This is a genomic window from Streptomyces sp. NPDC047315 (assembly GCF_040643215.1).
In the GTDB taxonomy this organism is placed as follows: domain Bacteria; phylum Actinomycetota; class Actinomycetes; order Streptomycetales; family Streptomycetaceae; genus Streptomyces.
In genome coordinates, this window is record NZ_JBEYTZ010000019.1 from 1 (window position 1) to 114,632 (window position 114,632).

Annotated in this window: 100 protein-coding genes, 1 tRNA gene and 3 pseudogenes (1 of these 104 running past the window's edge); 53 read left to right on the forward strand and 51 right to left on the reverse strand. The window is 71.7% G+C overall.

Annotation, left to right across the window (positions count from 1 at the left end):
- Positions 1–85, reverse strand: a pseudogene (locus tag ABZ842_RS22005) (electron transfer flavoprotein subunit beta); the annotation flags it as partial.
- A 164-nt stretch (positions 86–249) separates the two neighbouring features.
- Here ABZ842_RS22005 and ABZ842_RS22010 point away from each other — a divergent pair.
- The 5 genes from ABZ842_RS22010 to ABZ842_RS22030 all read left to right on the forward strand — a co-directional run bounded on the left by ABZ842_RS22010 (position 250) and on the right by ABZ842_RS22030 (position 5,242).
- On the forward strand, positions 250–993 hold the full coding sequence (locus tag ABZ842_RS22010) for a TetR family transcriptional regulator (protein WP_361539446.1): 744 nt from the start codon (positions 250–252) through the stop codon (positions 991–993).
- A 138-nt stretch (positions 994–1,131) separates the two neighbouring features.
- Entirely contained in the window at positions 1,132–1,533 is a 402-nt protein-coding gene (locus tag ABZ842_RS22015; RefSeq protein WP_361539015.1) for a zinc ribbon domain-containing protein, read from the forward strand.
- 93 nt (positions 1,534–1,626) lie between these two features.
- Positions 1,627–2,409, forward strand: a complete 783-nt coding sequence (locus tag ABZ842_RS22020; protein ID WP_361539018.1) for a hypothetical protein — start codon at positions 1,627–1,629, stop codon at positions 2,407–2,409.
- The gene (locus tag ABZ842_RS22025; protein WP_361539020.1) at positions 2,406–3,869 is read left to right on the forward strand and encodes a hypothetical protein; all 1,464 of its coding nucleotides are present in this window, start codon (positions 2,406–2,408) and stop codon (positions 3,867–3,869) included. Before ABZ842_RS22020 ends, ABZ842_RS22025 begins: the two co-directional genes overlap by 4 nt.
- A complete protein-coding gene (locus ABZ842_RS22030; RefSeq protein WP_361539023.1) occupies positions 3,866–5,242 on the forward strand; it encodes a hypothetical protein in 1,377 nt (458 codons plus the stop codon). The genes ABZ842_RS22025 and ABZ842_RS22030 overlap by 4 nt, the downstream gene beginning before the upstream one ends.
- Before the next feature lie 9 nt (positions 5,243–5,251).
- Here ABZ842_RS22030 and ABZ842_RS22035 read toward each other — a convergent pair whose 3' ends face one another.
- Together ABZ842_RS22035 and ABZ842_RS22040 are read right to left on the reverse strand one after the other, a co-directional pair.
- Entirely contained in the window at positions 5,252–6,133 is an 882-nt protein-coding gene (locus ABZ842_RS22035; protein ID WP_361539026.1) for a hypothetical protein, read from the reverse strand.
- Positions 6,134–6,616: 483 nt separating this feature from the next.
- Positions 6,617–7,852 carry a hypothetical protein gene (locus ABZ842_RS22040; RefSeq protein WP_361539029.1) on the reverse strand — a complete coding sequence of 412 codons (1,236 nt, stop codon included), beginning with the start codon at positions 7,850–7,852 and terminating at the stop codon, positions 6,617–6,619.
- A gap of 64 nt (positions 7,853–7,916) precedes the next feature.
- Here ABZ842_RS22040 and cas3 point away from each other — a divergent pair, with 64 nt between their 5' ends.
- The 6 genes from cas3 (at position 7,917) to cas6e (ending at position 16,624) form a co-directional block, all read left to right on the forward strand.
- Positions 7,917–10,886, forward strand: coding sequence for a CRISPR-associated helicase Cas3' (gene cas3 / locus ABZ842_RS22045; protein ID WP_361539032.1), 2,970 nt, complete (start codon positions 7,917–7,919; stop codon positions 10,884–10,886).
- A 205-nt stretch (positions 10,887–11,091) separates the two neighbouring features.
- Positions 11,092–12,900, forward strand: coding sequence for a type I-E CRISPR-associated protein Cse1/CasA (gene casA / locus ABZ842_RS22050; RefSeq protein ID WP_361539035.1), 1,809 nt, complete (start codon positions 11,092–11,094; stop codon positions 12,898–12,900).
- Entirely contained in the window at positions 12,897–13,529 is a 633-nt protein-coding gene (gene casB, locus ABZ842_RS22055; RefSeq protein WP_361539038.1) for a type I-E CRISPR-associated protein Cse2/CasB, read from the forward strand. Before casA ends, casB begins: the two co-directional genes overlap by 4 nt.
- 115 nt (positions 13,530–13,644) lie before the next feature.
- Complete coding sequence (cas7e, locus tag ABZ842_RS22060; protein ID WP_361539449.1) at positions 13,645–14,829, forward strand: type I-E CRISPR-associated protein Cas7/Cse4/CasC; 1,185 nt, start codon at positions 13,645–13,647, stop codon at positions 14,827–14,829.
- Positions 14,826–15,743, forward strand: coding sequence for a type I-E CRISPR-associated protein Cas5/CasD (gene cas5e, locus ABZ842_RS22065; RefSeq protein ID WP_361539041.1), 918 nt, complete (start codon positions 14,826–14,828; stop codon positions 15,741–15,743). The genes cas7e and cas5e overlap by 4 nt, the downstream gene beginning before the upstream one ends.
- Before the next feature lie 5 nt (positions 15,744–15,748).
- Complete coding sequence (cas6e, locus tag ABZ842_RS22070; protein WP_361539452.1) at positions 15,749–16,624, forward strand: type I-E CRISPR-associated protein Cas6/Cse3/CasE; 876 nt, start codon at positions 15,749–15,751, stop codon at positions 16,622–16,624.
- On the opposite strand, the gene ABZ842_RS22075 is transcribed toward cas6e, so the two are convergent.
- The 3 genes from ABZ842_RS22075 to ABZ842_RS22085 form a co-directional block, all read right to left on the reverse strand.
- Positions 16,578–16,982 (reverse strand): SHOCT domain-containing protein, encoded by a 405-nt coding sequence (locus tag ABZ842_RS22075; protein ID WP_361539044.1) that lies wholly within the window; start codon positions 16,980–16,982, stop codon positions 16,578–16,580. The two genes, cas6e and ABZ842_RS22075, sit on opposite strands and share 47 nt — an antisense overlap.
- Positions 16,983–17,078: 96 nt before the next feature.
- Complete coding sequence (locus tag ABZ842_RS22080) at positions 17,079–17,588, reverse strand: FxLYD domain-containing protein (protein WP_361539047.1); 510 nt, start codon at positions 17,586–17,588, stop codon at positions 17,079–17,081.
- 119 nt (positions 17,589–17,707) lie between these two features.
- Positions 17,708–19,891 (reverse strand): MMPL family transporter, encoded by a 2,184-nt coding sequence (locus tag ABZ842_RS22085; RefSeq protein ID WP_361539050.1) that lies wholly within the window; start codon positions 19,889–19,891, stop codon positions 17,708–17,710.
- A gap of 170 nt (positions 19,892–20,061) precedes the next feature.
- Between ABZ842_RS22085 and ABZ842_RS22090 the strand changes: the two genes are divergently transcribed.
- Together ABZ842_RS22090 and ABZ842_RS22095 are read left to right on the forward strand one after the other, a co-directional pair.
- Positions 20,062–21,618: a nucleic acid/nucleotide deaminase domain-containing protein gene (locus ABZ842_RS22090; protein ID WP_361539053.1), complete on the forward strand. Its 1,557-nt coding sequence runs from the start codon at positions 20,062–20,064 to the stop codon at positions 21,616–21,618.
- Between the two features lie 37 nt (positions 21,619–21,655).
- A complete protein-coding gene (locus ABZ842_RS22095) occupies positions 21,656–22,255 on the forward strand; it encodes an SUKH-4 family immunity protein (RefSeq protein ID WP_361539056.1) in 600 nt (199 codons plus the stop codon).
- Between the two features lie 24 nt (positions 22,256–22,279).
- On the opposite strand, the gene ABZ842_RS22100 is transcribed toward ABZ842_RS22095, so the two are convergent.
- Positions 22,280–24,106 (reverse strand): NAD-binding protein, encoded by a 1,827-nt coding sequence (locus ABZ842_RS22100; protein ID WP_361539455.1) that lies wholly within the window; start codon positions 24,104–24,106, stop codon positions 22,280–22,282.
- Positions 24,107–24,367: 261 nt separating this feature from the next.
- On the opposite strand from ABZ842_RS22100, the gene ABZ842_RS22105 reads away from it, so the two are divergent.
- Together ABZ842_RS22105 and ABZ842_RS22110 are read left to right on the forward strand one after the other, a co-directional pair.
- The gene (locus ABZ842_RS22105) at positions 24,368–25,903 is read left to right on the forward strand and encodes a nucleic acid/nucleotide deaminase domain-containing protein (RefSeq protein WP_361539059.1); all 1,536 of its coding nucleotides are present in this window, start codon (positions 24,368–24,370) and stop codon (positions 25,901–25,903) included.
- Positions 25,904–25,918: 15 nt separating this feature from the next.
- A complete protein-coding gene (locus ABZ842_RS22110) occupies positions 25,919–26,473 on the forward strand; it encodes an SUKH-4 family immunity protein (RefSeq protein WP_361539062.1) in 555 nt (184 codons plus the stop codon).
- A 19-nt stretch (positions 26,474–26,492) separates the two neighbouring features.
- On the opposite strand, the gene ABZ842_RS22115 is transcribed toward ABZ842_RS22110, so the two are convergent.
- Together ABZ842_RS22115 and ABZ842_RS22120 are read right to left on the reverse strand one after the other, a co-directional pair.
- Positions 26,493–30,617: a trypsin-like peptidase domain-containing protein gene (locus tag ABZ842_RS22115; protein ID WP_361539065.1), complete on the reverse strand. Its 4,125-nt coding sequence runs from the start codon at positions 30,615–30,617 to the stop codon at positions 26,493–26,495.
- Complete coding sequence (locus tag ABZ842_RS22120) at positions 30,614–31,000, reverse strand: CU044_2847 family protein (protein ID WP_361539068.1); 387 nt, start codon at positions 30,998–31,000, stop codon at positions 30,614–30,616. Before ABZ842_RS22120 ends, ABZ842_RS22115 begins: the two co-directional genes overlap by 4 nt.
- A gap of 408 nt (positions 31,001–31,408) precedes the next feature.
- On the opposite strand from ABZ842_RS22120, the gene istB reads away from it, so the two are divergent.
- Positions 31,409–32,800, forward strand: coding sequence for an IS21-like element helper ATPase IstB (istB, locus tag ABZ842_RS22125; protein WP_361539071.1), 1,392 nt, complete (start codon positions 31,409–31,411; stop codon positions 32,798–32,800).
- Between the two features lie 242 nt (positions 32,801–33,042).
- Positions 33,043–33,744: a pyridoxamine 5'-phosphate oxidase family protein gene (locus ABZ842_RS22130; protein WP_361539074.1), complete on the forward strand. Its 702-nt coding sequence runs from the start codon at positions 33,043–33,045 to the stop codon at positions 33,742–33,744.
- A 19-nt stretch (positions 33,745–33,763) separates the two neighbouring features.
- Here ABZ842_RS22130 and ABZ842_RS22135 read toward each other — a convergent pair whose 3' ends face one another.
- The 3 genes from ABZ842_RS22135 to ABZ842_RS22145 all read right to left on the reverse strand — a co-directional run bounded on the left by ABZ842_RS22135 (position 33,764) and on the right by ABZ842_RS22145 (position 35,490).
- Positions 33,764–34,585, reverse strand: coding sequence for an SAM-dependent methyltransferase (locus ABZ842_RS22135; protein ID WP_361539077.1), 822 nt, complete (start codon positions 34,583–34,585; stop codon positions 33,764–33,766).
- A gap of 165 nt (positions 34,586–34,750) precedes the next feature.
- Positions 34,751–35,053: a hypothetical protein gene (locus ABZ842_RS22140; protein WP_361539080.1), complete on the reverse strand. Its 303-nt coding sequence runs from the start codon at positions 35,051–35,053 to the stop codon at positions 34,751–34,753.
- Positions 35,050–35,490 carry a hypothetical protein gene (locus ABZ842_RS22145; RefSeq protein WP_361539083.1) on the reverse strand — a complete coding sequence of 147 codons (441 nt, stop codon included), beginning with the start codon at positions 35,488–35,490 and terminating at the stop codon, positions 35,050–35,052. Before ABZ842_RS22145 ends, ABZ842_RS22140 begins: the two co-directional genes overlap by 4 nt.
- 145 nt (positions 35,491–35,635) lie before the next feature.
- On the opposite strand from ABZ842_RS22145, the gene ABZ842_RS22150 reads away from it, so the two are divergent.
- The 4 genes and pseudogenes from ABZ842_RS22150 to ABZ842_RS22165 form a co-directional block, all read left to right on the forward strand.
- Positions 35,636–37,108 (forward strand): FAD-dependent oxidoreductase, encoded by a 1,473-nt coding sequence (locus ABZ842_RS22150; protein WP_361539086.1) that lies wholly within the window; start codon positions 35,636–35,638, stop codon positions 37,106–37,108.
- 207 nt (positions 37,109–37,315) lie between these two features.
- Positions 37,316–37,525 (forward strand): hypothetical protein, encoded by a 210-nt coding sequence (locus ABZ842_RS22155; RefSeq protein ID WP_361539458.1) that lies wholly within the window; start codon positions 37,316–37,318, stop codon positions 37,523–37,525.
- Entirely contained in the window at positions 37,509–38,033 is a 525-nt protein-coding gene (locus ABZ842_RS22160; RefSeq protein ID WP_361539089.1) for a DUF6879 family protein, read from the forward strand. Before ABZ842_RS22155 ends, ABZ842_RS22160 begins: the two co-directional genes overlap by 17 nt.
- Positions 38,034–38,067: 34 nt before the next feature.
- A pseudogene (locus tag ABZ842_RS22165) lies at positions 38,068–38,196 on the forward strand (helix-turn-helix transcriptional regulator); the annotation flags it as partial.
- Positions 38,197–38,217: 21 nt separating this feature from the next.
- Here ABZ842_RS22165 and ABZ842_RS22170 read toward each other — a convergent pair.
- The 3 genes from ABZ842_RS22170 to ABZ842_RS22180 all read right to left on the reverse strand — a co-directional run bounded on the left by ABZ842_RS22170 (position 38,218) and on the right by ABZ842_RS22180 (position 39,668).
- The gene (locus tag ABZ842_RS22170; RefSeq protein WP_361539092.1) at positions 38,218–38,445 is read right to left on the reverse strand and encodes a DUF397 domain-containing protein; all 228 of its coding nucleotides are present in this window, start codon (positions 38,443–38,445) and stop codon (positions 38,218–38,220) included.
- 198 nt (positions 38,446–38,643) lie between these two features.
- Complete coding sequence (locus ABZ842_RS22175; protein WP_361539095.1) at positions 38,644–38,841, reverse strand: DUF397 domain-containing protein; 198 nt, start codon at positions 38,839–38,841, stop codon at positions 38,644–38,646.
- Positions 38,838–39,668: a helix-turn-helix transcriptional regulator gene (locus tag ABZ842_RS22180; protein ID WP_361539098.1), complete on the reverse strand. Its 831-nt coding sequence runs from the start codon at positions 39,666–39,668 to the stop codon at positions 38,838–38,840. The genes ABZ842_RS22175 and ABZ842_RS22180 overlap by 4 nt, the downstream gene beginning before the upstream one ends.
- Before the next feature lie 641 nt (positions 39,669–40,309).
- On the opposite strand from ABZ842_RS22180, the gene ABZ842_RS22185 reads away from it, so the two are divergent.
- The 9 genes from ABZ842_RS22185 to ABZ842_RS22225 all read left to right on the forward strand — a co-directional run bounded on the left by ABZ842_RS22185 (position 40,310) and on the right by ABZ842_RS22225 (position 48,578).
- Positions 40,310–40,585, forward strand: coding sequence for a hypothetical protein (locus ABZ842_RS22185; protein ID WP_361539101.1), 276 nt, complete (start codon positions 40,310–40,312; stop codon positions 40,583–40,585).
- A 261-nt stretch (positions 40,586–40,846) separates the two neighbouring features.
- Positions 40,847–41,395, forward strand: a complete 549-nt coding sequence (locus tag ABZ842_RS22190; RefSeq protein ID WP_361539104.1) for a YciI family protein — start codon at positions 40,847–40,849, stop codon at positions 41,393–41,395.
- Between the two features lie 165 nt (positions 41,396–41,560).
- Positions 41,561–42,367, forward strand: a complete 807-nt coding sequence (locus ABZ842_RS22195; protein ID WP_361539107.1) for an ABC transporter ATP-binding protein — start codon at positions 41,561–41,563, stop codon at positions 42,365–42,367.
- A gap of 39 nt (positions 42,368–42,406) precedes the next feature.
- Positions 42,407–43,411 carry an iron-siderophore ABC transporter substrate-binding protein gene (locus ABZ842_RS22200; protein ID WP_361539110.1) on the forward strand — a complete coding sequence of 335 codons (1,005 nt, stop codon included), beginning with the start codon at positions 42,407–42,409 and terminating at the stop codon, positions 43,409–43,411.
- The gene (locus tag ABZ842_RS22205; RefSeq protein WP_361539113.1) at positions 43,411–45,504 is read left to right on the forward strand and encodes an iron ABC transporter permease; all 2,094 of its coding nucleotides are present in this window, start codon (positions 43,411–43,413) and stop codon (positions 45,502–45,504) included. Before ABZ842_RS22200 ends, ABZ842_RS22205 begins: the two co-directional genes overlap by 1 nt.
- Before the next feature lie 570 nt (positions 45,505–46,074).
- Entirely contained in the window at positions 46,075–46,572 is a 498-nt protein-coding gene (locus tag ABZ842_RS22210; RefSeq protein WP_361539116.1) for a TM2 domain-containing protein, read from the forward strand.
- Positions 46,565–46,984 (forward strand): DUF2752 domain-containing protein, encoded by a 420-nt coding sequence (locus tag ABZ842_RS22215; RefSeq protein WP_361539118.1) that lies wholly within the window; start codon positions 46,565–46,567, stop codon positions 46,982–46,984. Before ABZ842_RS22210 ends, ABZ842_RS22215 begins: the two co-directional genes overlap by 8 nt.
- A 296-nt stretch (positions 46,985–47,280) precedes the next feature.
- The gene (locus ABZ842_RS22220; protein ID WP_361539121.1) at positions 47,281–47,544 is read left to right on the forward strand and encodes a TM2 domain-containing protein; all 264 of its coding nucleotides are present in this window, start codon (positions 47,281–47,283) and stop codon (positions 47,542–47,544) included.
- 110 nt (positions 47,545–47,654) lie between these two features.
- On the forward strand, positions 47,655–48,578 hold the full coding sequence (locus ABZ842_RS22225) for an aminoglycoside phosphotransferase family protein (RefSeq protein ID WP_361539124.1): 924 nt from the start codon (positions 47,655–47,657) through the stop codon (positions 48,576–48,578).
- A 218-nt stretch (positions 48,579–48,796) separates the two neighbouring features.
- Here ABZ842_RS22225 and fabG read toward each other — a convergent pair whose 3' ends face one another.
- From fabG to ABZ842_RS22245, 4 genes are all read right to left on the reverse strand, one after another.
- Complete coding sequence (gene fabG, locus ABZ842_RS22230) at positions 48,797–49,579, reverse strand: 3-oxoacyl-ACP reductase FabG (RefSeq protein WP_361539127.1); 783 nt, start codon at positions 49,577–49,579, stop codon at positions 48,797–48,799.
- A gap of 193 nt (positions 49,580–49,772) precedes the next feature.
- A complete protein-coding gene (locus ABZ842_RS22235; RefSeq protein WP_361539130.1) occupies positions 49,773–50,423 on the reverse strand; it encodes a class I SAM-dependent methyltransferase in 651 nt (216 codons plus the stop codon).
- 53 nt (positions 50,424–50,476) lie between these two features.
- Positions 50,477–52,441 (reverse strand): molecular chaperone HtpG, encoded by a 1,965-nt coding sequence (htpG, locus tag ABZ842_RS22240; protein ID WP_361539133.1) that lies wholly within the window; start codon positions 52,439–52,441, stop codon positions 50,477–50,479.
- 245 nt (positions 52,442–52,686) lie between these two features.
- Positions 52,687–54,141, reverse strand: coding sequence for an MFS transporter (locus ABZ842_RS22245; RefSeq protein ID WP_361539136.1), 1,455 nt, complete (start codon positions 54,139–54,141; stop codon positions 52,687–52,689).
- Between the two features lie 365 nt (positions 54,142–54,506).
- Here ABZ842_RS22245 and ABZ842_RS22250 point away from each other — a divergent pair, with 365 nt between their 5' ends.
- From ABZ842_RS22250 to ABZ842_RS22260, 3 genes are read left to right on the forward strand one after another with little or no spacing between them, the layout of a single operon-like run.
- A complete protein-coding gene (locus tag ABZ842_RS22250; RefSeq protein ID WP_361539139.1) occupies positions 54,507–56,330 on the forward strand; it encodes an IucA/IucC family siderophore biosynthesis protein in 1,824 nt (607 codons plus the stop codon).
- Positions 56,327–58,117 (forward strand): IucA/IucC family protein, encoded by a 1,791-nt coding sequence (locus tag ABZ842_RS22255; RefSeq protein WP_361539142.1) that lies wholly within the window; start codon positions 56,327–56,329, stop codon positions 58,115–58,117. Before ABZ842_RS22250 ends, ABZ842_RS22255 begins: the two co-directional genes overlap by 4 nt.
- Positions 58,114–58,716, forward strand: coding sequence for a GNAT family N-acetyltransferase (locus tag ABZ842_RS22260; protein WP_361539145.1), 603 nt, complete (start codon positions 58,114–58,116; stop codon positions 58,714–58,716). The genes ABZ842_RS22255 and ABZ842_RS22260 overlap by 4 nt, the downstream gene beginning before the upstream one ends.
- A 91-nt stretch (positions 58,717–58,807) precedes the next feature.
- On the opposite strand, the gene ABZ842_RS22265 is transcribed toward ABZ842_RS22260, so the two are convergent.
- From ABZ842_RS22265 to ABZ842_RS22310, 10 genes are all read right to left on the reverse strand, one after another.
- Entirely contained in the window at positions 58,808–60,022 is a 1,215-nt protein-coding gene (locus ABZ842_RS22265; protein ID WP_361539148.1) for an Ig-like domain-containing protein, read from the reverse strand.
- A gap of 115 nt (positions 60,023–60,137) precedes the next feature.
- On the reverse strand, positions 60,138–60,971 hold the full coding sequence (locus ABZ842_RS22270; RefSeq protein WP_361539151.1) for a L,D-transpeptidase family protein: 834 nt from the start codon (positions 60,969–60,971) through the stop codon (positions 60,138–60,140).
- Complete coding sequence (locus ABZ842_RS22275; protein WP_361539154.1) at positions 60,968–61,843, reverse strand: hypothetical protein; 876 nt, start codon at positions 61,841–61,843, stop codon at positions 60,968–60,970. The genes ABZ842_RS22270 and ABZ842_RS22275 overlap by 4 nt, the downstream gene beginning before the upstream one ends.
- On the reverse strand, positions 61,821–62,363 hold the full coding sequence (locus ABZ842_RS22280; RefSeq protein ID WP_361539157.1) for a SigE family RNA polymerase sigma factor: 543 nt from the start codon (positions 62,361–62,363) through the stop codon (positions 61,821–61,823). The genes ABZ842_RS22275 and ABZ842_RS22280 overlap by 23 nt, the downstream gene beginning before the upstream one ends.
- Positions 62,364–62,472: 109 nt before the next feature.
- Positions 62,473–63,093: a dihydrofolate reductase family protein gene (locus ABZ842_RS22285; RefSeq protein ID WP_361539160.1), complete on the reverse strand. Its 621-nt coding sequence runs from the start codon at positions 63,091–63,093 to the stop codon at positions 62,473–62,475.
- Between the two features lie 147 nt (positions 63,094–63,240).
- A complete protein-coding gene (locus tag ABZ842_RS22290; protein WP_361539163.1) occupies positions 63,241–64,587 on the reverse strand; it encodes an MFS transporter in 1,347 nt (448 codons plus the stop codon).
- Complete coding sequence (locus tag ABZ842_RS22295; RefSeq protein ID WP_361539166.1) at positions 64,584–65,210, reverse strand: winged helix-turn-helix domain-containing protein; 627 nt, start codon at positions 65,208–65,210, stop codon at positions 64,584–64,586. The genes ABZ842_RS22290 and ABZ842_RS22295 overlap by 4 nt, the downstream gene beginning before the upstream one ends.
- Positions 65,211–65,389: 179 nt before the next feature.
- Positions 65,390–66,838: an amino acid permease gene (locus tag ABZ842_RS22300; RefSeq protein ID WP_361539169.1), complete on the reverse strand. Its 1,449-nt coding sequence runs from the start codon at positions 66,836–66,838 to the stop codon at positions 65,390–65,392.
- A 252-nt stretch (positions 66,839–67,090) separates the two neighbouring features.
- Positions 67,091–68,038: an amidohydrolase family protein gene (locus ABZ842_RS22305; protein ID WP_361539172.1), complete on the reverse strand. Its 948-nt coding sequence runs from the start codon at positions 68,036–68,038 to the stop codon at positions 67,091–67,093.
- Positions 68,039–68,204: 166 nt separating this feature from the next.
- The gene (locus ABZ842_RS22310; RefSeq protein WP_361539175.1) at positions 68,205–68,963 is read right to left on the reverse strand and encodes a serine protease; all 759 of its coding nucleotides are present in this window, start codon (positions 68,961–68,963) and stop codon (positions 68,205–68,207) included.
- Positions 68,964–69,405: 442 nt separating this feature from the next.
- On the opposite strand from ABZ842_RS22310, the gene ABZ842_RS22315 reads away from it, so the two are divergent.
- Positions 69,406–69,825: an excalibur calcium-binding domain-containing protein gene (locus ABZ842_RS22315; RefSeq protein ID WP_361539178.1), complete on the forward strand. Its 420-nt coding sequence runs from the start codon at positions 69,406–69,408 to the stop codon at positions 69,823–69,825.
- A 165-nt stretch (positions 69,826–69,990) separates the two neighbouring features.
- Here ABZ842_RS22315 and ABZ842_RS22320 read toward each other — a convergent pair whose 3' ends face one another.
- Genes ABZ842_RS22320 through ABZ842_RS22330 form a run of 3 tightly spaced genes read right to left on the reverse strand, consistent with a single transcriptional unit; the run spans position 69,991 to position 73,234 of the window.
- A complete protein-coding gene (locus tag ABZ842_RS22320) occupies positions 69,991–72,360 on the reverse strand; it encodes a tetratricopeptide repeat protein (protein ID WP_361539181.1) in 2,370 nt (789 codons plus the stop codon).
- 3 nt (positions 72,361–72,363) lie between these two features.
- Positions 72,364–72,972 carry a DUF6879 family protein gene (locus ABZ842_RS22325; protein WP_361539184.1) on the reverse strand — a complete coding sequence of 203 codons (609 nt, stop codon included), beginning with the start codon at positions 72,970–72,972 and terminating at the stop codon, positions 72,364–72,366.
- A complete protein-coding gene (locus ABZ842_RS22330; protein ID WP_361539187.1) occupies positions 72,965–73,234 on the reverse strand; it encodes a hypothetical protein in 270 nt (89 codons plus the stop codon). Before ABZ842_RS22330 ends, ABZ842_RS22325 begins: the two co-directional genes overlap by 8 nt.
- A 215-nt stretch (positions 73,235–73,449) precedes the next feature.
- Here ABZ842_RS22330 and ABZ842_RS22335 point away from each other — a divergent pair, with 215 nt between their 5' ends.
- Together ABZ842_RS22335 and ABZ842_RS22340 are read left to right on the forward strand one after the other, a co-directional pair.
- A complete protein-coding gene (locus ABZ842_RS22335) occupies positions 73,450–74,328 on the forward strand; it encodes a helix-turn-helix transcriptional regulator (RefSeq protein WP_361539190.1) in 879 nt (292 codons plus the stop codon).
- The gene (locus tag ABZ842_RS22340; RefSeq protein WP_361539193.1) at positions 74,315–74,506 is read left to right on the forward strand and encodes a DUF397 domain-containing protein; all 192 of its coding nucleotides are present in this window, start codon (positions 74,315–74,317) and stop codon (positions 74,504–74,506) included. The genes ABZ842_RS22335 and ABZ842_RS22340 overlap by 14 nt, the downstream gene beginning before the upstream one ends.
- 75 nt (positions 74,507–74,581) lie before the next feature.
- Here the strand turns inward: ABZ842_RS22340 and ABZ842_RS22345 are convergent, their stop codons facing one another.
- Together ABZ842_RS22345 and ABZ842_RS22350 are read right to left on the reverse strand one after the other, a co-directional pair.
- Positions 74,582–75,616 (reverse strand): DUF1259 domain-containing protein, encoded by a 1,035-nt coding sequence (locus tag ABZ842_RS22345; protein ID WP_361539196.1) that lies wholly within the window; start codon positions 75,614–75,616, stop codon positions 74,582–74,584.
- A gap of 138 nt (positions 75,617–75,754) precedes the next feature.
- Positions 75,755–76,189 carry a MerR family transcriptional regulator gene (locus tag ABZ842_RS22350; protein ID WP_361539199.1) on the reverse strand — a complete coding sequence of 145 codons (435 nt, stop codon included), beginning with the start codon at positions 76,187–76,189 and terminating at the stop codon, positions 75,755–75,757.
- Between the two features lie 64 nt (positions 76,190–76,253).
- On the opposite strand from ABZ842_RS22350, the gene ABZ842_RS22355 reads away from it, so the two are divergent.
- Positions 76,254–77,198 carry an NAD(P)-binding domain-containing protein gene (locus tag ABZ842_RS22355; protein WP_361539202.1) on the forward strand — a complete coding sequence of 315 codons (945 nt, stop codon included), beginning with the start codon at positions 76,254–76,256 and terminating at the stop codon, positions 77,196–77,198.
- Here the strand turns inward: ABZ842_RS22355 and ABZ842_RS22360 are convergent.
- From ABZ842_RS22360 to ABZ842_RS22390, 7 genes are all read right to left on the reverse strand, one after another.
- Positions 77,195–77,563, reverse strand: a complete 369-nt coding sequence (locus ABZ842_RS22360; RefSeq protein ID WP_361539205.1) for a hypothetical protein — start codon at positions 77,561–77,563, stop codon at positions 77,195–77,197. The genes ABZ842_RS22355 and ABZ842_RS22360 overlap by 4 nt on opposite strands.
- 45 nt (positions 77,564–77,608) lie before the next feature.
- Complete coding sequence (locus ABZ842_RS22365; RefSeq protein WP_361539208.1) at positions 77,609–78,529, reverse strand: DUF2690 domain-containing protein; 921 nt, start codon at positions 78,527–78,529, stop codon at positions 77,609–77,611.
- Positions 78,526–79,311 (reverse strand): peptidoglycan-binding protein, encoded by a 786-nt coding sequence (locus ABZ842_RS22370; RefSeq protein ID WP_361539211.1) that lies wholly within the window; start codon positions 79,309–79,311, stop codon positions 78,526–78,528. Before ABZ842_RS22370 ends, ABZ842_RS22365 begins: the two co-directional genes overlap by 4 nt.
- Positions 79,312–79,970: 659 nt before the next feature.
- On the reverse strand, positions 79,971–81,152 hold the full coding sequence (locus ABZ842_RS22375; protein WP_361539461.1) for a macrolide family glycosyltransferase: 1,182 nt from the start codon (positions 81,150–81,152) through the stop codon (positions 79,971–79,973).
- Positions 81,153–81,193: 41 nt separating this feature from the next.
- The gene (locus ABZ842_RS22380; RefSeq protein ID WP_361539464.1) at positions 81,194–81,850 is read right to left on the reverse strand and encodes a CatB-related O-acetyltransferase; all 657 of its coding nucleotides are present in this window, start codon (positions 81,848–81,850) and stop codon (positions 81,194–81,196) included.
- A 107-nt stretch (positions 81,851–81,957) separates the two neighbouring features.
- Positions 81,958–82,380: a hypothetical protein gene (locus tag ABZ842_RS22385; RefSeq protein WP_361539214.1), complete on the reverse strand. Its 423-nt coding sequence runs from the start codon at positions 82,378–82,380 to the stop codon at positions 81,958–81,960.
- Positions 82,381–82,714: 334 nt separating this feature from the next.
- Positions 82,715–82,951, reverse strand: coding sequence for a hypothetical protein (locus tag ABZ842_RS22390; RefSeq protein ID WP_361539217.1), 237 nt, complete (start codon positions 82,949–82,951; stop codon positions 82,715–82,717).
- A gap of 153 nt (positions 82,952–83,104) precedes the next feature.
- Between ABZ842_RS22390 and ABZ842_RS22395 the strand changes: the two genes are divergently transcribed.
- The 4 genes from ABZ842_RS22395 (at position 83,105) to ABZ842_RS22410 (ending at position 88,647) form a co-directional block, all read left to right on the forward strand.
- Positions 83,105–84,277, forward strand: coding sequence for a macrolide family glycosyltransferase (locus ABZ842_RS22395; RefSeq protein ID WP_361539220.1), 1,173 nt, complete (start codon positions 83,105–83,107; stop codon positions 84,275–84,277).
- 317 nt (positions 84,278–84,594) lie between these two features.
- Complete coding sequence (locus tag ABZ842_RS22400) at positions 84,595–86,136, forward strand: MFS transporter (RefSeq protein WP_361539223.1); 1,542 nt, start codon at positions 84,595–84,597, stop codon at positions 86,134–86,136.
- 38 nt (positions 86,137–86,174) lie between these two features.
- Positions 86,175–87,647 (forward strand): carboxylesterase family protein, encoded by a 1,473-nt coding sequence (locus ABZ842_RS22405; protein ID WP_361539225.1) that lies wholly within the window; start codon positions 86,175–86,177, stop codon positions 87,645–87,647.
- 874 nt (positions 87,648–88,521) lie between these two features.
- A complete protein-coding gene (locus ABZ842_RS22410; protein ID WP_361539228.1) occupies positions 88,522–88,647 on the forward strand; it encodes a hypothetical protein in 126 nt (41 codons plus the stop codon).
- Between the two features lie 384 nt (positions 88,648–89,031).
- On the opposite strand, the gene ABZ842_RS22415 is transcribed toward ABZ842_RS22410, so the two are convergent.
- Positions 89,032–89,526 (reverse strand): hypothetical protein, encoded by a 495-nt coding sequence (locus ABZ842_RS22415; protein WP_361539231.1) that lies wholly within the window; start codon positions 89,524–89,526, stop codon positions 89,032–89,034.
- Between the two features lie 459 nt (positions 89,527–89,985).
- On the opposite strand from ABZ842_RS22415, the pseudogene ABZ842_RS22420 reads away from it, so the two are divergent.
- Positions 89,986–90,525: pseudogene (locus tag ABZ842_RS22420) on the forward strand (tyrosine-type recombinase/integrase); the annotation flags it as partial.
- 16 nt (positions 90,526–90,541) lie between these two features.
- Here the strand turns inward: ABZ842_RS22420 and ABZ842_RS22425 are convergent.
- Positions 90,542–90,615, reverse strand: a tRNA-Gly gene (locus ABZ842_RS22425).
- A 494-nt stretch (positions 90,616–91,109) separates the two neighbouring features.
- Between ABZ842_RS22425 and dcd the strand changes: the two genes are divergently transcribed.
- Positions 91,110–91,685, forward strand: coding sequence for a dCTP deaminase (dcd, locus tag ABZ842_RS22430; protein ID WP_361539234.1), 576 nt, complete (start codon positions 91,110–91,112; stop codon positions 91,683–91,685).
- Positions 91,686–91,687: 2 nt separating this feature from the next.
- A complete protein-coding gene (locus ABZ842_RS22435) occupies positions 91,688–92,185 on the forward strand; it encodes a phosphoribosyltransferase (protein WP_361539237.1) in 498 nt (165 codons plus the stop codon).
- 95 nt (positions 92,186–92,280) lie between these two features.
- Here ABZ842_RS22435 and ABZ842_RS22440 read toward each other — a convergent pair whose 3' ends face one another.
- The 3 genes from ABZ842_RS22440 to ABZ842_RS22450 form a co-directional block, all read right to left on the reverse strand.
- Entirely contained in the window at positions 92,281–93,189 is a 909-nt protein-coding gene (locus tag ABZ842_RS22440; protein ID WP_361539240.1) for a Yip1 family protein, read from the reverse strand.
- 217 nt (positions 93,190–93,406) lie between these two features.
- Positions 93,407–95,677, reverse strand: a complete 2,271-nt coding sequence (locus ABZ842_RS22445; RefSeq protein ID WP_361539243.1) for a (Fe-S)-binding protein — start codon at positions 95,675–95,677, stop codon at positions 93,407–93,409.
- Between the two features lie 272 nt (positions 95,678–95,949).
- Positions 95,950–96,528, reverse strand: coding sequence for a sugar transferase (locus tag ABZ842_RS22450; protein WP_361539246.1), 579 nt, complete (start codon positions 96,526–96,528; stop codon positions 95,950–95,952).
- Positions 96,529–96,853: 325 nt separating this feature from the next.
- On the opposite strand from ABZ842_RS22450, the gene dnaK reads away from it, so the two are divergent.
- From dnaK to ABZ842_RS22470, 4 genes are read left to right on the forward strand one after another with little or no spacing between them, the layout of a single operon-like run.
- Positions 96,854–98,707: a molecular chaperone DnaK gene (gene dnaK / locus ABZ842_RS22455; protein ID WP_361539249.1), complete on the forward strand. Its 1,854-nt coding sequence runs from the start codon at positions 96,854–96,856 to the stop codon at positions 98,705–98,707.
- The gene (gene grpE, locus ABZ842_RS22460) at positions 98,704–99,423 is read left to right on the forward strand and encodes a nucleotide exchange factor GrpE (protein ID WP_361539252.1); all 720 of its coding nucleotides are present in this window, start codon (positions 98,704–98,706) and stop codon (positions 99,421–99,423) included. Before dnaK ends, grpE begins: the two co-directional genes overlap by 4 nt.
- Positions 99,424–99,468: 45 nt before the next feature.
- On the forward strand, positions 99,469–100,656 hold the full coding sequence (gene dnaJ, locus ABZ842_RS22465; RefSeq protein WP_361539255.1) for a molecular chaperone DnaJ: 1,188 nt from the start codon (positions 99,469–99,471) through the stop codon (positions 100,654–100,656).
- A 5-nt stretch (positions 100,657–100,661) separates the two neighbouring features.
- Positions 100,662–101,105 (forward strand): helix-turn-helix domain-containing protein, encoded by a 444-nt coding sequence (locus ABZ842_RS22470; RefSeq protein WP_361539258.1) that lies wholly within the window; start codon positions 100,662–100,664, stop codon positions 101,103–101,105.
- 75 nt (positions 101,106–101,180) lie between these two features.
- Here the strand turns inward: ABZ842_RS22470 and ABZ842_RS22475 are convergent, their stop codons facing one another.
- A complete protein-coding gene (locus tag ABZ842_RS22475; RefSeq protein WP_361539261.1) occupies positions 101,181–102,173 on the reverse strand; it encodes a helix-turn-helix transcriptional regulator in 993 nt (330 codons plus the stop codon).
- A 347-nt stretch (positions 102,174–102,520) separates the two neighbouring features.
- Here ABZ842_RS22475 and ABZ842_RS22480 point away from each other — a divergent pair, with 347 nt between their 5' ends.
- A complete protein-coding gene (locus ABZ842_RS22480; protein WP_361539264.1) occupies positions 102,521–102,841 on the forward strand; it encodes a (2Fe-2S)-binding protein in 321 nt (106 codons plus the stop codon).
- A 207-nt stretch (positions 102,842–103,048) separates the two neighbouring features.
- On the opposite strand, the gene ABZ842_RS22485 is transcribed toward ABZ842_RS22480, so the two are convergent.
- Positions 103,049–103,459: a TIGR03618 family F420-dependent PPOX class oxidoreductase gene (locus ABZ842_RS22485; RefSeq protein WP_361539267.1), complete on the reverse strand. Its 411-nt coding sequence runs from the start codon at positions 103,457–103,459 to the stop codon at positions 103,049–103,051.
- A gap of 265 nt (positions 103,460–103,724) precedes the next feature.
- Here ABZ842_RS22485 and clpB point away from each other — a divergent pair, with 265 nt between their 5' ends.
- Together clpB and ABZ842_RS22495 are read left to right on the forward strand one after the other, a co-directional pair.
- Entirely contained in the window at positions 103,725–106,349 is a 2,625-nt protein-coding gene (gene clpB / locus ABZ842_RS22490) for an ATP-dependent chaperone ClpB (protein WP_361539270.1), read from the forward strand.
- Between the two features lie 149 nt (positions 106,350–106,498).
- Entirely contained in the window at positions 106,499–107,044 is a 546-nt protein-coding gene (locus ABZ842_RS22495) for a YbjN domain-containing protein (protein ID WP_361539272.1), read from the forward strand.
- A gap of 19 nt (positions 107,045–107,063) precedes the next feature.
- Here the strand turns inward: ABZ842_RS22495 and ABZ842_RS22500 are convergent, their stop codons facing one another.
- Both ABZ842_RS22500 and ABZ842_RS22505 read right to left on the reverse strand, forming a co-directional pair.
- Positions 107,064–108,113 (reverse strand): glycosyltransferase family 39 protein, encoded by a 1,050-nt coding sequence (locus ABZ842_RS22500; RefSeq protein WP_361539467.1) that lies wholly within the window; start codon positions 108,111–108,113, stop codon positions 107,064–107,066.
- A gap of 624 nt (positions 108,114–108,737) precedes the next feature.
- The gene (locus tag ABZ842_RS22505) at positions 108,738–109,976 is read right to left on the reverse strand and encodes a pyridoxal phosphate-dependent aminotransferase (RefSeq protein ID WP_361539470.1); all 1,239 of its coding nucleotides are present in this window, start codon (positions 109,974–109,976) and stop codon (positions 108,738–108,740) included.
- A gap of 852 nt (positions 109,977–110,828) precedes the next feature.
- Between ABZ842_RS22505 and ABZ842_RS22510 the strand changes: the two genes are divergently transcribed.
- Together ABZ842_RS22510 and ABZ842_RS22515 are read left to right on the forward strand one after the other, a co-directional pair.
- Positions 110,829–111,386, forward strand: coding sequence for a DUF2617 family protein (locus ABZ842_RS22510; protein WP_361539275.1), 558 nt, complete (start codon positions 110,829–110,831; stop codon positions 111,384–111,386).
- Between the two features lie 419 nt (positions 111,387–111,805).
- Positions 111,806–113,431, forward strand: coding sequence for a polyamine aminopropyltransferase (locus ABZ842_RS22515; RefSeq protein ID WP_361539278.1), 1,626 nt, complete (start codon positions 111,806–111,808; stop codon positions 113,429–113,431).
- A 343-nt stretch (positions 113,432–113,774) separates the two neighbouring features.
- Here ABZ842_RS22515 and ABZ842_RS22520 read toward each other — a convergent pair whose 3' ends face one another.
- On the reverse strand, positions 113,775–114,632 hold the 3' portion of the coding sequence (locus ABZ842_RS22520) for an SRPBCC family protein (protein WP_361539281.1). 12 nt of this gene lie beyond the right edge of the window; the window shows 858 of its 870 coding nt (coding positions 13–870); its start codon lies off the right edge, out of view — the gene reads right to left on this strand; the stop codon is at positions 113,775–113,777.

Below are 114,632 nucleotides of genomic sequence, written 5' to 3' on the forward strand. Positions count from 1 at the left end.
GATCCACCGTCAAATCCCCACCAAAACCCCGGTCACCACTCGCGTCGGGCACATACTTCACACAGACAACGATCTTCAGGCTCACGCCGACTCCTAGCGAGTGTTCCGATGGACGGAGGGCTATGTAGTTACGGTCGAGGCTATGGCACCAAGTACCCTCTGTAAAGGTACCCAGTGCCAAAATGGCCCTTCCGGTGTTACGTTCCCGCCATGACTGAGGTGCGCAAGCGACGCAATGCCGAAGTGCCCATGCGGGAGGCGCTGGCCAAGGCCGCGTTCGAGTTGTTCCTTGAGCGGGGGTTCGAGCGCACCACGGTGGACGACATCGTCGCGCGCGCGGGCGTCGGGCGGCGCTCGTTCTTCCGCTACTTCCCCTCGAAGGAGGACGTGGTCTTCCCGGACCACGAGGGCTGCCTCGCCGAGATGACCCGCTACCTCGAAGCCAGTGCGGCGGGCGGCGCCCCGGAAGACCCGGTCGACACGGTGTGCGACGCCGCCCGGATCGTGATGCGGATGTACGCCGCCAAGCCCGACTTCTCCGTGCAGCGCTACCGGCTCACCCGCGAGGTGCCGGGGCTGCGGACGTACGAACTCTCCGTCGTGCGGCGCTACGAACGCACCCTCGCCAACCACCTGCGCGCCCACTATGCGGGCAGCGCGGGCGTCGGCAACGGTGGCGGCAACGGCGACGGCGCCCTGCGGGCCGAAGTGATCGCATCCGCCGTCGTCGCCGCGCACAACAACGCCCTGCGCTCGTGGCTGCGTTCGGGCGGCGAGGGCGACGCCGAGGCGGCGGTGGACCACGCGCTCGGGCTCGTCCGCGACGTGTGGGGCGGTGCCTCCTCGGGGCGCGCCCCCGCCGTCGCCGCCCACGCTCACGCCCACGTCGGCGTCGACGGCGAGGGCGACGAGGTCGTGATCATGGTGGCGCGCAAGGGAACGCCCGTGTGGCGGGTCGTCCAGGGCATCGAATCCGCCCTCGGCGAGTCCTGACCCGAACTCCCCACTGGCCAGAAAATTGGCACCCAGTACCTATACATCTAGGCACTGAGTGCCATATGGTGCGGAGGCGCCAGTGCGAGCCGCCCACTGCGCGGTGGCGCATCCGAGCCGAGTGCAGGGGGTCGTGCCATGTCCCAGCCCGGAACCGACAGCCTCGCCGCGCCCAGCGCGCAGGCGGAAGACGCCGGTTCGACCTATCTCACCTACCAGAGCTGCCGCTGGTGCGGCACCGCTTCGTTCCGCAAACTGCTCTGCCCCGTCTGCGCCTCCAGTGACCTGGAGCCGCGGCGCAGCACGGGCGAGGGCGTCGTCATCCGCTCCTCCGTGGTCCACCGCTACACCCGCGTGGCCCGCAACGAATCCCTCGTCCGCTTCCCCGAGGGCTTCATGTTCCGCTGCCGCGTCGTCGGCGCCGCCCCCCACCTCGTCTGGGTCGGTGCCCGCGTCCGCCCCGTCGCCGAATCCGGCCTGGATGCGGGCGAACTCGTCGTCGAACTCTGCGACACCGTCCGCAGTTACGACTGGAAGTAGCGCGGCGCCGCGTACCGGTCGATGACTACCGTCGCCGCCCGGGCTGCTGGTTGACTGCTCCTGACAGTCGAGCTCAGGGGGTGCCAGGTGCCAGTGGACGACGTGAGTCAGGGGGCCGCGGCGACCGTCGACCACGTCACCCCGGAGCTCGCCCGCGCCGCCCTCGCCGCCGCGCTCCACGACACGTACGACGCCTGCACGTGCGGCGCCACGCGCGGCGACTCCACGTACGACGCCTGCACGTGCGGCGCCTGCACGTACGACGGCGAACGTGACACCACGGGCGACCTCAGCGCCGGCGCCCACTGTCTCCTCCCGCCCGCCACCGCCGTGCCCGTCGCGCACCCGAACGGCTTCGTGAAGCTGCCGCTCGCCCGCGTCGCCCGCGACGGCCGACGGCTGTTCCTGCACATCTGGGTCGCGGGCGAGGAGGACGCCGAGATCCACGACCACCGCTGGGACTTCGCCTCCACCGTGCTGCGCGGCGCGCTGGTCAACACCACCGTCGACGTCGCGCCGCAGATCGAACACGACGACGCGGCCGGCTACCGCGTCGTTCACTACCGGCCCCGCCCGGGCGGCTACCGCTTCACCCCGGTGCGCGCAGACCACGACGTCGTCGTCACCTCCCGCCGTACGGCAACGCTCGCGGCCGGCACCCGCTACCGGATGACCGCCCGCACCCTGCACCGCGCCCGCGCGCTGCCCGGCACCGTCACCCTCATCGCCCGCGGCGCGCCGCTGCGCGACCACGCCCGGGTCCTGACCCGCGGCGCGCTGCCCGACGGGCCGATGGCGTGGCGCGAGGTGGACGCGGCCGAGCGCCGCCGTCACTTGTGCGAGGCGTACGAGGCCCTGGGCGGTCTGGCGCCGTGAGCACGACTGCCAGCTCCGCGGGCCCCGACGCCGGGAGCCTGGTCCGTCGGGACGCCGTGCTGATCGTGGCCGTACGCATGGACGCGCCGCCCGGCGAGCCATACAGACCGGGCCCGTTGGAGCGCCGCTGGCGGGTCGGCAGGGACGACGAGGTGGTGTCCAGCGCGGTCCGCCGCGCCGCGTACACCAGCACCCGGCTCCGTCCGCTGCTGTGGGACGAGGAGGTGCGCTGGCACCGCGAGGTGGACGGGGCCGTGTCCCTCCCGCCGTCCCCCGCCCGCTTCGAACTGTCCGCCATCGAGTTGGTACGGCTCAACGAAGCTGCCCGCGCCGCGCTGTGGGACATGGGGGAGCCACCGGACGCGGACGGCGTGGCGGTCCTCCACGGTCGCCTCCCACCGGATGCGCCCGCGCGGCTGCCGCAGGCGCTGCGCAGGTGCGCCAACATCGACCCGCACCAAGAGCAGGGTGCCCAACGGACCTGGGTCTCCGCGGTGTTACCGCCCGGCTGCCGCATAGCCGGGACGGAGCGGGACGCGGTCCACGGCACGTTGATCACGGCAGGCGCGAGCGGGCTGCCGCCCCGTTTCGAAGGCCCTGGATTCGACGGCTGGGAACTGGCTGACCAGTGGCTCTGGGCCCTGCAGCACGCCAGCGGCGAAGTGCCGCTGCCCGACGCCCTGGAACGGATTCAGAGCCGACGACTGCCCCTGTCCGGCAAGGTCCGTGGGGTCGCCGGGCTGCGGGGGGTCAGCCTCGTCGCCACGCACCCGGACCCGGGACCGGGCGCGCCGGGCAACTACTACGACGGCACCAGCTACCAACTCGCCACGCTGCACACGGACGCCCTGGTCCTGGCCCGGTTGCAGCAGCTGCTGCTGGACGCCTTCGGGAACGAGGTCGCCCGTATCGGTGCCCACGAGCCCCACCAGCGCAAGGTCGCGCAACTGGAGCGGGACCTTCTGTTGTTCCGACGCAGCTACTGGTCCGCCGGCTTCGGCCGGCAGCGTCCCGCCGCTGCGATCACCCGGATCTGGCAGCAGCACGCCGGGCTGCCCGAGGCCGTGCAGGGGCTCGTCGACGACCTCGCCGAGCTGTCCCGCCAGGTGCAGGCCGCGGAGACGGAGACGACGAACGCGATACTCGGGCTGCTGGCCGCCGTCGGTCTGCCGCTCACGGCCGGGCTGGCGGTGTGGCAGGGGCTGCCCGAAGCGGGCGCGGCGTCGCTGGGGCGGGCGCTCGCCGTCACGGCGGTGGCCACGGCCGTGCTGGTGACGTTCTTCCCCGGGCTGCGACGGCTGTTCGTGGACCTGTTCCGACGCGGCGGGCGTCGGCGCGGACGGCGCCGGGGAAGCCCGGACGACCGGCGCCGGGGAAGCCCGGACGACCGGCGGCGGGGAAGTCCGGACGACCGGCGGCGGGGAAGCCCGGACGACCGGCGCCCGAACGGTGACCGGTGACCCGCGCCTTCCTCCGGCCCCCGCGGCACGCCCCCGGCTTCCCCGCCGGCTGCGCCGACACCGGGGACGTGCTTGCGCACCTCGCCCGCACCCGGCACGCCTCCGTCACCCTGGTCGTCGTCACCAGCGCGCTCCGCGCCACCGTGGAGCAGAGCGGCGACCACGAGCAGGGGCTCGTACGGGTCCGGCGCAGCCTCGCCGCGCTGGGGCGGGCCGCCGGCCCGCAGTGGCACCCCTCGTACTACGGCAAAGACCTCGTTCTCGTCCGCCCCGGCGAGCACGACGCACGTCCTGGCGGGTACGACGCACGTCCCGGCGGGCACGACGCGACCGACGCCGGCGTGCGGCACGGCTCCGCCTGGGAGCACGTCCGCCTTCCCGCCGGCCCGGACGCGCGCATCGCCGCGCTGCTGCGGGCGTGTTACGCCGTGTCGATGGCGGCCCGCGCCGTGCGCGACCGCCCGGGGCGTACGGGCCGCGGCCGGGCCGCCGACGCCCTCGCCGCGGTGCCCGAGCGGCTCTCCGCGGAGCGCTGCGCCGCCCTCTTGGCCGGTGTGCTGGTCCGCCCGCTGGGTGCATCGCGGGCGCTGCGGGGCGCCGGCCCCGGCGAGGACCCGCGGCTGCCCGGCGTGCCGTCGGCCGACGCCTGGCCCGCGTACGTGGGGGAGTTCGCCGCTCGCAGCGCCGGCCCGGGTCCCGTCCACTACGTCGTCACCGACGTGCACGACATCGAATGGGGAACCCACCGCCCCGACGGCCGTCACACCGACGGCAACGCACACCTGCTGCTCCCGCTCGCCACGGCCTGGTGTGCCGGCGCCCTTCCGACGTCCGTCGTCCTGCGCCGCGCCTACGGGCTGCGCATTCGACGCGAGTGCCTGCTGGTGGACCACCTGCGGGCGCTCGGCGACGGCGCCGCCGTCGCGGGCGGACGGCTGTTCGCGGCCCTCGGCGACGGGCTCTGCGGGCTGGTCGCGGACCCCGACGCGCTGCGGGCGACGGTGCACGCGGCCAACGCCCGCACGGCGGGCCAGCTGCACAGCGGCGCCGGCCTCGCCCGCGTCGACCGCGTACGCACCCCCGCGGACCTGCACGCCGCGGCCCGCCGCGCCCACTTCGCCCTGCACGTCACCAAGACCCTCAAGGCCACCGCCCACGAGGCCGGGGCCTACCAGGAGTTCGGCCGCCCGCTGGACGCGGACGCGGCGCACGCGGCGGTCGCGTACCTCACGGAGCTGTACGAGCAGGGCGCCGCCGCCCGCGGCAGCCACCACCTCGCCCACGCCGTGCGCCACCGAGACCACTGGCGCCGCCACCTGCCGCCGACCGCGGCGGCCGGCTTCGACCGGCTGATGGAGCTGGCGGGGGCGTGAGCGCCGGGCTCACGCCCGTACCCACTCCCACGCCTCGGGCGACCACACCCGCGCCGCCTCCGGCCGGCCCGGACCCTCCAGCACCGGCAGCCAGAAGGACTCCAACTGCCGTACGGCGTCCGGGAGTCGGCCGAAGGGGAGGGCGTGGAGGAAGGTCGCGTTGTCCCAGAAGTCCAGCCACTCCGAGGGCGGCGGGGGGAGGTGGGTCGGCCGGGTGCGGTGCATCTGGGCGAACTCGACTGCGATGTCGTGGCGCAGCTCCCCGAGGTCCAACGAGGGGGCGCGTCGGGACGCGGCCGTCAGCAGGACGTCCATGAGGTCGGCCCAGCGGGTGTTGACCTTGCCGTCGCGCTGCCGGGTGTAGCGCAGCAGCTTCTGCGCAACGAGCCGGCTGAGGGTGCCCGCGGGCACCGCGACGGGGCCGGCCGTGCTCGGGAAGGGCAGCGGGGCGGTCCTGGCGTCCGCGGCGGCACGGGCGTCGGACACCACCAGGACGTTCAGCAGCACGCGGGCGACGGCGGCGGCGCCCGGGCGGTTCGCGACCTCGGCCAGCACCCGGTGCGCGGTGGCCCGGTCGGGGGAGCTGAAGACGATCGGCTCGGCGCGCAACAGCCGTACGGACGTGCCGTGGGGGCCGGGCGGGAGCGTCACCGGTGACAGCAGCGGGGGCGCCGCGCCGCTGGGTACGCACAGGTCGACGTCGTTCGGCAGCCGGGCCGCCGGCCCGATCCACCCCAGGTGGGCCGCCGAACCCTTCAGGTGCCAGCCGTGCGGCGGCAGGACGCGGACGACGCCCGCCAGCACGGCCGCGACCGCGTCGATCCGTTGCCGGTCCAGCAGCGGCAGCCCGGCCAACTCGCCGGCGCGCCAAGCCTCTGCCACCGCTGCCACCGGGTCCTCCCTCGCCACGATCACCAGGAGCGTAGCCAGCGACGGCAGCCGGGCCCGGCCCGCCCCGTCTGCGTCTGCGGCTGCTCGCGCGGCCTCCCCCTACGCCCCAGCAGGGGCAGTGCCGTTGCCCTGGCGGGCGCGGTAGCGTCGTGAGCGGCTTGGCGATCGTGGCGACCTCGGCCCGGTGGCGGGCTTGTCGCGCAGTTCCCCGCGCCCCTGATTCGCTGCCCCCGTCGCTTATCTGCGGGCTGAGGCGGGGGCACTTAGGGGCGCGGGGAACTGCGCGAACAACTCCCACCGGTCAGTGGAGACCAACGCTCCCCCAGGGAAACGGCGGCTACGTCAAGACGCAGGAACGTGCGCACAACTTTGCAGACACGACCTAGGGGGCGGAACTGCGCGACAAGCCACCCATGGCGCTCCCGCGCCCGCTGGAGCAAAGGCAGGGGGGAGGCTCCCCGAACAGCCACGTCTTCACGGGCGTCACAGGAGCGTGGTCAGCCGCGGTGGCCAGCACGCTGGCTCCGCGCCCAGCGCGAGCCAGCGCCCGAGCCGCGGCGGCGGGTCAGGCGTCAGTCGCAGCCGGTCGGTGAGCGCGGCGACCCTCGCCGCCAGCGCCCGCAGCGCCACGGACTCGTCGGCGTAGGCGAGCGTCAGCACGGCGTCCGGGACGTCCGCGGCCACCTCCCGGCGGGCCGCCGCGAGCGCGAGCAGCCGGCCGCAGGCGAACGGGTCCGCGTGCGCGTCCGCCGTCAGGACCCGGACGGCCGCCCGGCCCTGCGCCGCGTCCACGGCCCGGCCCAGGTACTCCACGGCGCGCGGCAGCAGTTCGGGCCACTGCCGTACGGCGCAGGGCACGCCCCGGCTGATCTCCGGGGTGGGCGCGGCGCGCGGCAGTGCGTACCGCAGCGCCCGGACGTCGCCCCGCTCCAGGCCGAGCCGCCAGGCGTCGGCAGGGTCGCCCGCGGTGCCGCGGGCCGCCCCGTCGAGCAGGGCGGACACGGGCAGCGTGCGGGTCTTGCGGACGGACGGGGCGAGGCCCAGCGGCGCGAGGGCGCCGCGCACGGCCTCGCGCACCTCCGCGGCCTCGGCCGGGGTGCGGACGAAGACGTGCCAGTCGTCGCCCCAGCGCAGCCAACGGCCGGGCGCGAGCCGGGCGACCACGGTGTCGACGGGGCCGAGCGCGGCGGCGGCGAGGCGGTTGGCCCAGCGGTGGCCGGGCAGCAGGACGCGGCCGGCGGCGCGGTCCAGCGCCGCGAGCGCCGCTGCCAGTTCCGCGGTCGCCCAGGGCGCCTCGCTCAGGGTCCGCAGCGGCAGCGAGCGGGAGAGCCCGTGCACGTCCAGCACCAGGACCAGCGGCAGGTCGGCGCGGGCGGCCAGCTCCCGCAAACGCCGCTGCCGGGTGCGGAAGGCGCGGCGGTAGTCCCAGTCGACCCGGTCGTACGCGAGGACTTCGGGGCGTACCCGATGACGGCACAGGGCCCGCTCGGTGAGCAGGTGCAGGTGGGCGCGGGTGGTGACCGGGACGACGGGCACGTCTTCGGTGCGACCGCCGAGCGGGACCCGCAGCCGGGACACGTCGAGCGCGACCGGCCCGCCGCCCACCGGGGACGGCCACACGTCGACCGCCCCGACGGCGTCCGGTACCCAGTCCGTCGCCAGGTCCTGGCCGAAAGCCGCGTGGAGCGCGTCGTTCGACGGGGCGTCCGCGTGCGTCACCCCGGCATGATGACACCCGCCCGCGGACGGGTACGGGCGCGTTACGAGCGGCAGGGCGGCGAGCGTGGACGACGGCGACAGCACGGGGAACGACGGCCCGGGGAACGACGGCCCGGAGAACGACAGCACGGGGCACGGCCTGGACATGGAACGGGCGCTCGGCGCGCTGGTGGGCAAGACGCCGGACCGGACGGGCAACAAGGTCATGAGCCTGCTGCTGACCCACCTCCTGGACACCGCGGCCGTCGGGGAACTCATCTGGGACCACTACCTCGCGCCGTCCCTGTGCAAGGAGCTCGACGACGTCGCGGGCGGCGGCCCGGACAGCGGTCGCGAACTGCTGAAGTGGATCTGCGGCGTGCACGACCTGGGGAAGGCGACGCCCGCCTTCCAACTGCGGCTGGACGACTACCGGGGCGAGGTCCAGGACGCGGGGCTGACCTGGCGCGACGGCCTCGCCAAGCGGCACCCGTGGCGCCACGAGCGGGCCGGCGCCCATCTGCTGCAGCCGTTGCTGAAGAAGGCCGGCTGGCCCGCCGAGCACATCGCCTGGGTGTGGCCGCAGCTCGCCGCGCACCACGGCCACTTCGTGCCCAAGAGCTCCGTTCCACCCCCGCCGCAGGGCCTCGGGCAGCCGGCGGGCGACGCGCGCTGGGATGCGGTGCGCGCCGAGCTGGTGCGCCGGCTCACCGACGAGCTGGAACCCGGCGCCGACCTCGCCGCCCGCGTACCGGCGCGCGTACCGTCCCGCGCGCTGCAACTCCTCGTCAGCGGACTGGTGGTGATGGCGGACTGGATCGCCAGCGCACGGGAGCTCGACGGCGTCGACAAGCTGGCCGACCTCAGCTACGCCGGCGCCCGCGACCGCACCGAGAAGCAGTGGAAGAAGATCGGGCTGCGCGGCGGCTGGCACGCGTCCCCACGGCTCGGCAAGGGGACTTTTACGGACCGATTCGGCCATCCTCCGCGGCCCGTACAGGAGGTGGCGGCGCGCGTCGCCCGTGACTCCCCGGCTCCGGGGCTGCTGATCGTGGAGGCGCCCACGTGCGAGGGCAAGACGTGGGCCGGGCTGATGGCCGCCGAGGAGTTCGCCGCCGCGCACGGCGCGGACGGCATCTTCGTCGGAATGCCGCCGAAGGCCACCAACAGCTCGATGTTCGCGCAGGTCAGACGGTGGGTGGCCGCGATCGACCCGGAACTCGCCCCGCAGGTGGCCCTGCTGGACCCACGGCGCCACCTCAACGAGGCGTGGAGCGCCCTGGTGAAGGCACCGCGAGGGGAGCAGCTGGCCGCCGCGGGTGACTGCGCCGAGGAGGACGGCGAGGGCCCCGGGCGCCGGATTCCCGCCGAGTGGTTCTTCGACGTCCAGCGCGGACTGCTCTGCCCCTTCGTCGTCGCCCCCGTCGACCAGCTCCTGTACGCCATGACCCGCACCAGCCACGTGATGATGCGCGCCGCCGGACTGCTGGGCAAGGTCGTCCTCCTGGACGAGGTGCACGCCGTCGACGTCCAGGGCGCACCCTTCCTGCACGAGGGGCTGCGCTGGTTCGGCGAGGCCCGCGTGCCGGTCGTGCTGCTGTCGGCGACCCTGACGGCCGAGCAGCGGCAGCAGCTCGCCGAGTCCTACCTCGCGGGCGCGGCGGGCCGAGAGGAGTGCGCGTACCCGGAGCTCGCGGCGATCAGCGGTCGGCCGTCGGTCACGCTCGTGTGGCAGGAGCCCGACGGCAGCGGGCCGCGGTCCACGGCGACGGCGTGCCCGTCGTGGCAGCGGGGCCGACGGATCGCCGTCGAGCTGCTGCCCGAGCCCGAGCCCGAGCACTTCGGGGACTGCGCCGACGTCGTGGACCTGCTGGCGCGCGAACTCGCCGACGGAGGCCACGCCCTGGTCGTCCGCAACACCGTCGACCGCGCCCAGGCGCTCGCCGGCGCGCTGCGCACGCGGTTCGCCGCGCACGAGGTCGTCGTGCTGCACGAGCAACTGACGGCCCGGGCGAGGGCCGAACGCACGACGGAGTGCCTGCGCCGGCTCGCACCCGACCGCCCGCGCACCGGCACCGGAACCGACACGGACACCGGCACCGGGCCCGGTCGGCTGGTCGTCGTCGCCACGCAGGTCGCGGAGCAGTCCTTCGACGCCGACGTGGACCTGCTGGTCACCGACCTCGCCCCGGTGGACCTCCTGGTGCAGCGCATCGGCCGCCTCCACCGCGCCGCGGGCGCCGCTCCCCGCCCGGCGCCGCTGGTCGCACCGCGCGTCGTCGTCACCGGTTACGCACCGGGGCCGGCCGGCGCCGCGCCGCGCTTCCCGGCCGCGGTCGAGCGCGTCCACGGCCGCGCCCCGCTCCTCCGCACGGCCGCCCTCGTCTTCGCCGCGGCCGGTTCGGGCGAGGGCTGGTGCGTCCCGGACGACGTGCCCGGGCTGATGGCCACCGCGTACGGCGAGCGCGACGAAGTGCCCGAAGGATGGCGGGCGGACGCGGCAGCCGCCACCGCGGAGTGGCACAAGCGCCGGTCTCAGCTGGCCGACGAAGCCGTGCCGTACCTGCTGACCCGGCGCGGCAGCGGCGAGACCGCGACGCTGGCCGGCGCGCACGCCACCGCCGTCGCCGCCCACCGGCTCGAAGAGGGCCCTGCCGCGCTCGTGGCGGACCGCACGCTGCGGGAGGCGGTCGTGGTGCTGCGCGACGGCGACGCGTACGTCACCCTCGGTGGCACCGTCCTCGGCGAGGACGGCGAGGTCCCGACGCACGCCCTGCGCGACGAGCTGTACGGGGACACCGTCGAACTGCCCGAGAGCTGCCGCGCCGCCGCTGGCGGCGCGCTCGCACCGCTGCCGGGCTGGCAGTGGCGCCCGGACCGCAGACACCGCAAGCAGATCGCCGGCCGGGCGCTCGTACTGGACCGGGCCGGGCGGACCGTGCGCCTCGGCGGTCGGCTGCTGCGGTACGACGAGGAGCTGGGGTTGGTCGACCAGGACGCCGCGGAGGGGAGCCCGGCGGAGAGAGGTCCGGCGGAGGAGGGTCCGGCGGCCTGAGCCGACCGGACCGCCCCGCGCGGCGGGGCCCACTCCGTGGGGAGACGAAAACACGGAACATCCCCGGGACACGCCGGGGCAACGGTGTGCCCCACGAGGGGGCGCCCGCGCATTCTTGCATTCCGCCCGTACGACGGGACCTCCTGTGCCAGGCTGCTGGGGATCGGCCGGCCTAGACGCAAACAGTTTGCAGGGGGCGCGAGTTGTGGATCTGATCGACGAGCCCTGGCTGCGGGTGCACCGACTGCGGCCACCCGGTGGAGCCACCGCGGGGCTCGACCCCACCCCCGAGGTCAGCCTGCGCCAACTGCTCCTGGAAGCCCATGCGTTGCGTGACCTCGTGGTGGAACTGCCGACCCAGAAGCCGGCGATCCTGCGGCACGTGGTGCTGCCCGTCATCGCGGACGCCCTCGGCTTCCCCGCCGACGCCGCCGAGTGGACCGAGCACGTCCGCGCCGACGGCTTCTCCAAGGAGCGGGCCCGGAAGCTGAACGAGTACCTCGACGCCCACCGTCACCTCTTCGACCTCTTCCACCCGGTCGACCCCTTCGCACAGGTCGCCGGGTTGCGTACGGAACGCGCCGAGACCAAGTCGTCGGCCCTGCTCGTCACCACCGCCGCATCCGGGAACAATGTCCCGATTTTCGCCGCCCGCACCGAGGGCGATCGGCTGGAGCTGGCCCCGGCCGAGGCCGCCCGCTGGCTGCTGCACGCGCACTGCTGGGACACCGGTGCCATCAAGACGGGTGTGGTGGGCGACCCCCGGGCCAAGAACGGCAAGACCATGGGGAACCCGGCCGGCTCCCTGAGCCAGTTGGGGATCGTGGTGCCCCGGGGCGAGACGCTGTACGAGACCCTGATGCTGAACGTCCCCTACGGCCGCACCCGGCTGCGGGACGACTGTCCGCAGTGGCGGCGTCGGGGACCGCGGGACGCGCACCCCAGCGGCACGCCCGAGTGGGAGGACCGGGCCGCGCGGGGAGTGCTGGACGCGTGGACGTGGCAGAGCCGGCGCATCCGACTGGTGCCCGAGCGCACCGACGATGGGGTGCGGGTCGCCCGGGTCGTCGTCGCGGCCGGCGACCGGCTGACCCTCCTCGCGGAGCACGAGCCGCACACCGCGTGGCGCATCGAGAGCCCCGAGCGCCGCACCAAGCGCAAGGCGCGCGACGCCGAACCGCCGCCCGACCTTCGACCCGACACCCGACCCGAACCCCGACCCGAGCCGTCGCTCCAGCGGCCCGTCAGGCACACCCCCGGCCGCGCGGCCTGGCGCGGCTTCCACGCGCTGCTGGCCGTCGGCCGCGCCGGCGAGGAGACGCCCCTCACCCACGCCACGGACGGCTTCTCCACCAGCGAGCTGCTGCGGAACATCGGCGCCGCCCACGAGGAGTTGGGCGACCGCTTCCGGCTCCGCCTGGAGCTGACGGGCCTGGCGTACGGGCAGAAGCTCGGCACCGTCGAGGACGTCTGCCACGACGAGGTGCCGCTGCCGGTGGCCGCGCTCGATCCGCACGGGCTGGCCCACGGCGCCCTGTTGGGCGCGGTCGAGCAGGCCGAGAAGCTGGCGCAGGCCGTCAACCGGCTCGCGGCCGACCTACGGCGCTCGGTGGGCGCAGCCGCTCCGCCGCCCCGCGGCAGCTGGCAGGAGTCGGGCGAGGCCCTGCTGCACGCCCTGGACCCTTCGGTGCGCCGGCTGCTGGTGGACCTGCGCGATGCGGGGAGCAACGAGGCGCGGTACCACGAGCTGTTGGAGAAGTGGGAGGTGCGGGCGGGTGCGGACGCCTGGAGGGTGGCCGAGCAGTTGCTGGGCCACTGCGGGCCGGGCGCCTTCCACGGCCGGCGGGTGTCCCAGGGCGGGGTGAGCCGGCGGTACCGGCTCAGCCAGGCGGAGAGCGCGTTCCGCTACGCGGTCGAAGAGACCCTGTGGCGCCGCACGGACCTGCGCAAGGAGAAGCGGGCCGCCGCCGCAGCCACGGCCGGGCCGGCCCCGTCGAAGGAAGGTGATCGGTGACGACGTCCCAACCCACAACGCCAGCGACGCCCAAGACGGCCGCGAAGCGCGGCGCGCCCGTCGAACGCTTCTGGCACAAGCACGTGCGCGCCGACGGAACCTGGCGCCCCCAGCGGCCCGACGGCCCGCTCACCGGCCCGCCCGGTGAGGACCTCGCGGACCTGCGCGCCGGCCTCGGCCGCCCCGCGGGCAGCGTCCCCGCCCTCTGGAAGCACTACACCAGCAAGGTCGACGGCGAGGTGACGCCCGAACTTGAGGCGGAACACGGCGCCCTGGCCCTGTACGGGCTGCACCAGCAGGGCCAGAACACGCCCATGCACCGCAGGGGCGTCGGCGTGGCCCGCGCCCTGCGGGAGCTGCGCGGGCCCGACGAGTCCACCCGGGCCGCGATGGACCGCCGGGTCGCCGCGACCGTGAACGCCACCTCCGTACCCGCGTTCCTGTACCGGCTGCGCGGCCTGGTGCCGCTGCTGCGGGACGGCGCCATCGCCTTCGACTACGACCTGCTGTGCGGCGACCTCATGGACTGGGCCCGGCCGGCGAGGCGCCCGCGGGTCCGGCGCTCCTGGGGCGCCGGCTACTACCCCTGGGAACCGGCGACCCCCGCCGACCCCGACCGGAACCCGTAAGCCCGGAAGCCGTAGGCCCGGAACTCGCAAGCCCGGACCTCGCAAGCCCGGTTCCGACCCTCGTGAGCCCGGTTCCGAGTGCAGCGCCGTTCGTGATCTGGAGACCTTTGTGGAACTGCCGAACCCCCGCCTCTTCGTGGACGTGCACGTCCTGCAGACCGTGCCGCCCGCCAACCTCAACCGCGACGACCAGGGGAATCCGAAGGAGGCGTACTTCGGCGGCGTGCGCCGCTCCCGCGTCTCGTCGCAGGCGTGGAAGCGTGCCACCCGGATGCACTTCACCGAGCGGATGGCCGCCGATGACCTGGCGACCCGGACCCGCCGGTTCAGCGGGGACCTCGCGGACCGGCTGCGCCAGCGCGCCGGCCTGCCCGAGGAGTCCGCGAACCGGCTGGCCGACGCGCTCGTCACCGCGCTCGGGATCACCCCGGGCAAGAAGCAGGGGGACACCGCGTACCTCTTCTTCTACGGGCACCGCCAGGTCGACGCCGTCGCCGCGCTGGTGGCGGAGCGCGCCGTCGAGCTCGTCGCGCTCTCGGACAAGGAACTGAGGAAGAGCGTCGAGGAGTTGGACGTGCAGAAGCACTTCCGCTCCGGCCATCCGCTGGACATCGCGCTGTTCGGACGGATGGTGGCCGACATCCCCGCGCTGCGGGTGGACGCCGCCACCCAGGTCGCCCACGCCCTGTCCACGCACGCCGTGGAGCTGGAATTCGACTACTTCACCGCCGTCGACGACCGGGTGGAGTCGGACAAGGAGACCGGCGCCGGCATGATCGGCACCATCGGCTTCAACTCCGCCACCCTCTACCGGTACGCGACCGTCGGCCTGCACCAGCTCCGGCACAACCTCCGCAACGACGAGACCGGCGCCGACCACGACGAGGCGGCGGTCCGGGGCGTGGCGGAGTTCGTGACGTCGTTCGCCCGCTCCGTGCCCTCCGGGTACAAGAACTCCTTCGCGCACCGCACGCTGCCGAGCCTGGTGGCCGTCGTCGTCCGCGGGGACCAACCGGTGAACCTGGTCTCGGCGTTCGAGGAGCCGATCGCCGCGTCGTCCGGGATCGCGGCCCGCTCGGCGCAGCAGCTGGCCCGGGAGCACACCACCTCCGTGGACACCTGGGGCGACGTGCCGTCCTGGGCCGGGGCGTGCCACTCCTTCGACCCGGAGTCCGAGGCCGGGGCGGAACTGGCCGGCGCGTTCGGCACCCCCGTGTCCTTCCCCGGGCTGCTGTCCGCGCTGCACGAGCACCTGACGGGGCGCGTGGCCGCGGACGGAGCCGTCGGGGCCGGACGATGACGCACCCGGAGCCCACGGAGCCGCCGGAGCCCGTACGGCCCACGCAGGAGGAGGCCGTACTGCTGCTGCGGCTGGCGGGCCCGCTGCAAGCCTGGGGCTCCCGCTCGGCCGTCAACCAGCGCGAGACCGGCGCCGAGCCCACCAAGTCCGGCATCGTCGGGCTGCTCGCCGCCGCCTGCGGCCACGCCCGCACGGACCCCCTCGACGAGCTGACGGCGCTGCGCCTGGGCGTCCGCGTCGACGCGTCCGGCACCCTCATGCGCGACTTCCACACCGTCAGCGACTACCGGGGCCGGGCGCTGCCCCAGGCCGGCGTGTCGGCGAAGGGCGTACAGCGCCCCACGTCGCCGGCGAAGCACACCCACGTCACCGCGCGCTACTACCTCCAGGACGCCGTCTTCGTGGCGGCGCTCGCCGGCCCCCGCGCCCTGCTGGAACGCCTGGACGCCGCCGTACGGGCCCCGGCGTACCCGCTGGCGCTGGGCCGCCGCTCCTGCCCGCCCACCCAGCCGGTGAGCCTCGGGGTGCACGGGGGGAGCGTGGAGGACGCGTTGCGGGAGCACCCCTGGCAGGCGTCCCCACGGGCGCGGGAGCGCCACCTCGACCGGGTGGGCCGGGAGCAGGGGGCGGCGGGTCCGTACCGCCCGGCGCGCGTCGCGCGCCCCGTCACCGTCGAGGACCCGTACGGCACGGACGTCGTCCAGGACGTCCCCGTCTCCTTCGACCCGCTCGCCCGCTCCTTCACGGAGCGGTGGATCACCCGCGACTGGTACGCCGTTCCCACCGGCTTCCCGCCGTCCGACACCGGGCCCGACGCCCCGCCCGACACCTCGCCCGACGCCCCGCCCGACAGCCCGCCCGGGGGCCCGTCCGACGCCCCGCCCGGACACGACCCCTTCACCCTGCTCAGGTGATCGCCATGACTTTCCTCTCCCGCATCCGCATCAACCCCCTGCGCGCCGAGAGCCGGCGCCTGCTGACCAACCCCCGGGCCATGCACGGCGCCGTCATGGGCGGCGTGCCCGACGTCGTCGACGGCGACCGGGTGCTGTGGCGGCTGGACGCCGACGACTCCCACCGCCCCTACGTGTACGTCCTCACCCCCGGCAAGCCCGACTGGACCCACGTCGTGGAACGGGCCGGCTGGCCCGACGCCGACGGGGACCACGCGCTCGTACGGGACTACGCGCCGCTGCTCGCCCAGGTCAGCGCCGGCCGGGAGTTCGCCTTCCGGCTGACGGCCAACCCGGTGCAGACCACCCGTACCCCGCTCGCCCCCTCGCCCGCGCAGAAGCGTCGGCGTGAGGCCGCGGCGCCCGGGGAGCGCATCCGCGGCTTCCGGCACGCCCACCGCACCGCGGCCACGCAGTTGGAGTGGTTCTTGACCCGTACAGGGAAGTGGGGGTTCGAGGTGCCCGCCGCCCGCACGGAGCCGGCGGCGCCCGGCGTCGCCGTCGACGCCGCCGTCAACCAGGGCCAGGGCCGTCGCCCGGACCCGAACCCGGCCCGGGAGGTGCGGATCACCGGCCGCAGTCGGCACTCCTTCGCCAAGGGCGGCCGGGGCCCGCACGTCGTCTTCCACAGCGCCACCTTCGAGGGGCGGCTGAAGGTCGTCGACCCGACCGCGTTCGCCACCCGGCTGTTGCGCGGGATCGGCCCGTCGAAGGCGTACGGCTGCGGCCTGTTGACCCTGGCCCCCCTCCCGGCGCCCGGTTCCGCCCCGGCCCCGGCCCCGTCCGACCCGCCCGTCACGCCAGGATCTTCGCCTTCGCCTGCTGGTACTCCTCCTCGCTGATCGCGCCCTTCTCCTTCAGGTCGTGCAGCCGGGCGAGTTGGTCCACGTCCGCGCCGCCCGTGGCGCCGCCGCCCTCGCTCGCCGTCTGGCGGATGTACGACTTGAACGCGGCCTCGCGCTCCTGCGCCGCGGCGACCTCCCGTTTGCCCATCGAGCGGCCCCGGAAGATCACGTACAGCAGCACGCCGAGGAAGGGCAGCACGATCACCAGGATCATCCAGCCGGCCTTGGCCCAGCCGTTCAGCTCGTGGTCGCGGAAGAGGTCCGTGATGACCTTGAAGAGCAGGAACAGCCACATGATCCAGAGGAAGAACCAGAGCATGGTCCAGAACAGGTTGAGGAGGGGGTACTCGTCCACGGTGGTGCTCCGTTCTTCGTGTGCCTCACGTGGTTCGCGTGCGGCGGGAGGGGGCGAAGGGGCGCGGCGGGCCGTGCGGTCGACGGAGGGGCGAGGTCAGTACCGAACGGCCGTGCCCACCTCCGTCTTCACCTCGCCGGTGAGCTTGCGGTTGCTCTGGGCGGTGGCGTCCTTCGACTGGCCCGCGGAGACGTCGGAGACGGTCACGACGGCCGCGTCGAGGAGGTTGCCGCTCGCGTCGCGGTAGTTGACCTGGACCGCGAAGGACTTCGTGGAGTCCGCGGTGTTGCGCGCGGTGACCTTGACCGTGGCGTAGCCGTCCTTGGTGGCCTGGTCGGTGAGGGAGACCTCGTCGGCCGCGTTCACGCCGCCCTTGATGTCGTCCAGCTTCTTCTGCGCGGACGCCGTGGCCGACGCGATCGCGCCGGTCGCCTGCGCGCCGACGGACGCCACCGCGGACGACGCGGCGGAGATGGCCTTGGACGCGGCGCTGGAGGCCGACTCCGACGGGCTGCTCGAACAGGCCGCCGCGCCGGCGGCCAGGGCGGTGGCCGTGAGGGCGGCGATTGCCGCGCTGACGGCGGGGCGCTTCCAGGGGGTGGTCATGTCCTACGCCTCCTTCCCCCGGGGCGGGGCGGACCTGCCGGTCCACAGGCCCAGTGAAGGAGGGCGCGCCGGCCGCCGCACGTGGAGGTCTGCCATCCGGGTGACGACCCGTGCCGCGCTCACTCCTGCCCCTCGGGGTGCAGCCGGGGCAGGATCCGGTCCAGCCACCGCGGGGTCCACCACGCCCGCGCGCCCAGCAGCGTCATCACCGCGGGCACCAGCAGCAGCCGCACCACCGTCGCGTCGATCAGCACGCTCACCGCGAGCCCGATGCCCAGCATCTTCACCACGATCTGGTCGCTGATGACGAACGCGGCGAACACGCTCACCATGATCAGCGCCGCGCAGGTGATGACCCGGGCCGTGATCTCCAGGGCGTGCGCAACGCTCCCGTGCGCGTCGCCCGTCCGCAGCCACGCCTCGTGGATCCGGGACAGCAGGAAGATCTCGTAGTCCATGCTGAGGCCGAAGACGATCGCGAACATCATCATCGGCACGTAGCTCTCCACCGGCACCTTCCCCGACACCCCGAGCGCCGGCCCGCCCCACCCCCACTGGAAGACGGCGACCACCACCCCGTACGAAGCGGCGATCGACAGCACGTTCAGCACCGCCGCCTTCACCGCGACCAGCAGCCCGCGGAAGACGGCGAGGATGACGAGGAACGCGAGCCCGACGACGGCCGCGATGATGAACGGCAGCCGTTCGGCGACGATGTCGAGGAAGTCGACCTGGGCCGCGGTCGTCCCCGTGACGTAGGTGTGCGCGCCGGTGCCCGCGACCGCGTCCGGCAGGGTCGTGTCGGAGAGCTGGTTGACCAGCGCCGTCGTCGTCGCGTCCTGCGGCGACGCGACGGAGTACGCGGTGCCGACGAGCACGTCCCCGTCGGCCGTCGGCTGGAACGGGCTGACCGCCGCCAGGTCCGGTACGTGCGACAGCGCCCGCTGCACCGCGGCCTCCAGCGCCGGCCGCTCGGTCGGCGGCACCGCGCCCTGCTCCACGACCAGCGTCAGCGGGCCGTTCGACCCGGGCCCGAAGGCCGCCGACATCAGGTCGAAGGCGCGCCGGTCCGTGAACGACGTGGGGTCGGCGCCGTCGCCGATGTGCCCGAGCTGGATGAAGAACAGCGGGTACGCGAGGACGAGCAGCACCACGACCCCGCCCGTCAGGTACCACCAGGGCCGCCGCTCCACCCGTCGCGCGTACCGGTGCCAGCCGCCGTGCGCCGCCTCCTCGGTCGGCGCACCGCCCGGCTGCACGTCCGCCTCGGCGATCGGCTTTCGCACCCGCAGTGCGTCGATGCGCCGCCCGATCAGCCCGAGGAGCGCCGGTACGAGCGTCAGCGCGCCCAGCACCGCGGTGATCACGGTGACGGCCGCGGCGAGCCCCAGCTTGCCGATGAAGCCGATGCCGGACACCCACAGCCCGCACAGCGCGATGATGACGGTGCAGCCGGACAGCAGCACGGCGTGCCCGCTGGTCGCGGTCGCCTTCCCGGCCGCGGTGACCGCCGGGTTCCCGTTCATCAGGTTCTGCCGGTGCCGGGTGACGAGGAAGAGCGCGTAGTCGATCCCGACCCCGAGCCCGATCATGGTCGCCAGCGTCGGCGACACGGTGGCGAAGGTGAGGGCGGCGGCCAGCAGCCCCAGCAGCGCGATCCCGCACACCACGCAGATCAGGGCGGTGACCAGGGGCAGTACGGCCGCGATCACACTGCCGAAGCCGATCAGCAGCACGATCACCGCGACCGCGAACCCGATAGCCTCGCTGAGCCGGTCGTTCGGCTCGGGCCTGGCCAGCTCCCCGAGGGACCCGCCGTACTCCACCTGCACGCCGGCCGCCCGCAGCGGCTCGACGGCCGCGTCCACGCCGTGCAGGTAGTCCGCGCCGAGCTGGTACGGCTGGACGTCGAACTGGACGGTGACGTACGCGGTCTTCCCGTCCGGCGCCAACGGCCCCACGTTCGACGACGGCACGGCGAGCGGGTCCTGCACCGCGATGACGTCGGGCAGCCGCTTGAGGTTGCCGACGACCTCGCCGACCTGGCTGCTGAGCCGCGTCAGCGGCCGGTCGTCGTGCAGCACCACCTGACTGCTGTACGCGCCGGCCGCCGGATCGTGCTCCCTGAGCACGTCGACGCCCTGCTGGGACTGGGTGCCGGGCAGCGTGAAGTCATCGGAGTACTGGCCTCCGTACGCCTGATGGAGCACCTGTAGCCCGGCCAGCACCACCAGCCACGCCACCACGACGAACACCGCCCGCCGCGCGCACCACTCTCCGATCCTTCGCAGCACACTTCGCATTCAAGGCGCGCGGGGCGCGGGGGGCACGCGGTGTGCGGGGAACGGGTGACGGGCGACGGGTGACGGGCGCCGTCTGCGGGAGACCTCACCCGAACGGTCGCTTCTCGCCGTAGTGGCCCCGGGCGCGGCCGGCCTAGCTTGGCCTGGTCCACGGGACCACGGGGGTGGCCATGCCGGTTCAACTGCCGGAGGACGTACGGGACTTCCTCGAATACATCGGCTACGACTGGCCGGACATCAACGAGGACGAACTCAGGGGCTCCGCAGCGGAGTACCGGGCGTTCGCCGGCCAGGTGCGGACCACGATCGAGCGGTCGAGCAAGGCGGCGTCGCCCGTGACCGAGGGCAAGAGCCAGGGCCAGGCGGTGGACGCCTTCAGGAAGCGCTGGGGCAAGGTGTCCGGGCACGACATGAAGAACTTCGCCTCCGGTCTGGACGTGCTGGCGAACGTGATGGACGCCGGGGCGCTCTGCGTCGAGGGCTGCAAGTACGTGATCATCGGCGACGTCGCCGCGTCGGCCGTCACCATCACCGCGGGCGTGGTCGGCGCGTTCTTCACCTTCGGCGCGAGCACGGTCCTCAGCGCCGCGGCGGTCGCCTTGCTGCGGGTCGCGGTGAAGGAGGCGCTGGACTACCTGGTGCAACAGCTCGTCGATCTCGCGCTGCAGGAGATCGAGGGCCAACTGATCACGACGCTCACGGGCCTGTTCGACGACGCGGTCTCCTCCGGCGGCGTGGACGCCCAGGGCAACGCCCTCCCGGTGGGCTCACAGGCGGCCGGCCAGGTGCTGCTGACCGACTTCACGGAGTTCGAGGACGCGATCGTCGAACTCCGCAAGGAGTACGGCCGCTTCCAGGAACAGAAGGACGGCTTCGCCGGCAAGCGGGTGCAGCGCAGCCTGGTGGCGAAGAAGGACGACCGGTTCGCCAAGTTCGGCCAGGCCATAGAGAAGGCGGAGGAGAAGGTCGCCGAGGTCGCCGGCAAGATGGCGAAGGAGCTGGAGAAGAACGGCTACGGGCTGGAGAAGTCGAAGGAGCAGAACAAGGGAGACGACAAGAAGACCAAGGACGACATAGAGGACGTCGACCACCGCGATCTCAGTCCCGAGGACGACATACCGATGTACCTCCTGTCGAAGGACGGAACGGTGCAGGAGTTGACGCCCCAAGGCACGATAAAGCCCTTGGACAAGGGGGACGACTCAGGGATCCACGCCCTGCTCAACAACGGGAAGGCTTGGCGGCCCAAGACTGATAATGAAAGGAAGTCGGTGAAGATCAAGGAAACGTACCCTGGCAAGGTCGTTTCCGCGAAGATCGACCCGTTCGTAGACCGGCTGGGGCAGGCGACGCAGCTCGCTCGGAAGGCGAAGGGCGACCACAAGTGGAACAAGAATTATGCTTCCGGATTCTATGTCGATCCGAAGACGAAGAAGCCACTGATCCTCGTTGGGAACAGCGAGCAGGGTCTGCACTCTGAACGTTCCATTGGATATCCGCTGATCAATAAGGGGAAAGAGGCCGGACTCAAGTCCGTCTTCACTGAAAGGGCTCCCTGTCAGAGGTCGTCCACCTGTGAGAAATGGCTTGAGAAGTACTTTGTCAAGAAGAACTCTAACCTGAGGGTCACGCACGCCGCCGACTACGTCTCCGGCGACCCCGACGGCAACAAGAAGCGGATGGAGAAGTACATCGAAGCCCTGAAGAAGAACCACGGGGTCAAGTAGCGTGGAGGAAGAGCCCGGAAGGTCCAGTGATGCAGTGATGAGCCCCCTCCCTCCCGTCACCACGGATGACATCGTCGGCGCCTTCGGCCTGGCCGGCGTCGTCTTCCTGCCCCGAGTCCTGCGGATTCCCAGAAGGGCGGCGGAGACCACCGCGAGCCGGCCGGACTTCTCGGAGCGCACCTCGGCCTTCCTCAGTGGCGTCGGGCTGCCGAGCGACTACGTCTTCATCGCCCGTGCGGGGGAGGGGCCGAGCGGGGACGACCCGGGGGAGGACAAGGTGCACCTCGGGCCGTGGACCGACGACGACTTCGACTTCGACCTTCCCGAGGCGTGCCGGAGCTGGCCGGTCCTCGGGCAGTTCCGCACGGCGTTCGCCGCGGTGAACCCGGCCGACGACCGCGTCTACGAGGTCTGGTTCGACGGTGACGGCACGCCGGTGCCCATCCACCGCGACGTGGAGTCGCTGGCCCGATCCCTGATCGAGCTGCAGAAGTTCTGCGAGCAGCGCGAGGAGGACGAGGATCTCGCTCCGGAAGAGCTGCGCCGTCGGATCGGCGTCTTTGACGACCTGCCGTTTGGCGCGGCGGAGACCGAGTGGACGCGGATGCTGGAGGAGATCGAGGACGGCATCTTCTGAGCCGTCGCCCCTGCCTTCAGACCGTCAAGGCACCACAGGTCCACCCGCGTCGGACCCCGCCGCAGGGGTCAGCAGGTCCGCCAGGCCCTGGCGGGTGGTGGCGACGACCACGCGGTCCTCGGCGTGGAGCAGGTGGCCCGGGTGGAGGTCCCACAGCAGGGACGGCTCCCGGTCGCCGTGGTCGGCGTGGGCCAGGTCGAGCGAGCGGGAGTCGGGGCGGGCGGTGTCCAGGGCGATGACCCGCCACGCGCCGGGGCGGAACGCTTCGGCGACGGTGCGGCCCTCGAAGTGCGGATGGCCGGCGACGGGCACCACGGCGAAGACCAGGATCCGCCGCTCCACGAATATCGCGCCCAGGATCTGGCGCCCCATCATCGCGCTGGCGAAGGCCGGCGCCGCCAGGTGGGCGACGCTGCGGCTGCGGGTGACGGCGGTGGGGTGGGCGGAGCGCAGGGTCCGGTAGACGGCGGTGGCGAAGTCGTCGTCGTCCAGCCGCAGCACCACCCGCAGGTCGTTCCCGAGGGTCCGGGCGGCGAGGGCGGCCTCCAGGTTGGTGGTGTCGGAGCTGGTGAGCGCGAGCAGGGCGTCGGCCCGGTGCGCCTTCGCGGACTCCAGGACGCCGTCCTCGGTGACGTCGCCGAGGACCACGGGCACGCCCAGGTCGCGGGCGAGCGCGATGCCCCGCGCGTCGGCGTCCTGTTCGACGCAGACGACGGGGATGTCCAGCTCGCGCAGCCGGGACAGCACCCGGGCGCCGACCTTGCCGAGGCCGAGCAGCACGATGTGGTCGGACAGCCCGCGCGGCGGGCGGCGCAGTGCGCCCGCGGTGCGGAAGGTGCCCAGCGCCTCCAGCACCCCCGCCACCAGCAGCGGCAGCAGGGCCAGCCCGGCGAGTCCGGAAAGGAGTTGCAGCACCTGCCGGGCGGTCGGCTCGTCGAGCGCGGGTTCGTTGATGGAGAACAGGTCGAGGAGGGTGAGGTACGCGGCGCTGACGGGGGCCGCGTCGGTGAGCCAGGTGGTGGTCGCGGTCAGCGCGAGGACGGCGACGAGGATGCCGGCCAGCGCCCACCGCAGCTGGGAGGAGAGCAACTGCCCGAGCGGCACGCCGCGCCGGGCGAGCCGCCGAGGGGCGAGCCGCCGCGGGGCGAGCGCCGCGCCCTCGTGCCGTACGGCCTCCAGCACGACGGTGCCGCGCCCGGCGCCCTCGCGTACGGTCCGGTCGTCGGGCAGCAGTTGCGGCCCCTGCGCGCCGCTGCCGTCCGAGCCCTCGGAGCCGGCGGGGTCGGCGGCGGTGGAGGAGAGCAGCGCGAGCGTGCACAGGCCCTCGTCGGGGACCTCGCCGCGACGGGGTACGGGTCGTTCGGCGGCGCGCAGCAGCAGCCCGTCGGCCTGGACGACCTTGTTGGTGTCGGCGACGGCGGTGGCCACGAGCGCGGGCGCGGCGGTGTCCGCGTCGGACAGCACGGTCGTGGACGCGTCCAGCCCGGCCCGGTCCATCCCGGGCACGGCCACCAGCGCGGCCTGGTCGAGCAGTTCTTCCAGGTGCTGCCCCAGCTTGCGGTTGTACATCCGCACCACGAGCCGCAGCCCCGGGCTGAGCCGCCGCGCGGCGAGCGCCGCGCGCAGATTGGTCTCGTCGTCCTCGTACACGAGCGCGAGCGCGGTGGCCCGGGCGGCTTCCGCGCGCAGCAGCGCGTCCTGCGTGGGCGCCCCGGCGGTGACGACGCGCACGGCCGGGCTGCCGGGACCGCCCGGCTCCTCGGGCACGAGCAGCACGACCCGCTGCCGGTACACGTCCCGCAGCTCGACGGCGACCCGGTGCGCGAGCGCGTCGTCCCCGCAGACCACCATGTGCCCGCCGTCGTGCCTGCCGTCGCCCGACTCCGCGTCCTGCTGGTGCGGCAGCGTGACCATGTTTCCCCCGGGAGACCCTCGTGACGTCGCGGTGTACGCGTCGATGATGCAACCGGCAAGGGAGGAAAGGGGAGTTCGACCCTTGGAGTGAAGCCCGACCCCTGGTCGCAAGATCAACAGAATGGGCTGTTTTCGCCTTGGCCGGTTGACGTTCGAGCCCTAGGCTGACTCGTTCCCGAGGAGCCGAGGGGGACGGCGATGGGTGTTCAACTGCCGGGTGAGGTCAAGGAGATCCTGGAGTTCATCGGTTACGACTGGCCGGACATCGACGAGGGCGACCTGCGTGACTCGGCCAAGGAGTACCGGGAGTTCGCGGGCGAGTTGCGCACGACGATCCAGCGGGCGAACAAGGCGTGCGCCAACGTCACCGAGGGCAAGAGCCAGGGCCATGCGGTCGACGCGTTCAAGACGCGCTGGGGCAAGGTTTCCGGCCAGGACATGAAGAACCTGGCGGACGCGGTGGACGTGCTGGCGGGCGCGTTGGACACCGGCGCCGGCTATGTGGAGGTGTGCAAGTACGCGATCATCGCGGACGTCACGGCGTCGGCGGCGGTGATCACGGCGGGCCTGGTCGGCGCGTTCTTCACCTTCGGTGCCACGGCCGCCGCGAGCGCCGCAGCGGCGGCTGCGCTGAAGATCCTGGTGCGGGAGGCCCTGGACCTGCTGGTGCAGCAGCTGATCGAGCTCGCGACGCAGGAGATCGAGGCGAAGATGCTGGCCAAGTTGGAGGGGCTCTTCGACGACGCGGTCTCCTCCGACACGTCGGGCCTGCCGCAGGGTTCGGACGCGGTCGGTCAGGTGCTGTGGACCGAGTTCGCGGAGTTCGAGGACGCGATGACGGCCCTGCGCAAGGAACACGGCCGGCTCCAGGAGGAGAAGGGCTCCTTCGACGGGAAGCGCGGCAAGCGCAGCCTGGTGGCGAAGAAGGACGACCGGTTCGCGAAGTTCGGCCAGGCCATCGACAAGGCCGAGGACAAGGTCGACGAGACGACCGTGAAGATGTCCAAGGAGATCGAGAAGAACGTCGAGGGCCTGGACAAGACGAAGAAGCAGAACGACGAGGACGACAAGAAGGCCAAGGGCGAAATAGACAAGTGCGAGCCCGGCGACAAGAAGGACGGTGACGAGGGCGACACCCCTGTCTACATCCTCAACTACGACGGGACGGTCGACAAGCTCTTGCCAAGCGGCAAGATCGACCCCGCCGGGTTGAACGCCGAGGACAAGATCAACTTGTCGGGCGTCATGGAGAACGGCAGGGTCTGGCGCCCTGAGAACCGTCCCGATCGCGATGAATGGCAGACGCCCAGGGGGCACACGGGTACGGTCACGTCCACACAGGTCCCGACCGGCGGCAACGAGCTCGCCCTCGCCACGCAGAACGCACGAAAGGCTCACGGCGACTACGGGGGAAGTAATTACGCGGCGGGCCTTTATGTGAACCCGGAAAACAACAGGGCGTCCATACTTGTCGGCCGTAGCGAGGGAAGTTACCACTCCGAGAAGATCATCGGTCATCCGCTACTGAAGGCGAAGACGCAGGATGGCTTGAAGGAGCTGTTCACCGAGCGCGAGCCGTGTCAGAAGTCACCCAGGTGCAACAGATGGTTGGATGCCCATTTCTCTCATACGAGAGTGACTCACGCGGTGCCCTACGATCAGAGTGACAGAAAGACGCAGAACGATGCTCATGAGAAGTATGTAGAGAATCTCAAGAAGAGCCACGGAAAGTAAAGGTAGAAAGCGCGCATGTCAGCGAGTCAGGACCTGGACCAGCTCGTACGCCTGTATGGCATCGCAGGGGTTGTGTTCTTCCCTCAATACGAGGGGAGTTCCTGGAGCGGTGCGGAGTATCTGGCGTCCGTAGGGCTACCGCACGACCACTTCTTCTACTCGAAGGTCGACGCCGGCCGGCCCGATGCCGACCCCATCGGTATCGGCCCTCGATTCGACTTGCGGGGCTGGGAGTGCCCGCCGGAGAACCGCGACTGGCTCTTGCTGGGGAACACGCCTACCGCCATCGTCGCGATCGACCCGACATCTGGTCGGGTGTACGCCCTCCCCGAGGGGGAGGAGTCGTTCGAGCCCATGCATCGCGACGTCCGGTCCCTCGTCCAATGCCTGATGGCCTTCCGGGAACTGGACGACGAGTACAAGGCGACGAAGAAGGCGGGAACTCTCGACGCGGAAGCGCTCGTGGCCGAGTTCCGGGCGAGGGTCGAGAGGATCGACGACACCCCCTTCGTCGACGAGGACTCCTTCTGGAACCTGCTCCTCGACGACGTGGCGGCAGAGATGTGGTGACCCGCAGCTCGGTGAGCCCTCAGAACACCAGCGTCTGTATCCCCCGGTCCAGCCCCACCACCAGCCGGCCGCCCGCCCAGGCCAGGCAGTGGCCGGAGTGGTGGAGTGGGATCTCCATGACCTGGGTGAGGGTGTCGAGGTCCCACAGGCGGACCGTGCGGTCGCGGCCGGTGGAGGCGAGGAGGGAGCGGCCCGACACGGTGACGGGGGTGATCGCCGACACCGTGCGCAGGTGGCCGTGGAGCGTTCCCGCGTAGGACCGGTCCGCGACGTTCCACAGCCGGACGGTCTTGTCGTCGGCCGTCGCCGCCAACAGCGTGCGGTCGCCGAGTGCGACGGTGACCAAGGCGTCCAGACTGCCGGACTCCTCGGCCGCGAAGGAGGGTTGGGGCGCCCCGGTCAGCGGGTCCCACACGTAGATGTGCTTCCCGTAGTCGGGGCTCGCGGCGAGCAGCGGCCGATCGGCGCCGGGCAGGACGCACAGGCCCCTGAAGCCGCTCGACCTGTTGCGCGGGCCTTCGAGCTTGCGCAGCCGGGTGCCCGTCAGCGGGTCGTACAGATGGACGCAGTCACTGCTTGCGACGGCGAGCAGGCTGACGTCCCCGACAGCCAGGGCGCACAGCGCGCGCACGTCGATGACGGCGCTGCGCTGGCCGGTGCTGACCAACCGGCCCGTCTTCGCGTCCCGGACCTCCCAGCGGCCCAAGCCGCCCGCGGCGGCGAGCAGCGGTCGGCCGGCCGCGGTGATCGAGCACAGGGCCCGTACCTGCCCGAACTGCGCGGGGAGTGTCCAGAGCGTCCGACCGTCCGTGGCGTCCCGCATCTGGATCCACTGTCCGTCGCCCGGAGCGCCGGCGACGAGTTCGGCGTCGTCGCAGGGGACCGCGCACAGCGCGTGCACGGCCGCCGCGTCCTCGGCCGGTTCGATGGTCGGGTCCCACAGCCGTACGGTGTCCAGCAGGTCGAGGCTGGCCAGCAGGGTGCGGCCGTGCGTCTCGACGGGGTGCAGGCTGAGCAGGTGCACATCGGACGGCAGGGGGACGGTGGCCGTCAGCTCGCCGGTGTCCGCGGCCCGCAGCCCGACCGCTGGGGCGTGGGCGTCCGCGGTCGCGAGGACGGGCCGGCCCGCGAGTTCCAGGGAGCACAGGAGCTGGGAGGCGTGCGCGAAGCCGTCGACCGCCCACACGGTGCCACCGGACGCCGCAGCCGGGGACCGGAACGGGTTCCACATCAGCAGGGAGTACGGACCACCGCAGGCGACGAACGTGTCACGGCCCACGGCCACCCGGCACAGCGACGTGACGCGTTCCGCCGTCGTCAGGAAGTGCACCGCCCTCCCCGTGCCGGGGTCCCACAGGATCACCATCCCGCCGTCGTCGGCCGAAGCGAGCAGCGTCGGCCCGCCGTCGGCCCGGGGCACCGCGCACAGCGCCGCGATCCTCCGCGCGTGCCCCCGCAGCACCCGCACCAGGCGGCGGGCGGCCGGGTCCCACAGCGCCACCGTCGTGTCGTCGCTGATGCCGGCCAGCAGCGTGCGGCCGTCGGCGTCGACCGTGCACGGCGCACGCAGCGCGCCGACGTCGCCGGGCAGCTCCTGCACCGGCAGTTCGCCGAACGGGTCGGCCAGCAGCACGCCGTACTCGTGGGCGAGCGCCAGCATCGGATGCCCGTCCACGAACACCGGGCAGAGGTCCAGGAACCAGCCGCCGCGGAACTTCGCCGTGCTGACCAGCCGGGCGCTCATGGCCTCCCAGACCCACAGCCCGCCGCCGCTGCTCATGCCGACGACGTACGTGTCGCCGTCGACGGTGAGCGTACGGATCGCCGCCAGGTAGTCCGTGTGCCCTTCCAACACGGCCACTTCCGCGCTCGGCGCCACCTCCGCCCAGTCCGCCCGGTACGGGCCGGGGACGTCGATGCGCCGGTAGGTGTCGCCCAGGCGGTGCTGGGACTCCACCACGCTCAGCAGCGCCGCGCGCCGCGCCGGCGTCGCGTCCATCGCCTGGAGCGTGAGCCGCAGCAACTCCGCCCGCTCCCGTCCCTTCGGCGTCCGCGCGTCGACGCCCGCCGCGATCAGCCGGCGCAGGTCCGCGTGGAGCGGGAACGCGTCGTCGGCGAGCACTGCGTCCACCGCGTCGCCGCGCACCGCGTGGCCCGGCAGGGAGCGCAGCAGGTACGCGGGCGCCCTGGCCCAGCCGCGCTCGCGGCCGTACGCGAGGAAGGCGCGGACGAGGGCGCGTTCGTCGTCGGCGGCGGCCGACGCGGCGGAGTCGTGCCGGGCCTGGCGCAGCGCGTCGTTCAGGGCCTGGTGGAAGAGCCGGAACACCCGCAGGTCCCGGCCGTGCCCGTCCGTCGTGCCCGTCTCCACGAGGAAGTTCGCCGCCGACGACCGCACGAAGGTGCGCAGCCGCTCCTCGGACACCTCGCCGGCGCCCAGTGCGGCGACCGCGGTGCGCCACAGCGACAGCGGAAGGCCGGGCGCCTCCGCGTATGCCAGCGCGGTGAGGACCGCGGCGGCGGGGACGCCGTCGACGGGCGGGACCTGCGCCAGGTACTCGTGCAGCGCGGCGACCACGGTCGGCGTGAAGTCGATCGACGGGGCCGACACCGCCACCTCGTCGTGCATGCCGTGGCTGCGGGCGATCAGCCCGGCGACGAGGAAGTTGCCGTCGGCGATCGCGGCGATCCGGGCCGCCAACGGCCGGGCCGCCGCGTCGTCCGCGTACGGGTTGTCGGGGCGTTCGTCGCCGAGGAGTTGCAGCGTCGCCCGGGCGTACGCGGCGAGGTCCGCCTCCGCGAAGTACGCCGGGGAGTCCAGGTCGACGGTGCGCGCGGCCCGGCCGAACGCGGCGAGCAGGTCGCCCGCGCCGTCCCGCCGCCGGCTGCCGATCATCACCCGGACCTGGAGGTCCGCACAGGTCTCGGCCAGCGGCAGGGCGATCCGGGTGGCGATCTGCCGCGCCTGGGTGGGGTTGGTGGCCTCGTCGAGGGCGTCGACGACGACGGTGAAGGGCCGCGGCGGGGACGTGGCGCGCTCCGCCCGGTCGGCCAGCGCGAGGCGGAGCGCGGGCGCGAGGTCCGCCACCGTGTCCGGGAGCTCCGCGGACGCCGCCCGGGCGATCTCGTGGGCGACTTCGAGTGCCGTCTTGCCCTTGGCGTGCACCGCGCAGGACACCGCGCCGACGGGTGCGCGCACCGCGTCGTCGTCCGTGGGCAGCGTCGCGGCGATCTCGGGGTCCGCCGAGGTGACGACCCGCCCCAGAACGCTCGACTTGCCGACGCCGGGGGAGCCGGTGACCACCAGGACGTGGCGCTGCGCGGCGGGTGTCGTCAGCCACGCCACGATCTCCGACAGCGCGGCCGTACGGCCCCGGAAGCGGAATCCGCGTTCGGCGTCGCTGCTCACGCCCCGGGCGCGCGGCTTCCAGTGCCGCTCGCCCTCAGGGTCGTGCGCCAGGGCCCAGCCCCACGCGGCGAGCGCGCCCTCGCCCGCGGCCTCCGCCGACCACTCGGTGAGCAGCCCCAGTTCCTCGCCGGGCAGGAAGCGGTCGGCGTGGTGGAGGGTGAGGGCGCGGGCGTCGCCGTTGGCGCGGTTGGCCTGGCCGACGATGCCGACGACCGCTCGGTACGTGTCGGACCACAGCGCGGCGCCGCTGTAGCCGGACTTGACCGGGTAGCGGGACCGGGTGTCCAGGCGGACCCAGCCGTAGCCGAGCGCCTCGCCCACCGTGCCGTCGGCGGAGTTGCCGAAGACGTCCCCGTCGGGGAAGCCGAAGGACCACCACGCCTCGCCGACGAGCGCGCCGGGCTGCGGGCGGCGCAGCCGCGCGGGCCGCTCGCCGACGCGTTCGGCGAGGGTGAGCACCGCGACGTCCTGGACGTCCCGTTTGGGCGGGCGTTCGACGACGGCCACCCGCTCGACCCGGATGCGATGGTCCATGAGGCGGTCGGACTTCGGGAACGCGACCCACAGCGGGGCGCCCCGGTCCCACGCGGGACAGACGACGTGGGCGCAGGTCACCACCCGGCGGTCGTCGATGAGGAACCCGGAGCCGAAGGGGGCGTCGTCGTCCTCGGTGCCGTGGACGGCGGCCACCCAGGCGTCGGCGCCGGGGCGGGGGCCGCTGACGCTCGCCGCGCTCACGAGCCGTCGGCGCCTGGTCCCCCGTCGGCGCCCGTGCTTCCACCGGTGACCGTGGTCCCGTCGGCGGGAGCGTCCGCCGCTGTCGGGCGCGTCGGCCGCCACACCAGGCTGACTTCGAAGTTCCCCTCGGAAGCCGCCTTCGCCACCAGCCAGTTCGCGGTGCCGCTGACCTTGATCCCGAACGTCACCGTGACCTCTTCGGGACGCAGCTCGCTCGCGCCGTCCAGGACCGTGCGGGCGGCCTGCACCGCCGGTCGGACCGCGTCCCGGACCCGGCTGACGACGTCGTCGGAGCTGACGCGGTGGAAGTGGTCCGTCGGCTCGATCTCGAAGCGCACCACCGTCTCGTCGTCAAGTGCGTACGAAACCACTTCAGTTGCCATGCGGCTCCCCCTCGTGTCCCTCCGGCCGGTGGGCCGTTAGAGCGCACAGCATAGGCACTGCCCGCGCGAGAGGGCGTGGGGTCGGCGGGGTCCGCCGCGCGGGCGGTTTCGTTGCACCAGGCGGCGTACCGCGACGGGGCTCCCGGCGCCGACGCGACGCGCGCCAACGACCCGTCCGCACGCCCCCGTTGTGCGCCCCGGCACACACCCGCCGTACGCGCCGTGGCGTACGTCCGTGCGCCGGTGGCGTCCGTGACGGCTGCTCTCGTCGGCCGTTGTCAGCGTGTACGCGGACGCGCCCGACTGCGCCCGAACACCGCCATGCCATGTTTGGAGATGCCGTTGCACGGTCACGTCCCGCCCGCGTCCCACCACCCCCACCCGTCCCAACCCCACCCGTCCCGCCCCATGAAGCCCGATCTGAAGGGCTACGCCGCCTCGTCCCTCGGCTACGCCCTCTTCGCCACCCGCTGGCTCCAGGCCCCGCTGTACTTCGGGCTGGTCGCGGCCCAGGGCGTGTACGTCTACAAGTTCTTCAACGAGCTGTGGCACCTGATCCAGCACGTGGTCACCGGTCAGGCCGACGAGACCATGGTGATGCTCGCGGTGCTCAAGCTGGTCGACGTCGTCATGATCGCGAACCTGCTGATCATGACGATCGTGGGGGGCTACGAGACCTTCGTCTCCCGCATCGGCCTCCAGGGGCACCGGGATCAGCCCGAGTGGCTGTCGCACGTCAACTCGAACGTGCTGAAGGTGAAGCTGGCGACGGCGATCGTGGGCATCTCGTCCGTGCACCTGCTCCAGATGTTCGTGGACGTCGCGCACACCTCGCACCACGCGCTGCTGTGGGGGACGGTCATCCACATGGCGTTCATCCTGTCGGCGGCGATCCTCGCGTACATGTCCGGGCCGATGGAGCGCCGCGGCTCGCACCATCCGCACCATCCGCACCACGACCCGGCGCCCCGGCCGACGCCCGCGCCGCCCGCGCCCGCGCCTCCGACGGCGGCCGGCGGCGACGCGGACCGGGGCGGGGCCGTCGTCCCCGTGCCCGCCCCCGCTGCGGCCCCGGCCCCGGCCCCGGCCGTGGCCACCGCCGCTACGGCACCTGTCGGTACGGTGCCCGTCGCGCCCCGGCTGGAGAGCGTGCCCGTGCAGCCGAAAACGTCGACGGTCGACGTCGAGCGGGACCACGCGTCCGCCGACGCCCGCTTCCGGGCCGCCGGGCTGCCGGCCCGCAAGACGCTGGAGGAGTTCGACGACGACCACCTGCGCGCCTTCGACCGGGACGCCGTCGCCCGGCTCGGCGAACTCGACTTCGTGAACGCGCACCGCAACGTCGTCTTCCTCGGCCCGCCCGGCACCGGCAAGACGCACCTCGCCGTCGCCCTCGGCGTCCGCGCCTGCCGGGCCGGCCACGACGTGCGGTTCGCCACCGCCACCGAGTGGGTCGCCCGGCTCGCCGCGGCGCAGTCCGCGGGGCGGCTCACGGAGGAGCTGGCCCGGCTCGACCGGTACGCGCTCCTGGTGATCGACGAGATCGGCTACGTCCCCTTCGACGCCGACGCCACCGGCCTGCTGTTCCGGCTGGTCGCGCACCGCTACGAGCGGGCGTCCGTCGTCGTCACCAGCAGCCGCCCGCTCGGCCAGTGGCCGGCGACCTTCGGAGACGGCCCGGTCACCTTCGCGCTCCTCGACCGGCTCGCGCACCACGCGGACGTGCTCACGCTCAAGGGCGACAGCTACCGGCTGCGGGGCCAGTCCGCGGCCTCGACGCCGGCGTGGAAGGCGGGCTGAGCGCACCACCCTCGGGCGCGGTGCCGTACGGGTCGGGCCGACCGGTCCGTACGACACCGCGCCCACTGCTGTCCCGGCACCCGGCGCCCTACGCGCCGAGGCGAGAGACCTGCGGATCCATTCGTTTGACTCCCATCTCGCGACGAATTCCGCAGATCTATAGCGCCATGGCGCCGATATCGTTAGCGTGCGAGGTGTTCGACGGGCGAGAGTGACGGGCGAGAACGAAAGGGCTGGGCGGCATGAGCGGTGACACCGGCAGTACGGGACCGAGCGCCCCCTTGCCCCCGCTGTCCTCCCACGACCGCACCCGCCACCACCGCCTGCGCGACCAGGGCCGCGCCGACCGCGCCGCCCTCGACGAGATCCTGGCCGCCGGCTTCGTCTGCCACCTCGGCGTCGTCGTGGACGGTCACCCCATGGTCGTGCCGACCGTGTACGGCACCGACGGCACGTGGCTCTATCTGCACGGCTCCGTCGCCAGCCGCAGCCTGCGGGCCGCGCCCGACGCGACCGTCTGCGCCACCGTCACCCACGTCGACGGCCTGGTGCTGGCCCGCTCGGTCTTCGAGCACGGCGTCAACTACCGCAGCGCCGTGGTCTACGGCGTGCCCCGCCTCGTCACCGACCCCGCCGAGAAGCTCACCGGGCTGCGGCTGCTGACCGAGCAGTCCGCCCCGGGCCAGTGGGAGTACGCCCGCCGCCCCAGCCGCAAGGAGCTCGCGGCCACCGCCCTGCTCGCCCTCCCGCTGACGGAGGCGTCCGTGAAGATCCGCACCGGCGCGCCAGACGACGGCGAGGGGCCGGACGCCGAACTGCCGGTGTGGGCCGGCACGCTGCCCCTGGTGACCACCTTCGGCCCGCTCGTACCGGACCCGGCGCTCCGCCCCGACGTCGCACCGCCGCCGCACCTCGCGGACCGCGCCGGCACCGCCCTCGGCTGATTGAGCGGTACGAGCCGCGTCACGGCTTGCGCGCGACCGCCCCCAACATGGCGACCTGCTCGTTGGTCACCCCCGCCTGCGCCTCGGTCGGCCGCCACCGGTGCACCTGGGTGAGCCCGGGCGCCACCAACTCCAACCCCTCGAAGAACGCGCCGACCTCGGCCGTGGTGCGGGAGACCATGGGGATGCCCCGGCTCTCGTACTGCTCCCTCACCCGCCTTATCTCGGCCGGCGCGAACTCTTCGGTCGCGGTCGACACGGCCAGGAAGCTGCCCGACGGCAGCGGGTCGAGCAGCCGCCGCAGCAGCGCGTGGTCCGCCGGCGGGCGGATGAAGTGCAGTATGGCGATCACCGTCAGCGCGACCGGCTGCTTCAGGTCCAGCAGCTCCTTGAACATCGGCGATTCGAGGATCGACTCCGGCTCGCGCATGTCGGCGTCGAGGTACGCGGTGCGCCCCGGCGGCGCGCTGGTCAGCAGCGCCTCGGCGTGCGCCAGCACGATCGGGTCGTTGTCCACGTACACGATCGACGCGTCCGGCCGCTCACGCTGGACGACCTCGTGCAGATTGGGCGACGTCGGCAACCCCGTCCCGATGTCCAGGAACTGCCGCACGCCCTCCTCCCGCGCCAGGTACCGGACGGCCCGCTGCATGAACAGCCGGTTCTGCCGCATGCTCACCCGCAGCGACGGCCACTCGGCCATCATCGCCTCGCCGGCGTCGACATCCACCTGGTAGTGGTCCTTGCCGCCGATGACGTAGTCGTAAATCCGCGCCGGATGGGCACGCTTCGTGTCGATGCGGTCGCGCGCCTGACCGTCCGTCTGTTCGCCGTGCGTCATGCGTCAACTCCCGTCGTCCCAGCGTATGTTGAAACCTTAATTGGTCTACACCGCGGAACCCCGTCGACGGGGCCGTGATATCACGCCAACGGCGGGGGAGTCAGTGCCAACGAGGGCCGGTGCGCGGGTCCTTGGCCCAGGCGAACTGCCGTCCCGGTTCGACGGTCAGCCCGGAGTCGTACCGGCGCTGGGGCGCCCATGGCGTCCCAGGCGGACCAGGAGCGCTCGACGTCGTCGGCCAGCGGGCGAAGGCCGCCCTGGTGGGGCCACGACGGTGCCGTCCGCCAGCGTGGCGACCACGGCCCATGAAGCGCGGTCGTGGAACCAGGCGTTCAGGCCGTCGTCGTCGGCCGCGACGGTGAGCGCGACGTGCCCGAGCGGACCCCAGGGGAGGACGATCCGCCCGCCCGGGCGGGTCTGCTCGACCCACGCCCAAGGCACTCGCTCGACGGCGTACGTGGCGATCACCCGGTCGTAGGGCGCGCCCAGGTTCCTGTCGCCGGTCTCGACCCGAACCCCGGGGGCGTGCCCCGCGAGCCGATCGCGGGCGGCCCGGGCGACCTCGGATCGACCTCGACGCTCGTGATCCGGCCGTCCCCATCCCCATCCCCGGCCCCGGCCCGGGCGGCGGCGAGTGCGGCGTTCCACCCGGTACCGGTGCTCAGTTCCAACACCCGGTGGCCGGGCTCCAGGAGCAGCGAGTCCAACATGTCCACGACGACGGCCCGGCAGGACAGGCTGGACGTGGCCCGGCGGACCTGGGTCACCGCCGCCGCGTCCGGGTCGGCGTACAGCAGCTCGTCCCACTCGTCGGGCGCCGCCGCCCGGCCGACGGGAACGTACGCATCGCCGCCCCAGGCCCAGAGCCGGTCGGGGGCGAACCGGTCGCGCGGCAGCGCGTGCACGGCCCGCCGAATCCACGGCGTCCGCTCCGGCGTCCGCCACGCCGGCGGCGCGTCGCCCGATGCTACCTCCGGCCCCCGGAGGACGGCGGCTGGCAGACTCGCGCCTGCCAGTGCCAGTACCAGTGCGCGTACCCGAGGGCCGTACATGACGACGAGTCACCCCGCTGCCGAAGACCTCGAACACGATCTCGACGCCGAGGTCACCGTCGTCGGCGCCGGGCCGACCGGGCTGATGCTCGCCGGCGACCTCGCCGCCGCGGGCGTGCGGACCGTCCTCGTGGACCGCCGCCCGCCCGGCCTGAACAACCTGACCCGCGCCTTCGGCGTGCACGCCCGCACCCTGGAGCTGCTGGACGCGCGCGGCGTCGCGGACGAACTGGTCGCGACCGGGCACCCGGTGACGGGCTTCCGCCCGTTCCGCTGGCTGAGCGTGGACCTGACGCGGCTGCGGACCCGCTTCCCGTACCTGCTGATCACCCCCCAGTACGAGGTGGAGCGCGTCCTGGAGCGGCGGGCGCGCGAGGCGGGCGCGGACGTCCGGTACGACACGGAGGTGACGGAGCTGCGGCACGACGGGCGCGGGGCGGTCGTCGCCCGCACCGCCGACGGCACCGAGCTGACGGCGCGCTACCTCGTCGGCACCGACGGCGCGCGCAGCACCGTGCGCCGGGCCCTCGGACTGCCGTTCCCCGGCGGCTCGGTGATCCGGTCGATGGTGCTCGCGGACGTACGCCTCGACGAGGCGCCGGAAGGCATGCTGGCGGTGAACACCACCGGCGACACCATCGTGCTGGTGCTGCCCTTCGGGGACGGCTGGTACCGGGTGATGGGCTGGGACCGCAACCACCAGCCGCCGGACAGCGAGCCCGTCGACCTCGAAGAGGTCCGCTCCCTGGCGCGGCGCGCGCTGGGCTCCGACTACGGGATGGGCGAGCCGCGCTGGATCTCCCGCTTCCACTGCGACGAGCGGCAGGTGCCGTCGTACCGCAGGGGCCGGGTGTTCCTCGCGGGCGACGCCGCTCACGTCCACTCGCCCGCGGGCGGGATGGGCCTGAACACCGGCATCCAGGACGCGGCGAACCTGTCGTGGAAGCTGACGGCGGCGCTGCGGGGGCGGACGGGCGATCCGCAGGCGCTGCTCGACAGCTACCAGCGGGAGCGGTACCCGGTGGGCCGGACGGTGATCCGCAGCAGCGGGGCGATCATCAGGCTGGCGATGGCGCACACCCGGGCTCAGCGGGCGGGGCGGTTGCTGGCGGCGGGCGTGGCCGCGGTGCCGCCGGTGACGCGGCGGGCGGTGGGCCAGGTGACGGGCCTGGGCATCGCGTACCCGCCGGGGCCGGGCGGGCACGCGCTGGAGGGCCGCCGGATCCCGGACCTGGCGCTCGCGGAGGGCCGCCTGTACGAACTGCTGCGCGCGGGCGGCTTCGTCCTGGTGACGCCGCCGCACGTGCTGCCGGTGGAGCACCCGTCCGTGACCCACGCCCACTGGCGCGACGCGTCGTCGCCCCGCGACCTGTGCCTCCTGATCCGCCCCGACGCCTACGCGGCGTGGGCGAGCGCCCACCCGGACGCGGTGTCCCTGCGGGACGCGGTGGCGTGGTGGTGCGGCGCGTGACCCAGGCCGGGGCGCCGCCTCTCAGTGCGATCCACGGAGTGCTTGCGACAGCCTCAGTACTTGAGGGCCAACGCCCTCCACCTACCGCTGGGTGCACGGGTTTATGCGACAACGCGCATAGTCGCGTCCCTGCATGGACGCCCGGACGGCGCCCCCCGTACGGTCGTGGTCATCAGGGACCGACCGGCCCCGGACCCAGGGAGTTCTATCACGAATCGTGAGGAACTGACCCGGCTCACCGGCAACGGAAACGGCACGTGCGGAGACGAAGACTGCCCGAACGTCTACCGCACGCCGACTGGATCGTTCTTGGTTCAGGGCGACGTTTCCCAGGCGTTCGACGCCCCGGCGGGGGAGGGGCTCGTGGAGATCCCGGAGGAGACGTTGAGGGAGGCCGTACGTGCTCTTGGATGGTGAGAACTGGAGCCGCCGATTCGCCGGGATCAAGCACGAGGCATGGCGGCTCGAAGCCCTTCCGCAGTACCTCGTGCGGCAGGAAGCCGAAGAGTTCTCCGCCTTCCGCGAAGGGCGATCGCTGACTCCTTATACGGGGTCCGCGTACACCGAGCGCGTCTCGCGTCAGCGAACAGAGGGGAAGCGCAACGGTCGCGTGCACATCGTGACGCAACCTCTCTCCGACTATCTGCGGTTCGAGTTCAGCCGCTACTACAGGGTGCACGTCCAGGCAGGCGACGACATCCGAATCCTCGACGTGACCAACCGGCCGAACCCCCTTGAGGGGGTTCAGGACTTCTGGATGTTCGACCAGTCAGAGGTCGTCCTCATGAACTATGAGGACGATGGCACTCAGATCAACCGCGAGGTGTTCGAGGGCGACGTCTCCCCGTTCGTCGAGTACCAGCGCATCGCCATCGCGGCGTCGGTGCCGTTCGAGGAGTACGTGAACGTTGGTCATCCAGACTGATCAGCTTGACCAGTCTGGGCTGGAACTGGCCGCCATGCTCAAGCATCTTCGCAAGCAAGCCGGACTCTCAGGGGTCAGGCTTGCCGCGCGTTGCAACATGTCGCAATCCAAGATCAGCCGTATTGAGGGCAGTAAAGTTCGTCCGTCTCCCATGGATGTCGAGCAGATCCTCAAGGGACAGCCCTTAGCCCGAAACTGGAGTGGTGATCTCCGCGGTGGAACCGTCCTTGATGCCGGCCACGAAGGTGGCGAAGGCGGTGGTGGGGACGTTCAGGACGGGGCCGGTCGGGACCTTCGAGTCACGGACGGGGACGACGCCGTACTCAGCGGTGAGGTTCATGGCGACCTCCACGCATGCGCCGCCGTTGCTGCTGTGGGAGGACTTGAACCAGCGAGGGGATTCGGACGTCACGAGATGCCCTTTCGTAGCTGCTCGTTCAGGGCGAAAGGGACCGCCTGAGGCGGCGCCTCCACGTACGGCCGATGGTAGCTCGGAGCATTGCATCAGCGGGCGGGGTGGACTGGCGCGAGGCGCAAAAGCGAGGGTGCCCCGCCGGGCCGGAGAAAAGCGGCTCGGCGGGGCACCCTCGCGTTGGTGCGGGGGCGGTCGTCAGACCGTGCCGTCCTTGATGCCGGCGACGAAGGTGGCGAAGGCGTCTGCGGGGACGCTCAGCACCGGGCCGGTCGGGACCTTCGAGTCACGGACGGGGACGACGTCGGACGGGAGGAGATCTGCGGATACCTCCACGCACGCGCCACCGTTGTTGCTGTAGGAGGACTTGAACCAGCGGGGGGTTTCGGACGTCACGAGATGCCCTTTCGTACCTGGTTGATCACGTCGACAGACGATGTCTGCGACAGGGACCCTGCCTGCAACTGATGGTAGGCGCTCAATACGCCCAGTGCGAAGGAGAGTTCACGGTCCAGATGGCCCTGAAACTGTGACTCCGCGTAGGCCGCCATGGATCGATCAGCCATGGTGATCAGGTAGATCGGTAGGTCGAACGGCCGTCGCTCAGCCATGGCGAAGGGCGCGATCTGGACCACGGTGTTCGGCAGCTCGGCGAGCGCGACCAGGTGTTGAAGCTGCTCGGCCATGACGTCCTCCCCGCCGACCGGGCGGCGGATGCAGCTCTCATCCAGCACCACGAGCATGGTCGGCGGTCGCGGCCTCAACAGATGCTTCTGGCGCTCCATCAGAACGGCGACCCGCTCCGTTGCCTGCTCTGGTGTGATCACTCCTCTTCGAACGTGGCCTTCGGCCAGCGCGCGAGCGTACGCGGGTGTCTGAAGCAACCCGGGCACGACTCCCGTCTCGTACACCCTGATCTCCGTTGCGCGTGCCTCCAGGTCCACGTACGCCGAGAAGCCTTCCAGCAGCGCACCGTGCGCCATCTCGCGCCACAGCAATTCGAACGTGCCTTCGGTACCCAATGCTGTGTCAGCCGCGCGAGAAAAGGGGAGGCTTGGCGGTTTGCGCGCAGTTTCGATCGCTGAAATATGTCGACCCGAGTAGCCCATTTGGGTGCCCAGATCATCTTGCTTCCAGCCGCGAGCCTCGCGTGAGCTGCGTAAGCGTGCGCCAAATGCGGCGCGAGGAGATGAGTCCGGATTCAACTTCTTTCGGTTCACCAATGTGCCCTCCTAGGCGGGCGCCGTTGAAGAACGATTGAGCTGTACGCAACGCTAGCGCCCCTGGAGATGTCTCCGCCAAGGAAGGAGCGGTTTTGTCTCGCATGCCTCGGCGTCAACGCGCCCTCAGCAGTGCCGACTTGTTACTCCCGCTTATCCGTGTCGGCGGCCTCTGGAAACTGGTGCCGCCTTGGGCTCCGCGCACGCGAAGAAGGTGCCGTGGTGAAGGGTGATTCCTGCGCAGTTGGCGCCGTCGTATTCGACTCCGCCACGAAAAGGGTGGGCGTGGTCATGGACGTCTACGGGGCACTGCTCATGTTGCGTCCACGTCACGGCGGGTGTGAGTGGGATGCGCGGCGGGAGAACGTCCGTACCGCGACGTTGGATGACCTGCTCGGGTCCGCACTCGCCGAGCTGAACGCATTCAGCAGCAGACGCGCCCCGTAACCACCGCACCCGAAACACCCTCGACTCCGCTTTCGCGCATCGGCGTTTCCCTGGCGCTGGAGTGAAGTGCGCGCGAGCGGTAGGGGATGAGGACCGCAGTCCCCTCTTCCCCTGGTCCCGGCCGCCACGAGGCACGCCCCTGCCCTTGGCGGCCGGGACCGAACACCCCCCACCCCACCCTCCGTAGGAGGTTCACCATGATCGAGCGAGGTCGGTACAAGGGTTGGCGCTCCGTGCGCGTCTTGGCTGAGGACGTCGTCGTGTCCGCCGTGTGCATCACCGGCAAACCCGAGTGCGGTGTGCAGATGCCGCCTCCGGAAGGCGGTGAGCGGCACGGGCACGACGACGTGGACGAGTGGATGGAGTTCCACCTCCGCCTCACCGGTCACGACCTCTTCGCCGAGATCCACCGTGAACCCGTCCGCTGGGGTCCGCCGTCCCCGTACCCCGAGCCCGGGTCGACGGGCGTATGAACCGTCTCGCCGTCTCGTTGTTCTTCGGAGCTGTCGGCGCCTGCCTCGGACTGATGGTCCTCAGCCTGATCAGGCGGTGAAGGGCTCCCTTTGGTTCCCCTCCCGGCCGCGGACCCTGCCCCGGCCGGGAGGGACGGGGGAGCGGGCTTGGTCTCCCCGCTTCCCGGCCCCGGTCACCCGCTCACTCACACCCACGGTGACCGGGGCCCCTTCTCGAAAGCGGGTTGAGACGGTGCTCGTGCTGCGGAAGGGTCCGTGGTCATGGAGTACTTCTGCTACCACCGGGACCGGCCGGGCTCCCTCCCGCTGCGCGAGGAGTTGCTGGAGGAGCACTGGTCCTACATGGACCGGTACGCCAAGGAGCTGATCGCTCGCGGTCCGACCTTCGCCGACGACGGTGAAACGCCCACCGGAAGCGTGCACATCGTCGATCTGCCGGACGCCGCCGCTGCCCGTGCGTTCGCCTTCTACGAGCCGAACTACCAGGCCGGCGCGTACCGGGACGTGCTGCTGCGCCGGTGGCGCAACGTGCTGGGGCGCACCATGTGGGACTTTCCCGGTGGCCGCAGCGGCGGCAACCGGTATCTGGTGCTCGGCCTCGGCGAGGGCCCGGCAGCAGACCTCGCCCTGCCGCCCGAACAGGACGAGCTGATCGCGTACGGGCCGCTGCTCTCCGACGACGGCGACACCTGGCTGGGTACGGCGGTGCTGCTCAGGGCCCCGAGCCCGGACGCGGCCCGCGCCGTCCTGACGGCGGACCGGTACGCGGACATCGAGGTCCACGCCTGGGAGTGCGGCGGGCGGCGGTGAACCACGCAGGCACCGTGTGACACCTCACGGCCGAAAGACAAGGGCAAGAGGTCCTAACGACATGGCCACGACGCAGTCCAGGATCCACCAAGGCCGTTAGGTGTGGCTTGCCTAAGTTGTATGGTGGCGCGGTCAGACCGTCCATGCGGAAGGAACGTGGTGTCCATGGGCGATGCCCGTCTCGTGGCGAAGGACCTGGACGTGGGGCACTCGGGGCGTCCCGTGCTCACGGACGTGGGTCTTGAGCTGCGGCCCGGCGGCATCACCGTCCTCGTCGGGCCCAACGGCTGCGGCAAGTCCACCCTGCTGCGCACGGTGGCCGGATTGCTGCCCCCGATGCGGGGCGAGGTCAGCGTGGACGGCGCACCGCTCGCGTCCTTCTCGCGGCGCACCCTGTCGCAGCGGCTCGCCTTCCTGCCGCAGTCGTCGCACTCGCCCGCCGGGGTGACCGTGCGCGAACTCGTACGGCACGGGCGGTACGCGCACCGCGGCGCGCTCGCCCGGCACACGCCCGAGGACACCGAGGCGATCGACTGGGCGCTGACCGTCACGGACGCCGCGCCGCTGGTGGAGCGACGGTTGGACGAGCTGTCCGGGGGCGAGCGGCAGCGTGCCTGGCTGGCGATGGTGCTGGCGCAGCGCGCCGGCGTCCTGCTGCTCGACGAGCCCACCACGTACCTGGACATGCGGCACCAGTTCGAGGTGCTGGACGTGGTGCGCCGGCTCGCCCGGGAGCACGACATCGCCTGCGGGGTCGTGCTGCACGACCTGATGCAGGCCGCCGCCTACGCCGATGACGTCGTGGTCGTGGCGGACGGCGGGATCACGGCCGCCGGCACGCCCGAGGAGGTGCTCACGCCGGAGGTCATACACCGGGCGTTCGGACTGCGGGTGAACGTCGTGCGCGATCCGGCGACGGGCTACCTCGCCTGCTTCCCGCAGCGCGCCGAGGAACCCCAGCACACCTCCTGAAGCTCACGAACAACTAAGCACACAAGGAGAGTTACCCCCATGCGGAATTTGGTGCGCACCCTCGCGACGGGCAGTGCCGCCGTGGCCCTCACGCTGGTCGTGGCCGGGTGCGGCGAGTCCGGGTCGGTCGGCGACGCCGCGGGCGGTGACAAGGACGGCGGCAAGAAGGACACCGGCAGCGGCGCGATAAGCGTCGCGACCGCGCAGGGCGAGGTGAAGCTGGAGAAGCCGGCGACCAAGGTCGTCGCCCTGGAGTGGACGTACACCGAAGAGCTCGTCGCCCTCGGCGTCACCCCGGCCGGCAACGCCGACAACAAGGGCTACGGCACCTGGATCACCGCCAAGGGTGCGGCGCTCCCCTCCGGCGTGACCGACGTCGGCAACCGCAACGAGCCCAGCCTGGAGAAGATCCGGGCCCTCAAGCCCGATCTGATCGTCATCGACAACGACCGCTCGAAGTCGAACCTCAAGCAGCTCCAGGACATCGCGCCGGTGCTGTCGTTCACGTACACCACCCAGCCGCAGCTCGACACGATGAAGAAGAACTTCACCGAGCTGGCGAAGGCCGTCGGCAAGACGAACGAGGCCGGCGAGGTCATCAAGCGCATCGACACCTCCGCCGCCGACCTCAAGGGCCGGCTGGAGAAGGCCGGCAAGGGCGGCACGACGTACGCGATCGGCCAGGGCTTCACCGCCAACGGCACCTCCTCCGTCCGGATGCTGAACAACGACGCCATCGCGGCCCAGGTCCTCAACCTCGCCGGCCTGAAGAACGGCTGGACGGACAAGGGCGACACCTGGGGCATGACGACCGTCGGCGTCGAGGGGCTGACCACCGCGTCGAAGGACGCCACCTTCCTCTACGTCGCCGCCACCAACGACAACCCGTTCACCGGCGTCTTCGCGAAGAACCCGGTGTGGAAGAACCTGGACTTCGTGAAGAACGACCGGGTCAACGCGCTCGACCCGGGCACCTGGCTCTTCGGCGGCCCGCTGTCCGCGCTGCACGTCCTCGACGAGACCGGCAAGGCCCTGAAGGTCTGATGTCCCTCTCCGTACGGCTCCCCGCCGGCCCGAAGGAAGACCGCCCGCGCGGGCCGCGCCGCCCGTCCGCCGCCTTGGTGGGCGGCGGCCTCGGGGTGCTCCTCGCCGTGGTCGCCGTGGTCCACCTCGGGCTCGGGTCGTCCGGGGTGGGCATCGGCGACATCCTCGCGTACCTCGTCGGCAACGGCACCCAGCACACCGAGGACGTGCTCCTCGGCAGCCGGCTGCCGCGCACCGTCACCGGGCTCGTCGTCGGCCTCGCCGTCGGCGTCTCCGGCGTGCTCGTGCAGGGCGCCACCCGCAATCCGCTGGCGGCGCCCGACACGCTCGGCGTGAACGCGGGCGCGTACCTCGCCGTCGTCTTCGTCGCCTACGCCGGCCTCGACCTCGGCCCGCTGCCGTCCGGCGCGGCGGCTTTCGTCGGCGGGCTGCTCGCCATCGGCGTCGTCTACCTGCTCAGCAGCGGCGGGGTCCTCACGCCGGGGCGGGTGCTGCTCGCCGGTGCGACGGTCGCGCTCGCCGCGACCGCCTCGGCCGAGTTCCTCCAGATGCTGGACGTGGAGAAGACCCGCGGCCTGTTCTTCTGGGGCAACGGCACGCTGATGCAGGCCGAGTTGGACAAGCCGCTGATCACGGGCGCGGTCGTGCTCGTCATCGCGTGCGCGGCGCCGCTGCTGGCCCGTCCGCTGGATCTGCTGGCGCTCGGCGACGAGACCGCGCAGGCCATGGGCGTACGGGTGGAACGCATCAGGCCCGCCGCGTTCCTGCTGGCCGTGCTGCTCTCGGCGACCGCGGTCTCGCTGGCCGGACCGATCGGCTTCGTCGGGCTCATCGCCCCCGTCATCGTGCGTCAACTCGGCGTGCGCAAACACGTGTTGCTGATGCCGCTGGCCGGGCTGCTGGCCTGCGCGGTGCTGCTGGGCGCCGACGCCGCGGGCCAGGTGGTGGTGCCGCCGTCGGCGGTGTACGCCTCCGAACTCCCCGTCGGCGTGGTGACCGCGCTGATCGGCGGGCCCGTCTTCATGCTGCTCGCCCGCAAGGTGAGCACCGGGGACGCGGACACCGGAGCCGCCGTCGCCGTCTCCGGCAAGCGGCGCACCCCCGCGTACGCCCTGGCCATCGGCGGCGGGCTGATCGCCCTCGGCGTCGCGATGGCGCTGTCGCTGCGGGTCGGGGACGTGTCGGTGAGCTGGGGCCAACTCGGCGCGGCGCTCACCGGCTCCGCGAACGAGGTGACCGAGGCGGTCGTGGACTACCGCATTCCACGGATCCTGGTGGCGGCGCTCGCCGGTGCGTGTCTCGCGGTCGCGGGCGCGGCCGTGCAGTCCGTGGTGCGCAATCCGCTGGCGGAGCCGGGCCTCGTGGGCGTCACGGGCGGTGCCTCGCTGGGTGCGGTCGGGGTCATCGTGGCCGTGCCGTCGGCGCCGGCGATCGCGCTGCCGGCGGCGGCGGGCATCGGCGGCGTGCTGATGCTGGTGCTCGTGGTGCTGGTCGCCCGCGGAGGCGGGGGCGGACGCTCCGGGCTCGATCCGACGCGGGTCGTCCTCGTCGGCATCGGCGCGGCGGCGACCTCGATGTCCCTGGTCAACATCCTCGTCGTCAGCTCGCAGATGAACATCGCGGCGTCGCTGAGCTGGCTGGCGGGCAGCACGTACGCCCGGGACTACACGGCGCTCGGCTGGCTGGCGGTGCCCGCGCTGGTGGCGTTCTTGCTGGTGCTGGCGGCCCGTCCGGTGAATCTGCTGGCGCTCGGCGAGGAACTGCCGCGCGCGCTCGGCCTGGAGCTGAGCCGCGCCCGGCTGCTGGTGCTGGGCGCGGGCGCGGTGCTGGCGGCGGGCACGGCGGCGGCGGTCGGCGCGGTCGGCTTCGTCGGCCTGGTGGCGCCGCACCTGGCGCGCCGGCTGGTGGGCGGCAACAGCGGCCGGATGATTCCGATGGCGGCGGTGCTGGGGGCGGTGCTCGTCGTCGCGTCCGACGCGATCGGGCGTTCGCTGCTGGCGCCCACGGAGATCCCGGTGGGCATCGTGACCGCGCTGGTCGGCGCGCCGTACCTGGTGTGGCTGCTGCGGCGGACGCGGGGCGCGGCGGACTGACGTGCCGGGGCGCGCCTGCGCCGTGCGGCGCGCGGTGTGGTCGCGCCTGCGCCGTGCGGCGCGCGGTGTGGCCGCGCCTGCGGCCCGGTGGTGGGCTTGTCGCGCAGTTCCCCGCGCCCCTGATGTGCTGCCCCCGCAATTCGTCTGCGGGCTGTCTGTGGCTGTTCGCGCAGTTCCCCGCGCCCCTAAACACCCTGCCCTCAGCCCGCAGACGACTGACGGGGGCAGCGAGACAGGGGCGCGGGGAACTGCGCGACCAGCCACGCACCGGCCGGTAGAGGCCAACGCTCCCGCAGGGCAACGGTGGGCATGTCAGGGGCACAGGGGGCGGAACTGCGCGACCAGCCCACCACCGGGCCGCAGAGGCCAACGGCTCCCGCAGGGCTACGGCGCTCACGTCAGGGCGCGCGGGGGACCCGCACGCGGGGCGCGGCTTGTGGCGAAAGGATTTCGCCATGGGCATTCCATCCTGCAAGATGACGAACGGGGTGTCCCCGCGCTCCCCGTGGCCCACCTCGCGTCCACGGGGGTGTCCCCCGTCCGATGCCACCGCTCACCGGAAGCAGGAACGTGACCGAGCAGCCGTCCCAGCCGCAGAACCCGTCCCAGCCCCAGGCGCCCAACACCCCGCCTCCGCCGCCCGGCTACGGCTACCCCGGCCCGGGCCCCGAGGCCGGTGCCGGCGCTCCGGGCGGTCAGCCTGGCTTCGGCGGGCCGCCGCCCGGCGCCGGTGCGTACGGCGCCGCCCAGCCCGGCGCCGGCTACCCGCCCCCGCCGCCGCTCGGCGGCTACGTCCCGCCGGGCACGTACACGGGCGACCCCAACGCCCCGTACGGCTACGACATCCACGGCCGGCCGTTCTCCTCGAAGTCGAAGATCGTCGCCGGTGTCCTCCAGCTCACCCTCGGCAGCTTCGGCGTCGGCCGCTTCTACATGGGCAACGTCGGCATGGGCGTCGCACAGCTGTTGACCTGTGGCGGCCTCGGCATCTGGGCGCTCGTCGACGGCATCCTCATCCTCGCCGGCTCCAACGCCACCGACTCCGAGGGACGGCCGCTGCGTGGCTGACCTCCACCGGCCCGCCGCGCACCGCTTGACGCGGGTGTGGCGCAATCCGGCGACGGCACCGATCGCGGTGTTCGTCGCCGGTGCGGCCGGTGCGGTCTATCTCTACGGCACCAATCCGCACGAGGGCGGACAGTGGCTGCCGCGCTGCCCGTTCCAGTGGTTGACGGGTTGGCTGTGCCCCGCGTGCGGCGGTACCCGCATGGTGTACGACCTGATGCACGGCGACGTCGCCGCCTCCTTCGCCGACAACCGCGCCCTGTTCCTCGTGGCGCCCTTCGCCCTCGCCCTGTTGGCGCGCTGGGGGATCGAGGGGCTGCGGGGTCGACGGTGGCGTCCGCAGTGGAGCCGTAGGACCCAGGCCGTGGTGCTGTCGACCGCGGTCACCTGGGCCATTGTCCGAAATGTGATGTGACCGGGACGTTCGGCCAGCCAAATAAGTTCCCTTAACGCACGGTGATTTATCACGGTAAGGGCACGATCATCCCATCCGGCTTCCGTTGTTCGGGTTCCGCTCCTTACGCTTCCTGCGTCGCAGGGGGGCGATTTCGCGACGTCATGGCGTAGTTCTCGCAACGCGCTTTCGGCGCTTCTTCCCGTGTTGACACCGGGAGTGCGCTCCGGGTGACGGCACCCGCTCCCTGCACGACGACCGCTCGTAACCGTTACCGCTCGCGTACGGTTCCATCTGTTCGATCCAGGAGATCCTCCATGACCGTCCCCACCCCCGACGCTCCCTACGGCTTCGACCCGCAGGGCCGCCCGTACTCCGACAAGTCGAAGATCGTCGCCGGTGTGCTGCAGATCCTCCTTGGCGGTCTGGGCGTCGGCCGCTTCTACGTCGGCAACGTCGGCATGGGCGTCGCGCAGCTGCTGACCTGTGGTGGTCTGGGCATCTGGGCGCTGGTCGACGGCATCCTGTTCCTCACCAGCAGCGACCGCACGGACAAGCACGGTCGCGTGCTGCGCGGCTGATCTGGCTTCGACGCGTGCCGGAGGTCCACGGGGCTCGGAGCCCTGCGGGCCTCCGCGCTGCGTTCGGGGGCTTGGAAATCCGGTCGACAGCCGACCGGACGGGCACTGGGATGTTCCCGACCGCCCGCCGCCCGAGCGGGCCCACCCCCGGGGGCTGTTCCGCCATCGATGCCGCACTGACCAGGCGCCTGGTCGACACCCAGTTCCCGCAGTGGGCCGAACTGCCCCTCACCCTGCTCGACCCGGCCGGCTCGGATCACGTGATCTACCGACTGGGCGACGAACTCTCCGTACGGCTGCCACGTCACGACGGTGCGATCGACCAGGCGGCGAAGGAGTCCCGGTGGCTCCCCGCACTCGCCCCGCACCTGCCGTTGGCCGTGCCCGTGTTGCTCGGGGTCGGCGAGCCCGCCTTCGGCTACCCGTGGCGGTGGGCGGTCTCCCGCTGGCTGCCCGGCGAGGTGGCGACCGTCGAGGCGCTGGCCGACTCGACGGACGCCGCCGTCGAGTTGGCGCGGTTCCTCACCGCGCTCCGGAACGCGCCCGGGGCGGACGCCTGCGACGACCTGACGGACGGTGGTTCGCTCGCCGACCGGGACCGTGCGACCCGCGCCGCGATCGCCCGGGTCACGCAGGGCGCGCGGGGTGCGGGGGCCTTTGACGCCGCGGCCATGACCGAGCTGTGGGACGCGGCGCTCGACGCACCCGCTTGGCAGCGCCCTCCGGTCTGGTTCCACGGCGACTTCCACACCGGCAACCTGCTGACCGTCGACGGGCGCGTCAGTGCCGTGCTCGACTTCGGCGAACTCGGCGTCGGCGACCCGGCCCGCGACCTCGTCGTCGCCTTCACGCTGATGTCCGCCGCGAGCCGGGCCGCGTTCCGTACGGCTCTCGGCGTTGACGACGCGACCTGGGCCCGTGGCCGCGGCTGGGCCCTGGCCACCGGCCTGAACGCGTACACGGCCTACGCCGTGTCCAACCCCCGCGTCGCCGCGCAGACCACCCGCCAGATCACCGAAGCGCTGCGCGGCTAGCCCCGCGCTGGGCCGTGTATGCGAAGCCCCGCGAGTCCCTGCGCCTCTGGACGTAGCCGCGCCATTTCCCTGCGGGTGCGTTGGTCTCTGCGGGCCGTCTGTGGTTGTTCGCGCAGTTCCGCCCCCCACGCCCTCTGGGCGTAGGGGGAGGAACCGGCGCGACAAGCCACAGACGGGCCGCAGGCGCCACAGCGCAGCCCGCCGCACGGCGGTGCGGCTCAGGCGAAGGAGGCCAGGGATTCGGGGAGCGTCTGGCCGCCGTCGACGGTCAGGGTCTGGCCGGTGATGAACGCGGCTTCGTCGGACGCGAGGAACGCCACCGCGTGCGCGATGTCGCCGGGCACCCCCATCCGCCCGACCGGAATGGACGCGGTCATCTGCCGCTCGTACTCCTCGCCCAGCTCGGTCAGGCTCTCGGTGCGCACGTTCCCCGGCAGGACCGCGTTGACGGTGATCCCGGCCGGCGCCAACTCCAGCGCCGCGCTGCGGATGAACCCGAGCTGGCCGGCCTTGCTCGCACCGTAGTGGGACCAGCCGACGTAGCCGGTGAGGGGTCCGGTGATGGAGGAGGTCAGCACGATCCGGCCGTGCCCGGCGCGCTCCATGCCGGGCAGGAACGCCTTCGCCACCAGGATCGAACCGCGCAGGTTCACGGCCATCATGTCGTCGACGTCGGCGGCCGTCATCTCCCGCAGCCGCTTGGCCGGGAAGATCCCGGCGTTCGGGCACACCACGTCCACGTGCCCGTGCCGGCGCTGGACCTCCTCGGCCACCGTCTCGATCGCGTCCGGGTCCCGTAGGTCGAGGCCCAGCCCGATCACCCGCCCGCCGGTGGCGGCGGCCATGTCGTCGGCCGCCCGCCGGGCGGCCTCGTCGCTGCGACCGGTGACGGCCACGGCCGCCCCGCGGGCCGCGAACAGCTCCGCGATCCCCCGCCCGATCCCGCGCGTCGCACCCGTCACGACCACGGACCGCTGCTGCCAATCGGTGCCCAACTCCACGCTTCCACGCCCTCACTCGGTGGCCCGTGCACCTTCGGCACGGACACGGTCGTGATCATCACGGTAGGGGGTCCGCACCCCGGCACCACCGACGATCGGGGCAGGCCGACCGGAAATGACCCCGCGCCGTCTTCGCCACGGGGCGCTGCGGCGCCGAAATCCGTTCGACAGCCGGCCGCCGGGTCACTGTGCCCTACACGTGTGCGACGAGCGCGTACCGCTCGTCGTCCACCGGCCGTCCCCACAAGGCGGCCTCGCCGCTCAGGTCCTTCGTCCGCACCTCGCCGACGAGCGGACGGACCGCTGCCACGAGGTCGGCGGCCCCGACGCCGCCGCTCCAGGGCAGCGACTGGGCGCCGGGGACGTACGGCGCACCGCTCCCGGACTCCCGCCAGCGCCCCTCGACGAGGACCAGCGTGCCGCCGGGGCGCAGCAGGGTGACCCACCGGCGCAGCGCGGCGTGCGGATCGGGGAGCGTCCACAGCAGGTGACGGGCGACCACGACGTCGTACGCCCCGGCCGCGACGGGCGGCGCGGCGGCGTCCCCCACGAGGAACGTCCCGGTGAGCCCGGCGGCGGCGAGTTTCGCCCGCGCGCGCTCGACCATGCGCGGTGCGAGGTCCACCCCGGTGAGGCGGTGCCCGCGCGAGGCCAACAACTCGGCGAGCGTGCCCGTGCCGCAGCCCAGGTCCACCACGTCGCCGCCCGTCGCCGGCACCAGCCGGCCCAGCAGCCGGTCCCACGCGCTGCGGGTCGCGGCGTCCCGCAGCCCGTGGTCCGGCTCGTCGTCGAAGCGGGGCGCGGCGGCGTCCCAGTACGCGGTGATGGCGGCAGAGATCGTCACGCGACGATCGTGACACCCACCACTGACATCCGGCGCGACCGCTACGGCGACAGCTACAGCGTCCGCTCCATCCGGTCCGCCACCAGCTTCACGAAGCGGCCCGCGTCCTTCGGCTGGCCGCCCTCCGCGAGGACCGCGAGGGCGTGCAGGAGTTCCGCCGTCTCCGTCAGGGCCGTGTGGTCGTCGCGTTCGCCGTGGGCCTGGTTGAGGGCGCGCACCAGCTGGTGTTCCGGGTTGAGTTCGAGGATGCGCTTGGTCTTGGGGACCTCCTGGCCCATCGCCCGGTACATGTTCTCCAGCGCGGGCGTCAGATCGCTCGCGTCGGCGACCACGCACGCCGGGGAGACCGTGAGGCGGGCGGAGAGGCGGACCTCCTTGACGTCCTCCGAGAGGTGTTCGCTCATCCAGCCCAGCAGGCCGGCGTACTCCTCGCCCTGCTTCTCCTTCTTCTCCTTCTCCTCGTCGGTGGCGGACTGCTCGTCGTCGCCGAGGTCGATCTGGCCCTTGGCGATCGAGCGGAGCTGCTTGCCCTCGTACGGGCCGACGGTGTCGACCCACACCTCGTCCACCGGGTCGGTCAGCAGCAGGACCTCGATGCCCTTGGCGCGGAACGCCTCCATGTGCGGGGAGTTCTCGATGGCCTGCCGGGACTCGCCCGTCATGTAGTAGACGTCGTCCTGGCCGTCCTTCATCCGCTCGACGTACGCGGCGAGCGTCGTCGGCTCGTCGGCGTCGTGCGTGGTGGCGAAGGAGCACGCGGCGAGGATCGCGTCGCGGTTGTCGGAGTCGGTGATCAGGCCCTCCTTGAGGACCGTGCCGAACTCGCGCCAGAACGTGGCGTAGTCGTCGGGCGCCTTGGTGCGCAGCTCCTTCACCGTGGCGAGGACCTTCTTCGTCAGCCGGCGCTGCATCATGCGGATCTGGCGGTCCTGCTGGAGGATCTCGCGCGAGACGTTCAGCGAGAGGTCCTGGGCGTCGACGATGCCCTTCACGAAGCGCAGGTAGGACGGCAGCAGCTCCTTGCAGCCGTCCATCACGAAGACGCGCTTCACGTAGAGCTGGAGGCCGCCCTGGTAGTCCCGGGTGAACAGGTCGTGCGGGGCGTGCGAGGGGACGAAGAGGAGGGCCTGGTACTCGAAGGTGCCCTCGGCCTGGAGGCGGACGATCTCCAGCGGGTCGCGCCAGTCGTGGCTGATGTGCTTGTACAGCTCGTGGTACTCGTCGTCGGAGACCTCGTCGCGCGGGCGGGCCCACAGCGCCTTCATCGAGTTCAGCGTCTCGGGCTCGGGCGCGGGCGCGGCCTCGGCGCCGGCTTCGGCGGCCTTCTCGTCGCCGTCCTCGGCCGCCGCCTCGGTCGCCGGCGCCGGCTTCGGCGTCATCCGGATCGGCCACGTGATGAAGTCCGAGTACCGCTTGACGATCTCCCGCACCTTCCATGCGGAGGTGTAGTCGTGGAGCTGGTTCTCGGGGTCCGCGGGCTTCAGGTGGAGCGTGACTGAGGTGCCCTGGGGCGCGTCCTCGACGGACTCCAGGGTGTACGTGCTCTCGCCGCGCGAGGTCCAGCGGGTGCCCTGCGCCTCGCCGGCCCGCCGGGTCACCAGGGTGACCTCGTCCGCGACCATGAAGCTGGCGTAGAAGCCAACGCCGAACTGGCCGATCAGCCCGTCCGTCCCCGCGGCGTCCTGCGCTTCGCGCAGCTCCTTGAGGAACTTGGCCGTGCCCGAGTTCGCGATGGTGCCGATGAGTTGGGTGACCTCGTCGTACGACATGCCGATGCCGTTGTCCCGCACCGTGACCGTACGGGCGTCCTCGTCGGTCTCGATCTCGATGTGCAGGTCGGACGCGTCGACGTCGAGCGCGTCGTCCCGCAGCGACTCCAGGCGCAACTTGTCGAGCGCGTCGGAGGAGTTGGAGACGAGTTCCCGTAGGAAGACGTCCTTGTTCGAGTAGACCGAGTGGATCACCAACTGGAGGAGTTGACGCGCTTCAACCTGGAACTCAAACGTTTCGGTCGGCATAGCTCGGAAGTACCTCACAGATGCTCTGTCGGCTGAACTGGTGACGTCACTTTATGGCAGCGACCGGCCACGCAGCAGATGGAGTCGGGGGCGCTCGGGTGGTCAGGCCGTAATTAGGGGTGGTTCGAGACAGCCCTAGGGGTGCCTTGCCCCGCCGACCCCAACCGCCCCCGCGCAGCCGGCTTCTGCCCGACCGTCCCCGCTCAGCTGGCTTCCCGCCCCAACCGCTCCTCAACCGCCCCCGCTCAGCCCGCTTCCGTCGTCGGCCGTAGCGTGCGCGCCGCGAGCACCCCCAGCGCGCACACCACCGCCGCCGTCAGGCAGACCGTCGTGAACGCGTCCGAGAAGGCGTCCTGTGCCGCGGCCCGCGACGCCTCGGGGACCAGGTCGAAGCGGGCCGTGGCGACGGCCGCCCGCAGCTCCTCGTCCGGGCCCAGCCGCGCCGCCAGGTGCGCCGAGAACGCCGCGCCGAAGACCGCGACGCCCGCGGCCGTGCCCAGTGGCAGGCAGGCGTTCGTCAGCCCGGACGCCATGCCCGTACGGTCCGCGGGGACCGCGCCCACCGCGATGCCCATCAGCGGCGGGAAGACCACGGCGCCGCCCGCGCCCAGCAGCAGCAGGCCGACGGAGGTGACCGTGCGCGGCGCGCCGCCGCCCCCCGCCGCCAGCGCGAGCAGGCCCAGCGCCTTGAGGGCGAAGCCGGCGGCGACCAGGGCGTGCGGCGGGAAGGCCCGTTGCAGCCGGGCGACGAAGAGGCCGACGACCAACAGGCCGCCGGTGAGCGGCAGCAGGTGCAGTCCGGTCTCCAGCGGGGAGTACGCGTACGCCGTGGCCAACCACAGCGTGATGAACGCCAGCGAGCCGAGCCCCGCCACCCGGGCCAGGAAGCCCAGCACCGCGGCGCCCGAGAAGGCGGGGATCCGCAGCAGCGCGAGGTCCAGCAGTCCGTCGCCACGCCGCTGGCTGCGGACCAGCGCGACGGCGAGGGCGAGGCCGAGTGCCGCGGAGCCGAGGACGCCCGGCGTCGTCCAGCCGTGCTCGGGCCCGGCGACCAGCGGGTAGTGGAGCGCGAGCAGCGCGCCGACGGCGAGCAGCGCACCGGGCACGTCGACCCGGCGCGCCGTCGCACCGCGCGCCGATGACTCCGGCATCCGCACCAGCGCGCCCACCACGATCAGCACGCCGATGGGGATGTTGACGAGGAAGATCCAGCGCCAGCCCGGGCCTTGGACGAAGACGCCGCCGACGACCGGGCCGAGCGCTCCCGCGCCCGACGAGATCGCCGCGAACGCCGCTATCGCCGCGCGCCGCCGCGCCTCGTCCTCGTACACCGCCGCGAGCAGCGCCAGCGCGGGCGCGAACATCAGCGCCCCGCCCAGGCCCTGGACGGCGCGGGCGACGATCAGGGTGGCCGCGTCGGGGGCCAGTCCGCACGCGGCTGAGGCGAGCGTGAACAGCGCCGTGCCGGTGACGAAGACGGCCCGTCGGCCCACCCGGTCCGAGAGCGCGCCCCCGGTCAGCAGCAGCGCGCCGAAGGCGAGGGAGTACGCGGAGATGACCCATTGCACCTTGCCGAGGCCGGTGTCGAGGTCCCGCGCGATGTCGAAGAGTGCGATGTTCACCACGGTCACGTCGAGGGTCATGACCACGCCCGCGGCGCTGACGAGTGCGAAGGTCCACCAGGGCGCGCGGGTGCGCACCGGCGGCGCGTACGGGGAAGGGGGCGGCGCCTTCGCAGAAGGGCCCGCGGATTGCGGTGCTTCGGGGGTCCCAGGGGTCCCAGGGGCTTCGGGGACTGGCGAGGCGTTCGACGGCACGGTTGACACCACTGCTGGCTACACCTCACAGGGACGCACGGGGGCGCACGGGGACGGGACGGGGCGGGCCACCACGACAAGACCACAGCACGGCAAGTTTGGATAGGCTAACCTCAATTATCAACTGACGTGACGTCAGATGGACGCGGTGGCTGAAAGTCGTACTTGCACATTAGGCAAGGCTTACCTAAGGCTTGCTCACGCCTCTGTGTAGTGACCAGTGATCACCCCGACTTCGGAGCCGCTCGATGCCCGACCACCCCGTACCCGACCTCCCCGACACCGACCCCGCCGCCTGGCGTGAGGCCAATCGCCAGCTCCTCGCCAAGGCGATCGGCGAGTGGTGCTTCGAGGACATGCTCAAAACGGTCGAGACCGGCGACGGCGGCTACCGCGTCGACCTCGACAGCGGTACGACGTACGCCTTCACCGCCCGGGTCGGCGCCTTCGGCTGGCTGCGCGTGGACCCCTCGTCCATCACCCGCACCGCCACCAGCATGCTCGGCAACTCCGTCGCCGAACCCGCCTGGGACGCCCAGCAGTTCCTCTTCGAAGCGGCCTCCACGCTCGGCACGGACCCCTCCACCGTCGCCACCTACTTCACCGAACTCGCCGCCACCCTCGCCGTCGACGCCGCCCGCCTCACCCACGGCGGCGAGAGCGTCGCCGAGCTGCGCGGCCTCGGCCACACCGAACTTGAGTGCCGGATGACCGGCCACAACCTGCTCGTCGCCAACAAGGGCAGGATCGGCTTCTCCGCCTCCGACGTGCGCAAGTACGCCCCCGAGGCCGCCCAGCCGCTCGCCCTCAAATGGGTCGCCGTGCACCGCGGCCTCGCCGAGTTCCGCGGCACCTCCGAGCTGTCCGAGCACACCGTCGTGGAGCGCGAACTCGACGAAGCCACCCGGGCCCGCTTCACCGCCGTCCTCCAGGGCGCCGGCGTCGACCCCGAGGCGTACGTCTGGATGCCCGTCCACCCCTGGCAGTGGGACCACGCCGTGCAGATCCTGCACGCCTCCGACGTGGCGCAGCGCCGCATCGTCCCGCTCGGCGACAGCCCGGACCAGTACCTGCCCGGCCAGTCCATCCGGACCATGGCGAACGTCACCGCGCCCGCGCGCTACGACGTCAAACTGCCGCTGAAGATCCTCAACACGCTGGTGTGGCGCGGCATACCCCCGCACTGCACCAAGGGCGCGCCCGTGGTCACCCAGTGGCTGCGCGGACTGGTCGAGCGCGACCCCTTCCTCACCGGCGAGTGCCGCACCGTCTTCCTCGGCGAAGTCGCCTCCGTGACCGTGCACCACCCCTATCTCTCCAAGCTCGACCAGGCGCCCTACCAGCACCTGGAAACCCTGGGCTGCATCTGGCGCGAGTCGGTCTCCGACCGCCAGGACGCCGGCGAGCGGGTGCGCACCTTCGCCTCCCTCCTGCACGTCGACGCCGCCGGGGACGCCTTCGTCGCCGAACTCGTCCGCTCCTCCGGCCTGAAGCCCGAAGAGTGGTTGCGCAGGCTCTTTGACGTTCTTCTGGTGCCGCTGATGCACGTGCTGTACCGGTACGGCGTCACCTTCAACCCGCACGGACAGAACACCCTCATCGGCTACGACGAGAACGACGTCCCGACCCGGCTGTACCTGAAGGACTTCGTCGACGACGTCTGCGTCTCCTACACCGACGTGCCCGAGCGCGGCCCCGAGCCCGACGGCCACGACCACGTCCTGCCCCGCAAGCACCCCTCCGTCATCCGACAGCACGTCGTCGACCAGGTCTTCGTCGGTCACTTCCGCTATCTCTCCCCGCTGTGCGAAGCACAGTTGGGCGTGCCGGAGAAGACGTTCTGGCGGCTGGTGCGACAGACGATCCTCGACTTCCAGCGGGACTTCCGCCGGCGCTTCCCCGAACTGGAGGGCAGGTTCGCCGAGTACGACCTGCTCAGCCCGCAGATCCCGCGGTACGGGCTGAACCGCGACCGGATCGTGGTCACCCGCTACGGCGACCGGGCGCTGCGGCACGCGCTGTACCCCAACGGCACCCACCCCAACCCGCTCGCCGAGGAGGGCGGCGCATGACCGTCACCACGGAACCGACGACCGCCGTACGGGCCCACGACCCGCTGCACGCGCTCGACCCGCGCGGCGCCGCCGAACACGCCCACGTGGAAGCGCTGCTGCGCTGCTGGCTGCGGGAGACCGGCCGCGAGGTCGAGGCAGGACCGCTGCGCGTCGAACTGCCCACCGCGGGGCTCGCGCTGGTCACCGAGGTCACCCACCGCTCCCCGACGGGCTGGCACCGCTTCGCCCCGGTCCGCCTGGAGGGCCCCGGCGGGCCGCTGGGCACCACCGCCGACCCGGTGACCGCGGTCGCGCTGCTGTCCACCGAGGCTGCGGCCCGCACCGTCGCCGCCGGCCGCACCATCCCGTCGGCCGAGGTCGCCGACCTCGTCGAACGGACCGCGGAGTCCGTACGCCGGGTGGCGACGTTCATCGCCGACCGGCGCGCCCGCCCCGAGCCCCCGGCCGGCACCGACGCCTTCCTCGACGCCGAGCAGGCCCTGCTGCTCGGCCACCTCAACCACCCGGCGCCCAAGAGCCGCGACGGCATCTCCGACCACGACACCGCCGCCTTCTCGCCCGAGCTGCGCGGCTCGTTCACCCTCCACTGGTTCGCCGCCGACCCGTCCGTCGTCTCCCACGACGCCGTCGCCGGCGCGCCATCGCTCGCCGGCCGGGACACCGTCGACCTGCTCGCCGACCTCGCCGGCCGGCCCGACGTCGGCGGCCGAATCCTGGTGCCTGCGCACCCCTGGCAGGCGCGGGACGTGCCGCACCGGCCGCGGATCGCCGCGCTGCTGGCCTCCGGCGCCCTCGAACCGCTCGGCGAGCTGGGCCCCGAGTGGTGGCCCACCTCCAGCGTCCGCACCCTGTACCGGCCGGGCACCTCGGTGATGCTGAAGCTGTCGCTGGGGCTGCGGCTGACCAACTCGCGCCGCGAGTCCACCCGTACGGAACTCCTGCGCGGGCTGGAGATCAACCGGCTCCTGGACGCCGGACATGCGGACGCCACCTTCCGCGCCCACCCCGGCTTCGCCATCACCCGCGACCCCGCCTGGCTCGCCGTCGACGAACCCGGCCGCGCGGGCGGACCCGAGGTGACCGGTCTGGACGTGGCCGTACGCGAAGCGCCCGACGGCATCGCGCGGATGCGCTGCCTCGTCGGACTCGTCGCACCCCGGCCCGGCCTCGGCCGCAGCACCCTCGGGGAACTCGTCGCAGCCCAGGGCCCGGGCGCCGCCGAGCAGTGGACCGCCGACTACGTCGACCGGGTACTGGTGCCCATGCTGCACCTGTACGCCACCACCGGCATCGGCCTGGAGGCGCACCAGCAGAACACCCTCGTACGGCTGGACGCCCACGGCCGGGTCACCGGGTCCGCGTTCCGCGACAACCAGGGCTACTACCTGGCCGCCTCCCACCTGCCGGCGCTGCGCGCACGGCTCGGGGTGCGCGAGTCGACGCTCGCCGTCGTCGAGGACGCCCTCGTCGACGACCGGCTCTCGTACTACCTGCTGCGCAACCAGGCGCTGTCCGTCGTCGGCTGCCTCGCCGTCGACGGCCTCGCCGACGAGCGCGACCTGCTCGCCGTGCTCGCCGACCGGCTGCGCACGGCGCTGCCCGCGCTCGCGGACGCCGCGCCCGACGGCGACCGGCTGGCCCGCCGCTGGCTGACCGCCGACACCCTGCCCTGCAAGGGCAACCTGCTGACCCGGCTGCACGGCATCGACGAGGTCCTCGCCCCGCTCGACGCCCAGTCCGTGTACCTCGACGCCCCCAACCCCCTCCAGGAGGCCGCCGTATGACGTCCCCGCACCAGGACGAGTCCGCCGCCGGCGTGCCCGGGCCGCCGCTGCCGCACCTCGACGGACGCTGGAGCGCCCGGGTGGCCCGCTCCCACGGCACGGACCTGGACCTGGTGCACGGCTGGATGCAGTCGCCCCACATCGACGCCTTCTGGCACCAGGCGTGGCCTAAGGAGCGCTGGCAGGAGGAGATCGCCGGACACCTCGCCGGCGACGCGATCCTGCCGGTGCTCGTCTGCCTGGACGGGGAGCAGTTCGCGTACATCGAGGTGTACCGGGTGCTGCGGGACCGGCTCGGCGAGCACTACCCGTACCGCCCGCACGACCTCGGGCTGCACATCGCGATCGGCGACAGCGACCGTACGGGCAAGGGCCTCGGCCGGGCGCTGCTGCGGGCGCTCGCGGACGGGCTGCTCGCGGCGGACCCCGACTGCACCAGGGTCGTCGCCGAACCGGACGTGACGAACGGTCCTTCGCTACGGGCCTTCGCGGCGGCCGGGTTCCGGGAGGCGGGCGAGGTGGTCTTCCCGGACAAGAAGGCGGCGCTCGTCGTCCGCCCGCGCACGGATGCGGACATGGTGGCGGCCGACCGCGTCTGACGCGCGTGCGGCGCGGCGGCCCGGGGGCGGTCGAGTCGACCGCCCCCGGGGCCCGCCCGCTGTATTCAGCCTCGGCGGATCAACATCAGCCTCAGCTCAGCGCGCTCAGCTTCTGCCACTCCTGCCACGACAGGTTCCAGTTGCTGTAGCCGTTGCCCAGCGGCGCCTTGCTCTTGGCGTCCTTGCCGGTGACCGTGAACGGGTCGCCGACCTGCACGTCCTGGTAGAAGGACGAGGCGTTGGCGGTGCTCATGCCGATGCAGCCGGAGCTTTTGTTCGCCTTGCCGAAGTACGCCGCGTTCCAGGGCGCCGCGTGTGCGTACGCGCCCGAGTACGTCAGGTGCATCGAGTAGTCCACCATCTTGTCGTACGCGTCGCCGAGGCCGACGGACTGCGACGTCATCCGGATCGTGCCGGCCTTCGCCATCAGCACGCTGGTGCCGCTCCAGGAGCGCTTGTCGGCGCCGGGGGCGGGGTCGCCGCCGGAGATCGGGATCGTCCGCGTCGGCTTCCCGGCCCGCTCGAAGGCCAGCCGTTTGGCGTCGAGGTCGACCTTGACCTCCTGGTGGGCGCCGACGGTGAAGGACTTGTCGTAGTCCTTGGCGAAGAAGCCGCCCCTGGCGCCGGAGTCGGTGCCGTTCAGCAGCGCCTGGAGCCGGACCTGGGTGCCGGGCTTCCAGTACTCCCGGGGCCGCCAGTCGACCCGGTCGCGTCCGTCGTAGTGCTTCATCCAGCCCCAGGAGCCCTCGGTCTTGGTGGAGGCGGTGACCTTCAACTGCCGCTCCACCTCCGCCTTGTTGGCGACGGGCTCGTCGAAGACGATCGACACCGGGTGGGCGACGCCGACGGTCTTCGCCGTCGGCCACAGCTCCAGCTTGTTCTTCTTCGCGGCCCGCGCGGTGGAGAAGGACGCCTGTTGGGTGCCCTTGGCGCCGCCGGCGCCCTTCGTCTCCGCCGTGACCTTGTACGTCTTCCCCGGCAGCGCCTTGCGGTCCGACGTCCACACCGTGCCGCCCTTGGACAGCGTGCCGGCGAGGGGCTTTGCGGTGGAGCCGTCGGTGACGGAGACGGAGGTGAGCGTGCCGCCGCTGGCGGTCACCTGCACCGGTTGGCCGGCCTTCGCGCCGCTGCCGGTCGGCGTGACGGCGACGGTGGCGGGCTTCCCGCCGTCCTTGACCGTGCCCTTTCCGTCCGCGGAGTCGGAGCCGGACGAGCAGGCGGTGAGGGCGAACGGGACGAGCACGGCGACGGCGGTCGCGGCGGCGGTGCGCACGGATATCCGGCGTCTGGTGCGCGAGGAGCGCAAGGGGAGCCTCCAGGAAGGGTGGTGCGGGTGTTGTCGGTGTGGCGAGAACGGTTGGGGTCAGGGGCGGTCAGGGGATCAGGGGTGAGCGGGGGCGAGCAAGGGCGGTCAGGGGTGATCAGCGGGCCAGGGACTCCGCGGGACCCATCACGGTCACGGGCTTCGCGGTCGGCTTCAGCTTCCGCATGAGTTCCTTCATCCGGCCGCGGGGGAGCCCGACACAGCCTTCGGTGCCGCCGTCGTGGCTGACGTGGAACCAGATCCCGCCGCCGCGCGCGGCGCCCATGGGACGGGTGAAGTCGTACGGCGGACGTCCCGCGACGCGGTTGTAGTTGATCGCGACGACGTAGTCCAGGGCCCCCGCCTTGGGCTTGTCCTCGAAGTTCGTGCCGCGGGCGGTGTAGAGGACGCCGCGGTTGCGGTCGTAGGGGAGGGCGGTGCCGGGGTTGGCGAGCTTGCCGCCGGCGTCGGTCAGCCGGTACGTGCCGACGGGGGTGCGCAGATCGCCCCGTACGTGGCGCTCGGCCCAGCCCTTGTGTCCGTTGCGGGCCGCCCACTCGTCGGCGGCGGGGCGCCAACCGAGGGAGGGGTGGCGTTCGTAGAGCCTGACCCGGGAGCGGTTGGAGTCCGCGCCTTCGCCGGTGACGACGACGACCTGGTGGGTGTCGGGCTTGATGGTGGCCCGGGTGCGCGGGCCGAGGCCGGGCAGTTCGGCGGGGGCGGCGGGCGTGGCGGCAGGCGTCTCGTCGGGCGTGGCGGCGGGCGTCTTGACGGGCTCGGGGAGCGCGCCGCCGGCCGGTGCCTTCGCGGCGGTGTCCGCGGGCTCGTCGGCGGTGCAGGCCGCCGTGCCCAGCAGCAGCCCGGTGACGACCGCGACGGCGGCGCCGGTGCGGATGCGGGGACGTACGAGGGGTCGTATGCCGGGACGTATGTGGGTTCCTATGAGGGTCACTTCGCGCCCCCGGGCTGCTTGTCGCGCTGCGGCGTGCTGTAGGTGGCGTTCTCGATGAGGTTCATGGTGTCCGCGAAGGTCTTTTTGGGCACGTCGGCGCCCAAGCAGATGTTGGCGCTGATGATGGTGTCGGGCTCGGGTGCGCCCCCGATGTGGGCGGAGTACGAGGTGGCACCGCCCGCCCCCTGGCACTCGACGTCCAGCACGTCGTCCACCTTGGGCTTCTCGCCGTTGCGCATCATCTCGTCGGAGAAGGAGCTGACCTGCCAGCGCACGAAGGTGATGACGACGCCGTCGGACGGCAGGTCCTGCACGGGCTGGCAGGGCTTCCAGCTCACGCCGTCGCACGGCCGCGGCGGTGCGGTGACCGGCACGTTCGACACGAACACCTCGGGCCGCATGGCCTCCTTGGGCTGCGGCGGCAGGGCCAGGCTGTGCCAGCCCGGGGGGATGTGCAGGACCAGCCCCGACAGGTCCTGGAAGTGCTTCTTGGCGAACCGGTCCGCGGCCGTGGGGGAGTTCCCGTCCGAGGGCGCCGTGGGCGCGCCGTCGGTACCGGGGCTCGCGGAGGCGGACGTCCGGTCGGCCGGCCGCGCCTCGACGTTCTCGGGCCGTACGGCATTGGGCAGCAGCGTCGAGGAGAGCGCCACCGCCACACCGGTCAGCAGCGCGGCGCCCGCGATCCGGCGCCGCCGCCGGCGCTGGATGCGCTCCCGCACCTGCCCCAGGCGCCCGTCCGGCGCGGTCGGGTGCGGGGTGATCCGCTCCAGCAGTACGCGCAACTCCTGCTCGGCCGCGTCGGGTCCGGTGTCCGGCCCGTCCCCCCAGGCGTCCCGGGAGGGCTCGGCGTCACGCCCGTGCATAGCAGTCACCGCCCTCCTCCACCGCGGAGGACGGCAGCAGCGTCCGCAGGTTGCGCAGCGCCTTGGCGGACTGGCTCTTCACGGTCCCCGCCGTGCAGCCGAGCGTGGTCGCGGTCTCCTCGACGCTCAGGTCCTCGAAGTACCGCAGCACCACCACGGCCCGCTGCCGCGCCGGCAGCGCCCGCACCGCGGCGGCCAGCGACTGTTCCAGGTCGACCGAGGCGTACGGGTCGTGCTCCTCCGTCGACCAGCGGCCGGCCCGGTCGGGCAGCTCGCCGTGCGGCACCTCGCCGCGCCAGCGCCGCCGCCACCACGAGGTGTGCGTGTTCACCAGCGCCGCGCGGATGTACGCCTCGGGCCGGTCGTGCGCGATCCGGTCCCACTTGGGCCAGACCTTCGCCAGCACCGTCTGGAGAAGGTCCTCCGCGAGGTGAGCGTCTCCGGTCAGCAGCCAGGCGATCCGCAGCAGGCGCGGGCCGCGGGCGGCGACGAACGCCTCGAAGTCGCCGTTGCTGCCCAGGGAACCCATCCCGCCGTCCTCGCACTCGTTTTGAGTCGTCCACGTAGGAGGAACGGGGTGGGAGGCGGGTCGGGTTGCCTCGGCCGAGAACATTTCTCAGCCGGAGGTACCCCGCGTGCTACGGCAGGTGGGTCTTGGCGTCCTCGTACGTGGCGTCGGCGGGCGTGCCGTCGGCCCCGTCCGCCGTGGCCGGTGCGTACACCAGGTACACCACGCCGCTGGCGAACCGCTGGGTCGTCAGCAGCTTCAGCGGGATCGTGGTGTCCGCCTCGTCGAAGAGCCGCATCCCCTTGCGGACCGCGATCGGGTGCACCAGCAGGTGCAGCTCGTCCAGCAGCCCGGTGTCCATGAGCTTGCGGATCACGGAGATGGAGCCGCTGACGCTGATGTCCTTGCCGGGCTCCTCCTTCAGCGCGGTGACGAAGGTCGCGAAGTCGCCTTCGAGCTGCTCGGAGTTGCGCCAGTGGAAGTCCAGCTTCTGACGGGAGAGCACGATCTTGCGGGAGTCGCCGAGCAGCTTGGCGAAGGCGTAGTCCTCGCCGCCCTCGGCCTCCCGGCCCGGCCAGGCGCCGGCGAAGCTGTCGTACGTCTTGCGGCCGATCAGCAGGGTGTCGCTGCGTTCGAGGAGCGCGCCGACGGCGGCGCCCATGTCGTCGTCGAAGTAGGGGAAGTGCCACTGGTCGGGCGCTTCGACGACCCCGTCGAGGGAGATGAACAGGCTGGCGATGATCTTGCGCATGCGGTTCTCCGGGTGGGTGCGAGGCGGGGCAACAATGCGTGGACCGGGAGAGCGTTTCGAACTCATCGGCGAATGCGCGCCGTTTTTACCGAGGAATGGGAGGGAAGGGACGGGACGGGGTGGGGGACGAGGGGGCAGTACAGGTCGTCATGCTCCCGCATCGGGGCCGAGTCGAGCAGGCTGGCCGCGTCCGTCTCGGTGACGGGGGCCGGCGGCCGGATCGAGCGCTGGGCCGCGGGACGTCGGCAGGTCCCGTACCCGACGGACCGGAGAGAAGAAGAGGATCAGCGCGGCGAGCGGGACCCCGGCCGCCATGACGGCGATCGCCGCGCGGGTGCCGAGCACGGTGCCGAGCGCCCCGCCGAGCAGCGCTCCGAGCGGGATCGTGCCGTAGCTGAGGAAGGCCGCGGTCGCGGTGAGCCGGCCCAGTAGCTCCGGCGGGCAGTAGCGCTGCTGGAAGCTGGACTTGATGACGTTGCCGGCGACGACGCCCGCGGAGACGGCGAAGCCGCCCGTGACGTAGAAGAGGACCCCGGCCCCGCGCACGGTCAGCGGGATGAGGAGGGCGAAGGCGGAGAGGCCGAGTTCGAACAGGAGCATCGCGCGGGCCGTGCCGATCCGGTCGGCGACCCGACGGGCGACGAACGCACCGGCCACGCCGCCCGCGCTGGTGGCCGCGATGAGCGTGCCGACGGTGCCGGGGGCCAGCCCCACGTCCCGGATCAGGAAGTCCACCTGGATCGACTGGTACCCCATCAGGGCCAGGTTGGACGCGGCCCCGAAGAGGGTGAGGGCGCGGAACCAGGTGTCGCCGGCGATCAGCCGCACCCCGGCGCGGACGTCGTCGACGAGGGCGCCGGCGCCGTGACCGGTCCTGACCGCGCTGGCGCGCGGCTCGCGGTGCCGGATGCCGGCCAGGCACAACAGGGAGACGAGGAACGTGGCGGCGTTCGCGAACAGCCCGTTCACGGCCCCCGCGAGCTGGGCGATCAGCCCGCCGGAGCCGAGCCCGGCGATCTGCGCGGCGGACGCGCTGCCGTGCAGCTTGGCGTTGCCCTCCGGCTGGTCTTCGGGCGGCAGGATGCTGGGGAGGTACGCGGTGTACGCGGTCTGGAAGAAGACGGCCGCGGCGCCCGTCAGCAGGGCGACCGTCAGCAGCAGCCCCATGCTCAGCCAGCCCAGCCGGGCGGCGACGGGCACGAACGCGAAGAGCACGAGGGAGACCGCGGCGGCGCCCAGCATGATCGGCCGGCGCCGCAGCCGGTCCACCCAGACGCCCACGGGCAGCCCGATGAGCAGCCAGGGCGCCCAGGCGCTGGCGCTCAACAGGCCGACCTCGAAGGTGCTGGCGTCCAGGGCGGAGACGGCGACCAGCGGCATCGCGACCCCGGTGACGGACGCGCCGAACTTGCCGGCGGTCTCGCCGCACCACAGCAGCCGGAAGTCCCGGTGGCGGCGCAGCAGCCCGCCGCGTCCGAGTATGCCTCCGCTCACGCCGACCCCCGCTCTTTGTGGCCCTGCTCCTTGGGCCCCCGCTCCTTGCGGGGGAAGGACTGGAGCTGCACCACGACGGGCAGCGCGTCCGGCCCGGGCTCGGCGTCCGGGCCGGGGGTGTGCCGGGCGACGACGGCCGCCAGCTCCGCGTTGAGCGCCTTCAGCTGTTCGGGGGTCAGCCGTAGGTCGAGCCAGTCGGCGACGGTGCCGGCGCTGCGCCACGCGTCGTCCCAGTCCTCCTGGATGTACGTCGTGACGCGGTCGAAGAACTGGTGCAGCAGCTCGTTCAGATAGACGTCGAAGGCGCCGCGGGACGCGGGGTCGTCACGGAAGTCGGCGGTGTTCAGCTCGTTCGTGATGTCCGCCCGCCGCCACCAGCGCTCGCGCTTGGTGCCGCGTTCGACGTCCTCCTCGATGAAGCCGTGCTCGGCGAGGTGGCGCAGGTGCCAGCTCACGGTGCCGGTGCTCTCACCGAGGCGTTCGGCGAGCCCGGTGGCGTTGGCGGGCCCGTCCAGCGTGAGCAGTTCGAAGATCTTCATCCGTAGCGGATGGGCCAGCCCGCGCAACGTGCGGGCGTCGATCCGCCGGGTGGGCCTGGGCGTGGGTGCGGTCTCGTCGGGCATGCCGGCAGCGTATGTTGCAGAGAGCTCTCTGCATAGAGTTCTCTGCAAAGAAGTCTCTGCGGTTTGGGGGTGCGGGGTTTGACGGAGCCGCCGTTTCCCTGCGGGCGCGTTGGTAGCCACGGTCCGCAGACGCGACAACACAGCCCGCCGCACGGCGCTACCGCGCCCTAAGCCAGGCCCTAGCTCCGCGCGGCCCGCGCCCTGCGTCGTACGAACACCCCGTACCCCACCGCCAGCACGACCAGCGCCGGCCCGCCGACGTAGCACGCCAACCGCATCTCCGGCACGAAGATCCCCGTCGCGTACACGGACAGCAGCGCCACCACCCCGAGCAGCGGGGTGACCGCACCGCCCCGCAGCCGCAGCGTCGACGCGGGCCGGGTCGCGTCCTTCCGGAACGCCAGCAGCGTCAGCAGGATGACGATCCACACCGCGATCACGCCGAACGTGCCCAGCGACATCAGCACCGCGAAGACCCGCGCCCCGAACAGCGCGGTGAGCCCGGCCGTCGCCAGGAAGCCGAGCGAGGTGACGAGGACGGCCCGGCGCGGCACGCCCCGCCCGGTCGTGGTGCCCAGCGCGCGCGGCGCCAGCCCGTCGTCGCCCAGCGAGTGCAGCATCCGCCCGGCCGCGTACAGGTTCGCGTTCGCCGCGGACAGCGCGGTGACCAGCACCACGAAGTTGGTGACGGACGCCGCCGCGGGGATCCCGGCCGCGGCGAACATCGTCACGAACGGGCTGGACTCGGCGGAGTGCCCCGGCGCGTACCCGGTCCACGGCAGCACCGCCAGCATCACGGCGATCGCGCCCAGGTAGAAGAGGGCGAGCCGCAGCACGAGGGTGCGCAGGGCGGTGCGCAGCGCGGACCCGGGCTCCTTCGCCTCTGGCGCGGTGACGGCGACCAGCTCGATCCCCGCGAAGCTGAACAGCACGATCGCCATGACCAGCCAGATCGACAGCGCCCCTTCGGGCACGAAGCCGCCGTGCGCGGTCCAGTTGGACACCCCGGTCGCCGGGTGGTCCGGCAGCCCGAAGACGATCAGCACGACGCCGATGACGACGAACGCGACGACGGCGAACGCCTTGATCGCGCTCAGTACGGACTCCGCGGTGCCGAAGGTGCCGACCCCGGTCAGGTTGACCGCGGTCACGGCCGCCGCGAAGACCAGGACGGCCAGCCACAGCGGCACGTCGGGCCACCAGAAGCGCAGGTAGATCGCCGCGGCCACGATCTCGCTGCCGATGCCGACGATCAGCGCGACCCAGTAGATCCAGCGCACCGAGAACCCGGCGAAGGGCCCGAGGTAGCGGCCGGCGAGGGTGCCGAAGGAGCCCTGCACGGGCAGTGCGCTGACCATCTCGCCGAGCGCGTACGCCACGACGAGGGCGATCAGCGCGCCGACGGCGTAGCTGATCAGCACGGCGGGGCCGGCGGTGGAGATCGCCGCGCCGGCGCCGAGGAAGAGCCCCGTGCCGAGGGCGGAGCCGAGCCCGAGCAGCGCCATCTGCTGCTTGCCGAGCCCGCGCCGCAGCCCGCCGCCGCTCTCGTCGCTGGCGGGCTCGGTGCCGCCGCTGCCGTCGTTCCGCTCGGCGATCGCCGTCGGCGGACGTCGGGAAGCGGTGGTCACGGCGGTGGTTCCTCTCTACGTGCCCGGGCACGCGCCCCGGGCCCGCGCACGCAGGACGCCGACCGTCGCGGGTGACGGCCGGCGTTCGACGGGGCGACGCGGCGGTGTCGGTGGGCCCGGGCGCTACGGTTGCGCGGCTGCGGCTGCGGCTGCGGCGGCAGGGCTCATTGCCCGGGTCTGCCCTATACCGTACCTTCTAGCCCGCGCCCCCGGAGACGGCGTACGCCCAGGTCAGGGCAGGTGTGCAACGGGTCACAGCGCGGCGAGGCCGAGCAGCGCGGGCGCGTTCGTGTCGAGGATCCGCCGCGTCTGGTCATCCGGCAGCCCGGAGTGTTCGACATACGTGACGGCCGTGCGGAACAGGTCGCCCGCCTCGTACGGGAAGTCCGTCCCCAGCACGATCCGGTCCGCCCCGAAGGACTCCACCGCGGCGCGCAGCGCGGGTACGTGCCCGTGCCCGACGCTGTCGAACCACATCCGGCGGGCCGCCGCCGACGGCTTCTCGGGGGTGTCCGGCGCTTCCCACCCCACCTGGTTGTCCGCCCGCTGGAGCAGCATCGGCAGGGCGCCGCCGAGGTGCGACGCGAGGATCCGCATCTGCGGGTAGCGACTGGGCACCCCCGCCAGGATCAGCCGCATGATCGCCACGGTGTCCTCGATGGGCGCCCCTATCGACCAGGTCAGCCGGTGCTCGGTGATCAGCTCGGAGCCGGCGCCGACGCCCGCCGGGTGGATGTACAGCACGCTCCCGCGCCGGTCCAGCTCCGCGAAGACCGGTTCGAAGGCGGGGTCGGCGATGGACCGCTCCAGTACGGTCGTGGTCGCGCAGGCGCCGACCATCCCCAGCTCGTCCAGCCCGCGCGCGAGCTCCGCCAGCGCCAGGTCGACGTGCGGCAGCGGCAGCGAGGCGTACGCCAGGAACCGCCCGGGCCAGCGCCGCACCACCTCCGCGTACTGGTCGTTCACGAACCGCGCCGCGTGCAGCGCGTGCTCCGGGTCGGCGAAGTGCGGCGACTGCGGAGCGGGGGAGAGGACCTGGTGCGTCACCCCGACCGAGTCCATCAGCTCGAAGCGCGCCTTCATCTCGTCCCCGAGCCCGGCGCCGGTGCCGCGCTGGGTCGCGGTGTCGGTCTTCCCGTACCGGTCGAGCAGGTCGAGGTAGTCGTCGGTCCATACGTGGGCGTGGACGTCGATCCGCACGGTGCCTCCCGGGGTCTAGGGCCCGCCCCGTGACGCCTCTCAGTGTGGGAGGTGAGCGGTCCGCCCACCCTGGGGGTTACGCCGTACGGGTGACGCACACGGAACCGCCGTACCCCCGGCGTCCAGGGGTACGGCGGCATCGGCACCAGCTACGCCCCGTAGTGCGTCAGCGCACGACCCCGCCCGTGTTCTTCGCGATCCACGCCCGGTGGGCCGGCACGTTCGTCCAAATACCCGGCCCGGTCGAGCACGCGTCGCTGTCGTCGCCGTCCCGCGACGTGGCGCCGATCAGCTCCCACCGCTTGCCGTTCGCCCCGCGCTGGAGCAGCGGCCCGCCCGAGTCGCCACCGCACGCCATCGTCCCCGCCACCTGCCCCCGCTGGCACAGCTCGCGCTTCGCGTCGATCGCCTTGCAGTCCTTCGCCGGGACCGTGCGCAGCCCGACCTGCTGCAACCGCTGCGGCATCACGAAGCCGTCGTCCTTGATCGTCCCCCAGCCGATGGCCCGGGTCGCGGTGCCCGCGGGCCCGGCCTTGGCGGCGATGCGGATCGGCTTCTCGGCGACGGGCCGATCGAGCCGTATCAGCGCGATGTCGTTCGCGGCGTCGATGTCCGCCGGCTTGTACTTGGGGTGGACCACGGTCTGCGCGATGGTGCGCACGCTCCCGCCGGAGGTGCGCTGCTCGCTGCCGATGCGGACCTTCCCGGTGGGCTTGGCCCCCGGCTCGCCGGGCGGCGACGTGACGCAGTGCGCGGCGGTGACGACCCACTGCGGGGCGATCAGCGAACCGCCGCAGTGGCCTTCGTCGTTCACCATCGGCACGGAGACCATGAACCCGTACCGCTGCGTCGAGTCCTCCCCGCCGATGATCGCGTTCGCGCTGCCGACGGTCGCGGACGCACAGGCGGCGGTCGCGATCAGCACGACGGCGCTCCGTGCCGCCCGACGCGTGCGGGGACGCTGGTCGCCGGGGCTCGTTCGCAGGGCTGTGGTGCGGTTGAACACAGGTGTGTCCCCTCGGTAGTTGGTCAGGTGAGGAACGGCGCGACCGGGGGTCCCCGTCCATCCGGATGCGTCGTGCACCCATCCTCCAACCCCCCGCCTACCGCGAAAAAGCGGTATGCATGCCAGTAATTGGCGCATAGCAGCTCAGGTAGTCCGCGGAGTACGGCCCCCCACCGGCATCTTTCGAATCTGCCCGCAAGGTGCGCGGGTTGGCGCTACCGTGACCCTTCACGAAATCTGCACATCTGTGCATCTGCCCATCTGTGCATGCGCGTGTCCGCACCAAGGGGGGACCTTGAGCTACCCGTACACACCCGCCCCACCACCGCCCGTGCCTCCGGCGCCCCGGCCCCTGCTGAAGATGAAGAGGGTCTGGGCGGGCGGCGTCCTGCTGCTGGCCGTCGGCTTCGGCTGCGGCGCCGCGGGCGATTCACAGGACGACAAGTCCCCCGCGGCGGCGGCCAAGCCGAGCCCGGCCCCGACGGTCACGGCGACGGTCGCCCCCACGGCCACCGTCACCGCGACTCCCGAGCCCGCCCCGACGGTCACCGTCACCAAGAACGTCACCGCCCCGAAGCCCCCGAAGCCCCCCAAGCCGGCCAAGGCACCGGACCCGCCCACGACCACCACCGAAGACCGCGACACCGCCTCCGAATCCGTCTACTACGCCAACTGCGCCGCCGCCCGCGCCGCCGGCGCCACCCCGGTCCGCAAGGGCGACCCGGGCTACGCCCGCCACCTGGACCGCGACGGCGACGGCGTGGGCTGCGACCGCGGCTGACCCGCCCGCGCAGTTCGCCTCCCCCGTGCCCTGCGGCACGGGGGAGGAACTGCGCGACAAGCCACGCACGGTCCGCGGTGACCATCGCTCCCGCAGAGCCACGGCGGGACCAGGGCGCGCAAGAGGGTGCCTTCCATCCGCAGCGTGACCAGCCCCGCCGCGGCGTCACCGCCCCCGCAATCCCTCCCGCAGCCCCACCGCCCGCGGATCGTCGAACTGCGCCAGCAGTTCGCACGCCTCCGCCCGTGCATCCGCGGCCTCCCGCGCCGCGTCGGCGCGCTCCAGCGCATCCGCCAGGTGCGCCAGCGCCCGCGCCGTCTCCCACGTCTGGCCGAGTTCGCGGTAGGTGTCCACGGCCCTGCGGTGGCACTCGACGGCCTCCTGCACGTGCCCGAGTTGCAGGTGCGTGTGCCCCAGGCCGTCCCGGGCGGCGGCCTGGCGGACGCGGTCTCCCAGCTGTTCTTGGAGCGTGACGGCGCGTTGGTAGGAGGCCAGGGCGTCGGCGGGACGGCCGATGGCGCGTCGTGCATCGCCCAGGGCCAACAGCCAGTAGCCTTCGGCCGCTTCGCTGCGGATCTCGGTGGCGATGACCACGGCCTGCTCGGCGTGCGCCAACGCGGACTCCACGTCACCGACGTCGAGTTCCGCGGCGGCGAGGAGCCGTAGCGCATTGCCCTCGGCGCGGCGATCGCCGTGGGCCCTGAAGACCTCGACACCGCGGCGGAGCGGTCCGAAGGCGTCGGCGGGACGGCCGAGCTCCAGTTCCATCTGCGCGAGGTTGACCGCCACGCGCGGCTCCCAGAACCCGTCGCCCGAGTCCGCGAACAATCGCCTGCTGCCTTCCAGCGCCGTTCGCGCCTGCGCGAGGTTGCGTCGGCGGAGTTCAAGCAGGCCCAACCCGTTGAGCGTCAGTGCCTCGCCGAAGGCGTCGTGCAGCTCACGGCGCAAGGCCAACGCCGACTCGTAGTGCTCAGCGGCGGCTGCCAGGCTCTGGGACTGGGCGTGTGCCATGCCGAGGCTCTCCAGCAATTCGGCCTCGGCGGCGCGATCGCCGTCGCGCCGGGCTGCCTGCAGACCGAGCTGCGAAGTGGTGAGCCAGTCCTGAAACGGATTGTTGGTCATGTAGACGGCCCGCAGGACCACGGCCAACTGCCAGGCGATCCGGTCCGAGCCGCCGCTCGCCGCCGCCCGCACCGCAGCCACCAGATTGTCCCGCTCCGCCTCGTACCACCCCATCGCCGCCGCCGCGTCGACGAACGACACCTCGGGCAGCCCGTCATCGGCGGGCACCAGATCCACGCGCGGCTCCTGCGGTGCAACCATGGCCTGGACCGCGTCCGCGGTGTGCAGATACCAGGTCAGCACCCTGCCCAGCGCCTCCTGACGCTCCAGGGCCGTCTCTTCCAACCGCGCCTGGTCAGCGGCGTAGGCACGCAACAAATCGTGCAGGCCAAAACGGTCGGAGGCGGTCTGCTCGACCATGTGCGCCGTCGTGACGACATCGAGCAGACGCCGAGCGGTACGGACGTCGACTCCCGCGAGCGCCGCCGCAGCCGTGTCGCTGAAGTCCGGCCCCGGGTGCAACCCGAGCAACCGGAAGAGCCGGGCAGCGCCCGGCGGCAAGTCACGATAGGACCACGCGAACACGGGACGCACCGCCTCGGACTCCTCGTGGTCTTCCGCCGACAGGACTTCCCACCGACCGGACTCATCGCGCAGCTCGTCGATCAAATCCACCAGGCGCATCAAAGGCCGCCCCGCCGCCCGCTCGGCAGCCACCCTCAGCGCCAACGGCAAACGGGCGCAGAGCGAGGCGAGCTCCGCCACATGAGCCGTCTCGTCCCCGTCCCGGTAGCCCGAGGTGACACTGCGTAGCAGGGCGACCGAGTCGTCCTGGTCGAGCACGTCCAGCTTCAGCCGCCGCGCCCCCTCCCGGATCGCCAGGCCGGACAGCCGGCGCCTGCTGGTCACCACGACCAAACAGTCCGGCGTCGCCGGCAGCAGAGGTCTGACCTGCGAAGCGCCGACGGCGTTGTCGAGCACGATCAACAGCCGGCGGCCGACGAGACACGACCGGAAGGCGGCGGCCATGTGCTCACCGTCGGTGTGGACGGCGTCCGCGGAAGCCCCGAGCGCCCGCAGGAAGCCCTCAAGGACCCGTTCGTACGCGACCGGCGCCTGCGGTCCGTAGCCGTGCAGGTCCGCGTAGAGCTGACCGTCCGGGAAGCGCTCGCGCACGGCATGCGCCCAGTGGAGGGCCAGAGACGTCTTGCCGACTCCCGCCGTACCGGTCACCAGCAGCACGCGCACACCGGCACGGCCGTCGTCGAGCAGCCGGTCAAGCGCCTCGCGTTCGGTGTGCCGGTTGACGAACCCCTGACTGGCCATGGGGAGCTGGCACGGCACCGGCCCCCGTACGGCAGGGGCCGCCGGAGCGTGGTGGTAGTGGATGCCGCCCCGCACGTCGCGGGCCTGCACGACGTCACGGGCCGTGCCCGAGAGCGTGGAGTCGACTACCTCGCGGGGCTCAGTCACCCGTCACCGGTCGAAGGGGGCGAGGGATGCCACGTCCCGCTCGAAGAACGCGTCGATGTCCTCACCGAGTTCATAAAGCGCCTCGACCCGCCCCGCCACGCGATCCCTCAGCCCCGTGTCGAGGTGGCGCACGCCACCTTCCAATTCGCCCTCGGAGTCGTAAAGGATCTCGTACACCGTGTCGTCGTTCAGCGTGATCACCTCCGGGGCCGGGCCCTCGTGCTCGTACGCCCCGATGTGCTCGGGCCCGATGACGCGGATCAGCTCACCGCACTCGGCCCGCAGGCGCAGCAGATGCAGTTCCCACTGCAAGTACGGAGTGAGGGGCTGCTCCACGACGCGAACACGCAGCAGCCGACACCGATGATGCGTGGCGAGTCGCGACAGGTCGACCAACTCGGGGCGCTTGGCCTCGATGAGCTCCAGCGCCTCCTTCCACTGTCTGCGGACAAAGGCGTCCCAGCTCGCGTCGCCCGGCTCGCGGAAGTGCTGGCGGCGCTCCAGCTTCCACGAGTCGTATCCGTCAACGGCGAAGTCCCTCCTGCGGAAGTCCGCACGGTAGGCATCGAGCCCAAGCTTCTCCCCGGGCGAAGCGTCGAGCAGGTCACGCATCCGGAATCTGGTCCTTGGCTGCTAGAAGGGTGGCGCGAGGGATGACCACGAGGCGTTCACGGTCGCCGATCACGGCGTCGTGCGGCAGATCGCCCGAATAGACCGCAGTGAGATCCCGACCGATGACGGCGAAGTCGCCGTTGTCGAGTTCCCAGATGTCCGGACAGCCGTCGCGCCCTCCCGTCGTGCCCAACTCCGACGGTGCGACCCCGATGCGGCGGGTCAGCCGTGCCCGTGGATCGGCGTTCCAAGCGTTGTCCACCTGCCACCCCCATGCGAGGTCGGGCTACTGACTGTATTGAAGGCGCGTCGGGCCGTCCACGCCCGCTCGTGGGAATCGGCCGAGGCCGATGCGCAGGCACACTCCCTCAATCGGGTGAACGCGCTGGAAGAACGAAGCGGAATGGACGTTCCGCGTACTCTCGGAGAGCACAGAACTCACGGTAATCACCCCTGTTCACCGAGGAGTTGGTTCCGATGTCCGCCGACGACATTGAGAACACCGAGAACACCGAGAACACCGAGAGCGCAGAATCCACCGAGCAGGCCGACAAGCCCACGACTCCGTACGGAAAGGAGCTCCGCCGCCGCAGGATCAAGGCCGGGCTGACGCAACAGGCGCTGGCTGACCTGGCGATCATGACGCGGACGCACATCACGCACATCGAGGCGGGCAGAAGGAAACCGTGCATCCAGGATGCGCGGCGACTGGATCAAGTGCTCGACACGGGCGGTGTGTTCGTCAACTTCCTGCCGACGCTGAACCTGCGCAAGGTCGCCATTCACTTCGAGGCGGCGCGCCATTTCGAGCAGATGGCGAACATGATCCGGGAGTACGGCGGTCTGCTGATCCCCGGACTGCTCCAGACCGAGGGTTACATGCGGGCGCTGTTCCAGCGGTACTTCCCGCGGAAGGCGAATGAGCGCTTCGAGGAGGCGGTGTCCACTCGGCTCGAACGCGCGCGCATCTTCATCAATCCCGTGGAGCCCGTCTTCATGGTGCTGCTGGACGAGGCCGCGCTGCGCCGGATGGTGGGCGGCCCGGAAGTCATGGCAGAGCAACTGCGGCACATCCACGCACTGGGTGAGTCCGACCGCATCCGGGTCCATGTCATCCCGTTCGAGGCTGGAGGGCATGCCTTGCTGAGCAGCAACACGACCCTCATGTGGTTCGAAGACATGCCTCCCATCGCGTACACGGAGGCTCTCAAATCAGGGAACTTGATCGACGAACCCGACCTGGTACTGCAGTGTCAGACGGCCTACGATCACGCTTTGGGCGACGCGATGTCGCACGAGCAGTCCCTGGCCCTGATCAGGGCGATCGCAGAGGATTACGAGGATGAACCGCACTGACGCACCGGTCTGGCGCAAGTCCAGCTACAGCGGGGACGAGGACAACTGCGTCGAGTTCGCCGACAATGTCCCCGGCGCGGTCCCTGTACGTGACTCCAAGAACCTCAGCGGGTCCGCTCTCACCTTCGGCGTGCCCGCCTGGGACGCATTCGTCAGGATGATCAAGCGCGAAGGCTGACCAACCCGTTCACGCACACGACCGGAGGGCCGGGGCACACGCCCCGGCCCTCCCGTCACGTTCCGAAGCCGGCCGTCAGGACGGGCCCCGCTGGGACACCGGCGGGGCGATGACGTTCGTGACGTCGACCGTACGCCGCAGCGCCCGCGCGATCCGTACCGCGTCGTCCACCGCCCAGAAGTGGATGAAGAACAGCCGCGGCGTGTCCCGCAGATGGTGGTTGTGCAGCTCCACCAGGCTGATGCCGCCCTTCCGCAGCGCGCCGATCACGTCGTCGACCTCCTCCGCGATGACCGCGCAGTCGCCGTGCAGCGCGGCCCGGCCGCCGCCCAGCGGCTGGAAGACGAACGCCGTGGTGGCGCCGAGGCCCGGCGGCAGCACCAGATGGCCGTCGACGATCTTCTCGGCGCGGATGAACGCCGCCTTGTAGATGCCGTCGACGCTGGAGCCCTTGATGCCCAGCGCGGCGTCGATCCCGGCCGTGTCCAGGTCGATCGGGCCCTCAGGAGGCGTCTCGGGCGGGGGCGTCGCCGTCTTGTCGAGCCCCGCGCGCAGGCCGCGGGCGATGGCCACCGGGTCCTTGCCGTGGGCGTGGACGTGCGTCCACCAGATGTCCGGGTTGTGGGAGAGCAGGTGCTTGTGGATCGCCGTCTGCGCGATGCCGTGCTCATGGAACGCGTCGGTGACGGCCTGGAGTTCCCGCTCGGTGACGACCACGTCGCCCATGGCCATCGAAGAGCCGTCGGTGTACCGGGCGAACGCCACGTGCGTGCCGAGCGCGAGCCCGGGGGTGACGCGCACCCCGTGCGAGACCACGTGCAGGTCGGAGCGGTTGAAGGCGGTGTGGTACGTGACGTTCCGCAGCACGCTGCCCTCGCGCCCCAGCACCTTCGCCACCTCCGCCCAGTCCTTCGCGGTGGTGGGCACGGGGTCGAGCAGCGCGTGGCCACCGTGCCCGCCGCCCCTGCCGACGCCTGCGGTCGGCGCCGCTCGGGCGATGCCGCTGCTCGCTGCGCCTGCCAGTACGGGGGCGAGCGCGCCCACCGTCAGCAGGCGTCGTCGTGAGGTGACCGCCGATGCGACGGTGCTCTTCTGTCTCTCTCCGGCCATGACGCGATCGCCTCCACGGGGACGGGTGAAGAGGAAAGTCCTGGAAAGGCGAACGTAACACCGCAAAATTCAGTCAACCGGATAGATATCCGCCATTCGGGCTTTCCACCCGAACGGCGGTGGTGCCGGCTGTTCGGGTCATGCAAGGCAGACGGCGTCCCCGTCCGGCAGCGCGCCGGGCGTCGCGGGCGTGCCGTTCGGCGCGGATGCCCCTGCTGCCCCGGGCGTCGCCGCGATCAGCGCGTTCAGCGCGGTGCGCGCGCTCAGCAGGTCGGCCACGGCGCGGTCGATCCGTTCGCGCTCGCGGTGCAGATCGGGCAGGAGCCCGGAGCACGCGGGCACCGGCAGCCCCTCCTCGTCGTCGACGGTGCACGGCAGCAGCTCCGCGATGGTGCGGGTGCCGAGCCCGGCAGCCAGCAGGGTGCGGATGGCGCGGACGGTGTCCACGTCGCCGTCGTCGTACTCCCGGTACCCACCGGGCCCGCGGCGCGGTGCCAGCAGGCCCTGTTCCTCGTAGTAGCGCAGCAGTCGCTGGCTGACCCCGGTCCGCCGGGACAAGTCGCCGATGTGCATATGAGCGTCACCATCCGTACTCGCGTTGACCTTCACACCGATGTGAGGCTCTAGCGTCCGACGCATGACAACAACGCAGCGCCCGAACCCCATTTCCCCCGCCTCCACTTCGCCCACCCCGACTTCCCCCGCCCCTGTTTCCCTGCTCGGACTCGGACCGATGGGCGTCGCGCTCGCCGACGTCCTGCTGGAGCGCGGCCATCGGCTCACCGTCTGGAACCGCACCCGGGCGAAGGCGGACGCGGTCGTGGCCCGCGGCGCCCACCGCGCCGAAACCGCCGCGGACGCGGTGGCCGCGGCCCCGCTCGTCCTTGTCTGCCTCAAGGACTACGACGCGATGTACGACGCGCTCGCCGACGCCGAGGCCGCACCGGGGAGCGTGATCGTGAACCTCAACTCCGGTACGCCGCAGGAGGCGCGCGACGCGACGGCGTGGGCGGCCGAGCGGGGATACGCGTACCTCGACGGCGTGATCATGGTGCCGCCGTTCCTCGTCGGCAAGGAAGGCGCGGTCCTCCTCTACAGCGGCCCGCGCGCCCCCTACGACGAACACCTCCCGGCCCTCCGCTCCCTCGGCGACCCCCGCCACCTCGGCACCGACCCCGCCCTCGCGGTCATCTACAACACCGCCCTGCTCGGCATGATGTACGCCACCATGAACGGCTGGCTCCACGCCACCGCCCTGGCCGACTCCGCCGGCGTCTCCGCGGCGGACTTCGCGGACCTCGCCCTCGGCTGGTTCATGCCCACGGTCGTCACCCCGGCCTCCATGCACGAGAGCGCCCCCGCCCTGGACCGCGCCGACTACCCCGGCGACCTCGGCACCCTGGAGATGAACCTCACCGCCCTCGACCACATCGTCCGCACCAGCGAACAACAGGGCGTCCCCGCCGACCACCCGCGCCAACTCCAAGCCACCGCCCAAGCGGCCGTGACCCTCGGCCACGGCCAGAGCAACTACCTCGCGGTGTACGAGGCGTTCAAGTCACCCAGCCGCCCGGCCGCCTAGCCTTCGCCGCGCTCGGCCGCGTACTCGTCGAGCAGATCGAAGAAGAGCGTCAAGGCCGGCACGCCCTGCTTCTCGGCCGCCCGCTCGATCTCCACGGCCCACCGCAACGCGCTCGGGTACCCCAGTCCCAGCCGCGGCCACAGCCACTCGGGAAACGGCCCGAAGTTCGCGAAGTCGAAGGCGCCGCCGTCCTTCTCCTGCAACCCGTGGGCCTGCAAGGCGATCTGGTACCCGATGATCATGAAGTCCAGGTGCTGGAGCGAACCCCCCGGTAGCCACATCCCCGGCCGCTTCCGCACCTCCGCGAGGAAGTCGTGGACGTCCCGGAGTTCGCTGAAGGCCCGCGGCGGGTCGGATTCGGTCATGCGTTCACCGTACCGGGGCCGTCGAAGTAGGCGGGCGCCGCGCCTTCACGACCCGGGCGTCCCCACCACCCCCCGTTCCCGCCCCAGGCACTCCTGCGCCCCGCCGCCCTCGGGGAGGAGGCAGGCGCGTGCCCCGGACGGGTCGACCGCCGCGGACATCGGGGTCACCAGGTAGCGGTCAGCGTCGCGGCGGGCGAGGGCCGCGACGTGTTGGTCCGGTTGGTCGGGGACGGTCAGGACGACCCGGTCGCCGACGCGGAGGCCGGTCGCCCGGGCCCAGACGGTGCGGCACGTCTCGCCGTAGCGGAGTTGGAGCCGTTGGCCGCCGGAGGCGGTGAAGGAGCCGATGGTGGTCATCACGCCGTCCGTGCCGCACCCCATCAGCGCCGGGTCCTCGCCCGTGCACTGCGGGCCGGTGCAACTGGGCTGGAGCGGGGCGACGATGCGCCACGTCGTGTCGCCCTTGGCGGCGGCGTCGCCGGCGCCGCGCTCCGAGCCGTCGCCGGCGAGCCACCACGCGCCGAGCGCCGTCGCCGCGGTGGCGACGGTCAGGGCGGCGGCCGTGGCGAGCAGGGCGGTACGGCGCCTGCGGCGCAGCGCCGTCTCCGCGGCCTCGTCCGCCGCCTCGTCCCGTACGGGCTCGGCCTCGGCGTTCACGCTCCCGTCCGCTTCTGCGTCCACGTGCGCCGCCGCCCGGCCGCTCCACGCCGCGTCCGCCAACTCCCAGAGCGCGAGCAGCCGCCCCGGGGGTTCGCCCGCCAGCGTGCACAGCGCCAGCACGGCCTGGCGCGGCAGCGGTTTCGTACCGTTCAGATAGCGCTGCCAGGACGACTTGCTGTACGGCGTGCGCGCGGCGAGCGCCACCAGGCTCAGGCCCGTACGGGCCCGCAGCGCGCGCAGCTCGCTCGCGAGCCGTTCGCACTCCTCGGCGCGCCGCTCCGCCGCGTCCTCCAACGCGTCGCTCACTTGCGCAGCTCCGCCCAGGTGTCGGGCCCCACGATGCCGTCGGCAACCAGCTTGCGCGCCGTCTGGAACTCCTTCACTGCCGCCTTCGCACCCGGCCCGTACAGCCCGTCGATCACGCCCGGGTCGAAGCCGTGCCGCTTCAGTTGGCACTGCGCCTCGACGACGTGGGGGCCGCTGCCGTTGATGTCGATCAGCGCGTCGGCGGTGGTGCTGTGGCCGGCGTAGGCCGCGTCGTCCTTGCGCCCGTCGTCGTCGCAGTCGTACGTACGGCCCGGTTCGTACGTCACGGGCTTCGCGGCCCCGCGCCCGGCGCTTCCGCCGTCGTCGCCGGTGCCGTCGGCCACCAGGAACCCGGCGGCGAAGGCGAGGGCCGCGGCGGCGAGCGCGGCGGGGAGTGCGTACCGCAGCGGGACGTGGCGCCGGTCGGCGGCGCGCTCGCCCTCGCCCCCGCCCTCCGGGTCCGGGGCGGTCGGCCCCGCGTCGGGATCGGCGTCCGGCTCACCCGCCCCGGCGGCCGGCCACTCCTCCCGCCCGGCTATCTCGTGCAGCACCAGCAGCTTCGTCGGGTCGGCCCCGCACACCTTGGCCAGCTCCTCGACGGCCTTGCGGGGCACAGGCTGTTTGCCGTTGAGGTACCGCTCCCAGGAAGAGCGGCTGTACCCGGTCTTCGCCGCCAGTGCGGTGAGGCCGAGACCGGAGTGGTCTTTCAACCGCCTGAGCTGGATCACCAGCTGACGGCTCTTCTCGGGCAGTCCGGACGGGAGCGATTTCCAACGCGGCATGTCCACCTCATGCGATGCGTGCTTGGGCCTCACAGGGTTCCACGGCCCTTTCCCGTAAACCTTGCTCCCCTCTGGGGCCGACCCCACAGCCCTTGGTTCGACTCGCCCGCGCGTGTCGCTGCCATCCGGCCAGCCGACGCGGGCGTTCCCAAGGCCCCACCGCGTCCCACAACGTCCCATGGGACATGGCGTCCCCGCAGGTCAGAGCGGTGTACGTCCCATAGATGCCCGGTTTCCCCGGCTGCTCTGGCGGCGTTGCGAGGTGACGCGGAACAGTTTGTGGTGCACACCGGGCGGCGCGGCCCACCCCGCGCCGCCCCCTCAAGCGCGAAGGCGCGGTCCGCGGCCACCGTCCACAGCAGCGGCAAGGAGGCGACGAGCCGTGCGACGCCGGGGCCTGACCCGGCACGCGGACAAGGGCTGGAAGCCGTACGAGTTCGACATCTGCAACGGCCCGAAGTGCAAGTGACCGCGTAGCGGGCGCTGAAGGGTGTACGGCGGCTGGTCCCCCACGGGGGAGGGGACCGGCCACCGTCGCACGTGTGTCGTGGTGACCGTGCCTCAGGCCAAGCCACTCACTTCAGTACGTCTTCTCAGCACGCCATCTCGCCACGCCTCTCAAGACGTCCTCTCAGGATGTCCTTTCAAAGGGCGTCCTCTCAGGTTGTCCTTGCAGCGCGCCCTTCCAGCGTGTCCTTCAGCACGTCCTCGATCAGATCCGCGGCTCGCGGAGTCCCGCCCTCCGCGCGCGCCGCGGCCCGCGCCCGCGCCGAGCGGCCCGCGACCTCCTCGTCCCCGATCAGCTCCTCAAGAGCCGTCCGCAGGGCTTCGGCCGTCGCCGCCTCGGGGTCGACGCGGCGCGCCACGCCCAGCGCCACGAGCTGATCGGCGTTCATGCCCTGCTCGGAGTTGCGCGGCACCGCGATCATCGGCACCCCCGCCAACAGCCCCTCGCCGCAGCCGCCCATGCCGGCGTGCGTGACGAACGCGTCCGCGTGCTCCAGGATCGCCCGCTGCGGCACCCATGAATGCACCTCGACGTTGGCCGGGACCTCCCCGAGCTCCTGCGGGTCGGTGTACTTGCCGATCTGGAGCACCACGTGCCAGCCGGGCAGCTCGCCGAAGGCGGCCACGCACTGCCGGTAGAACTCCGGATGACGGGTGTCCGCCGACCCCAACGACACCAGCAGGACCTTCTCCGCGCCCGCCGGCCGGGCCCAGCCGTCCATGTCCGCGCGGGTGTCGAAGCAGGGTCCGACGAAGGTCACGACGTCGGGGTCGACGCGTTCGGCGTTCGGCTGCAGAGCCCGCGTGATCAGCGCCAACGCCCGCGCGGGACGCCCCTGGAAGACGTCGATGTCGGTCGTGGTCGCCCCGCTGCCGGCGAGCCACCGCGCGTACTTCTCCCGGTACGCATCGGCCCCCGGCAGCGCCCACACCGCCGCCGCGATCTCCTCCTCGTACCCCTCCCACGCCACGAACGTCGGCGACAGCTGCACGACGGGCCGCCCCTGCGACTCGGCGAGCGCGCGGGCCGCGTACGCGCCGATGTCGTACAGGTACAGGTCCGCGGGGTCCGCGTCGTACGCCGCCCGCAGCTGCGGCAGCGTGCGGATCGCGTCGTCGAGGAAGAGCTCCACCGCGGCGATCGGGTTTTCGGGCCAGTCGTTGTCGGCGACCGGCAGCCCGGAGGAGAGGGGGACGAGCTCGGCCCCGGACTGCGCGACGAGGTCGGCGACCGCGGGGTCGTTGGCGTACGTCACCCGGTGCCCGCGCCCGACGAGCTCGCGGATCACTTCGAGGCTCGGCAGGACGTGGCTGATGGCGGGGATGCCGACCATGGCGATGTGCGCCGGGCGGCGGGTCGAGCTGGACACTGAGTTCACTCGCTTCGGGTGTCGGAGGTGGGGGCGGCGGCTTCGAGGTCGTCGATGCTCCCCGACATGATGGTCCGCACGTGCTCGGTGACGAGCTCCGCGGGCCAGTCCCACCAGGCGACGGCGAGCAGCCGGGCGACGTCCGCCGCGTCGTAACGGGTACGGATGAGGCGGGCCGGATTGCCGCCGACGATCCCGTAGTCCGGCACGTCGGAGGTGACCACGGCCCCGGAGCCGATGATCGCCCCGTGCCCGATCCGCACCCCCGGCATGACGGTCGAACCGTGCCCGAACCAGACGTCGTTGCCGACGACGGTGTCCCCGCGGCTCGGCAGCCCGGCCAACAGGTCGAAGTGCTCGGCCCAGGAGCCGCCCATGGTGGGGAACGGGAACGTCGATGGCCCGTCCATCCGGTGGTTGGCCCCGTTCATGATGAACCGCGTCCCCGTGCCCAGCGCACAGAACTTGCCGATGACCAGCTTCTCGGGGCCGTAGTGGTAGAGGACGTTGCGCGTCTCGAACGCGGTCGGATCGTCCGGGTCGTCGTAGTACGAGTACTCCCCGACCTCGATCAGGGTCGACTTCACCAACGGTTTGAGCAACACGACCCGCGGCTGCTCGGGCATGGGGTGGAGGACGGTTGGGTCGGCCGGCAGGGGCAAGGGCACGGGGCGGCTCCTCGTCGTGGGGGTTCGGTTTCCAGCCCCATGATCACCACACCGCGAACCGATGTCCCACCGCTTTTCCCCGCCCCCACCTGCGAGGGCGCCTACTCCCGGCCGGGTGCGTCCGGATCGCGCGGCGCTTGGAAGGTGAGGCTGGTGAAGTCCCGGCCCTGCACCACGGTGCCGGTCTGCGTGCCACCGGTGATGCTGTTGTACACGTCCCCACCCGCCACCGGCTCGGCCTGCCGCCGCCACTCCTCCAACAACACCCGGAACTCCCCGTCCAGAGCCGCCCGCACGCCGAGCGCCGTGGCCAACGCCTGCGCACGCACCGGATCGGTGGGGTCCCCCTGCAGCGCAGCGACCTCCACCTCGCCGGAGCTGACCTGCGCCGCCCCGCCCTCCCCGGCCCCTCGCCCAAACGGCCGCCGCACTATCGCGGTGAGGCTCTGCCACACCTGCCGCCCGGCCTCACTACCGAGCCCACCGGCCAACGCGGCAAGCGTCGCTGCGGTGATCGGGTCCATACCGAGCCCCCTCCGTCGACGGATGCTTCCCCTCTGCCCTTCCCCAAGAACCGCCACCGACACCGCCCCCGCACCCACCCGAGGACCAGAAGCCCACGCGACACGCCATCGCCAACCCACGCCCCCCGACGCCGCCCGCCCCGTCCAGCGCACCGCTGCAGCGCACCACGGACCCTCGGTAGGCCCGTGGTGTCGGAGCCCGGCGCGGGCGATCTGGGCAACAAGAAAGGCCCCGGTCTTCGACCTGGGGCCTTCATCTTTGGAGCGGGGGACGAGAATCGAACTCGCGCTCTGAGCTTGGGAATCCCCTGGCACGTAGTGGCACGGAACTTCATCAGCCCTCCTTGTCGCCGGTCGCTGGTGCCCGCCCCACGATGCCGGACAGGGAGCCTTGGTAGGTGGTGCCGGGCATGTTGACCACACCGACTGTGGGGCCCGGGCCGTTCTTGAGACGGCTCACGTAGCTTTCGGGCAGCAGGACGCGGTCGCCGACTTCGAGGGGGTCGTTTTCGCGCCAGCGGTATCCGTATCGGCCGACCTCGACCACCTGGCAGCCGTTGACCTCGTGCACGCTGGTTTCATGTCCAGCCCGCTGGGGCAGACGTGCGGCCCAGATGGGTCACTCGACCACGTCGGCGAATGGAATCGATGCCCACACTTTTCTGAGGAAAGCAACTCTGCACTTGTTGGATATCCTTGATCTCGGTATGCAAGGATTCCTTGCATGTCGAAGAGGTTACTTTTCACGGCCCTCGCAGGTCGCGGACATGTGAATCCCATGCTTCCCCTGGTGGAGGAACTCGTGCTGCGGGGCCATCGGGTGGAATATGCCACGAGTGCGCCCTATGCCGAGGCGGTTTCCAGGGCCGGTGCCCGCTGGGTGGAGTTGCCCTCGGTGGAGCCGATCGAGGTGCCGGACGAGATAGGTCCAGACTCCATCGCCCTGTGGTTGCGTCATCTGTTCAGCGAAATGCGCGTTGCCCACCCCGTCCTGCTGGAGCACTGCATTGAGGAGCCTCCGGACGCGGTCTGCTACGACTCGATGCACTGGCTCGGCGGGGTCCTCTCCCGCCAACTGGCCGTCCCCGCCGTGCGGTCCGTCCCCACGCTGGCATCGAACACCGTCTTCTCGCTGCTCGACTGCTACCTGAAGGGGCTCGGACCGGACCACCCCACCATGCGTGGACTCGCCGCTGACTGCGCGCGGTTCTCTGCCGAGTACGGCGTCACGTTCGACCCTGGCCGTGACATGGACGTCGTCGAGGGGCTGAACCTGGTTCTTGTCCCCCGGGAGTTCCAGCCGGCCGGCGACACCTTCGACGGACGCTTCCACTTCGTCGGCCCCTCGGTGGGCCGACGCGAGGAGGCCGGTTCCTGGTCGCCGTCCGCTTCCGGGAGGCCCTTGCTCTACGTGTCGTTGGGCTCGGTGCTCACGGGCCGGCCCGAGTTCTACCGGGCCTGTGTCGACGCCTTCGCCGGCGGACCATGGCAGGTGGCCATGACAGTGGGTGGACTGGACCCAGCCGTGTTGGGGACGCTTCCCCCCAACATCGATGCCCGGCCCTGGTTCCCCCAGCCCGCGGTGTTGCGGCAGGCTGACGCCTTCGTCACGCACGCCGGGATGAACTCCACGATGGAGGGCCTGTACTACGGGGTCGGCCTGGTCGCCGTCCCCCACACGCCAGAGCAAGCCGTGAACGCCCGTCGGCTGGCGGAACTGGGGCTCGGCGAGCAGCTTGCACTCGCCGAGACGACGGCCGTCTCCCTGCGGTCCACGGTGACCCGCGTCGCCGCCAGCGCGGTCGTGCGGGCCAACCTCGAACGGATGCGCGGTCACATCGGGGACAGCGGGGGAGCCGTACACGGCGCGGACCTGGTCGAGAAGTATCTGTGTTAGACCGCCACCCTATGTGGACTTGACGAAAGTGGCGGAGTGTGGGCAATCCTTTTTCGAGTTCCTCGCGAGAGCGAGTGGCGTAGGAAATGTCAAGCGGGGTTTCGTTCTCCCGTGCAACCGATTGCCCACACCCGCGCCGTCTTCGTCAAGCGCGACAAAGGCCACACCTTCACATCGGCGGAATGTGGCCTGAGTGGGCGCGAGGTGACTGTTATGGTTCCTTTCCTGAAAAGCCCGCGCCCTTTCTCGTTTGCCCTTCTTTTCTCTTCCGCGGCGCGTGGCCAGGTCTTCCTCTCGTCACTTCTTGGAGCTGACCCATGCCTGTTGACGTTTCGACCGCTGTCGTGTCCGGAGCCGCGCCGGGGCATGCCCCGCCCGAGCGCGGCAGGCGCCTCGGGCTGGCGTTGTTCGTGATCGCCGCGGCGCAGTTGATGGTGGTCGTAGACGCCACGATCACGAACATCGCGCTGCCGAGCATCCAGAACGACCTGGGCATGACCGATGCGAACCTGGCGTGGGTCGTCAACGCCTACGCCCTGGCCTTCGGCGGTCTGCTGCTGCTCGGCGGACGCGCCGGCGACCTGTTCGGGCGCCGGCGGGTGTTCCAGGTCGGCATCGCGGTCTTCACCCTCGCCTCACTCCTCGGCGGTCTCGCCCCGAACGAGGAACTGCTGCTGGGCGCCCGGGTCCTCCAGGGCGTCGGGGCGGCCATGGCCGCCCCGAGTGCCCTGGCCCTCATCGCCACCACGTTCCCCCAGGGCAGGGCCCGCAACAGGGCGATGGGCGTGTACGCGGCGATGGGCGGCGTGGGCGCCACGATCGGGCTGCTGCTGGGCGGCGTGCTCACCGACGCGGTCGACTGGCGCTGGGTCTTCTTCGTCAACATCCCCGTCGGCCTGCTGATCCTCGTCGGAACCCGGACGCTCACCGAGGCCGAACGCGGCACCGGGCGCCTGGACGTCCCCGGCGCGATCACCGGCACCGGCGGCCTGGTCGCGCTGGTCTACGGCATCACCCGGGGCGGCGAACACGGCTGGAGCGACGACCTCACCCTGCTCGCCTGCACCGTCGGGGCCGCGCTGCTGGTCGCCTTCCTGCTCGTCCAGTCCCGCAGCGCGCACCCGATGATGCCGCTGCGGCTGCTGCGCGACCGCCGCCGCTCGGGCAGCTACGCCACGATGCTGTTCGTCGGCGGCGGCATGTTCGCCATGTTCTACTTCCTGACCCTCTACCTCCAACTCGTCCTGGGATACGGCCCGGTCAAGGCCGGCCTCGCCACCCTGCCGTTCAGCGTCGGCATGGCCGTCGCCGCCGGCGTCAGCTCCCGTCTGACCGCCCGGCTCGCACCGCGGGCGATCGCCGGCCCCGGGCTGCTACTGGCGGCCGTGGGCATGCTGTGGTTCACCCGGCTCGACACCGACTCCTCGTACACCGTTGACGTGCTGCCCGCGGCGTTCGTCATCGCCATCGGCCTGGGGCTGTGCTTCGTCCCCATGACGCTCGGCGCGATCAGCGGCGTCGGCGACGAGGACAGCGGCATCGCCTCGGCCCTGCTGAACACCGTCCAGCAGGTCGGTGGAGCCCTCGGCCTCGCGATCATGTCGACGCTCTCCACAGCGGCGGCCGACGACCGACTGCCCGGTGCCGCCACCGCCCTGCACCAGGGCCTGGCCGCACGCGACCACGACCTGGTGACGAAGGCCGGCGAAGCCCTGGCCCACGGCTACACCCGGGCCTTCGTCGCCGCGGCCGTCATGTTCCTGGCGGCCCTGGCCGTCGTCGTGACCGCCGTCAACAGCAAGAAGCCGCAGCACACGGACACGGCCGCCGACCCGGCACCCCCCGTCCACCTGGGCTGACCGACAGCCATCCGTCACCACGTCATGGAGGTACCCGCATGAGCCCCGTCGTCCGCACCGCGTACGGCTCGGTCCGCGGCCGGCCCGATGCCCGGGCAGCCGGCGTCACAGCCTTCCTCGGCATCCCCTACGCCGCCGCGCCCTACGGCCCCGACCGGTTCGCCGCGCCTCGCCCGCCCCAGCCCTGGGACGGTGTCCGGGACGCCGTCACCTTCGGTGCGACCCCGCCCTCCCCGCCCTCACGCCCGCCGTTCGACACCCTCATGCCCACCCCGGACATCCCCGGCCACGAGTGCCTCAACCTGAACGTCTGGACACCGGGCGGCGAGGGGAGGCCGGTGCTGGTGTGGCTGCACGGCGGCTCGTTCCAACACGGGTCGAACGCCTGCGAGCTCTACGACGGCACGAACTTCGCCCGCGACGGCGTCGTCTGCGTGACCGTCAACTACCGCCTCGGCTTCGAAGGCTTCGCCCTGCTGCCGGGAGCGCAGACGCCGGCCAACCGCGGGCTGCGCGACCAGATAGCCGCCCTTGAGTGGGTGCGCGACAACATCGCCGCCTTCGGCGGAGACCCGGACAACGTCACCCTCTTCGGCCAGTCGGCGGGCGGCGGGTGCGTCGCCACCCTGCTCTCCCTGGACCTCGGACTCTTCCAACGGGCCGTCGTGCAAAGCGGCTCGGGAACCTGGGTGCAGGCCCCCGAGGACGCGCTGCGGACCACACTGGAGGCAGCCTTCCGGCTGGGCGTCGAACCGACCGCCCAAGGATTCGCCACCTTGGACCCGGCCCGGATCGCCGAAGTGCAGGGCGCGATCGAGAACGAGGTCAACACCTGGCCCGACCCGGACCGATGGGGTGCGACGACGGCCGCCAACGGCATGTCCCTCCAACCTGTACTCGACGACCTGATCCTCCGCCCGCCCCAGGAGGCCCTCGCCGCCGGAGCCGGCCGGGACGTTCCCCTGCTGACCGGATACACCAGCGAAGAGAGCCGGCTGTTCCTGATGCCGACGGGAGTCGCGCGGATGCTGACCGACGACATGGTCGCGGCGATCGCACGGGCCACCGGCGTCCCCGACGACGTGCTCGCCGCCTACCGCGAACGGAACCCGCAGCTGTCCCCCGGAGAACTGCTCACCGTGCTCGACACCGACCGGCTCTACCGCGTCCCCGCGCACCGGCTCGCCGAAGCCCACGGCGGCGCGTGCTGGATGTACGAGTTCGGCTGGCGGTCCCCCGCACACGACCTCGGCGCCTGCCACGTACTGGAAGTGGGCTTCGTCTTCGACAACCTGCCCGCACACCGGAGCATGACCGGACCCGACGCCCCGCAGGAACTCGCCGACACCGTGCACCAGGCATGGATCGGCTTCGCCACCCACGGCACCCCCGGCTGGGACCGCTTCGACACCCACACCCGCCCCGTCAGACTCCTCAACGGCGCGGGCAACCCGCTCGTCCACGACCCGCGCAGGCGCGACCGCGAACTCTGGTCCCCGACCGCGGCGTAACCTCCGGCCCCGACGCGACAGCAGCCGGCTCCGGCGGCGACAAACCTGCCGAGGCTGGCGGGTTTCAGGGTGCCGAACAGGCTCCTGGGCAAGCACGACCACGCATGGGGGAGCGTGATGGGCCACCTTCGCCGCTTGGACGGGACGCCGAATGCGTTTCTGTCGGGGCCTCAACACTTGAAACGCCATCGGCCGGAGTCGGCGCAATGAGGACCGGTACCTTGCTGGCCTCATACGTAGAAGTAGTGGTCGCGATGCCGATGTCGCAGGCGTCCGTGACCTGGGCGCGAGTTTCTCCGCATCGCAGGGCTAGACAACAAACAAGCCCCAGGTGCTTCACCTGGGGCTTCGTCTCTGGAGCGGGTGACGAGAATCGAACTCGCGCTCTAAGCTTGGGAAGCTGCGATCGTTTGGGGCTGATCTGGGCGCTGACCTGCGCGAACGGTCTCGTTGCAGCCTCTTCGTGCAAGGCCGCTTTCACCGCGGTTCCCCGCTGGTTCCCGCCTGATGTGGTGCGCTTGTGGTGCGGCCGTGGTGCGTAGGCCACGGCAGCACCCTTCTGATCCGTAGCTCTAGCCGGATCGGTCCGCCAACGGTCGCACCGGCCACGTTACGGCCCACCGGGGACGCTACCGGATGGGATCGGTTGCCGGGGTTGCTGTACTTCGCTGCTGTACAGCAGGATCGAGCGATGTCCCGATCAATAGGCGCACACACCGCCGATCCGTGCCCTCGGTGCTTCATCGAGGCGGTCCGTCCGGGCAGGCCGATGACTATTGCGGGGCACGATGTAGTCGGGTACCTCTGCGATCACTGTGCGCACACCTGGTCTCGGCCGGTCGAGGATGACCTGGAGGTCTATGACGTTGTAAGGGTGGACCTCCCCGACGCCACGCGCTACGGCACCGCCTGGCAGGTGGAGGCCGATCGCGTCCAGGTACGCGGTACGGGGGGTGACTGGCTGCTGTGGGTCGAACGCTGGAGAATCATCACCTACTGAAGACTCTCCGCAGGGCCGAGCCGAAAGACCTGTGAGGCCAGGGAAGGACCTTTACTCCCTGGCCTCTTCCTTGTCAGGTCGCCAACAGGGTGCCTGCTGGTGTGGTGGATTGGTGCCCCACCAGTAGTCGGTGGCCGCCAGGGTCCGCCGCCGTCCGTTCGTGTTCACGCCTGTTGGTGTCAGTCGTTGGTGTCAGCGGAGTTGCCCTCACTTGGCAGATAGCCAGACTTCCCGCCTTCGGAAATCACCCAGGTCAGCCCAACCTCACCAGACGTGGCGCCCGGGGCACCAATATGACGAACGGCCAAATGGTTGGCGATCGCCCGCGCAGGACAGGAATGAGTCTGCCGTCCCTGCTCGGGACGGGCCAATACACCACTGCGTCTACCCAAGCGAGGTGGAGCGAAGAACACCCAGATCGGCTCGGGCCTGCTCGTGGTATGCGTTCATCAGATCCACGAGACCGTCGTGCCTGGGGGCAACGTCATTGTTACGGGTCGCCTTTAGCTCCTGCCAAAGTGCGATGTTGACCTGGTGAGCAGCCTCGATCGCTGCTTGGGACGCCAAGAGAACGAGGGTCTCGAAGAGCACCGACCTCCTCAGCTCGGCCGCCTCCATAGCGGCGAGATGCTCCTGCCGGTCATCCGTTCCTTCCGGAGCCAGTCGGGCTCGTTTGGCCGTGCTGGATATCTCCTTCACGCAAGAGGCGTACTCGATGTAGGTGTTGAGCTTGCGCTCGTCCCAACGCGTAGCCATGTCCTGCCGGTGCCGGGCACGCTCGGCCATGGTCGCTGCCAGGAACGATGTCAGGGCACCGACAACCACACCTATGAGAGTCACTATCTGAGCAAACATGACAACGAACTCAAGCCTTGTCATGCCTGGTCGGCAAGACCGGGGCCATGAGAATCCGGTGTTTCCTAGGCAAAGTGCCACTTGGTCGGTGGAGCGTCTTTGGGCTGGAGCTGCCATGGGGCGAGAGATCGGGGCCCGTAAGCTGTAAGGCCCGATGTGGGCCCCGATCTTCAAGGCTCGCCCCATGGTGGCTGCGTAAAGCCGTGGAGCCGACCGGCTCAGCCCAAGAGGGTTTCTCCCGCTGGTCAACCCGAGCCGTGGCGTGAGGCCGGCGTCCGGGCCGGAGCGGGGCGGAGACAGGAGCGGCGGGCCGGGCGCCGGGCCGCGCTCGTCGCGCTTGCGCGGCGGGGGCGCCTTGAACCAGTAGAGAAAGTCGCAACTCACTCCGGCTGCTGCCGGTGAGGGCGTTGGCGGTCGCGTTCGATCTCGTGGGCGACGGTCTCGGCGCAGTTCAGGACCAGCCGTAGCTTGGCGATGACCACGGCCACCGTGGCGCAGGTGGACGCCCTCGCGGACGCGATGGGGCCGCGCTGGCGTCTCGTGGTCTTCCTCGGCGCCTACGGGCCGATGCGGCCGGAGGAGCAGGCGGGGCTGTGTCGCAAGGACGTCGACCTGGACGCCCTGACGATCCGGGTCCGCACCGCGGAGCCCGAGCGCATGAACGGTCGACGCGCGCCCGGGCCCACCAAGTCGGAAGCGGGCGTGCGCGTGGTCGTGCTCCCTGAGTTCCTGCGACGGGACGTCCAACGGCACCTTGACTGGTACGCGGAGAAGGAGCGGGGCGGCCTGCTGTTCGTCGGTGAGCGCGGCAAGCCCTTCCGGCGCACCACCTTCGGGCGGAAGTGGCGACGAGCCCGGGCCAGGGTCGGGATGCCGGGCTTTCCGGTTCTACGACCTCATGGTGCGCGCACCGGGTGCGAGCCCAGCAGGGCCAAGGCCAGGCGTCCAGTGGTGCGGATGTGGTGCGCGGCTCCTGAACGAGCCCGAACAGCACAAAGCCCAGGTTGGGGATTTCCTCCCTGACCTGGGCTTTCGTCTCTGGAGCGGGTGACGAGAATCGAACTCGCGCTCTAAGCTTGGGAAGCTTATGTTCTACCATTAAACTACACCCGCGCATCGGAACCGATCTCGATGATCGATAACCGCAGCGCCCACTGTACCCCATCCCGGCCCCACGGCGAACGTCGCCGTGGGGCTTTTCGCTCCGGTTCCGGCGGGCCCGGCGTCGGACCCGGCTGCGGGGCAAGGGAGTTGGGGCGTAGTTTGGGAGACGGAGTGCCGGTCGGCGGTGGAGATGGTTCATACCCTAATGTGGCGTTCGTCCGCATTTGTTGGGGAAGGGACCTGATGGACTTGATGGCACGCACCGTCGTCCGCTGTGCCGAAGGGCACGTCTTCACTACCGGATCGTTGCCGATGCAGCAGCTCGGTGCGGGACGGATCGGACCGGCGAGGCTCGTCCGGTGTCCACGTTGTGCGCGGTTGCGGAACGTGGTGCCCGTGGAGGCGGCGAAGAAGTAGCCGAGGGAGCTTCGGCGGGCAGACGCGCACGGGCCGTCGAGCCGTCCGGTTCGATGGGGTCCGTGCGCTCTGCGTATCCTCGGGGGGTGCTTCTCTCAGACAAGGACATCCGGGCCGAGATCGACGCCGGGCGGGTGCGCATCGACCCGTTCGACGAATCCATGGTGCAGCCGTCCAGCATCGACGTGCGTCTCGACCGCTACTTCCGGGTGTTCGAGAACCACCGCTACCCGCACATCGACCCCGCCGTCGAGCAGGCGGACCTGACGCGGTGCGTGGAGCCGGAGGGCGACGAGGCGTTCATCCTGCACCCGGGCGAGTTCGTGTTGGCGTCCACGTACGAGGTCATCAGCCTCCCGGACGACCTCGCCTCCCGGCTGGAGGGCAAGAGCTCGCTGGGGCGGCTCGGCCTGGTCACCCACTCCACCGCGGGGTTCATCGACCCCGGCTTCTCCGGGCACGTGACGCTGGAGCTGTCGAACCTCGCGACGCTGCCGATCAAGCTGTGGCCGGGGATGAAGATCGGGCAGCTGTGCATGTTCCGGCTCAGCTCGCCGGCCGAGCACCCCTACGGGAGCGAGCGGTACGGCTCCCGCTACCAGGGGCAGCGCGGGCCCACGGCGTCCCGCTCGTTCCAGAACTTCCACCGGACGCAGGTGTGAGCATGAGTGACGTACGGGAGAACCTGACGTACGAGACGTTCGGGACCGCGGTGCGCGAGCTCGCGCAGACCATCGCGGACGACGGCTTCGAGCCCGACATAGTGCTGTCGATCGCGCGCGGCGGGGTCTTCGTCGCCGGCGGGCTGGCGTACGCGCTGGACTGCAAGAACATCCACCTGGTCAACGTCGAGTTCTACACCGGCGTCGGCGAGACGTTGGAGATGCCGGTGATGTTGGCGCCGGTGCCGAACGTCGTGGACTTCTCCGACAAGAAGGTCCTGATCGCGGACGACGTCGCCGACACCGGCAAGACGCTGAAGCTGGTGCACGACTTCTGCCTGGACCACGTCGCCGAGGTGCGCTCCGCGGTCATCTACGAGAAGTCGCACTCGCTGGTGAAGTGCGAGTACGTCTGGAAGCGCACCGACGACTGGATCAACTTCCCGTGGTCCGTCGACAAGCCCGTCGTGCGTCGCGAGGGGCAGATCCTCGACGCCTGAGGCAGACGCATCCGAGACGAGGCAGACGCATGCGAGACGAAGAGGGGCGCTCCCGCCGGGAGCGCCCCTCTCGCCGTGCGTAACGTGCTTACGACTCAGATCGTGCCCAGCTTGATGATCGACAGCAGCGCGATCAGCTGGATCGCCGACGCCCCCAGCGCCTTCGGCCACGGCAGGTCGTGCGACTTGCTCACCATCACCGTGAACAGCGCGCCCGCCGCCAGCCAGGTGGCCCAGCCCAGGAGCTGGACGAAGGAGTTCTGGCCGCCGAGGAAGAGGGCGAAGAACAGGCGCGGGGCATCCGTGAGGGTCATGATCAGCATGGAGAGGCCGACCGTGGGCTGCCAGGAGCCCGTGCCGCCGAACTGGCGGGCCAGGGTGTGGGTGACCACGCCCAGGATCGTGCCGCCGATGACGAACGCGATGCCCGTGATCAGCACGGCCGGGATCGCCGCCGACAGCGTCGCGTTGATGACCTCGTCCCGAGGCTCGTCAAGGCCGAAGATCGCCAGCATTCCGTAGAGGAACGTGACGACCAGCGCCGGGCCCCAGACGGGGTAGTCCCGCATCTGTAGGAAGGTCTGCGCCGGTCGGGTGACGATGCCGGTCAGCAACTCCTTCCAGTGCAGCCGGGGGCCGGCGGGGGCCGCGGGCGCGCTGCCCGCCTGGTAGGTCGAGCCCTGGCCGTAGGGGTCGTCGACGGAGAACGCCTGGGTGTGGCCCGCGTTGTTGGCGTACGGGTCGTGGTGCGGCGGCGCCTGGTGCGGGTGGTGGGGATGGGGGTGCGGGGGCTGCTGGGGGCGGCCCTGCTGCTGGTACGGGTCGCCGAAGTACTCCGGCTCGCCGTACGCGGGAGGCTGGCCGCCCTGGTAGCCGCCGCCCGCCGGGGGCCACGGCTGCTGCTGTCCGTACGGCTGCTGCTGCCCGTACGGCGGCGGTGCCTGCTGCGGTTGCTGCTGCTGCGTGCGGTTGTCCCGGCCGCGTCCGATCCTGAATCCAGCCACGCCTTCGAACGTACCCGCTCTCGGGGTGTCACGGTGTCATCACGGGTGCGAGCAGGGGGTTTGCGGCTGAGCTGTGACATCCCCTAGGGGAGCCCCGGGGGGTTATCCCCACCCTGGGGACAGCCGGGGGAAACAGGTGAGGGCCGGGCGCTCAAGCACCCGGCCCTCACCACCGTACGGACCGACGGACCGACGGACCGACGGACCGACGTACGGACTACTTCACCGGCTCCGGCTCCGGCGCGCCCTCCGGCTCCTCCATCGGCTCGCCGTCCGCCGGCGGCGTCTTCACCGAGTCCAGCAGCAACTGCGCCACGTCCACGACCTGGAGCGACTCCTTCGCCGTCCCATTGTTCTTCTTGCCGTTGACGGAGTCGGTCAGCATCACCAGGCAGAACGGGCAGGCGGTGGAGACGATGTCCGGGTTGAGCGACAGCGCCTCGTCCACCCGCTCCTCGTTGATGCGCTTGCCGATGCGCTCCTCCATCCACATCCGCGCGCCGCCGGCGCCGCAGCAGAAGCCGCGCTCCTTGTGGCGGTGCATCTCCTGCTGGCGCAGACCGGGGACGGCGGACATGATCTCGCGCGGCGGGGTGTACACCTTGTTGTGCCGACCCAGGTAGCACGGGTCGTGGTAGGTGATCAGGCCCTCGACCGGGGTGATCGGCACCAGCCGGCCCTCGTCGATGAGGTGCTGGAGCAGCTGGGTGTGGTGGATGACCTCGTACTCGCCGCCGAGCTGCGGGTACTCGTTCGCGATGGTGTTGAAGCAGTGCGGACAGGTCGAGACGATCTTCTTCGCCGACTTCGGCTTCCTCGTCGCCGGCTCGTCCTCGTCTTCACCGAAGGCCATGTTCAGCATGGCCACGTTCTCCTGGCCGAGCTGCTGGAACAGCGGCTCGTTGCCCAGGCGGCGCGGGGAGTCGCCGGTGCACTTCTCGTCGCCGCCCATGATCGCGAACTTCACGCCCGCGATGTGCAGCAGCTCGGCGAACGCCTTCGTCGTCTTCTTCGCCCGGTCCTCCAGGGCGCCGGCGCAGCCGACCCAGTACAGGTAGTCCACCTCGGACAGGTCCTCGACGTCCTTGCCCACGATCGGGACCTCGAAGTCGACTTCCTTCGTCCACTCGACGCGCGCCTTCTTCGCCAGGCCCCAGGGGTTGCCCTTCTTCTCCAGGTTCTTCAGCATCGTGCCGGCCTCGGAGGGGAACGCGGACTCGATCATCACCTGGTAGCGGCGCATGTCGACGATGTGGTCGATGTGCTCGATGTCGACCGGGCACTGCTCCACGCACGCACCGCAGGTGGTGCAGGACCACAGCACGTCCGGGTCGATGACGCCGTTCTCCTCCAGCGTCCCGATCAGCGGGCGCTCCGCCTCGGCCAGCGCCGCGGCCGGCACGTCCTTCAGCGCCTCGTCGGACGCCTTCTCCTCGCCCTCCATCGACTTGCCGCCGCCGGCCAACAGGTACGGCGCCTTGGCGTGCGCGTGGTCGCGCAGCGACATGATCAGGAGCTTGGGGGAGAGCGGCTTGCCGGTGTTCCAGGCGGGGCACTGCGACTGGCAGCGACCGCACTCGGTGCAGGTGGAGAAGTCGAGGATGCCCTTCCAGGAGAAGTGCTCGACCTGCGAGACGCCGTACACGTCGTCGTCGCCCGGGTCCTCGAAGTCGATCTCCTTGCCGCCGGACGTCATCGGCTGGAGCGCGCCGAGGGCCGAGGCGCCGTCGGCGTTCCGCTTGAACCAGATGTTCGGGAAGCCGAGGAAGCGGTGCCAGGCCACGCCCATGTTGGTGTTGAGCGAGACCGTGATCATCCAGATCAGCGAGACGCCGATCTTGATCATCGCGGTGAAGTAGATCAGGTTCTGCAGGGTGGCGACGCTCAGGCCGTCGAAGAGGGCGACGAGGGGGTACGAGACGAAGTAGCCGGCCTGGTAGCCGCCCACGCCGTGGATCGCGCCCTCCAGCCCGCGCAGCACCAGGATCGCGAGGCCGATGGTGAGGATCACGTACTCGACGAAGTACGCCTGCCACGCCTTGGAGCCGGCGAAGCGGGACTTGCGCCCGGCCCGGGACGGCAGGCTGAGCAGCCGGATCACGATCAGGGCGACGATGCCGACCACGGTCATCAGACCGATGAACTCGGTGTACATCTCGAACGGCACCCAGGTGCCGATGACCGGCAGCACCCAGTCGGCCTGGAAGAGCTGGCCGTACGCCTGGAGCAGGGTGGGCGGCAGGGTCAGGAAGCCGATGGCGACGAACCAGTGGGCGAATCCGACGATGCCCCAGCGGTTCATCCGGGTGTGCCCGAGGAACTCCCTGGCCAGGGTCATCGTGCGCTGCTTGGGGGCGTTGGTGCGGCTGCCCGCGGGCACGGCCTGGCCGAGCCTCACGAAGCGGTAGATCTGCGCCACGGCTCGGGCGATGAGCGCGACGGCGACCACGGTCAGGACCAGCGACACGACGATCGCGGCGAGCTGCATTTCGGGACTCCTCGGGCCTGCGAGGGGGGACGTTCCGGCACTTCCGGTGTACTGCGGCACCCTCTGGTGTGCTGCCGTACTTCCGGCACTGCGGTATTCCGGTGTATTCCGGTGTATTCCTGTGTACTGCGGGGCGAGTCGCGGTGGTGGGAACCGGTGGGCCCGTCGCGACTACTGGGCTGAGTCTACTAAGCGGTAACTTAATCGGTTCTTGCCGAGACTACCCACTTACGTCGCCGCACTGTAGCCGCGCGGGCGGTGATCTGTGTCGCTCAGGCTTGCCTCAGCCCCTGCGGGCGCGGTACGCGCGGCCGGGGGTCCTGTGCGCGGGTCCGGCCGCGCAGCCGGCGCGGGCCGAGGCCGCGGGCGGCGATCGCGGCCGTGCGGGCGAGGATCGCCAGGTCCATCCCGAGCCAGTGCTCGCGTACGTAGTACAGGTCCTGGACGGCCATCTCCTCCCACGGCAGCCCGGACCGGCCGCCGATCTGCCAGGGGCCCGTGATGCCGGGGCGGACCGCCGTACGGGCGCGGGCGGTGCCCGTCAGGGGGTGGTCGACGGGCAGCGGGCGCGGGCCGACCAGCGACATCTCGCCCCGTACGACGTTGATCAGCTGCGGCAGGTGGTCCAGGTAGTGGCGGTGCAGCAGCCGGCCCGTGCGGGTGGCGGGGGCGGTGCGGAACGCCAGCATCGCGAAGGGGCGGCCCCGGGCGCCGGCGCGCCGCAGGGGGATGAGGGCCGGGCCGCGGGACGTGACGGCGACGGCGGCGGCGAGCGCCAGCAGCGCGGGGGCCAGGAGGAGGAGCAGGAGGGTGCCGCCCACGACGTCGACGGCGCGTTTGGAGGTGGACATCCGCGTCTCCCGTGGGGAGTGGTTCGCTGCGTCTTGGTGTTGTTGCTGTAGCTACGTGGTGAGCTTTTTGGGCTGCTGTGTGGGTGTTTGGCAGCTTCCGTGGGGCATGACTTTCGCAGACGCTCCGGCGTCGGGGGCGCTACGCCACGCGTGGGGGCGGCGCGAGGGCAGCACGAGGGGGGCGGCGCCGCCGCAGGCCGCAGAGCTGCGGATAAGCGTGGGCTAAAAGTTGAGTGGGGTGGACTCAGCTCTGTTGACTCTCCCCGGGCCGTCGGGCATGCTATGAGTCAGATCCACTCAAGTAGTTTCAGCTGGAGGAATTGACATGGCACGTGCGGTCGGCATCGACCTGGGCACGACTAACTCCGTCGTCAGCGTTCTGGAGGGCGGCGAGCCCACCGTCATCACCAACGCCGAGGGAGCCCGGACCACGCCGTCCGTCGTCGCCTTTGCGAAGAACGGCGAGGTGCTGGTCGGCGAGGTCGCCAAGCGCCAGGCGGTCACCAACGTCGACCGGACGATCCGTTCGGTCAAGCGCCACATGGGCACGGACTGGAAGATCGAGCTCGACGGCAAGAACTTCAACCCGCAGCAGATGAGCGCCTTCATCCTGCAGAAGCTGAAGCGGGACGCCGAGGCGTACCTGGGCGAGAAGGTCACCGACGCGGTGATCACCGTCCCGGCGTACTTCAACGACTCCGAGCGCCAGGCCACCAAGGAGGCCGGCGAGATCGCGGGCCTGAACGTCCTGCGGATCGTCAACGAGCCCACCGCCGCCGCCCTCGCCTACGGCCTGGACAAGGACGACCAGACCATCCTCGTCTTCGACCTCGGCGGCGGCACGTTCGACGTGTCCCTGCTGGAGATCGGCGACGGCGTCGTCGAGGTGAAGGCCACCAACGGCGACAACCACCTCGGTGGCGACGACTGGGACCAGCGCGTCGTCGACTACCTGGTCAAGCAGTTCCAGAACGGCCACGGCGTCGACCTGGGCAAGGACAAGATGGCCCTCCAGCGGCTCCGCGAGGCCGCCGAGAAGGCGAAGATCGAGCTGTCGTCCTCCACCGAGACGACGATCAACCTGCCCTACATCACGGCCTCCGCCGAGGGCCCGCTGCACCTGGACGAGAAGCTCACCCGCGCCCAGTTCCAGCAGCTCACCTCGGACCTGCTGGAGCGCTGCAAGACCCCGTTCAACAACGTCATCAAGGACGCGGGCATCGCCCTGTCCGAGATCGACCACGTGGTCCTGGTCGGCGGCTCCACCCGCATGCCCGCCGTCGCCGAGCTCGTCAAGGAGCTGACTGGCGGCAAGGAGGCCAACAAGGGCGTGAACCCGGACGAGGTCGTCGCCATCGGCGCCTCGCTCCAGGCCGGCGTCCTGAAGGGCGAGGTCAAGGACGTCCTGCTGCTCGACGTCACCCCGCTGTCCCTCGGCATCGAGACCAAGGGCGGCATCATGACCAAGCTCATCGAGCGCAACACCACGATCCCGACCAAGCGCTCCGAGATCTTCACCACGGCCGAAGACAACCAGCCGTCCGTGCAGATCCAGGTCTACCAGGGCGAGCGCGAGATCGCGGCGTACAACAAGAAGCTGGGCATGTTCGAGCTGACCGGTCTGCCGCCGGCGCCCCGCGGCGTCCCGCAGATCGAGGTCTCCTTCGACATCGACGCCAACGGCATCATGCACGTGACCGCGAAGGACCTGGGCACGGGCAAGGAGCAGAAGATGACCGTCACCGGCGGCTCCTCGCTGCCGAAGGACGAGGTCGACCGGATGCGCCAGGAGGCCGAGCAGTACGCGGACGAGGACCACCGCCGCCGCGAGGCCGCCGAGACCCGCAACCAGGGCGAGCAGCTCGTCTACCAGACGGAGAAGTTCCTCAAGGACAACGAGGACAAGGTCCCCGGCGAGGTCAAGACCGAGGTGGAGACCGCGCTCGTCGAGCTGAAGGAGAAGCTCAAGGGCGAGGACTCGGCGGAGATCCGCACCGCCACCGAGAAGGTCGCCGCCGTCTCGCAGAAGCTGGGCCAGGCCATGTACGCCGACGCCCAGGCGCAGCAGGCCGCCACCGGTGACGCGCCTCAGGGCGACGCCGGCCAGGCCAAGGCCGACGACGACGTGGTCGACGCCGAGATCGTCGACGACGAGAAGCCCAAGGGCGGTGCCGCGTGACGGAGGAGACCCCGGGCTTCGAGGAGAAGCCCGACGTTCCCTCCGGCGCCACCTCTGACGACGCCGCCGAGACCGCCGGCTCCTCCGACAAGGAGGGCCGCGCGGCCCCGGCAGGGGACGCAGCCAAGACCGCCGGCCTGACGGCGGAGCTGGACCAGGTGCGCACGGCGCTCTCCGAGCGCACCGGCGACCTCCAGCGCCTCCAGGCCGAGTACCAGAACTACCGCCGTCGCGTCGAGCGCGACCGGGTGTCGGTCAAGGAGATCGCCACGGCGACCCTCCTGGCCGAACTGCTGCCCGTGCTCGACGACATCGGCCGCGCGCGGGACCACGGGGAGTTGGTGGGCGGCTTCAAGTCCGTCGCCGAGTCCCTGGAGACCGCCGCGGCGAAGATGGGCCTCCAGCAGTTCGGCAAGGAGGGCGAGCCCTTCGACCCGACGATCCACGAGGCGCTGATGCACAGCTATGCGCCGGACGTCACGGAGACCACGTGCGTCGCGGTGCTCCAGCCGGGGTATCGCATCGGCGAGCGGACCATCCGCCCCGCGCGGGTGGCCGTGGCCGAGCCCCAGCCGGGCGCGGCCCCGTCGACCTCCGGCAAGGAGGCCGCGGAGTCCTCGGACGCCAAGGGTGCCGAGGACGGCGCGGCGGACGCCGAGGGAGCTAAGGGTGCGAAGGCTGACGGCAAGGAGAGCGGTGGCCCGGACAAGGGCTAGCGCGAGGGTGCTGGTGAAGGTGACGGGTCGGAAGGAGGGACGTCGATGAGCACGAAGGACTTCGTCGAGAAGGACTACTACAAGGTCCTCGGCGTCCCCAAGGACGCCACCGAGGCCGAGATCAAGAAGGCGTACCGGAAGCTCGCCCGCGAGTACCACCCGGACGCCAACAAGGGCGACACCCGGGCGGAGGAGCGCTTCAAGGAGATCTCCGAGGCGAACGACGTCCTCGGCGACCCCAAGCGGCGCAAGGAGTACGACGACGCCCGCGCCCTCTTCGGCAACGGCGGCTTCCGCGCCGGTCCCGGCGGCGCCGGCGGCACCTTCAACTTCGACCTGGGCGACCTCTTCGGCGGCGCCCAGGGCGGAGCCCAACCGGGAGGTGGCGCAGGCGGCTTCGGCGGCGGCATCGGTGACGTCTTCGGCGGTCTGTTCAACCGCGGCGCGGGCGCGGGCACCCGCGTCCAGCCCCGCCGCGGCCAGGACGTCGAGTCCGAGGTGACGCTCAGCTTCACCGAGGCGGTCGACGGGGCCACGGTCCCGCTGCGGATGTCCAGCTCCGCGCCGTGCAAGGCGTGTTCGGGCACCGGCGACAAGAACGGCACGCCCCGCGTGTGCCCGACCTGCGTCGGCACCGGCCAGGTCTCGCGCGGCGGCAGCGGCTCCTTCTCGCTCACCGACCCCTGCGTGGACTGCAAGGGCCGCGGGCTGATCGCCCAGGACCCCTGCGAGGTCTGCAAGGGCAGCGGGCGCGCCCGCTCCTCGCGCACCATGCAGGTGCGGATCCCGCCGGGCGTCTCCGACGGCCAGCGGATCCGGCTGCGCGGCAAGGGCGCCCCGGGCGAGCGCGGCGGACCCGCCGGCGATCTGTACGTCGTCGTGCACGTCGGCTCGCACCCGGTCTTCGGCCGCAAGGGCGACAACCTCACCGTGACCGTCCCCGTGACGTACGCGGAGGCCGTCCTCGGCGGCGAGGTCAAGGTGCCCACGCTCGGCGGGCCGCCGGTCACCCTGAAGCTGCCGGCCGGCACTCCCAACGGACGGACGATGCGCGCCCGCGGCAAGGGCGCCGTTCGCAAGGACGGCACCCGCGGTGACCTGCTGGTCACGGTCGAGGTCGTGGTTCCCAAGGATCTGAGCGACAAGGCGAAGGACGCGCTGGAGGCGTACCGCGAGGCCACCACGGGCGAGGACCCGAGGGCCGCGCTGTTCGAGGCCGCGAAGGGAGCATGAGGACGATGGACGGAAGGCGCCGCAACCCCTACGAACTGACCGACGAGTCACCGGTGTACGTGATCTCGGTGGCGGCCCAGCTATCCGGTCTGCACCCGCAGACCCTGCGTCAGTACGACCGGCTGGGCCTGGTCTCCCCCGACCGCACGGCGGGGCGGGGCCGGCGCTATTCCGCCCGGGACATCGAGCTGCTGCGCACCGTGCAGCAGCTCTCCCAGGACGAGGGCATCAACCTCGCCGGCATCAAGCGCATCATCGAGCTGGAGAACCAGGTCGCGGCGCTCCAGTCCCGGGTCGCCGAGCTGTCGGCCGCGGTCGAGGGCGCGGCGGTGGCGATGCAGCAGCGCGAGGCGCAGGTGCACGCCTCCTACCGGCGCGACCTCGTGCCGTACCAGGACGTGCAGCAGGCGACCGCGCTGGTGGTGTGGCGCCCCAAGCGGGGCGAGTAGGACACCCTCCGCCGCCGACGGTGCGGCGGCGGAGAGTTGGAGGGCCATCACCCCGTATCCCGGGGCGATGGCCCTTCACGCGTTCTGGGCGTCGTGGTCGAGGATCCCCGACTGGGCGATCAGATAGCCGAGTTGGGTGCGGCTGCCGCTGCCCAGCGACGAGCCCAGCTTGGCGATGTGGGCGCGGCAGGTGCGTACGTTCATCCCGAGACGGCGCGCGATCGCCTCGTCGACGTGCCCCTCCACCAGCAATTTGGCGATGGAGCGCTGGATTCCGGTGATCCCGTCCAGATCGGGGCCGTACGAGATCGGCTCCTCCCACGGCAGCCCGTGCAGCCAGAACTGCTCGAAGACGCCGACGAGGTACTCCACGATCCCCTTGTGCCGCAGCTCCAGTGCGAAGAGCCGATCGCTGCTGGCGGGGATGAAGGCCACCTTGCGGTCGACGATGATGAGCCGGTCGATGATCTCCTCCAGGGTGCGCACCTCCACTCCGGCGGGGCCGACCTTCTCCATGTAGGAGAGCGTGGCGGGGTGGTGGCGCGCGGTGTGCTGGTAGAGCGTGCGCATCCGCACCCCGCGTTCGATCAACGGCTCCACCCGGCGCAACGCCTTCTCCAGGGAGTGGGGTTGGCGTCCGCTGCCCGGTTGGACGGTGAGGAGTTCCTGTGTGCAGTCCGCGGTCACCTGGTCGAGGGTCGCGTTGATGCGGTTCAGTCCTTCGAGGACGGTTATCCCCTGCGGGACGGTGGAATTCTGAGCGGTGTACGCCATGAACGGTTCGAGGGCGTCGGTGAGGGCCACGGCCCGGCGGCGGCGTTCCTGGATTTCCCGCTCGATGGGGTGAATGAGTTGTGAGAGCGCGGAGGCGGGCGGAACCGGTCGCAGCCATTGCGCGTCGTACGGGTCGGGGTCGAGCAGGGCGAGGTCGAAGAGACAGGGCGCGGACTCCGCTTCGGAGCGGGCGATGCGCCCGGTGCGCAGGGCGGTGATGTAAAGACCCTTTCCCGCCTCGCACAACTTTCCGTCTGCGTGAGGGTGTCCGAGTTCGCCCCCATTAGACGTCATGTGTACCCCCTCATGTTCCTGCAATACAGGAACATGATGCCTGCCGTCGCTGGTGCAAGCGTTCGGAGTGAGACATCGTCTTATGCGCGGGGGAGGAGGAATGATCAAATGAGGTGGAGATCACCCATGTCTAGGACGCTACGTGCTCTCTGTGCTCTGGCCCTGGCGGCAGCCGCGCTGGGTGCGGCGGCATCCGTCGGTGAGCCCTCCTGGGAACGCGTCCCCGCGAGCTCCCTTGCGGCGACGCAGGGTGAGCCCTCGTGGGAGTCCAGCCCCCTTGGCGCGACCCCGGCTGGCGAGCCCTCCTGGGAACTCACCCCCGCGCACGCTGTCGAAGGTGTGGACGCATGACCATTCCCCCGGACGACCGGTCCTTCCGGCGTGAGATGGCCACGGCCTACCGCTCGGGGTGGCACTTCATCGACCTCGTCACGGCCATCCCCCACCGCGGCGATTCGTTGATGGTCACCCTGTTCGGCGAACCCATCGTCGTGGCGCGCGAGGAGGACGAGGACGTTCGAGCGTACCGGTGCCTACGGCGGCCGAGAGGGGCGCCACAGCCCGTCCGGTGTGCCATCCGGTACGGCATGATCTTCGTCAATCTGGATCAGCGCGATCAGGAAATGGTCGAGCCCGACACCACCACCGCCACCCCCCGCAGTGCCTGAGCGATTCCCCCGTCGTTCCAAATCGCTCCGGCACTTCCCCCACACAGCGGCGCCATCGCGGACCTGAAACGCGATGGCGCCGCTGTGCGTCTGCGTACGTTGCGCGCGGGGTGCTCGGGCCGCGCGGGATGCTCGGAGCGCACGGGGCTTCCGTGCGGCCGATGCGGCCGATGCGGCCGATGCGTCCGTTGCGGCAGTGCGGGGCGGTCAGCCGCGGCCCAGGGCCCGCTCGACGGCGATCTCGATCACCACGCGGTCGGGGTTCGGCCGGGGCGTGCGCCCGTAGCGCTCCGCGTACCGCCGCACGGCGTCCTCGACCGGCTCCGGCTCCGTGCGCACCCGCGCCCGCCCCTCCAGCGTCGCCCAGCGCCTGCGGTGCGCCTGGCAGACCGCGACCCGGGCGCCCTCCTCGCCCGCCGCGGCGAGCACGTGGGCGACCTTGCGGCTGCCCTTGTTGGTGATCACCCGGGCGATGCCCGCCTCGGGGTCGAAGGTCACCCCCACCGGGACGACGTGCGGACTGCCGTCGGGCCGCAGCGTGGTCAGCGTGCACAGGTGGTGCTCGCGCCAGAACGCCAGGTACTCGGGCGTCAGGTCGCGCAGATCGGTGATGGCCATGTCCCCCACCCTAGATATCGGGAGCCGGCGGACGGTCGGGTGCGTCCCCGATGCAGAGGGGCAGAGGGGCAGAGGGGCAGAGGGGCAGAGGGGCAGAGGGGCAGAGGGCAGGGGCAGAGGGCGCCACCGCTGGCGAGAGCGTGATTGAGTGGAATAGACTCAACTTTGTGCAGGTTGACCGAGTCAGTATCAGAGTCGTCTTCAGTGCACTGACGCGGGGTGACCTGTGGAGCCCCGACCCGCCCGCGAGGAGGAGAGACCGGACGTGGACGCCGAGCTGACCAACAAGAGCCGGGATGCCATCAACGCCGCCACCAGTCGGGCGGTGTCAGCCGGTCATCCCGATCTGACCCCGGCCCACCTGCTGCTGGCCCTGCTCGCGGGCCAGGAGAACGAGAACATCGTCGACCTGCTGGCCGCCGTCGAAGTCGACCAGGCGGCCGTACGGGCGGGCGCCGAGCGGGTGCTCGGAGCCCAGCCCAGCGTCACCGGCTCCACCGTCGCACCGCCCCAGCCGAACCGCGAGTTCCTGGCCGTCATCGCGGACGCCGCCGAGCGCGCCAAGGAGCTCGGCGACGACTACCTCTCCACCGAGCACCTGCTGATCGGCATCGCCGCCAAGGGCGGCCAGGCCGGCGAGGTGCTCTCCGCGCAGGGCGCCTCCGCGAAGAAGCTGCTCGAAGCCTTCGCGTCGATCCGCGGCGGACGCCGGGTGACCACGGCCGACCCCGAGGGCCAGTACAAGGCCCTGGAGAAGTTCGGCACCGACTTCACCGCCGCCGCCCGCGACGGCAAGCTGGACCCCGTCATCGGCCGGGACCAGGAGATCCGCCGGGTCGTCCAGGTGCTGTCCCGGCGCACCAAGAACAACCCCGTCCTCATCGGCGAACCCGGCGTCGGAAAGACCGCCGTCGTCGAAGGGCTGGCCCAGCGCATCGTCAAGGGGGACGTTCCCGAGTCGCTGAAGAACAAGCGGCTGGTCTCCCTGGACCTCGGCGCCATGGTTGCAGGTGCGAAGTACCGGGGCGAGTTCGAGGAGCGGTTGAAGACCGTCCTCTCCGAGATCAAGGAGAGCGACGGCCAGATCGTCACCTTCATCGACGAGCTGCACACCGTCGTCGGCGCGGGCGCCGGCGGCGACTCCGCCATGGACGCGGGCAACATGCTCAAGCCGATGCTGGCCCGCGGCGAGCTGCGCATGGTCGGCGCCACCACCCTCGACGAGTACCGCGAGCGGATCGAGAAGGACCCGGCGCTGGAGCGCCGCTTCCAGCAGGTGCTGGTCGCGGAGCCCACCGTGGAGGACACCATCGCCATCCTGCGCGGGCTCAAGGGCCGCTACGAGGCCCACCACAAGGTCCAGATCGCCGACTCCGCGCTGGTCGCCGCCGCCACCCTCTCCGACCGCTACATCACCTCCCGCTTCCTGCCCGACAAGGCCATCGACCTCGTCGACGAGGCCGCCTCCCGGCTCCGGATGGAGATCGACTCCTCGCCCGTCGAGATCGACGAGCTCCAGCGCGCCGTCGACCGGCTGCTGATGGAGGAGATGGCCCTGAAGAACGAGTCCGACCCCGCCTCCCGCCAGCGCCTGGACAAGCTCCGCCGCGACCTCGCCGACAAGGAGGAGGAGCTGCGCGGACTGACCGCCCGCTGGGAGAAGGAGAAGCAGGGCCTGAACCGGGTCGGCGAGCTGAAGGGAGAGCTCGACGAAGCGCGCGGCCGGGCCGAGCGCGCCCAGCGCGACGGCGACTTCGACACCGCCTCCAAGCTGCTGTACGGGGAGATCCCCACCCTGGAGCGGGAGTTGGAGGCCGCGTCCGAGGCCGAGGCCGAGGCCCGTACCACCACCATGGTCAAGGAGGAGGTGGGCTCCGACGACATCGCGGACGTCGTCGGCTCCTGGACCGGGATCCCCGCCGGCCGGCTGCTGGAGGGCGAGACGCAGAAGCTGCTGCGGATGGAGGACGAACTGGGCCGACGGCTGATCGGCCAGGGCGAAGCCGTCCGGGCCGTCTCCGACGCGGTGCGCCGCACCCGCGCCGGCATCGCCGACCCCGACCGCCCCACCGGCTCCTTCCTCTTCCTCGGCCCCACCGGCGTCGGCAAGACCGAGCTGGCGAAGGCCCTCGCCGACTTCCTCTTCGACGACGAGCGGGCCATGGTCCGCATCGACATGTCCGAGTACGGCGAGAAGCACAGCGTCGCCCGGCTCGTCGGCGCGCCCCCCGGCTACGTCGGTTACGAGGAGGGCGGCCAGCTCACCGAGGCCGTGCGCCGCCGCCCGTACAGCGTCGTCCTGTTGGACGAGGTGGAGAAGGCCCACCCCGAGGTCTTCGACGTGCTGCTCCAGGTCCTCGACGACGGCCGGCTCACCGACGGCCAGGGCCGTACGGTCGACTTCCGCAACACCATCCTCATCCTCACCTCCAACCTCGGCAGCCAGTATCTGGTGGAGCCGCTGACCAGCGAGGAGCAGAAGAAGCAACAGGTCCTGGAGGTCGTCCGGGCGTCCTTCAAGCCGGAGTTCCTGAACCGGCTGGACGACCTGGTCGTCTTCTCCGCGCTCGACCGGGACGAACTGGCGCGGATCGCCCGCCTCCAGCTCGACCGGCTCGCCCGGCGCCTCGCCGAGCGCCGGCTGACCCTGGACGTCACGCCCGCCGCGCTGGAGTGGCTGGCCGACGAGGGCAACGACCCCGCGTACGGCGCCCGGCCGCTGCGCCGGCTGGTGCAGACCGCGATCGGCGACCGGCTGGCCCGGGAGATCCTCGCCGGCGAGATCACCGACGGCGACACCGTACGGGTGGACCGCTTCGAGGACGGGCTGATCGTCGGCCCGGCGGCCGACGGGGGTGCCGAGGAGCCCGTGCCGGAGAAGACGCTGTAGCACCGTCGCACGCGCCCCGTACGCCCCCGTACGAGCCCGCCCCGCGGAACGCGCCCGTCCGCCGCTCGGCGGCTCGATGGGGGCGGGGGTTGCCACCCCCGCCCCGCCATGGGGGAGGATGGCGGCAACCGTACGAAGGGAAATCCACGGTGACCATCGATCCGTCCTCGATTCCGAATTTCGGGGGCCAGCCCCAGCCTCAGGCCGCAGGACCGGCGGGACCCGTCGTTCCCGATCAGGACCTGGTCAAGCAGCTCCTCGACCAGATGGAGCTCAAGTACGTCATCGACGACGAGGGCGACCTCGCCGCTCCGTGGGAGGAATTCCGCACGTACTTCATGTTCCGCGGCGACGCGGAGCAGCAGGTCTTCTCGGTCCGTACGTTCTACGACCGTCCGCTGGACGTCGAGGACCGGACGAAGATCCTGGAGAAGATCGACGACTGGAACCGCCGCACGCTGTGGCCCAAGGTCTACACGCACCTGCACGAGGACGAGGAGGGCGGCGCGTCCGTCCGGCTCATCGGCGAGGCGCAGATGCTGATCGGGATGGGCGTCAGCCTGGACCACTTCGTCTCGTCCACCGTGAGCTGGGTGCAGGCGTCGATGGAGTTCGACAACTGGTTCGCCATCGAGATGGGCTTCAAGGCTCCGCCGGAGGGCGACCAGCCGGGTGCGGAGCCCGAGGGCGCCTGACCCTAGGGCCGTTGCGCCCTCACAGCGCGATCGGCGACAGCGTCAGCAGGTACGTGCCGTACCCGAAGGAGAGCCCGGCCAGGGCGGTGACCACTGCGACCGCCGCCCTGGGCCGGGCCCTCGTCAACCCCAGCGCGATCGGCACCAGCAGCGGGAACGCCGGCAGCAGGAAGCGCGGCTTCGACTCGAAGAAGCCCGAGCCGCCGACGGTGATCAACAGCAGTACGCCCGTGTAGACGAGCAGCGCCGCGGGCGGACGCTCCAGCACCAGCAGCGCGCCCAGCACCACCGACGCCAGCACGATCAGCAGCGCCATCGTCACCGAGAACACCGCGGGCCGCAGCACGATGTCCCGCACCACCCGCAGCGCGCCGGCGCCGAAGTCGAACTGCGACGTCCAGCCGCGCTGCACCGCGAAGTAGCCGCCGAGCGGGTCGCCCGTGCGGACCCCGACGAACAGCACGTAGCCGCACCAGCCGAGCGGCGCGAGGCCGGCGGCGAACCAGGGCCGCCAGGCGGTGCGCCGCTCGCGGCGCGCGAGGCGCACGAGTTCCACCGCGGCCACGCAGACGACGGCGGCGGCCACCGCGATCCCGTTCGGCCGCGAGAGGCCCGCGAGCGCGGCGAGCACCCCCGCCCACACCCAGCGCCTGGTCAGCACCGCGTACAGCGACCAGGCGGCGAAGGCGGTGAGCAGCGGTTCCGTGTACGCCATCGTCAGCACGATGGAGTGCGGCAGCAGCGCCCACAGCAGTACGAGCACGGTCGCGACCCGCCGCCCGTACAGCCGCTCCCCGATCGCGTAGATCCCGGCGGCGGCGGCGAGCGCGGCGCTCCAGGAGATCAGCAGCCCCAGCGTGCCGCTGGTGACGCCGGGCACGACGTACGAGAGCGCGCGCACCAGGCCCGGGTAGAGCGGGAAGAACGCGAGGTCGTTCTGGACGGCGCCGGGCCAGGTCAGGACGCGCCCGTAGCCGTGCTCGGCGATGAGCATGTACCAGTCGGAGTCCCAGGCCCGCCCCAGGATGGCGCGCGGCCGGCGCCCGATGTGCCAGGCCCAGCCGGCCATCAGCAACAGCCCCGTCAGCCGCGCCGCGACGAACAGCCCGAGCGCGGGCGCGGCCCGCCGCGGGAACGTGCGGGTCGGCGCTGCGGTCTTGGTCTCGACGAGGGGGTGGGCGGTGTCGGCGGTGTTTGCGGGGTCGGCGGTGTCGGCGGGCAGGGGGCACCTCCGGGCGCGGGTCGTGTGCTCGCACACAACATGGGTCGCGCGGATGCGCAGCGCGAGTGTCGCTGCGCTGACGGGGCCGGTGTTTTTGTCGTTCCCACCCATCCGGCCGAACGCCCTGCAGACGCCTCCCGGCCCGGGCCGGTGCGGTTCTGCCGCCAGCGCCCCTGACGTACCCGCCGTTTCCCTGCGGCCCTGTTGGTCCCTGCGCCCCGGTGGTGGGTTTCTCGCGCAGTTCCCCGCGCCCCTGTTTCGCTGCCCCCGTCACTTGTCTGCCGGCGGGGGCTGGGTGTGTTGGGCACAGGGGGAGGTACTGCGCGAGAAACCCACCACCGGGCCGCGCAGGCCAGCACACCCCGTAGGGAAACGGCGGGTTTGTCAGGGGCGCGAGGGGCTGCGCGTGCAGCCCATCACCGGGGCGCGGGGGCCAAGCCACCCGCAGTAGGGCGCGCGCCGGTGGTTTGGCTAGCCGCTTCGGAGGAGCTTTAGGCGGGAGACCGCTTCACGCAGCACCGGCTCCCGCTTGCAGAAGGCGAATCGGATGAAGCGCGCCCCCTCCTCCCGGTGGTCGTAGAACACCGCGTTCGGGATCGCCACCACCCCACACCTCCGCGGCAGCTCCCGGCAGAACGCGAAGCCGTCGCTCGCCCCCAGCGGGCTGATGTCCGTCGTCACGAAGTACGTGCCCGCCGGGCGGTACACCTCGAAGCCGACGTCCGCGAGGCCGTCCGCCAGGAGGTCGCGCCGGGCAGCGAGCTGCGACCGCAGGTCGTCGAAGTAGGCCCGCGGCAGCCGCAGCGCCTCGGCGATCGCGTACTGGAAGGGGCCGGCCGAGACGTACGTGAGGAACTGCTTCGCCGAGCGCACCGCGCTCACCAGCGCCGGCGCGCCGGTGACCCAGCCGACCTTCCACCCCGTCAGGGAGAACGTCTTGCCCGCGCTGCTGATGGTGACGGTGCGCTCGCGCATGCCGGGGAAGGTGGCGATGGGCACGTGCTCGCCGTCGAAGACGAGGTGCTCGTACACCTCGTCGGTGACCACGAGCAGATCGCGCTCCACCGCGAGCTCCGCGATCGCCGCGAGTTCCGCGCGGGTGAGGACCGTGCCGGTGGGGTTGTGGGGGGAGTTGAGGAGGATGAGGCGGGTGCGTTCGGTCACGGCGTCCCGCAACTCGTCGAGGTCGAGGTGGTACGCGCCGTCCCGGGGACGGAGCGTGACCGGGACGCGGCGCCCGCCCGCCATGGCCACGCACGCCGCGTAAGAGTCGTAGTACGGCTCCAACGCGATGACCTCGTCGCCCGGTTCGACCAGCGCGAGCAGCGCCGCCGCGATGGCTTCGGTGGCGCCCGCGGTGACCAGGACCTCGGTGTCGGGGTCGTGCTGGAGGCCGTACAGGGCGTGCTGGTGGTCGGCGATCGCGGTGCGCAGTTCGGGGACGCCGGGCCCGGGCGGGTACTGGTTGCCGCGGCCGTCGCGCACCGCGCGCACCGCCGCTTCGCGCACCGACTCGGGGCCGTCGGTGTCGGGGAAGCCCTGGCCGAGGTTGATCGCGCCGGTCTCGCTGGCCAGCGCCGACATCTCGGCGAAGATCGTGGTGCCGAACTCCGCGAGCCGGCGGTTCAGCAGTGGTCGGCGCGGCCCGTGCGGTCGGGGCGGCGGCGGTCCCGCGCCGTCGACGGCCGCTGCGGCAGTGCCTTCGTCCATGGTCGCCATGGCGACATCCTGGGCGGAACCTCTGGACTTGCTCAAGTCTGCTTTCGCCGGGCGCGGCGGGGGGCATCCCACCCTCGCAAGGCGTCCCGCCCGGTGCCGAAGGAGTCTCCGGGGCAGCCGAGGGCCGGGGCGCACGCCGGGGGAGAACCGGGGGGAAGCATGATGTTCGATGTGTTCATGACGGTCCTTTTGTTCCTGTTCGTAGGGGTGTTGGCCGCGGCCGTCGTGGGGGCGCGACGCCGTCTCGGCGGGCCGTCCGGGCGGCGCCGCGGTGGCTCGTGGGGGTCGGGCGGCGGCGACGGCGGCGGCGCGGGCTGCGGTGGCGGCGGCAGCAGTTGCGGCGGCGGTGGCGGCGGTTGCGGGGGAGGCGGCAGCTGAGGCACGTCCCAGGACTGCCTTCGAGGGGTACGGGGGCGATGACGGGGGGCGGAAGCGGCTGACACGGGGCAGCTGATCCGCAGCGCTGGGGGCACCTGGCGGGGGCGAACCACTCCCGCCGGGTGCCGGTCCCGTTCCCGGCCCCGTTCCCGGTCCGGGGGCGCGGACCGCGCCGGCGCGACCCGTTTTTCGATACCTTGTGCGGATTTTGTTGAACAGTTGAACCGCAACGCACCCCAGGAGATGGAAACCCCGCCAACTTGGGTAAAAATCACTGTCAGCCCCGCGTGTTTCATGATTCCGTTGACGGCGGAACCTGTTGAACCGTCCCACCCCGGGTGACAAGTCCCAGGCCGGCAACGGCCTGGAGCCCGAGCAGGCGCCTCCCTTCCGTACGTCACCGCCGCCCGGGGGCGCCTTCAGGTCCACGTATCCACCGCCGAAGCGTGTTTGCGGAGCCCATCCATGCTCACGACCCTCCATACCGCCTACACCGACACCCGTGCAGACGACCTGGCGTGGGCGCTCGACAGGGAGCCCCTGCCCGCGCTCGCCGTCCTCGACCTCGAACTCTCCGGAGCGAAGCTCCAGCTCAGGCTGCTCGGCGCTTCCCACCAGGTGCTGCTGGAGGAGGAGCAGGGCACCTGCTCCGAGACCGTCGCCTGCATGCCCGGCAGCAGTACGCCCCTCCCGCTCGGGGTGTCCAAGAAACTCGGCGACTGGGAGTACGAGTTCGCCGCCCGAGTGGAGACCCTGTCCCAGGGCTCGTTCGCCGGGCGCGCCCAGGAGCTGCTGGCCCTGGTGGCGGACCATCCGCACTCCCTCGCCGGAACGTTTCCGGGGGACCCGCACGCCTTCACCGCGATGATGGCCCAGCGGCGGGGGCGACAGGTGCTGTGGCGCACCTGGCACGCGTATCCGCAGGAGGGGCGGCTCGTGGTGACGCGCACCCGCGTGGGCGCGGTGGCCGCGGTCGCCCGGGGTGCGGGGGTGCCGTGCTGCCCCGAGCAGGTGCTGCTGTAGCCGTCGGGAGCGCCCGCCCCTTCGCGGCGCACGCGTCGTGCCCCGCGCGCTCGCCGTACTTCGCACGCCTTTCGCGCCCTTCGCGCTGAACCGGGCGCGTGCGCGCCCGCGTTGCGCTGCGCCGCGCCCCGTTGTGCGTACCGTCCCGCGCAAGTCGACAACGGCTTGCGCGGCTTCGCGCGCCCTGCTGCCGGTCGCCCCCGGTCGCCCCCGGTCGCCTCCCTGCCGTCTCCCTGCCGTCTCCCGCGCGACGGCGCGCGTCCGCGGCGCTCGGGGCGAGGCCGCAGGCCGCCCGTGCGCGGCGTGCGCGTCCCCATACACGTCCTACGGGGGGCGCGAAAGGGGTCGTCGCCGCGTGTGCGCCAGATGCACACGTGTGGGTGACAGGATGTGCGCAAACTGTGACGTAGCGTTACTGCATGATCGACCATTCGCCGCTGCTGTCTCCGCCTCCGGGCGCGCTGCCCCTGCCGGTGCGCCCGGACGCGGGCCGGTTCCTGGTGCTGTTGGCGGTCTTCATCTGCGCCGCCTGCGGTTTGGTGTACGAGTTGGAGCTCGTCGCCCTCGCCTCGTACCTGATCGGCGACTCGGTCACGCAGGCGTCCGTCGTGCTCTCCGTCATGGTCTTCGCGATGGGCGTCGGATCCCTGCTCGCCAAACACCTGCGCTGCCGGGCGGCGTTCGGCTTCGGGGTGTTGGAGCTGGCGTTGGCGGCGATCGGCGGCGGTTCGGCGATGGTGCTGTACGCGTCCTTCGCCTGGCTCGGCGAGTCGCACACCGCCCTGGTGGCGTTCTCGCTCGCCATCGGCGTCCTGATCGGCGCGGAGATCCCGTTGCTGATGTCCCTGATCCAGCGCATCTCCCGACGGGACGCGGAGGGCACGGTCGCCGACCTGTTCGCGGCGGACTACGTGGGCGCGCTCGTCGGCGGGTTGGCCTTCCCCTTCCTGCTGTTGCCCTGGCTCGGGCAGATCACCAGCGGCCTGCTGACGGGCGCGGTGAACGCGGTCGCGGGCGGGCTGCTGGTGCTCGGCCTCTTCCGCCGCGAGCTGACGGCGCGCTCCCGCCGCTGGCTGCTGGTCGCCAACGGCCTGGTGCTGCTCCTGCTGGGCACCGCGGCCGTGCTGGTCGACGACTTCGAACGGGCGGCGCGCGAGGCGGTGTACGGCGACCGGGTCCGGGTCGCGGTGCAGACCGACGTCCAGGAGGTCGTCCTGACCGGCGAGGGCTCCGAGCCGCCCGACATCTTCCTCGACGGCCGCCTGCGGGTCAGCGGCCACGACGAGTACCGGTACCACGAAGCGCTGGTCCACCCCGCGATGCTCGGCCCGCACGCGCGCGTGCTGATCCTCGGCGGCGGCGACGGGCTGGCTGCGCGCGAAGTGCTGCGGTACGCGGACGTGGACTCCGTGACCGTCGTCGAACTGGACCCCGGCCTCGTCGACCTGGCCCGCACCGACCCCGCGCTGTCCGAGCTGAACGACCACGCCTACGGCGACCCGCGCGTGCGGGTGGTGCACGAGGACGCCTTCGCCTGGCTGCGGGACCCCGGGCGAGCGGTCCCCGGAGCGTACGACGTGGTGATCGCGGACCTGCCGGACCCCGGTTCGACGGAGGGCGCGAAGTTCTACTCGCAGGAGTTCTACGGCCTCGTCGCGGGCATCCTGGCGCCCGAGGGCCGCCTGGTGGTGCACGCCGGCCCGTTGGAGGGCCGCGGCGAGACGTACTGGACGGTGGAGTCGACACTGAGGGCGGCGGGTTACGGGACGAGTCCGTACCGGGTGGGCCCGGAGTCGACGGACGGAGCGGAGGCCGGGGGCGAGTTGAACGAGCACTTCGACGCGTTGGGCGCGGAGTCCGCCCCTGAGGACTGGGGCCTACTGCTGGCGTCCCCCGGCCGCTCCCCCCACCTGGACCTCCCACCGGACGCACCGGCGCTCCGCTCCCTGACGCGGGAGGTCCTGGCGGCGGACGCGAAGGCGACGACGTCCACGAGACTGACGGGCATGCCCCCTTCGACACTGGTGCACCCGCGCTACGAGTGATCTCGCGCCTCGCGGTGACCTGCGGTCGGGCGAGCGGGTTGTCCGCGGCGGGCGGCGGGCGGCGGGCGGCGGGCGGCGGGCGGCGGGCGGCGGGCGGCGGTGCGCTTGGGCATGGGTGCCGTTTCCCTGCGGGTGCGTTGCCCTCTGCTGCCCGATGGGCTGGTCGCGCAGTTCCGCCCCCTGCCCCCAGGGGACCCCAGTGCCCCTCAAACCCGCTTGCCCTATGGGTGGGATGGTCTCTGAGAACCACCCAGGGTCCGCAGAGACCATCTCGCCCGTGGGGAAACGGCGTACACGTCAACGCCGTCGGGCCCGGGCAGTTCATGGCTGGCCCTGCGGGAGGCTACTTGCGGCGGCGGAGGGCGCGGGTGACCGCGACTGCCGAGACCACTGCCAGGGCTGCCGCGGGGGCCAGCCAGCGGAGGGGGAGGGGGGAGGACGTGGCGTCGGGGGCCGGTTGGGGGGCGTAGCGGCCCCTCGGGGGGGCGTGGTCGACCTCTTCCGCGCTGCGGCCGATCATCGTGCGGCGGGCGTGCGCCGCCTCCGCGGGGGGCTCCTCCAGCACGTCGTCCACGTCCAAGTCGTCGAAGTCGCCGAGGGATTCGATGTCGTCGAGACCGCCCAGGTCCTCAGCGTCGTCTGAGTCCTCGGCGTGCTCAGTGCCCGCAGTTCCCTCAGTGACCTCAGCGTTCTCTGCGTTCTCTGCGTTCTCTGCGGACGGCGCGCTCGTGGGCCCCTTCGCGCGGTCCTCGGACTCCGGCTCCCCCTCGCCCTCCGCCGCCACCTCGGCCAACCTCTCGGCGAAACGGTCCAGCAGACGGTGCGCGGCCTGCACGGTCGAGGGCTCCGGCAGTTCCGTCAGGCGGCCGGTGCCGTGGGCCGTGCCGGAGAAGCCCAGGGTCGTGCCGCCGTCGGCCGCGGTGGCGCGGATCGTCAGCGACGCCTTCACCGAGCCCGTGCCCCGTACCTCCGAGCCCTCCGCGGCGACCGCGAACCCGCCGTCCGTCTCGGAGATCCGCAGCGTGCCCCGGTAGGTGATGCTGTGGTTGCCGATCCGCACCTTGAGCCGGCCCGCCAGCGGGCCCCGGTCCCCGCCGGCGGCATCCGCGGCGCTCCGCTGCAGCCCGGGTACGCAGCGGGCGACCCGCGCAGGGTCCCCGAGCGTCAGCCGCACGGTCTCTACCGGAACCGGAACGAACAC

Bases quoted from the DNA above. Each gene is read 5' to 3' on its own strand.
- ABZ842_RS22010 (WP_361539446.1), top strand. From the start codon at position 250: ATGCGGGAGGCGCTGGCCAAGGCCGCGTTCGAGTTGTTCCTTGAGCGG.
- ABZ842_RS22015 (WP_361539015.1), top strand. From the start codon at position 1,132: ATGTCCCAGCCCGGAACCGACAGCCTCGCCGCGCCCAGCGCGCAGGCG.
- cas5e (WP_361539041.1), top strand. From the start codon at position 14,826: ATGACGCACCCGGAGCCCACGGAGCCGCCGGAGCCCGTACGGCCCACG.
- cas6e (WP_361539452.1), top strand. From the start codon at position 15,749: ATGACTTTCCTCTCCCGCATCCGCATCAACCCCCTGCGCGCCGAGAGC.
- ABZ842_RS22080 (WP_361539047.1), bottom strand. From the start codon at position 17,588: ATGACCACCCCCTGGAAGCGCCCCGCCGTCAGCGCGGCAATCGCCGCC.
- ABZ842_RS22085 (WP_361539050.1), bottom strand. From the start codon at position 19,891: ATGCGAAGTGTGCTGCGAAGGATCGGAGAGTGGTGCGCGCGGCGGGCG.
- ABZ842_RS22090 (WP_361539053.1), top strand. From the start codon at position 20,062: ATGCCGGTTCAACTGCCGGAGGACGTACGGGACTTCCTCGAATACATC.
- ABZ842_RS22095 (WP_361539056.1), top strand. From the start codon at position 21,656: ATGAGCCCCCTCCCTCCCGTCACCACGGATGACATCGTCGGCGCCTTC.
- ABZ842_RS22100 (WP_361539455.1), bottom strand. From the start codon at position 24,106: ATGGTGGTCTGCGGGGACGACGCGCTCGCGCACCGGGTCGCCGTCGAG.
- ABZ842_RS22105 (WP_361539059.1), top strand. From the start codon at position 24,368: ATGGGTGTTCAACTGCCGGGTGAGGTCAAGGAGATCCTGGAGTTCATC.
- ABZ842_RS22110 (WP_361539062.1), top strand. From the start codon at position 25,919: ATGTCAGCGAGTCAGGACCTGGACCAGCTCGTACGCCTGTATGGCATC.
- ABZ842_RS22120 (WP_361539068.1), bottom strand. From the start codon at position 31,000: ATGGCAACTGAAGTGGTTTCGTACGCACTTGACGACGAGACGGTGGTG.
- istB (WP_361539071.1), top strand. From the start codon at position 31,409: ATGAAGCCCGATCTGAAGGGCTACGCCGCCTCGTCCCTCGGCTACGCC.
- ABZ842_RS22130 (WP_361539074.1), top strand. From the start codon at position 33,043: ATGAGCGGTGACACCGGCAGTACGGGACCGAGCGCCCCCTTGCCCCCG.
- ABZ842_RS22135 (WP_361539077.1), bottom strand. From the start codon at position 34,585: ATGACGCACGGCGAACAGACGGACGGTCAGGCGCGCGACCGCATCGAC.
- ABZ842_RS22150 (WP_361539086.1), top strand. From the start codon at position 35,636: ATGACGACGAGTCACCCCGCTGCCGAAGACCTCGAACACGATCTCGAC.
- ABZ842_RS22185 (WP_361539101.1), top strand. From the start codon at position 40,310: ATGATCGAGCGAGGTCGGTACAAGGGTTGGCGCTCCGTGCGCGTCTTG.
- ABZ842_RS22190 (WP_361539104.1), top strand. From the start codon at position 40,847: ATGGAGTACTTCTGCTACCACCGGGACCGGCCGGGCTCCCTCCCGCTG.
- ABZ842_RS22195 (WP_361539107.1), top strand. From the start codon at position 41,561: ATGGGCGATGCCCGTCTCGTGGCGAAGGACCTGGACGTGGGGCACTCG.
- ABZ842_RS22200 (WP_361539110.1), top strand. From the start codon at position 42,407: ATGCGGAATTTGGTGCGCACCCTCGCGACGGGCAGTGCCGCCGTGGCC.
- ABZ842_RS22205 (WP_361539113.1), top strand. From the start codon at position 43,411: ATGTCCCTCTCCGTACGGCTCCCCGCCGGCCCGAAGGAAGACCGCCCG.
- ABZ842_RS22220 (WP_361539121.1), top strand. From the start codon at position 47,281: ATGACCGTCCCCACCCCCGACGCTCCCTACGGCTTCGACCCGCAGGGC.
- ABZ842_RS22225 (WP_361539124.1), top strand. From the start codon at position 47,655: ATGTTCCCGACCGCCCGCCGCCCGAGCGGGCCCACCCCCGGGGGCTGT.
- htpG (WP_361539133.1), bottom strand. From the start codon at position 52,441: ATGCCGACCGAAACGTTTGAGTTCCAGGTTGAAGCGCGTCAACTCCTC.
- ABZ842_RS22250 (WP_361539139.1), top strand. From the start codon at position 54,507: ATGCCCGACCACCCCGTACCCGACCTCCCCGACACCGACCCCGCCGCC.
- ABZ842_RS22255 (WP_361539142.1), top strand. From the start codon at position 56,327: ATGACCGTCACCACGGAACCGACGACCGCCGTACGGGCCCACGACCCG.
- ABZ842_RS22260 (WP_361539145.1), top strand. From the start codon at position 58,114: ATGACGTCCCCGCACCAGGACGAGTCCGCCGCCGGCGTGCCCGGGCCG.
- ABZ842_RS22280 (WP_361539157.1), bottom strand. From the start codon at position 62,363: ATGGGTTCCCTGGGCAGCAACGGCGACTTCGAGGCGTTCGTCGCCGCC.
- ABZ842_RS22285 (WP_361539160.1), bottom strand. From the start codon at position 63,093: ATGCGCAAGATCATCGCCAGCCTGTTCATCTCCCTCGACGGGGTCGTC.
- ABZ842_RS22295 (WP_361539166.1), bottom strand. From the start codon at position 65,210: ATGCCCGACGAGACCGCACCCACGCCCAGGCCCACCCGGCGGATCGAC.
- ABZ842_RS22315 (WP_361539178.1), top strand. From the start codon at position 69,406: ATGAAGAGGGTCTGGGCGGGCGGCGTCCTGCTGCTGGCCGTCGGCTTC.
- ABZ842_RS22325 (WP_361539184.1), bottom strand. From the start codon at position 72,972: ATGCGTGACCTGCTCGACGCTTCGCCCGGGGAGAAGCTTGGGCTCGAT.
- ABZ842_RS22335 (WP_361539190.1), top strand. From the start codon at position 73,450: ATGTCCGCCGACGACATTGAGAACACCGAGAACACCGAGAACACCGAG.
- ABZ842_RS22340 (WP_361539193.1), top strand. From the start codon at position 74,315: ATGAACCGCACTGACGCACCGGTCTGGCGCAAGTCCAGCTACAGCGGG.
- ABZ842_RS22345 (WP_361539196.1), bottom strand. From the start codon at position 75,616: ATGGCCGGAGAGAGACAGAAGAGCACCGTCGCATCGGCGGTCACCTCA.
- ABZ842_RS22350 (WP_361539199.1), bottom strand. From the start codon at position 76,189: ATGCACATCGGCGACTTGTCCCGGCGGACCGGGGTCAGCCAGCGACTG.
- ABZ842_RS22355 (WP_361539202.1), top strand. From the start codon at position 76,254: ATGACAACAACGCAGCGCCCGAACCCCATTTCCCCCGCCTCCACTTCG.
- ABZ842_RS22360 (WP_361539205.1), bottom strand. From the start codon at position 77,563: ATGACCGAATCCGACCCGCCGCGGGCCTTCAGCGAACTCCGGGACGTC.
- ABZ842_RS22370 (WP_361539211.1), bottom strand. From the start codon at position 79,311: ATGCCGCGTTGGAAATCGCTCCCGTCCGGACTGCCCGAGAAGAGCCGT.
- ABZ842_RS22375 (WP_361539461.1), bottom strand. From the start codon at position 81,152: ATGGTCGGCATCCCCGCCATCAGCCACGTCCTGCCGAGCCTCGAAGTG.
- ABZ842_RS22385 (WP_361539214.1), bottom strand. From the start codon at position 82,380: ATGGACCCGATCACCGCAGCGACGCTTGCCGCGTTGGCCGGTGGGCTC.
- ABZ842_RS22395 (WP_361539220.1), top strand. From the start codon at position 83,105: ATGTCGAAGAGGTTACTTTTCACGGCCCTCGCAGGTCGCGGACATGTG.
- ABZ842_RS22400 (WP_361539223.1), top strand. From the start codon at position 84,595: ATGCCTGTTGACGTTTCGACCGCTGTCGTGTCCGGAGCCGCGCCGGGG.
- ABZ842_RS22405 (WP_361539225.1), top strand. From the start codon at position 86,175: ATGAGCCCCGTCGTCCGCACCGCGTACGGCTCGGTCCGCGGCCGGCCC.
- ABZ842_RS22415 (WP_361539231.1), bottom strand. From the start codon at position 89,526: ATGACAAGGCTTGAGTTCGTTGTCATGTTTGCTCAGATAGTGACTCTC.
- ABZ842_RS22435 (WP_361539237.1), top strand. From the start codon at position 91,688: ATGAGTGACGTACGGGAGAACCTGACGTACGAGACGTTCGGGACCGCG.
- ABZ842_RS22445 (WP_361539243.1), bottom strand. From the start codon at position 95,677: ATGCAGCTCGCCGCGATCGTCGTGTCGCTGGTCCTGACCGTGGTCGCC.
- ABZ842_RS22450 (WP_361539246.1), bottom strand. From the start codon at position 96,528: ATGTCCACCTCCAAACGCGCCGTCGACGTCGTGGGCGGCACCCTCCTG.
- dnaK (WP_361539249.1), top strand. From the start codon at position 96,854: ATGGCACGTGCGGTCGGCATCGACCTGGGCACGACTAACTCCGTCGTC.
- dnaJ (WP_361539255.1), top strand. From the start codon at position 99,469: ATGAGCACGAAGGACTTCGTCGAGAAGGACTACTACAAGGTCCTCGGC.
- ABZ842_RS22470 (WP_361539258.1), top strand. From the start codon at position 100,662: ATGGACGGAAGGCGCCGCAACCCCTACGAACTGACCGACGAGTCACCG.
- ABZ842_RS22475 (WP_361539261.1), bottom strand. From the start codon at position 102,173: ATGACGTCTAATGGGGGCGAACTCGGACACCCTCACGCAGACGGAAAG.
- ABZ842_RS22480 (WP_361539264.1), top strand. From the start codon at position 102,521: ATGACCATTCCCCCGGACGACCGGTCCTTCCGGCGTGAGATGGCCACG.
- ABZ842_RS22485 (WP_361539267.1), bottom strand. From the start codon at position 103,459: ATGGCCATCACCGATCTGCGCGACCTGACGCCCGAGTACCTGGCGTTC.
- ABZ842_RS22500 (WP_361539467.1), bottom strand. From the start codon at position 108,113: ATGGCCGGCTGGGCCTGGCACATCGGGCGCCGGCCGCGCGCCATCCTG.
- ABZ842_RS22505 (WP_361539470.1), bottom strand. From the start codon at position 109,976: ATGGACGAAGGCACTGCCGCAGCGGCCGTCGACGGCGCGGGACCGCCG.
- ABZ842_RS22510 (WP_361539275.1), top strand. From the start codon at position 110,829: ATGCTCACGACCCTCCATACCGCCTACACCGACACCCGTGCAGACGAC.
- ABZ842_RS22515 (WP_361539278.1), top strand. From the start codon at position 111,806: ATGATCGACCATTCGCCGCTGCTGTCTCCGCCTCCGGGCGCGCTGCCC.